Annotated in this window: 104 protein-coding genes and 8 tRNA genes (1 of these 112 running past the window's edge); 58 read left to right on the top strand and 54 right to left on the bottom strand. The window is 47.0% G+C overall.

Annotated features, from left to right (window positions below; translation table 11 throughout):
• The 10 genes from B5P39_RS17225 to B5P39_RS17180 all read left to right on the top strand — a co-directional run.
• A protein-coding gene (locus B5P39_RS17225; RefSeq protein ID WP_088212397.1) for an IlvD/Edd family dehydratase crosses the window boundary here: on the top strand, positions 1–77 show its 3' end. The gene continues 1,657 nt to the left of window position 1, outside the view; 77 of the gene's 1,734 nt are visible here — the last part of the coding sequence; its start codon lies beyond the left edge, outside the window; its stop codon occupies positions 75–77.
• A 60-nt stretch (positions 78–137) separates the two neighbouring features.
• Positions 138–908 carry an SDR family NAD(P)-dependent oxidoreductase gene (locus B5P39_RS17220; protein WP_088212396.1) on the top strand — a complete coding sequence of 257 codons (771 nt, stop codon included), beginning with the start codon at positions 138–140 and terminating at the stop codon, positions 906–908.
• A gap of 79 nt (positions 909–987) precedes the next feature.
• Entirely contained in the window at positions 988–2,043 is a 1,056-nt protein-coding gene (locus B5P39_RS17215; RefSeq protein WP_088212395.1) for an aldose epimerase family protein, read from the top strand.
• A gap of 98 nt (positions 2,044–2,141) precedes the next feature.
• Positions 2,142–3,083 carry an ABC transporter substrate-binding protein gene (locus B5P39_RS17210; RefSeq protein WP_088212394.1) on the top strand — a complete coding sequence of 314 codons (942 nt, stop codon included), beginning with the start codon at positions 2,142–2,144 and terminating at the stop codon, positions 3,081–3,083.
• Positions 3,084–3,114: 31 nt separating this feature from the next.
• Entirely contained in the window at positions 3,115–4,614 is a 1,500-nt protein-coding gene (locus tag B5P39_RS17205) for a sugar ABC transporter ATP-binding protein (protein WP_088212393.1), read from the top strand.
• Positions 4,615–5,832 (top strand): ABC transporter permease, encoded by a 1,218-nt coding sequence (locus B5P39_RS17200; RefSeq protein WP_088212392.1) that lies wholly within the window; start codon positions 4,615–4,617, stop codon positions 5,830–5,832. It abuts the gene before it with no gap.
• Positions 5,829–6,791, top strand: coding sequence for a galactofuranose ABC transporter, permease protein YjfF (yjfF, locus tag B5P39_RS17195; RefSeq protein ID WP_011717052.1), 963 nt, complete (start codon positions 5,829–5,831; stop codon positions 6,789–6,791). Before B5P39_RS17200 ends, yjfF begins: the two co-directional genes overlap by 4 nt.
• Positions 6,766–7,902 carry a glycoside hydrolase family 43 protein gene (locus B5P39_RS17190; RefSeq protein WP_088212391.1) on the top strand — a complete coding sequence of 379 codons (1,137 nt, stop codon included), beginning with the start codon at positions 6,766–6,768 and terminating at the stop codon, positions 7,900–7,902. Before yjfF ends, B5P39_RS17190 begins: the two co-directional genes overlap by 26 nt.
• Before the next feature lie 61 nt (positions 7,903–7,963).
• A complete protein-coding gene (locus B5P39_RS17185; protein WP_088212390.1) occupies positions 7,964–8,965 on the top strand; it encodes a family 43 glycosylhydrolase in 1,002 nt (333 codons plus the stop codon).
• A 279-nt stretch (positions 8,966–9,244) separates the two neighbouring features.
• Complete coding sequence (locus tag B5P39_RS17180) at positions 9,245–9,835, top strand: DUF4303 domain-containing protein (protein ID WP_088212389.1); 591 nt, start codon at positions 9,245–9,247, stop codon at positions 9,833–9,835.
• A gap of 330 nt (positions 9,836–10,165) precedes the next feature.
• On the opposite strand, the gene B5P39_RS17175 is transcribed toward B5P39_RS17180, so the two are convergent.
• Entirely contained in the window at positions 10,166–12,553 is a 2,388-nt protein-coding gene (locus tag B5P39_RS17175; RefSeq protein WP_088212388.1) for a glycoside hydrolase family 127 protein, read from the bottom strand.
• 106 nt (positions 12,554–12,659) lie between these two features.
• Complete coding sequence (locus B5P39_RS17170; RefSeq protein WP_088212387.1) at positions 12,660–14,105, bottom strand: MFS transporter; 1,446 nt, start codon at positions 14,103–14,105, stop codon at positions 12,660–12,662.
• A gap of 208 nt (positions 14,106–14,313) precedes the next feature.
• Between B5P39_RS17170 and B5P39_RS17165 the strand changes: the two genes are divergently transcribed.
• On the top strand, positions 14,314–15,381 hold the full coding sequence (locus tag B5P39_RS17165; protein WP_088212386.1) for an arabinan endo-1,5-alpha-L-arabinosidase: 1,068 nt from the start codon (positions 14,314–14,316) through the stop codon (positions 15,379–15,381).
• Between the two features lie 2 nt (positions 15,382–15,383).
• Complete coding sequence (locus B5P39_RS17160) at positions 15,384–17,288, top strand: family 43 glycosylhydrolase (RefSeq protein WP_088212385.1); 1,905 nt, start codon at positions 15,384–15,386, stop codon at positions 17,286–17,288.
• Between the two features lie 440 nt (positions 17,289–17,728).
• Here the strand turns inward: B5P39_RS17160 and B5P39_RS17155 are convergent, their stop codons facing one another.
• Positions 17,729–18,484, bottom strand: a complete 756-nt coding sequence (locus tag B5P39_RS17155; RefSeq protein ID WP_088212384.1) for a sulfite exporter TauE/SafE family protein — start codon at positions 18,482–18,484, stop codon at positions 17,729–17,731.
• A gap of 180 nt (positions 18,485–18,664) precedes the next feature.
• Positions 18,665–21,502, bottom strand: a complete 2,838-nt coding sequence (locus B5P39_RS17150; RefSeq protein ID WP_088212383.1) for a TonB-dependent receptor — start codon at positions 21,500–21,502, stop codon at positions 18,665–18,667.
• A gap of 588 nt (positions 21,503–22,090) precedes the next feature.
• On the opposite strand from B5P39_RS17150, the gene B5P39_RS17145 reads away from it, so the two are divergent.
• From B5P39_RS17145 to fdhE, 7 genes are all read left to right on the top strand, one after another.
• On the top strand, positions 22,091–25,456 hold the full coding sequence (locus B5P39_RS17145; protein ID WP_088212382.1) for a LamG-like jellyroll fold domain-containing protein: 3,366 nt from the start codon (positions 22,091–22,093) through the stop codon (positions 25,454–25,456).
• Between the two features lie 98 nt (positions 25,457–25,554).
• Positions 25,555–26,406: a DMT family transporter gene (locus tag B5P39_RS17140; RefSeq protein WP_088212381.1), complete on the top strand. Its 852-nt coding sequence runs from the start codon at positions 25,555–25,557 to the stop codon at positions 26,404–26,406.
• 99 nt (positions 26,407–26,505) lie between these two features.
• Entirely contained in the window at positions 26,506–27,402 is an 897-nt protein-coding gene (locus tag B5P39_RS17135) for an SMP-30/gluconolactonase/LRE family protein (protein WP_088212380.1), read from the top strand.
• A gap of 688 nt (positions 27,403–28,090) precedes the next feature.
• Positions 28,091–31,108: a formate dehydrogenase-N subunit alpha gene (gene fdnG / locus B5P39_RS17130; RefSeq protein ID WP_088212442.1), complete on the top strand. Its 3,018-nt coding sequence runs from the start codon at positions 28,091–28,093 to the stop codon at positions 31,106–31,108.
• Positions 31,109–31,110: 2 nt separating this feature from the next.
• Entirely contained in the window at positions 31,111–32,013 is a 903-nt protein-coding gene (gene fdxH, locus B5P39_RS17125) for a formate dehydrogenase subunit beta (protein WP_088212379.1), read from the top strand.
• Complete coding sequence (locus tag B5P39_RS17120; protein WP_023265795.1) at positions 32,010–32,633, top strand: formate dehydrogenase subunit gamma; 624 nt, start codon at positions 32,010–32,012, stop codon at positions 32,631–32,633. Before fdxH ends, B5P39_RS17120 begins: the two co-directional genes overlap by 4 nt.
• 2 nt (positions 32,634–32,635) lie before the next feature.
• Entirely contained in the window at positions 32,636–33,535 is a 900-nt protein-coding gene (fdhE, locus tag B5P39_RS17115) for a formate dehydrogenase accessory protein FdhE (protein WP_088212378.1), read from the top strand.
• A 533-nt stretch (positions 33,536–34,068) separates the two neighbouring features.
• Here fdhE and B5P39_RS17110 read toward each other — a convergent pair.
• The 9 genes from B5P39_RS17110 to B5P39_RS17080 all read right to left on the bottom strand — a co-directional run bounded on the left by B5P39_RS17110 (position 34,069) and on the right by B5P39_RS17080 (position 39,536).
• A complete protein-coding gene (locus tag B5P39_RS17110; RefSeq protein ID WP_088212377.1) occupies positions 34,069–35,268 on the bottom strand; it encodes a zonular occludens toxin domain-containing protein in 1,200 nt (399 codons plus the stop codon).
• Entirely contained in the window at positions 35,269–35,610 is a 342-nt protein-coding gene (locus B5P39_RS17105; protein WP_088212376.1) for a DUF5455 family protein, read from the bottom strand. It abuts the gene before it with no gap.
• A gap of 1 nt (position 35,611) precedes the next feature.
• Positions 35,612–37,054: a hypothetical protein gene (locus B5P39_RS17100; RefSeq protein WP_088212375.1), complete on the bottom strand. Its 1,443-nt coding sequence runs from the start codon at positions 37,052–37,054 to the stop codon at positions 35,612–35,614.
• Positions 37,055–37,068: 14 nt separating this feature from the next.
• The gene (locus B5P39_RS17095; RefSeq protein WP_217895747.1) at positions 37,069–37,305 is read right to left on the bottom strand and encodes a major coat protein; all 237 of its coding nucleotides are present in this window, start codon (positions 37,303–37,305) and stop codon (positions 37,069–37,071) included.
• A 13-nt stretch (positions 37,306–37,318) separates the two neighbouring features.
• Positions 37,319–37,465, bottom strand: a complete 147-nt coding sequence (locus B5P39_RS24715; RefSeq protein WP_176399980.1) for a hypothetical protein — start codon at positions 37,463–37,465, stop codon at positions 37,319–37,321.
• Between the two features lie 99 nt (positions 37,466–37,564).
• The gene (locus B5P39_RS24710; RefSeq protein WP_176399979.1) at positions 37,565–37,735 is read right to left on the bottom strand and encodes a hypothetical protein; all 171 of its coding nucleotides are present in this window, start codon (positions 37,733–37,735) and stop codon (positions 37,565–37,567) included.
• 10 nt (positions 37,736–37,745) lie between these two features.
• On the bottom strand, positions 37,746–38,084 hold the full coding sequence (locus B5P39_RS17090) for a hypothetical protein (RefSeq protein WP_088212374.1): 339 nt from the start codon (positions 38,082–38,084) through the stop codon (positions 37,746–37,748).
• Positions 38,081–39,331, bottom strand: a complete 1,251-nt coding sequence (locus B5P39_RS17085) for a replication initiation factor domain-containing protein (RefSeq protein ID WP_088212373.1) — start codon at positions 39,329–39,331, stop codon at positions 38,081–38,083. Before B5P39_RS17085 ends, B5P39_RS17090 begins: the two co-directional genes overlap by 4 nt.
• Complete coding sequence (locus tag B5P39_RS17080) at positions 39,318–39,536, bottom strand: hypothetical protein (RefSeq protein WP_088212372.1); 219 nt, start codon at positions 39,534–39,536, stop codon at positions 39,318–39,320. Before B5P39_RS17080 ends, B5P39_RS17085 begins: the two co-directional genes overlap by 14 nt.
• Positions 39,537–39,645: 109 nt before the next feature.
• On the opposite strand from B5P39_RS17080, the gene B5P39_RS17075 reads away from it, so the two are divergent.
• Positions 39,646–39,990 (top strand): helix-turn-helix domain-containing protein, encoded by a 345-nt coding sequence (locus B5P39_RS17075; RefSeq protein WP_088212371.1) that lies wholly within the window; start codon positions 39,646–39,648, stop codon positions 39,988–39,990.
• Between the two features lie 604 nt (positions 39,991–40,594).
• On the opposite strand, the gene B5P39_RS17070 is transcribed toward B5P39_RS17075, so the two are convergent.
• The 9 genes from B5P39_RS17070 to B5P39_RS17040 form a co-directional block, all read right to left on the bottom strand.
• A complete protein-coding gene (locus tag B5P39_RS17070; protein ID WP_088212377.1) occupies positions 40,595–41,794 on the bottom strand; it encodes a zonular occludens toxin domain-containing protein in 1,200 nt (399 codons plus the stop codon).
• Complete coding sequence (locus B5P39_RS17065; protein WP_088212376.1) at positions 41,795–42,136, bottom strand: DUF5455 family protein; 342 nt, start codon at positions 42,134–42,136, stop codon at positions 41,795–41,797. It abuts the gene before it with no gap.
• Position 42,137: 1 nt separating this feature from the next.
• Positions 42,138–43,580 carry a hypothetical protein gene (locus tag B5P39_RS17060; protein ID WP_088212375.1) on the bottom strand — a complete coding sequence of 481 codons (1,443 nt, stop codon included), beginning with the start codon at positions 43,578–43,580 and terminating at the stop codon, positions 42,138–42,140.
• A 14-nt stretch (positions 43,581–43,594) separates the two neighbouring features.
• Positions 43,595–43,831, bottom strand: coding sequence for a major coat protein (locus B5P39_RS17055; protein WP_217895747.1), 237 nt, complete (start codon positions 43,829–43,831; stop codon positions 43,595–43,597).
• A 13-nt stretch (positions 43,832–43,844) separates the two neighbouring features.
• Complete coding sequence (locus B5P39_RS24705) at positions 43,845–43,991, bottom strand: hypothetical protein (RefSeq protein WP_176399980.1); 147 nt, start codon at positions 43,989–43,991, stop codon at positions 43,845–43,847.
• 99 nt (positions 43,992–44,090) lie between these two features.
• Entirely contained in the window at positions 44,091–44,261 is a 171-nt protein-coding gene (locus B5P39_RS24700) for a hypothetical protein (RefSeq protein ID WP_176399979.1), read from the bottom strand.
• 10 nt (positions 44,262–44,271) lie between these two features.
• Positions 44,272–44,610, bottom strand: a complete 339-nt coding sequence (locus B5P39_RS17050; RefSeq protein WP_088212374.1) for a hypothetical protein — start codon at positions 44,608–44,610, stop codon at positions 44,272–44,274.
• Positions 44,607–45,857, bottom strand: a complete 1,251-nt coding sequence (locus tag B5P39_RS17045) for a replication initiation factor domain-containing protein (RefSeq protein WP_088212373.1) — start codon at positions 45,855–45,857, stop codon at positions 44,607–44,609. Before B5P39_RS17045 ends, B5P39_RS17050 begins: the two co-directional genes overlap by 4 nt.
• A complete protein-coding gene (locus B5P39_RS17040) occupies positions 45,844–46,062 on the bottom strand; it encodes a hypothetical protein (protein WP_088212372.1) in 219 nt (72 codons plus the stop codon). Before B5P39_RS17040 ends, B5P39_RS17045 begins: the two co-directional genes overlap by 14 nt.
• 109 nt (positions 46,063–46,171) lie before the next feature.
• Between B5P39_RS17040 and B5P39_RS17035 the strand changes: the two genes are divergently transcribed.
• Positions 46,172–46,516 (top strand): helix-turn-helix domain-containing protein, encoded by a 345-nt coding sequence (locus tag B5P39_RS17035; RefSeq protein ID WP_088212371.1) that lies wholly within the window; start codon positions 46,172–46,174, stop codon positions 46,514–46,516.
• Positions 46,517–46,986: 470 nt separating this feature from the next.
• On the opposite strand, the gene B5P39_RS17030 is transcribed toward B5P39_RS17035, so the two are convergent.
• Both B5P39_RS17030 and B5P39_RS17025 read right to left on the bottom strand, forming a co-directional pair.
• Positions 46,987–48,282 (bottom strand): tyrosine-type recombinase/integrase, encoded by a 1,296-nt coding sequence (locus B5P39_RS17030; RefSeq protein WP_088212370.1) that lies wholly within the window; start codon positions 48,280–48,282, stop codon positions 46,987–46,989.
• A gap of 61 nt (positions 48,283–48,343) precedes the next feature.
• On the bottom strand, positions 48,344–48,562 hold the full coding sequence (locus B5P39_RS17025; protein ID WP_088212369.1) for a hypothetical protein: 219 nt from the start codon (positions 48,560–48,562) through the stop codon (positions 48,344–48,346).
• Positions 48,563–48,732: 170 nt separating this feature from the next.
• Here B5P39_RS17025 and B5P39_RS17020 point away from each other — a divergent pair, with 170 nt between their 5' ends.
• Positions 48,733–50,310, top strand: coding sequence for a DUF3369 domain-containing protein (locus tag B5P39_RS17020; RefSeq protein WP_088212368.1), 1,578 nt, complete (start codon positions 48,733–48,735; stop codon positions 50,308–50,310).
• 108 nt (positions 50,311–50,418) lie between these two features.
• Here the strand turns inward: B5P39_RS17020 and B5P39_RS17015 are convergent, their stop codons facing one another.
• Positions 50,419–50,904 (bottom strand): hypothetical protein, encoded by a 486-nt coding sequence (locus B5P39_RS17015; protein ID WP_088212367.1) that lies wholly within the window; start codon positions 50,902–50,904, stop codon positions 50,419–50,421.
• Positions 50,905–51,127: 223 nt separating this feature from the next.
• On the opposite strand from B5P39_RS17015, the gene ccoN reads away from it, so the two are divergent.
• The 11 genes from ccoN to ttcA all read left to right on the top strand — a co-directional run bounded on the left by ccoN (position 51,128) and on the right by ttcA (position 61,233).
• A complete protein-coding gene (gene ccoN / locus B5P39_RS17010; protein ID WP_011072351.1) occupies positions 51,128–52,564 on the top strand; it encodes a cytochrome-c oxidase, cbb3-type subunit I in 1,437 nt (478 codons plus the stop codon).
• A 12-nt stretch (positions 52,565–52,576) separates the two neighbouring features.
• Positions 52,577–53,203 (top strand): cytochrome-c oxidase, cbb3-type subunit II, encoded by a 627-nt coding sequence (gene ccoO / locus B5P39_RS17005; protein WP_011622772.1) that lies wholly within the window; start codon positions 52,577–52,579, stop codon positions 53,201–53,203.
• 11 nt (positions 53,204–53,214) lie between these two features.
• A complete protein-coding gene (locus B5P39_RS17000; protein ID WP_011072349.1) occupies positions 53,215–53,391 on the top strand; it encodes a CcoQ/FixQ family Cbb3-type cytochrome c oxidase assembly chaperone in 177 nt (58 codons plus the stop codon).
• A complete protein-coding gene (ccoP, locus tag B5P39_RS16995) occupies positions 53,391–54,359 on the top strand; it encodes a cytochrome-c oxidase, cbb3-type subunit III (protein ID WP_088212366.1) in 969 nt (322 codons plus the stop codon). The genes B5P39_RS17000 and ccoP overlap by 1 nt, the downstream gene beginning before the upstream one ends.
• A 110-nt stretch (positions 54,360–54,469) precedes the next feature.
• Entirely contained in the window at positions 54,470–54,949 is a 480-nt protein-coding gene (locus B5P39_RS16990; RefSeq protein WP_011717084.1) for a FixH family protein, read from the top strand.
• 22 nt (positions 54,950–54,971) lie between these two features.
• On the top strand, positions 54,972–57,371 hold the full coding sequence (locus tag B5P39_RS16985; protein ID WP_088212365.1) for a heavy metal translocating P-type ATPase: 2,400 nt from the start codon (positions 54,972–54,974) through the stop codon (positions 57,369–57,371).
• A gap of 20 nt (positions 57,372–57,391) precedes the next feature.
• Complete coding sequence (gene ccoS, locus B5P39_RS16980) at positions 57,392–57,604, top strand: cbb3-type cytochrome oxidase assembly protein CcoS (protein ID WP_088212364.1); 213 nt, start codon at positions 57,392–57,394, stop codon at positions 57,602–57,604.
• A gap of 8 nt (positions 57,605–57,612) precedes the next feature.
• Positions 57,613–58,305, top strand: a complete 693-nt coding sequence (locus B5P39_RS16975) for a sulfite exporter TauE/SafE family protein (protein WP_176399985.1) — start codon at positions 57,613–57,615, stop codon at positions 58,303–58,305.
• 55 nt (positions 58,306–58,360) lie between these two features.
• Positions 58,361–59,113, top strand: a complete 753-nt coding sequence (gene etrA, locus B5P39_RS16970; protein ID WP_088212362.1) for an electron transport transcriptional regulator EtrA — start codon at positions 58,361–58,363, stop codon at positions 59,111–59,113.
• A gap of 142 nt (positions 59,114–59,255) precedes the next feature.
• Entirely contained in the window at positions 59,256–60,188 is a 933-nt protein-coding gene (gene uspE, locus B5P39_RS16965; protein WP_088212361.1) for a universal stress protein UspE, read from the top strand.
• A 76-nt stretch (positions 60,189–60,264) separates the two neighbouring features.
• Complete coding sequence (gene ttcA / locus B5P39_RS16960) at positions 60,265–61,233, top strand: tRNA 2-thiocytidine(32) synthetase TtcA (protein WP_011622780.1); 969 nt, start codon at positions 60,265–60,267, stop codon at positions 61,231–61,233.
• A 57-nt stretch (positions 61,234–61,290) separates the two neighbouring features.
• On the opposite strand, the gene B5P39_RS16955 is transcribed toward ttcA, so the two are convergent.
• Both B5P39_RS16955 and B5P39_RS16950 read right to left on the bottom strand, forming a co-directional pair.
• Positions 61,291–61,914 carry a DUF2987 domain-containing protein gene (locus B5P39_RS16955; RefSeq protein WP_088212360.1) on the bottom strand — a complete coding sequence of 208 codons (624 nt, stop codon included), beginning with the start codon at positions 61,912–61,914 and terminating at the stop codon, positions 61,291–61,293.
• On the bottom strand, positions 61,907–62,719 hold the full coding sequence (locus B5P39_RS16950; protein WP_088212359.1) for a glucosaminidase domain-containing protein: 813 nt from the start codon (positions 62,717–62,719) through the stop codon (positions 61,907–61,909). The genes B5P39_RS16955 and B5P39_RS16950 overlap by 8 nt, the downstream gene beginning before the upstream one ends.
• Before the next feature lie 316 nt (positions 62,720–63,035).
• On the opposite strand from B5P39_RS16950, the gene B5P39_RS16945 reads away from it, so the two are divergent.
• Positions 63,036–63,959 carry a YvcK family protein gene (locus B5P39_RS16945; RefSeq protein WP_011626149.1) on the top strand — a complete coding sequence of 308 codons (924 nt, stop codon included), beginning with the start codon at positions 63,036–63,038 and terminating at the stop codon, positions 63,957–63,959.
• A 131-nt stretch (positions 63,960–64,090) separates the two neighbouring features.
• On the opposite strand, the gene B5P39_RS16940 is transcribed toward B5P39_RS16945, so the two are convergent.
• The 5 genes from B5P39_RS16940 to B5P39_RS16920 form a co-directional block, all read right to left on the bottom strand.
• Positions 64,091–65,284: an amino acid aminotransferase gene (locus B5P39_RS16940; RefSeq protein ID WP_088212358.1), complete on the bottom strand. Its 1,194-nt coding sequence runs from the start codon at positions 65,282–65,284 to the stop codon at positions 64,091–64,093.
• A gap of 293 nt (positions 65,285–65,577) precedes the next feature.
• Positions 65,578–65,664 (bottom strand) — tRNA-Leu (locus B5P39_RS16935).
• 49 nt (positions 65,665–65,713) lie between these two features.
• Positions 65,714–65,787, bottom strand: a tRNA-Cys gene (locus tag B5P39_RS16930).
• Between the two features lie 23 nt (positions 65,788–65,810).
• Positions 65,811–65,886, bottom strand: a tRNA-Gly gene (locus B5P39_RS16925).
• Positions 65,887–66,199: 313 nt separating this feature from the next.
• Positions 66,200–67,633, bottom strand: a complete 1,434-nt coding sequence (locus tag B5P39_RS16920; protein WP_011622785.1) for a glyceraldehyde-3-phosphate dehydrogenase — start codon at positions 67,631–67,633, stop codon at positions 66,200–66,202.
• 206 nt (positions 67,634–67,839) lie between these two features.
• Between B5P39_RS16920 and B5P39_RS16915 the strand changes: the two genes are divergently transcribed.
• Together B5P39_RS16915 and gap are read left to right on the top strand one after the other, a co-directional pair.
• Positions 67,840–68,727 carry a DUF2989 domain-containing protein gene (locus B5P39_RS16915; RefSeq protein WP_088212357.1) on the top strand — a complete coding sequence of 296 codons (888 nt, stop codon included), beginning with the start codon at positions 67,840–67,842 and terminating at the stop codon, positions 68,725–68,727.
• 212 nt (positions 68,728–68,939) lie between these two features.
• The gene (gap, locus tag B5P39_RS16910) at positions 68,940–69,950 is read left to right on the top strand and encodes a type I glyceraldehyde-3-phosphate dehydrogenase (RefSeq protein WP_011622787.1); all 1,011 of its coding nucleotides are present in this window, start codon (positions 68,940–68,942) and stop codon (positions 69,948–69,950) included.
• A gap of 124 nt (positions 69,951–70,074) precedes the next feature.
• On the opposite strand, the gene sodC is transcribed toward gap, so the two are convergent.
• The 6 genes from sodC to astE form a co-directional block, all read right to left on the bottom strand.
• A complete protein-coding gene (sodC, locus tag B5P39_RS16905; protein WP_088212356.1) occupies positions 70,075–70,587 on the bottom strand; it encodes a superoxide dismutase family protein in 513 nt (170 codons plus the stop codon).
• A 290-nt stretch (positions 70,588–70,877) separates the two neighbouring features.
• Positions 70,878–71,951, bottom strand: coding sequence for a quinolinate synthase NadA (gene nadA / locus B5P39_RS16900; RefSeq protein WP_088212355.1), 1,074 nt, complete (start codon positions 71,949–71,951; stop codon positions 70,878–70,880).
• A gap of 144 nt (positions 71,952–72,095) precedes the next feature.
• Positions 72,096–73,676, bottom strand: a complete 1,581-nt coding sequence (locus tag B5P39_RS16895; RefSeq protein WP_088212354.1) for a dihydrolipoyllysine-residue acetyltransferase — start codon at positions 73,674–73,676, stop codon at positions 72,096–72,098.
• 9 nt (positions 73,677–73,685) lie between these two features.
• Positions 73,686–74,663, bottom strand: a complete 978-nt coding sequence (locus B5P39_RS16890) for an alpha-ketoacid dehydrogenase subunit beta (RefSeq protein ID WP_011622791.1) — start codon at positions 74,661–74,663, stop codon at positions 73,686–73,688.
• Between the two features lie 3 nt (positions 74,664–74,666).
• Entirely contained in the window at positions 74,667–75,845 is a 1,179-nt protein-coding gene (locus B5P39_RS16885) for a thiamine pyrophosphate-dependent dehydrogenase E1 component subunit alpha (protein ID WP_023265282.1), read from the bottom strand.
• Between the two features lie 162 nt (positions 75,846–76,007).
• Positions 76,008–77,042, bottom strand: coding sequence for a succinylglutamate desuccinylase (gene astE / locus B5P39_RS16880; RefSeq protein WP_088212353.1), 1,035 nt, complete (start codon positions 77,040–77,042; stop codon positions 76,008–76,010).
• Between the two features lie 278 nt (positions 77,043–77,320).
• Here astE and msrA point away from each other — a divergent pair, with 278 nt between their 5' ends.
• On the top strand, positions 77,321–77,800 hold the full coding sequence (gene msrA, locus B5P39_RS16875) for a peptide-methionine (S)-S-oxide reductase MsrA (protein WP_088212352.1): 480 nt from the start codon (positions 77,321–77,323) through the stop codon (positions 77,798–77,800).
• A 120-nt stretch (positions 77,801–77,920) separates the two neighbouring features.
• Here the strand turns inward: msrA and pgm are convergent, their stop codons facing one another.
• Together pgm and seqA are read right to left on the bottom strand one after the other, a co-directional pair.
• Positions 77,921–79,573: a phosphoglucomutase (alpha-D-glucose-1,6-bisphosphate-dependent) gene (pgm, locus tag B5P39_RS16870; RefSeq protein WP_088212351.1), complete on the bottom strand. Its 1,653-nt coding sequence runs from the start codon at positions 79,571–79,573 to the stop codon at positions 77,921–77,923.
• A gap of 70 nt (positions 79,574–79,643) precedes the next feature.
• Positions 79,644–80,195: a replication initiation negative regulator SeqA gene (gene seqA, locus B5P39_RS16865; protein ID WP_088212350.1), complete on the bottom strand. Its 552-nt coding sequence runs from the start codon at positions 80,193–80,195 to the stop codon at positions 79,644–79,646.
• Between the two features lie 295 nt (positions 80,196–80,490).
• Here seqA and B5P39_RS16860 point away from each other — a divergent pair, with 295 nt between their 5' ends.
• The 6 genes from B5P39_RS16860 (at position 80,491) to efp (ending at position 84,355) form a co-directional block, all read left to right on the top strand.
• Complete coding sequence (locus B5P39_RS16860; protein ID WP_088212349.1) at positions 80,491–81,267, top strand: alpha/beta fold hydrolase; 777 nt, start codon at positions 80,491–80,493, stop codon at positions 81,265–81,267.
• Between the two features lie 101 nt (positions 81,268–81,368).
• Positions 81,369–81,590 carry a DUF2788 domain-containing protein gene (locus tag B5P39_RS16855; RefSeq protein ID WP_007648263.1) on the top strand — a complete coding sequence of 74 codons (222 nt, stop codon included), beginning with the start codon at positions 81,369–81,371 and terminating at the stop codon, positions 81,588–81,590.
• 11 nt (positions 81,591–81,601) lie between these two features.
• Positions 81,602–81,874, top strand: coding sequence for a LexA regulated protein (gene ybfE / locus B5P39_RS16850; protein WP_011622798.1), 273 nt, complete (start codon positions 81,602–81,604; stop codon positions 81,872–81,874).
• A 55-nt stretch (positions 81,875–81,929) separates the two neighbouring features.
• Positions 81,930–82,457, top strand: a complete 528-nt coding sequence (gene fldA / locus B5P39_RS16845; RefSeq protein ID WP_088212348.1) for a flavodoxin FldA — start codon at positions 81,930–81,932, stop codon at positions 82,455–82,457.
• A 108-nt stretch (positions 82,458–82,565) separates the two neighbouring features.
• The gene (earP, locus tag B5P39_RS16840; protein ID WP_088212347.1) at positions 82,566–83,750 is read left to right on the top strand and encodes an elongation factor P maturation arginine rhamnosyltransferase EarP; all 1,185 of its coding nucleotides are present in this window, start codon (positions 82,566–82,568) and stop codon (positions 83,748–83,750) included.
• Positions 83,751–83,794: 44 nt separating this feature from the next.
• Positions 83,795–84,355: an elongation factor P gene (gene efp, locus B5P39_RS16835; RefSeq protein WP_088212346.1), complete on the top strand. Its 561-nt coding sequence runs from the start codon at positions 83,795–83,797 to the stop codon at positions 84,353–84,355.
• A 267-nt stretch (positions 84,356–84,622) separates the two neighbouring features.
• On the opposite strand, the gene B5P39_RS16830 is transcribed toward efp, so the two are convergent.
• A complete protein-coding gene (locus B5P39_RS16830) occupies positions 84,623–86,005 on the bottom strand; it encodes a Na+/H+ antiporter NhaC family protein (RefSeq protein WP_011717101.1) in 1,383 nt (460 codons plus the stop codon).
• A 740-nt stretch (positions 86,006–86,745) separates the two neighbouring features.
• On the opposite strand from B5P39_RS16830, the gene B5P39_RS16825 reads away from it, so the two are divergent.
• The 3 genes from B5P39_RS16825 (at position 86,746) to B5P39_RS16815 (ending at position 90,153) form a co-directional block, all read left to right on the top strand.
• The gene (locus B5P39_RS16825; protein ID WP_088212345.1) at positions 86,746–87,960 is read left to right on the top strand and encodes a pyridoxal phosphate-dependent aminotransferase; all 1,215 of its coding nucleotides are present in this window, start codon (positions 86,746–86,748) and stop codon (positions 87,958–87,960) included.
• A gap of 239 nt (positions 87,961–88,199) precedes the next feature.
• Positions 88,200–88,787 (top strand): 5'-deoxynucleotidase, encoded by a 588-nt coding sequence (yfbR, locus tag B5P39_RS16820; protein ID WP_088212344.1) that lies wholly within the window; start codon positions 88,200–88,202, stop codon positions 88,785–88,787.
• A 25-nt stretch (positions 88,788–88,812) separates the two neighbouring features.
• The gene (locus tag B5P39_RS16815; protein ID WP_088212343.1) at positions 88,813–90,153 is read left to right on the top strand and encodes an anti-phage deoxyguanosine triphosphatase; all 1,341 of its coding nucleotides are present in this window, start codon (positions 88,813–88,815) and stop codon (positions 90,151–90,153) included.
• A 70-nt stretch (positions 90,154–90,223) separates the two neighbouring features.
• On the opposite strand, the gene B5P39_RS16810 is transcribed toward B5P39_RS16815, so the two are convergent.
• The 4 genes from B5P39_RS16810 to zwf are packed head-to-tail and all read right to left on the bottom strand — an operon-like array spanning position 90,224 to position 94,905.
• Positions 90,224–90,865: a bifunctional 4-hydroxy-2-oxoglutarate aldolase/2-dehydro-3-deoxy-phosphogluconate aldolase gene (locus B5P39_RS16810; RefSeq protein ID WP_011622806.1), complete on the bottom strand. Its 642-nt coding sequence runs from the start codon at positions 90,863–90,865 to the stop codon at positions 90,224–90,226.
• A gap of 20 nt (positions 90,866–90,885) precedes the next feature.
• Positions 90,886–92,712 carry a phosphogluconate dehydratase gene (edd, locus tag B5P39_RS16805; protein ID WP_011626134.1) on the bottom strand — a complete coding sequence of 609 codons (1,827 nt, stop codon included), beginning with the start codon at positions 92,710–92,712 and terminating at the stop codon, positions 90,886–90,888.
• Between the two features lie 12 nt (positions 92,713–92,724).
• Complete coding sequence (pgl, locus tag B5P39_RS16800; protein ID WP_088212342.1) at positions 92,725–93,423, bottom strand: 6-phosphogluconolactonase; 699 nt, start codon at positions 93,421–93,423, stop codon at positions 92,725–92,727.
• Positions 93,424–93,432: 9 nt separating this feature from the next.
• Complete coding sequence (zwf, locus tag B5P39_RS16795) at positions 93,433–94,905, bottom strand: glucose-6-phosphate dehydrogenase (RefSeq protein WP_011717106.1); 1,473 nt, start codon at positions 94,903–94,905, stop codon at positions 93,433–93,435.
• Between the two features lie 312 nt (positions 94,906–95,217).
• Here zwf and B5P39_RS16790 point away from each other — a divergent pair, with 312 nt between their 5' ends.
• Positions 95,218–96,072 carry a MurR/RpiR family transcriptional regulator gene (locus B5P39_RS16790; RefSeq protein ID WP_011622810.1) on the top strand — a complete coding sequence of 285 codons (855 nt, stop codon included), beginning with the start codon at positions 95,218–95,220 and terminating at the stop codon, positions 96,070–96,072.
• 185 nt (positions 96,073–96,257) lie between these two features.
• Positions 96,258–97,697 carry a pyruvate kinase gene (pyk, locus tag B5P39_RS16785; protein WP_088212341.1) on the top strand — a complete coding sequence of 480 codons (1,440 nt, stop codon included), beginning with the start codon at positions 96,258–96,260 and terminating at the stop codon, positions 97,695–97,697.
• A 147-nt stretch (positions 97,698–97,844) separates the two neighbouring features.
• On the opposite strand, the gene B5P39_RS16780 is transcribed toward pyk, so the two are convergent.
• Complete coding sequence (locus B5P39_RS16780) at positions 97,845–100,124, bottom strand: acyl-CoA dehydrogenase (RefSeq protein WP_088212340.1); 2,280 nt, start codon at positions 100,122–100,124, stop codon at positions 97,845–97,847.
• A 15-nt stretch (positions 100,125–100,139) separates the two neighbouring features.
• Entirely contained in the window at positions 100,140–100,778 is a 639-nt protein-coding gene (locus B5P39_RS16775; RefSeq protein WP_011622813.1) for a TetR/AcrR family transcriptional regulator, read from the bottom strand.
• A gap of 218 nt (positions 100,779–100,996) precedes the next feature.
• On the opposite strand from B5P39_RS16775, the gene B5P39_RS16770 reads away from it, so the two are divergent.
• Positions 100,997–102,859, top strand: coding sequence for a M2 family metallopeptidase (locus tag B5P39_RS16770; RefSeq protein ID WP_088212339.1), 1,863 nt, complete (start codon positions 100,997–100,999; stop codon positions 102,857–102,859).
• Between the two features lie 143 nt (positions 102,860–103,002).
• Here the strand turns inward: B5P39_RS16770 and smrA are convergent, their stop codons facing one another.
• A complete protein-coding gene (smrA, locus tag B5P39_RS16765) occupies positions 103,003–103,593 on the bottom strand; it encodes a DNA endonuclease SmrA (protein WP_088212338.1) in 591 nt (196 codons plus the stop codon).
• A 132-nt stretch (positions 103,594–103,725) separates the two neighbouring features.
• Between smrA and B5P39_RS16760 the strand changes: the two genes are divergently transcribed.
• Positions 103,726–104,304: a YybH family protein gene (locus B5P39_RS16760; RefSeq protein WP_023267222.1), complete on the top strand. Its 579-nt coding sequence runs from the start codon at positions 103,726–103,728 to the stop codon at positions 104,302–104,304.
• Positions 104,305–104,331: 27 nt separating this feature from the next.
• Positions 104,332–104,826, top strand: a complete 495-nt coding sequence (locus B5P39_RS16755) for a YchJ family protein (protein ID WP_088212440.1) — start codon at positions 104,332–104,334, stop codon at positions 104,824–104,826.
• An 81-nt stretch (positions 104,827–104,907) separates the two neighbouring features.
• On the opposite strand, the gene B5P39_RS16750 is transcribed toward B5P39_RS16755, so the two are convergent.
• The 3 genes from B5P39_RS16750 to B5P39_RS16740 all read right to left on the bottom strand — a co-directional run bounded on the left by B5P39_RS16750 (position 104,908) and on the right by B5P39_RS16740 (position 108,304).
• A complete protein-coding gene (locus B5P39_RS16750) occupies positions 104,908–107,091 on the bottom strand; it encodes a putative bifunctional diguanylate cyclase/phosphodiesterase (RefSeq protein WP_088212337.1) in 2,184 nt (727 codons plus the stop codon).
• A 188-nt stretch (positions 107,092–107,279) separates the two neighbouring features.
• On the bottom strand, positions 107,280–107,567 hold the full coding sequence (locus B5P39_RS16745) for a DUF406 family protein (protein ID WP_088212336.1): 288 nt from the start codon (positions 107,565–107,567) through the stop codon (positions 107,280–107,282).
• A 248-nt stretch (positions 107,568–107,815) separates the two neighbouring features.
• Positions 107,816–108,304, bottom strand: coding sequence for a VC2046/SO_2500 family protein (locus B5P39_RS16740; RefSeq protein WP_088212335.1), 489 nt, complete (start codon positions 108,302–108,304; stop codon positions 107,816–107,818).
• Positions 108,305–108,429: 125 nt separating this feature from the next.
• Between B5P39_RS16740 and B5P39_RS16735 the strand changes: the two genes are divergently transcribed.
• The 3 genes from B5P39_RS16735 to B5P39_RS16725 all read left to right on the top strand — a co-directional run bounded on the left by B5P39_RS16735 (position 108,430) and on the right by B5P39_RS16725 (position 108,853).
• Positions 108,430–108,514 (top strand) — tRNA-Tyr (locus tag B5P39_RS16735).
• A 39-nt stretch (positions 108,515–108,553) separates the two neighbouring features.
• A tRNA-Tyr gene (locus B5P39_RS16730) sits at positions 108,554–108,638 on the top strand.
• A 130-nt stretch (positions 108,639–108,768) separates the two neighbouring features.
• Positions 108,769–108,853 (top strand) — tRNA-Tyr (locus B5P39_RS16725).
• A gap of 195 nt (positions 108,854–109,048) precedes the next feature.
• Here B5P39_RS16725 and queE read toward each other — a convergent pair.
• On the bottom strand, positions 109,049–109,717 hold the full coding sequence (gene queE / locus B5P39_RS16720; RefSeq protein WP_088212334.1) for a 7-carboxy-7-deazaguanine synthase QueE: 669 nt from the start codon (positions 109,715–109,717) through the stop codon (positions 109,049–109,051).
• 188 nt (positions 109,718–109,905) lie between these two features.
• On the opposite strand from queE, the gene queC reads away from it, so the two are divergent.
• Positions 109,906–110,625: a 7-cyano-7-deazaguanine synthase QueC gene (queC, locus tag B5P39_RS16715; RefSeq protein ID WP_088212333.1), complete on the top strand. Its 720-nt coding sequence runs from the start codon at positions 109,906–109,908 to the stop codon at positions 110,623–110,625.
• On the top strand, positions 110,622–111,224 hold the full coding sequence (rrtA, locus tag B5P39_RS16710; RefSeq protein WP_088212332.1) for a rhombosortase: 603 nt from the start codon (positions 110,622–110,624) through the stop codon (positions 111,222–111,224). Before queC ends, rrtA begins: the two co-directional genes overlap by 4 nt.
• Positions 111,225–111,643: 419 nt before the next feature.
• Here the strand turns inward: rrtA and uvrB are convergent, their stop codons facing one another.
• Positions 111,644–113,665: an excinuclease ABC subunit UvrB gene (uvrB, locus tag B5P39_RS16705; RefSeq protein ID WP_088212331.1), complete on the bottom strand. Its 2,022-nt coding sequence runs from the start codon at positions 113,663–113,665 to the stop codon at positions 111,644–111,646.
• Between the two features lie 695 nt (positions 113,666–114,360).
• A complete protein-coding gene (locus tag B5P39_RS16700) occupies positions 114,361–114,564 on the bottom strand; it encodes a hypothetical protein (RefSeq protein WP_041412641.1) in 204 nt (67 codons plus the stop codon).
• 514 nt (positions 114,565–115,078) lie between these two features.
• On the opposite strand from B5P39_RS16700, the gene B5P39_RS16695 reads away from it, so the two are divergent.
• Together B5P39_RS16695 and B5P39_RS16690 are read left to right on the top strand one after the other, a co-directional pair.
• Positions 115,079–115,154, top strand: a tRNA-Asn gene (locus B5P39_RS16695).
• 47 nt (positions 115,155–115,201) lie between these two features.
• Positions 115,202–115,277 (top strand) — tRNA-Asn (locus B5P39_RS16690).
• The last annotated feature ends 66 nt before the right edge of the window (positions 115,278–115,343 follow it).

The following is a 115,343-nucleotide window of genomic DNA, read 5'->3' as shown; positions in this document are numbered from 1 at the left end:
TCCAGGCGGATGAGGGATGTGATTTTGATTTTCTCGTGGGATGTCGAGGTGCAGAGATACCAGCACATTCCCATTAAATATGAACTCGTTTTCTTTTATAATAAAACCAGATAATTATTTTAATAAAAGGTTGAGTTATGAAGTTGACTAATCAATACCCGAGTTTACAAGGGAAAACCATTTTTATCAGTGGTGGCGCAACGGGTATTGGAGCTTGCTTGGTTAATGCTTTTTTAGAGCAGGGCGCTAAGGTGGCATTTGTCGATATTTTAGTTGAGGAGTCAACTCAACTCGTCGCAGACCTTAAGCAGACTCAACCAGAGGCCAGCGTAAAATTTTATCACTGCGATCTTGTCGATATCGCCGCCCTCAAGCGTGTGATTGCTCAGGTCGAGGACGATTTAGGTCCAATCTCGGTATTAATTAACAATGCCGCGTGCGATCAACGCCATAGCATCGACGAAGTGACCCCAGAATATTGGGACCAATGCCTAAACACCAATTTGCGGCATTACTTTTTCGCTGTACAAGCGGTCAGGTCGCAAATGCAGCGCCTCGGCGGAGGCTCAGTGATCAACTTAGGTTCTATGAGTTGGCACAATCGGCAGGCGGGCATGGCGGGTTACACCGCATCTAAGGCCGGCGCCATGGGCTTAACCCGAGGGTTAGCAGCCGATTTAGGTAAAGATAAAATCCGGATTAATACCTTAACGCCGGGTTGGGTGATGACAAAACGTCAACTCACACACTGGGTAGATAAAGATACGGCAAAACATATCGAAAATAACCAATGTATTAAAGAATATGTAATGCCCGAAGATATTGCTGCTATGGCGTTATTTTTAGCAGCAGATGATAGCAAACTCTGCACCGCACAGAATTTTATTGTCGATGGTGGTTGGATTTAAATATCACAATAAAATTTCAGTTCATTAAATAATGAGGTGAGTGCTGAGTTTATTTTAAATAAAAGGTAAAGCACTCACCATGCAACTCTCTGTTACTAAAAAAAGCCTACAACACGCCGCATTTGCGGATGAATTACAATTAGTCACGCTCACCAATAGCCACGGGCTTGAAGTGGTTCTGTCAAATTACGGCGCCAGTATTTGGTCGGTCAAACTTTATGGTCAAGGGCAAGAACCTATTTCATTAAGTCTTGGCTATCAAGATATTAAAGATTGGGCGACTAATCCGTATTATTTTGGTATTACCGCTGGCCGTGTCGCAAATCGTATTGCTAAAGCACAATTCCCCTTAGCAGGTAAAACAATTCAATTAGTCGCCAATGAAGGCAATAATCAACTTCACGGCGGACCTAAAGGATTAAGCCATTGCACTTGGCAGGTTGAGACGCTGCAGGACAATGACAGTGTGGCGGCGGTTTTCAGCATTACCAGCCTCGATGGCGATCAAGGATTTCCGGGTAATCTTGCGATTAAGCTCGAGTATCGCCTCAATGAAAACAATGAATTAACCCTGAACTATCAAGCCGTTTGCGATCAAACCACCCCCGTCTGTTTAACCAATCATGCTTACTGGAATCTTGCCTCCAACAAACAGCAAGGCATTTTAGGGCACGAACTCTCCATTCAAGCCAGTCATTTCCTGGCGCTCGATAATGAACAGATCCCAACGGGCGAATTAATCTTAGTCGACGATGGCGCATACGATTTCAAACAACCGAAGCTAATTGCCACGGATATTAAGCAATTAACCAATGGTTATGATCATTATTTTGTGATGGATAGAAATCCAGACAATAAAAACAGTTTGCAGACTATTGCAGTATTAAAAGATCCGCTTTCTGGCCGAGAACTCGAAATTAGTACCACTGAAGTCGGCGTGCAATTTTATAGTGGCAACTTTCTCGATGGCAGCCATATTGATGATGAAGGTTATAGCATTAATAAATTCCATGGCCTGTGTTTAGAAACCCACGGTTATCCGAATGCGGTAAACATTGACCATTTCCCGAGTGTCATGCTTGAGGCCAATACTCAATATCAACAAATTACGGTACATAAGTTTAAGAATATTTAATTCAATCAAGGCGAAATAACATTTATTTGTACGAGTTGGCCTGCTGTTAACAGCAGGCTAGGGGATCTCTGTTACCTAAAATTATAAAGGGAATAATAATGAAACATAATAAAATCATTACCGCATTGGGATTATGGGCTGTCAGTACAACTTGTGCCTACGCCACCACGGTGGGCTTTTCACAGGTTGGCTCCGAGAGTGGTTGGCGTACCAGCTTTAGTGAGGCGGTCAAGGCCGAAGCTAAACAGCGTGGCATCGATTTAAAATTTGCCGACGCTCAGCAAAAACAAGAGAACCAAATCAAAGCCGTGCGTAGCTTTATTGCCCAAGGCGTGGATGCCATTATTATCGCGCCCGTAGTGGAAACAGGCTGGAAACCCGTACTCAAAGAAGCCAAACGTGCCCACATTCCTGTGGTGATTGTTGACCGTAATATTAAGGTCGATGATGACTCCTTATTCCTTACCCGTATCGCCTCCGATTTTACCGAAGAAGGCCGCAAGATTGGCCAATGGCTAATGGATAAAACCCAAGGCAACTGCGATATCGCCGAGTTGCAGGGCACAGTAGGTGCAACCGCAGCGATTGATCGCGCCGCCGGTTTTAACCAAGTGATTGCCAATTATCCCAATGCCAAGATCGTTCGTAGCCAAACAGGCGAATTTACCCGCGCTAAGGGTAAAGAAGTGATGGAAGGTTTCCTCAAGGCGCAAAACGGTCAGCCACTGTGCGCAGTGTGGTCGCATAACGATGAAATGGCCCTTGGCGCCGTGCAAGCCATTAAAGAAGCGGGTTTAAAACCGGGCAAAGATATTCTGATTGTCTCCGTGGATGGTGTTCCCGATTACTTTAAGGCGATGGCCGATGGCGATGTCAATGCCACGGTTGAGCTTAGCCCATACTTAGGCGGCCCAGCGTTCGATGCTATCGATGCGTACCTGAAGGGTAATAAGGATCAAGCCAAGCTTATTAGCACCACGGGTGATGTATTTACCCAAGAAACCGCTGCCGCAGAGTACGAAAAGCGCCGCCAGCAATAATCCCATTGACGCTTTCTTGGGGAATAGCGCTATGAGCCTTATTTTAGAACTCAAGCAGATCAGTAAGCATTATCCGGGCGTCAAAGCCCTTGAGGATGTGAGCTTACGGTTATTTGCAGGGGAAGTTCACGCCCTATTGGGCGAAAACGGTGCGGGTAAATCGACGCTGGTGAAAGTGATGACAGGCGCCCAGTCGAAAGACATGGGCGACATCCTTTTCCTTGGTGAGCCGCAACACTTCAACACACCTATGGATGCGCAGAAGGCGGGGATCAGCACGGTTTATCAGGAGGTGAACTTAGTGCCTAACCTGACCGTGGCCCAAAACCTGTTCCTCGGTTACGAACCGCGCCGCCTTGGGCTGATCCATTTTAAAAAAATGTATGCCGACGCGCGGGCCGTGTTAACCCAGTTCAAGTTGGATATCGATGTTAGTGCGCCGCTGTCGGATTATTCCATCGCGGTGCAGCAACTGATCGCCATCGCCCGCGGCGTTGCCATGTCGGCCAAGGTATTAGTGCTCGATGAGCCTACCGCGAGCTTAGATGCCAAAGAAGTGCAAGTGCTGTTTGGGATCTTAAACCAGCTCAAAGCCAAGGGCGTGGCTATCGTGTTTATCACTCACTTCCTCGATCAGGTTTATCAGATAAGCGATCGCATTACCGTGTTACGTAACGGGCAGTTTATCGGCGAATATCTGACGGCAGAACTGCCACAACCTAAGTTGATTGAAGCCATGCTCGGGCGTTCTCTGCAGGAGCAATTGGTTAATAAACAGGAAAAGGAGCGCACCGTTACCCGCGCTGAGGCCGTGCTCTTGTCCCTCGAAGATGTGTCGGTGAAAGGCTCAATCCAATCGATGAATCTCACCGTGCCAAAGGGGCAGGCAGTCGGACTTGCGGGGCTGCTAGGCTCTGGGCGCAGCGAAGTCTGCAACGCCGTGTTTGGGCTGGACTTGGTCGATAGCGGCAGTATCCATTTGGCTGGGCAGAAACTGAATCTGTCACAACCCGTGGATGCTATCAGCGCCGGGATCGCCCTGTGCCCCGAAGATCGCAAGATTGACGGCATCATCGGCCCTTTATCGATTCGTGAAAATATTATACTCGCGCTGCAGGCGCGTATCGGGTGGTGGCGGTATTTATCTAAAGCTCGGCAGCAGGAAATTGCCCAGTTCTTTATCGATAAATTACAGATTGCAACCCCAGATGCGGATAAACCCATAGAGCAATTGAGTGGTGGTAATCAGCAAAAGGTAATCCTCGCGCGGTGGTTAGCCATCGAGCCCATTTTATTGGTACTGGATGAGCCGACCCGCGGCATCGATATTGGTGCTCACGCAGAAATCATCAAACTTATCAGAACCTTGTGTGATGAAGGCATGTCGCTGCTGGTTGCATCGTCTGAGCTCGATGAGCTCGTGGCCTTTTCAAATAAAGTCGTGGTATTACGCGACAGATATGCAGTACGTGAACTTTCAGGAGCGGAATTAACCTCGCAACACGTAATGCAAGCGATTGCGGAGGGATAAATGAAAAGCTCAGCCGAAACCCTATCATCCACACACATGTCCGCCGAGTTGCTCTCACCCCAGATGAACGCATCTGAGGCGCACTCATCTGAGCGGCAACCGCGGATGCAGGAAAGTCATAAGACCATGGTTCAAGAAAAAAATGCCCGTTACCAAGCGGGTAAGTCGACCCCCATGGGTCGATACCTCTGGCCACTATTGGCCTTAAGTATTCTGTTACTGGCCAATCTGTTCATTGACAGCAGTTTCTTCAATATCAGCTATCAAGACGACAGGCTCTATGGCTCCTTGATTGATATCTTAAATCGCAGTGCGCCCGTGGCGCTGCTCTCCATTGGTATGAGTCTGGTTATTGCCACTGGCGGAATTGACCTGTCGGTAGGTGCCGTAATGGCTATTGCGGGCGCCGTTTGCGCGAATCTACTGTTAGTGCCGGATATCAGCTTAGTCACAGTTATTGCCGCAGGCCTGATCGTTGGGCTCTTAGCTGGCTGTATTAATGGCGGTCTGGTGAGTTTCTTAGGCATTCAACCAATTGTCGCGACCTTGCTGCTCATGGTGGCGGGGCGCGGTGTCGCTCAGCTTATCAACCAAGGGCAAATTATCACCTTTCAGCACCCAGGCTTTGCCGCCATTGGCGTGGGCCAGTTTTTAGGCCTGCCGATGCCAGTGTGGATTGTGATTGGGATGCTAACCTTCAGCCAATTACTGCTGCGTAAAACCGCTTTAGGGCTTTTTATCGAAGCGGTTGGCTGTAATGCCAAGGCGAGTCGTTACCTCGGGATCAACGATAAATCCATCAAACTGTTTGCCTATGGCATTGCGGGTTTGTGCGCGGCGTTGGCTGGCATGATCAGCACCGCCGATATCCAAGGTTCAGATGCGAATAACGCAGGGCTTTGGCTTGAGCTGGATGCCGTGCTCGCAGTAGTCATTGGCGGCGCAGCGCTCACAGGAGGGCGTTTCTCGTTAATTTTGTCGGTCGTCGGCGCGCTGATCATCCAGACCTTAGCGACCACCATTATCGTCAGTGGTTTACCCGCTAAGTTTAACTTGCTGATCAAGGCCATCGTTATCCTGACCGTGCTGCTGTTGCAATCGGCTAAATTTAGGCGCCAATTGTCGGCGCTGTTCAAATCCAAGCGCCATGCGGATGCCAAACCAGCAGAAAAGGCCACAAGTGCAAAAGCCAGTGCCGCAACAGGAGAAAAACTATGATAGCAAGACGTTTTATCCCGCTGTGGATCACCGCCTCATTGCTGCTGACCATGTTTCTGGTTGGCACCTTTCAGTTTGACGGTTTTGCCAGTGGCCGAGTAGTCACCAACCTGTTGCGTGACAATGCATTCCTATTGATCACCGCATTAGGCATGACCTTAGTGATTATCTCTGGGGGTATCGATCTTTCGGTTGGCGCCGTCATCGCCTTAAGTGGGGTCGTCACCAGTTTATTGATCACCGAGTACCAATGGCATCCATTGTTGGCCTTTGTGGTTATCTTACCCCTCGGCACTCTGTTTGGCGCACTCATGGGCACTATTATCCATGTGTATAAGTTGCAGCCATTTATTGTGACGCTTGCGGGCATGTTCCTGGCGCGGGGCTTAGCGACGACGCTCAGCGAAGAGTCGATTGCCATTGACCATCCATTTTACGATGCGGTGGCCGAGATGAGCATTGCATTACCTGGCAATGGCGCGCTCGATTTAAGCTCGCTGATCTTTATCCTGTTCTTTGTGATTATCGCCGTGGTTATGCATTACACCCGTTTTGGTACGAATGTATATGCCATTGGTGGCAATCAACATTCCGCCGAACTAATGGGGATTTCCATCGCGAAAACCACCATCAGTATTTACGCCATCAGCAGCTTTCTGGCGACACTGGCAGGCATTGTCTTTACCTTTTACACCTTCTCTGGCTATGCGCTTGGCGCCATTGGCGTCGAACTGGATGCCATTGCGGCCGTGGTCATTGGCGGCACCTTGTTAACTGGCGGCAGTGGCTTTGTGCTCGGCACTGTGCTTGGGGTGATTTTGATGGGGGTGATCCAAACCTATATCACCTTCGATGGCAGCTTAAGCAGTTGGTGGACCAAGATTGTCATTGGCCTGTTACTGTTCTTCTTCATCCTGTTACAGAAACTATTGAATGGACGCAAAACACAACATGGATAATCGTCAACCTAACGTATCTGTTTTTAGGCGCTTGCCTTTGACCTGTGGCTTACTCGCCGCATTGGCGCTGCCATTAGCCCAAGCCGTGCCTGTGCTCGAAATTAGCCGCGCACAACCCCACAACGCCCCGGCGCCCCCCCTCGATGCGAATGCGCCCTTTATCGAGAGAAGGGCGGATCCTTGGATTATTCGCGACGATGACGGCAGTTACTACTTCATTGCCTCAGTGCCTGAGTTTGACCGCATCGAGCTTCGCCACGCCAAAACTATCGACGGTTTACGCCAAGCAACGCCTAAGCCACTATGGCACAAGCATGAAACAGGCCCCATGAGTATCGATATTTGGGCACCTGAGCTGCACAAAATCGATGGTCGCTGGTATATCTATTTTGCGGCCAGCAATAAGGATGTGCGTTTTCATAACCGCATGTTTGTCTTAGGACTCGAGGGCGACTCACCGATGACGGGCCAATGGCAAGAGCTTGGCAAGTTACAATCGGCGCAGGATGCTTTCTCCCTCGATGCGACCAGCTTTAGCCTGAAGGGCGAGCGATATTTTATTTGGGCGCAGCAGGACAAAGCCAAGCGTTACAACACCGGCTTAGTGATTGCCAAAATGCTATCGCCAACTCAACTCTCTGATAACGAAACCATTATCAGCGAGCCCTTATTGGATTGGGAACGTTTAGGCTTTAAAGTCAACGAAGGCGCCTCTGTGTTGGTTAAAAACGGTAAAGTCTTCGTGACCTATTCCGCCAGTGCCACGGATGACCGTTATGCTATGGGGCTGTTATGGGCCGATGAAAATGCCGATTTACTCAATCCTAAGAGTTGGCATAAATCGCCAAGCCCAGTCTTTACCACTGAGCCGAGCTTGAATCGTTTTGGTCCTGGCCATAATAGTTTTGTGCTGGCAGAGGATGGTAAAACCGAGCTGATGTTTTACCATGCGCGTAATTACCTTGAGCTGCAGGGGACACCATTGACCGACGGTAATAGACACACTTACTACCGCGCCATTCGCTGGTCGGCGGACGGTTTCCCAGTATTTGATAATCAGCACAGCGATAGCCAAACCTTTAATCAGCAAGACACGCAATCCCGCGAATAAGCGAAATGCGTTTAATAGACACGAACAGCACACTTAAGTAATCGAAATAGACAGGTTTTCCATGATAAGAGCAACAAACAGCCCCCTAGTCGAGCAGCGCGCCGATCCCTTTGTGTACCTACATAGCGACGGTTATTACTACTTTACGGGCTCTGTTCCGACCTACGATCGGATTGAACTGCGTAAATCCAAGACCTTAGACGGCTTGAAAGACGCCCAAACCTTCGATATCTGGTTTAAACACCAAAGCGGCCCAATGAGCCGCCACGTATGGGCGCCCGAGATCCATTATCTCGACGGCAAATGGTACATCTACTTCGCAGCCAGCGAAGAGGAAAATATTTGGGCATTACGCCCCTACGTGCTTGAGTGTCTAGGACAAGATCCATTAAATGATGAATGGATTGAACTTGGCATGATGCAGGCGGCCGAGGGTGATAATAAATCATTTATCGACTTTTCCTTAGATGCGACCATTTTCGAAAACAACGGTAAGCGCTACTTCTGCTGGGCAGAGAAAACCGGTGGACAATTTGCGGCATCCAACCTGTATCTTGCGGAAATGGCATCGCCCATCAAGTTAAAGACGGCGCAATTTATGCTCACCACCCCAGATTACGATTGGGAGCGCGTCGATTTTTGGGTTAACGAAGGGCCTGCAGTACTTAAACATCAGGGGAAAATCTTTATTACTTTCTCGGCCAGCGCGACAGGAGCTTGTTATTGCATGGGCTATATGGAGGCCGATGAGCATGCTGATTTGCTCGATCGTAACTCATGGAAGAAAACCCGCCAGCCAGTGCTGTGCACGGATGTCGACAAGCAAATCTTCGGCCCTGGTCATAACAGTTTCACCGTGGCAGAAGATGGCGTGACGCCCATCTGTGTTTACCATGCCCGTGATTATGAACATGCGGTGGGCGATCCTAGCGTGGTGCCAAAGACAGATACCCGTCCATTAACGCAAATCATTAAAGATCCACTCTATGATCCCAATCGCCATGCGCGAACGTTAGCGGTGTCATTTAATGAGAGCGGGCGCCCCTTGTTCAACCTCTACTAATTCATTTGCCGACATAAATGATGTGATAACCGCGGGGCACGCTTCAGCAGCCCCGCTTTTTTATGCCTGACTTAAGCGCTATTATTAGGTAAAACGCGATTGTTAGGCTCGCACACACAACATGCTATTCCGCTCGCTATTTCAATTACTTAATCGATTCAACCTTTGAACCTATTGATGTTATATTGCCGCCCGAGCATTCACTTGGTGGGCAGAAGTGCTGCCTGCGTGTGAAAGTGAATATCAGTGATGATTTTGCCAAGTTCGAGGAGTAGGGAAATGGCGATAAACAAAGGCAAGCTTAGTGCAAATATTGAAGCAAGGATGGATGAGTTTGCTCAAGAACTCACTCAGGCACTTGCGAAATATTACGATTGGTGGCTGTCAGAATATCCGGCGCAGACCCTCTACGGTTTTTGCTTGTATAGCACGCCCTTAGTGGAATATTTAGGCGTCACCCTTTTCACCGAGGAAGGCCTGACAGCCGTCGCAGAGCAATATCAAAACCATCATCGTTTTCGGCATAAATCCCTCGTACAGCTTAAGCAAACACTGCGCTGGTCGGCCTGCGACTCTCCACATCACAATGAAAATGAAGACATTTTTGAAGCGATTAACGACAAACTGCAATTGCTGCAAGAAGACGCTGAGGCGCTCGAGTCCGAAAAGACATACGATGCTTACCTTAAAGCCTTGTACGCCATATTAGTCAGGGCGCTCAATGAGGTTAAAGCCATGCGCCCGCTAAACCCGCAGGCAATATTGTTCTCCGTCTGGTTTGGCGATCAAAGCGATGCTGATATCGATTATTTTGTTCAAAATTGTAATGACAAAGAGATGGTTGCTTGTTTTTATCAGCAATGGCGGTAGATATTGCCTACAAAAATTTTCAATTCAATTGGCTTATTTCGTCTATTACCGACGAGGTCCCACTCAATATTGACTGAAATGGTGACTGAAATGGTGACTGAAATGGTGACTGAAATGGTGACTGAAATGGTGACTGAAATGGTGACTGAAATATTGACAGGTAGTGGTTGTTATTTACGGCAAGTCGCATAGTGCCACCAGCAAACATTAGGTAGTGCCAAGCGTAGAAATCTGGGTATGGGGATAAAAGAACAAGGGAAAGCGTTTCACTTTCCCTTATCTGAATCAGTGTTTTAAGCCCGAGTGCCTACATGCGCTCGGGATGCTTGCTTACTGAGTCGAGGTCGATTCACTTTTTAGCAGGCGCACCTCATATAAACCGCCAGCAATCGAGCCCGGTTTTGCCACAAATTTCACCCTGAAGGGCACTGTGCTATCCGAAAGCATGTCGGCGGGAATAGGGTAGTCGACGTTGTAAAATATCGGCCCCTTATTGGCTGGCAGAGTGACTTCGGCAAGGCGTTTATCGTTGATCCAAATGTCGAAACGTCGCCCAGCATCCAAGCCAAAGTAAGTTAAGCGCAATATGGGTTGCGGCTCACCTTTCGCATCGAGTTGATAGCTAAACCAATCCTGTGCATGGCGCCAGTGGCGATTACCATTAAGGCCCGCTTCACTCTTTGATGCCTTAAAGAAATGATCCGACTCAGGTTGCTGCTCACCGGGCTGCACACTATCTAAGGTTTGCGCCATCAACTTGGCTTCCATCTGGGCTTTTTGAGCTAACTCTTGCTGTTTCTGTTGCCATTCATCGGGAGCGCTCTGGCCAAAATACAAGGTATAGCGGCTGTCATGCAGGCGAAAGAAGGGGATCAGCGTGATGGGGCTCGCTTGATTTGTACGGGCTTTCCCCGTGGTAAATTGCAGCTGACTCATGGGCTCACGGCGGATATCGGTTAAAAAGCGGGTACCATCACTGATAAAAATTGGCGCCTGACTGGGTTCGCACATAGGGCCACTGGCAATATGCCCCATGCGACTGGCATCGCCGATAAAGTTTAAGGCTTCATTGGCGATAGGCGCCGTTTTTGCCGCTAGCACAATTGGCCCATAAAGCACTGAGTAATAGGCGGTTTTATCGGGTAGCTGCTCAAGACTAATGTCCATGGGTAAGGTGATGGTCACGCTATCGCCCTTGCGCCAGTGCCGTGTTAAAGGAATATATTGCCCTTGAGTCGGTGTAAACCTTTGCGACTCGCCATTAATGCTCACGGTCACGTCACCCTTAGCCCATGTGGGATAGCGCAGATTGAGGGTAAAGTCCGCTTCCTGATGGATAATCATCTGCGAAGTATTGTCATCGGGAAACTGAGTTTTTTGGCTAAGGCTGATGCCCTTGGCTTTCCAGTTGACCTCGGAATCGACAAATAGGTTCACAAACAGATTGTTGTCCTCCTCGGCATAGATGAGCTCGCCGTATTTAGCATGGTTTTCGATGCCTGAGCCGACACAACACCACATACTTTCCTGCGCCGAGGAATAGACGCGGTAATGGTCTGGGCGCATTGGCGTAAAATACACTAGGCCGCCAGTTTGCGGATGCTGGGAAGAGAGGATATGGTTGTAGAGCGCACGCTCGTAGTAATCGATATAACGTAAATCACGTTTGTTTTCATAGAGTAATTTAGACAGTTTCAGCATGTTGTAGGTATTGCAGGTCTCAGGGCCTTCTACCGAATCGAGCATACTGCTGAAGTCTTCGCTGGGATGAAAATGCTCGCGCACACTGTTGCCACCAATGGAAACGGTGCGCTGGTGTACGACTTGCTGCCAAAAGTAATCGGCGCTCTCTAACCAGGCCTTGTTATGACTGAGTTCGGCAATACGTGCCACACCCACAATTTTAGGAATTTGTGTATTGGCATGTAGGCCCGTCAGTTTATCTTGATGCTGCAACAGGGGTTGTAACAGGCTTTGATCCGTGTAGCGATTCGCAAGATTTAAGTATTTGTTTTGACCTGTAATGCTGTACACATCCGCTAAGGTTTCATTTAAGCCACCGTATTCGGTGCGCAGCATAAGCTGCAGCTGCTCATCAGTTAGATTGCGACTTAAATCCAGCATCCAATCGGCAAAACCGACGAGCATTTTCTTCGCCGTAGGATTTTGAGTATAAAGATAGGCATCCCGCAGGCCGGCAAATACCTTATGTAGGTTATACCAAGGCACCCATGATTGGTTGAGCGTAAACAGATCCGCTTCAATATGACCAGCGGCGACCTGCTGCCATAATTTGTCTCCATGGGGAACACCGCCCACGTAACCATTGCCATGGGCCTGTTGGCACTTTTCCAATTCGGCCACCATGTAGTTGAGTCGCTCAAGCACCGCCTGATCGCCCGTAGCGGCATACATTAAGGCCAATGCCGATAGATAATGCCCACCGATATGGCCATCGAGGCCCGTATTTTCCCAATTGGGGTAGTTGTCGGCGGTAGTCGCAATTCCCGCTTCCTTACGGTAAGGGGCAAGTAGTCGCTCGGGATCCATCGACATGATGTAAGCCAAATCGGTCTGCTGGGCATGCAGAAACGGCCCAGCTGTGAGGCGCACATCGTTTAGGGGAATGGAGGTAAGGCTAGCAAAACTTGGCTGGGATACGAATGGGCAAGTTAATGGCAATAACAGGCAAAGGCCAAACAATCGAGCAGTGTTCATCTTGGCTCCCTTATTATACGGATTGGAGTTTTACGTTTGGATTAACTCAGTTTTTGCGTGATAAAAAAGCCCCTGGGTAGGGGCTTAGGGGGTTATCGCAGATAGATTACGCCGATACTTGAGGCGCTGCAGTCTTAGGCGTTACGGCCTCAGAGGCTTCAGAGCTAGAGGCTAGAGCCTTAGACGTCAGGTTGGCGTCCGTTTGGCTTGAATGGGCCTGCTCGGGTAAAGCCTGTTTGATTTCTTCATAAACGCGGTCAGAAATCTTGTATTTGAACATCAGTAAGCCCATCAGCGCGTGGAATGCGCCAGGGATCACCGTCAGCATTAACGAAATACCGGTCAACGCAAACTCGCTTTGGGTTTCACCGGGTTGATAGTTGAAGTAGGTCAGCAGCATACCCACCACAAATCCCGCCGCGCCCATACCCGCTTTTTGGGCGAATGAAATCCCGCCAAAGGCAAGGCCAGAGACCCTGTGGCCCGTTTTGACTGTGCCATAATCCACCGACTCTGAAATCACCGACCAGAAGACTGGCGCATGTAAATCCACCACGAATGAAATCGCAAAGTAGAGTACAAAGGCCAGCACTATGTCGCCCGGCTGCACGGCAAAGAACATGATGGCGCTTAAGATCCCAACCACGATTTGGCTATAGCGGAAGAGTTTTAGTTTGCAGTAACGCTTTGTGATCCAAGTTGAAGCGACCATGGCCAGAATAGCAGCACCCACACCGGTCGACAGGAATGCCGAGAGCATTTTGGCATCGCCGCCCAAGTAATAGGTGGCGTAGTAGGCTGCTACCGAGCCGCGGATCACATAGCCAATGGTGCCAATCACACAAATCGCGACTAACACTAACCATTGATCGTTTTTGAACAATAATCGCAGTTGCATGCCAACAGGCTTAGTTTCCACCTTGTAGGCCACGCGCTCTGTGGTGGTGAAAAAGCAGAATAAAAACAGTAGTGTTGCCATCAATGCCATCACGCCCATGGCTTTTTGATAGCCCGCGGCAATGTTCTCTCCGCCCCAGGCAGACGCTAGCATAGGCACGATAATGGTCACTAAAAAGGCGGCAATCTTTGCGAAGAACAAACGGTATCCGTTGGCGGATAACCGCTCTTTTGGATCGTCGGTGATGACGCTGATAATCGAAATATATGGAATAGTCACTGTGGTGAAGATGATAGTGACCAGAATATAGGTCGAATAGGCCCAGATAAGTTTGGCATTGTAATCCCAATCTGGGGTTGAGAAGGTTAAGAAAACCGAAATACCAAAGGGAATCGCCATAAACAGGAAGTAGGGGCGATATCTTCCCCAGCGGGTGGTCACTTTATCGTTAATAATGCCCATTAAAGGATCGGTAATGGCATCGATAAGACGAACCAACAGGAACAATATCCCGACATCGGCGGGTTTTAACCCAAAAATATCGGTATAAAAGAAGGTAATAATTAACATCATTGACGAAATCACCACGTTAACGGCCATGTCCCCGGAGCCGTAACCGATCTTTTCAATGACTGACAATTTATGAGAACTCATCAGAAATCCTTATTATATTTATTATAAACAGTGAGTTATTGTGTTATTTTGCAATTTACCGCATTCGCAATGTTAACACATTTTTCTCCTGTTAATTTTTTTGCATTTGATTGTTACTTCCTTGTCCTGATAGTATGATAACTTAATTCATCATACAATAGCATAATAACTATTTTGTTATATGGGATGGGGTTCATAAGGAGAATTGATGCCAGCTATGAGAGTCACACCGAAAACAGCCCTAAAACGTCACCTTAAGATGCTCAATTGTGCGCTGCTAGGCGTATTGGGAACCCTAGGCCAAGTGAGTGCCAAGCAGGTGAGTATTCACGATCCTGTGATGGCAAAAGAGGCCGGACAGTATTATCTCTTCAGCACAGGTCCCGGTATTACCTATTATTCCTCAAAGGATAAGATCCATTGGGAATTAGCTGGGCGGGTATTCGAAACCGAGCCTAGCTGGGCAAAGGACGTTGCGCCAGAGTTTAACGGCCATTTATGGGCGCCGGATATCATTGAGCATAACGGCTTGTTTTATCTGTATTACTCAGTATCAGCCTTTGGTAAAAACACCTCGGCCATTGGCGTGACAGTCAATAAAACCCTCGACAAAAACTCAAAGGACTATCAGTGGACAGATAAGGGGATCGTTATTCAATCTGTACCAAATCGCGATGCATGGAACGCGATTGATCCCAATATTATTGTCGATGAGCAGGGTACACCTTGGATGAGTTTTGGCTCCTTCTGGCAAGGGTTAAAACTGGTCAAACTCAATCCAGACTTTACCTCCATCGCCAAACCAGAGGAGTGGCATACGCTAGCCAAGTTAGCACGCCCCGCACTGCTGGGTGAAACCGAGCCAGGTCCTGCTGAAATCGAAGCGCCGTTTATCTATAAAAAAGATGACTATTACTATCTTTTTGTCTCCTATGGCCTTTGCTGTCGTGGGGACGACAGCACTTACCACTTAGCCGTGGGCCGCGCCAAAACGGTGACAGGGCCTTACCTCGATAAAGAGGGCAAAGACATGGCGCAAGGCGGCGGTTCGGTTTTGCTGCATGGCACTAAGGCTTGGCCGGGATTGGGCCATAACAGTGTTTATGCCTTCGATGGCAAAGATTACTTAGTCTTTCATGCCTACGAATCGGCTGATAATGGCTTACAAAAACTCAAGATGGCGGAACTCAGCTGGCGCCAAGGTTGGCCAGAGGTCGATCCTAAGGCGCTCAATCAATACCAGAGCGTATTAGTTGCACCCGAAGGAACAAAATAATAATGACTCATACAATCAACAAACGAATGGCTACGCTTGCGCTGGCCATGGGACTTAGTGCGACCTGCTTGGGGGCAGGTAACCTACACGCTGCAGAGAGTGCGAAGGGCGCGGATGAAAACCGCATTACCGCAGCGACCTTTGCGAATCCGTTATTTCGAAATGGGGCCGATCCTTGGCTCGAATACCACAATGGTAACTATTACCTAACGACCACCACCTGGACCTCTGAGCTGGTGATGCGTAAATCGCCCACCATTGCAGGGCTTGCCGATGCGCCAGCCCACAACATTTGGAGCGGTACCGATAAATCCAACTGCTGTAATTTTTGGGCATTCGAATTCCACCCTCTGCAAACTGCGCAGGGATTACGTTGGTACGTGATTTACACCTCGGGCGTGGCAGAAAACTTCGATGGCCAGCGTAACCATATCCTCGAGAGTGAAGGCAGTGACCCTATGGGGCCATACAAGTTTAAGGGCACGCCAATGCCCGACCACTGGAATATCGACGGCAGCTATTTGGAGTATAAAGGCCAGTTATATTTCCTCTGGTCCGAATGGCATGGCCAAGATCAAGTTAACTTGATTGCCAAGATGAGCAACCCTTGGACCGTCGAGGGCGAACATAAGGTGATCACTGCGCCCATTCACGACTGGGAAAAATCAGGCTTAAACGTCAACGAAGGCCCTGAAATCATCCAGCATGAGGGCAGAACCTTTTTAGTTCACTCGGCAAGCTTTTGTAACACTGAGGATTATTCCTTAGCCGTGGTTGAACTCACAGGTGACGATCCTATGGATCCCGCCGCATGGACTAAGTACGACAAGCCTTTCTTTAGCAAAGCCAATGGCGTCTATGGCCCTGGCCATCATGGTTTCTTCAAGTCTCCCGATGGGAAAGAAGATTGGCTCATTTACCATGGCAACTCCTCGGCCTCCGATGGCTGTAGTGGTACCCGAGCGGCACGTGCTCAACCCTTTACATGGGATAACAAAGGCTTGCCTAAATTTGGCGAACCGATGGCGGATAAAAAGCAATTGCCTGTCCCAAGTGGCGAGTTTGGTCCGATAACCACTCAAGTGGAAGGCGTGAAATACCGCATCGTGAGCCGTGAGGTCGGTCAATGCCTAGTGACCAATGCCAAGGGCCAGGTCAGTGTCGGTAAGTGCGAGGATGACAACAGCCAATGGGTAATTGATCCGAGTAACGATGGCCTGTATCGCTTTGCTAATGTGGGTCAGGGAACCTTTTTAACTCAAGCTCAGTGCCAAGATGAGTCTTCAACAGCACTGAATACTGCGCCTTGGGTCGCCTCCCGTTGTCAGCGTTGGTCGGTGGATTCGACCCGTGAAGGCTGGTTCCGTTTCGCAAACGATCGCTCTATCGGCAATCTGCAGGCGAAAAACTGCAGTAAAAAGGCCGGCGCAGAGGTGATTGCGGGGGAAAACCGTGTCAGTGAATGCACCGATTGGCGGATTGAGCCTGTCTCAACATTTGCCATAGTCAACGCCCATAGCGGCCGAGTGGTCAGTGCCGAACAATGTCAGCTTAAACCTAATGCCAATGTAGCTCAGTTTGAATACTCCGGCGATGCCTGTCAGCAGTGGCAAGCAATGCCGACAACGGATGGATTTTACCGTCTGCAATCCATCCAACTTTCAAACAACAAGGCGCAACAATGCCTTGTGACCAACGAAGGTAATCTGGAGCTAGGGGCGTGTAATGCAATCGATAGCGAGTTCCGTAGCGAACTGATGCCCAATGGCTCATTAAGGCTAGTGTCTCGCAAGGGCGGTTCGTCCATGAAAGTGGCCAATGGTTCCTATGCCAATGGCGATAACATAGTGGAAGACGTGTGGAAAAACACCATTTCACAACAGTTCTATTTTAGAGAGGTGAAATAATTCATCCCTCTAAATAACTGAGCATCACCACGGCGGTGGTAATACCCAAACAACCTGAAGATGTAGGATTCAGCGGGACTTTAACGCACTTTAGGCAAGGCGGTTATTTGAGAACCTAGTGAACTAAGTTAAAAATAACCAACACAGCATAAAGTACGTTAAAACCCGCCGGGACGGAGCGCCTAGGGCACTCCACTTCTGTGTTACATCAATTCAAAAGGTGGTCGACATTTTTACATTGATGCGCCTTGAATTGAAGCACCCTAGGCGCTCTGAAACTCGTATCTTCAGGTAGCTTGGGTATATACGCGTGCTTGTAATGTCGTTTAAGTTGAGGTCGCTTAACGGCATCTTGGTTGAGCCTTGTTTGCTCGGCACCAGAGCAGTAGTTGTGTATGCAGCTGCTGCTCTTTTTTATTCAGGCTCTCTTATCCCAAGTTTTATCCCACGAAGGCCTGCCACAATAAACGTATCGCCAGCAGTGTCAGCACCCAATTAAAGGCGACGCCGAAATGTTTATCCGTCACCCGCGCTAACATCTTAAAGCCAAGCCAGGTACCCAAGGCGCCGCTTAAAATCATGCAAAGTAGCAGCGGCCACCAGGGCAGGATAGGAATATCCAGCCCCTCAAAAACGATAATTTTGACGCCATGTTGCAGCGACATCGCCATCGCAAAGGTCGCGACAGTGCGAAAACGGTCAACGTCTAATTGTTTGATAAAGGCCGCCACTAGGGGACCTGTCGCGCCGACAAATAACGAGATAAAGGTTGTTACCGCACCAGCGATTATCGTCCCAGCTGTTCCCAGCACCACACGGGGAATTTTCGGTCCCCAGCAGGAGTACAAAATAAACAGGGCGATGGTGAGATACATTACTTTTGGCGGCAATGCGACTAACACTAAGCTCCCCAAGGCGGCGCCAACGAGCGCGCCGGGTAAGAAACGACTGATAAGCCACCACTGCACATGCTGCCAACCTAATAGGGCGCGGCCCAGATTCGAGCCCAATTGCACCACACCGTGGAGGGGAATAATTACTTGAGGCGGAAGGACTTGCGCCATCACGCCTAATAACATTACGCCACCACCAATCCCGAAGCAGGCAGTAAAAAACGAAGTAAACGCCGCAGTAATAGTCAGCAGGGCAAAAATATCGATAGGGATCAGCGTAAAGTTGAACCAAGCGGTATACATAGTCAATATTCGAGGAAGAGTGGGATCCTTAAACTAACAAAGCTTGCCCAGAGACAAAAGCAGTTTGATGGCCAGCAAGTACGTAAGCACGTCTAAGGCTTTTGCTATGCATTTAAATTAAATGCATAAAAAAAGCTAATCCACAGGATTAGCTTTTTCGGTTTACACAACAGTGGTCAATTAGAAGGAGTAACGCGCACCGAGAGCAAAAGTACGGGTGTAGATACTGTTCGTACGGTTATAGAGTACTGAGTCTTCATAGTATTCTTGATACACATCATCAAGAATATTTGTCGCATCGAAGGTTAATACAAACTCATCACTGATGTTGTAGCTGAACTGGAAGTCCAGTGATTGCTCTGGCTTACGGTAAATACCGCGTGGCATGGCAAAGCTACCTGCATCATACGCACTTAAGAATTTATCACGCCAAGTGTATGATAAACGAGCGCTGTAATCGTCTTTATCATAAATCAATACCGCACTCATAGAAGTATCAGACACACCGAATAGTTCACGAGTTGTAGTACCAATTTGCTCACCACTCTCAGAGTCAAACTCAGGAATGTCTTGGCTTGAGTCTAAGAAGGTTGCACTGACTTGAGTACCTAAACCATCTAGGTAACTAGGCATATTCTCTGGGAAATATACAGTACCTAGCTCAAATCCTGTCAGCTTTCCGTTTGAAGCGTTTTCTGGACGGCTTAAGATATATTTTTTGGTTTCGCCGTCAACTTCACGGGTAATAGTAGAAGAAGAGTTAAATACGAAACCTTCAATATCACGACGGAAATAAGTACCGAATATGGAAGATCCTTCACCAAAGTAATATTCCAATGAGAAATCATAGTTTTGTGAAGTAGTAGGTTCTAACTTAGAGTTACCACTTGAAGCTTGACCGAACCCAAGCTTTGTTAAGTCCTCTGTATAAGAAATCGCAGTGGTTAAATCGCCAAAGGCGGGACGACGAATCGTTTCAGTGTAGGCAAAACGTGCGACCAAGTCGTCAGTTAACCAGAAGCGTACCATTAAGCTTGGTAATAACTCCGCACTTCCATTGGTATCTGTGTCATGAACGAGATAGTATCGAATGTCATCAACAACATCCTCTGCAGCATATTTTTTGCGTTCCCAGAAATCCATATCTGCATCGGCTTTCTCATAGCGAAGGCCGATTTGACCATCAACTTGCTTACCCCACAACTCGGTTTCAAAATCACTTTGGATGTATGCAGCATATGATTTTTCGGTGATATCATAGTTGGTATACATGGCAAGTGCTTGTTCATCTGCACCATACATGGCCTCAATTGCCGCACGGTTTGCGTACAAATAGTTGCCATTGGCAATTGCCCAGCTGGTTGGCACATTTCCGCGACCATCGAAGAAGCCGGAGGTTACGGTGAACATGTTAGGATCAAGATCGCTAAACAACACGTTGGTGTTTAAAGAACCGGCATCGTAAAGTCCGTGTTTGGCACCACGTTGTTCTGCACGAACACCAAATTTCATCTTAGTAAATATGCCGTAGTCGAGGAAATAGTCACCATCGAACGTCCAAGTAACTGAATCACCTTCGTCCTTAGCGCCACTATCGTATACGTTAGAAGTTTGCCAAAGCGCCAGTTGAGTTAAATCAGACTCATTAATATCAGTGTCTGGATTATCTAAATAAACCCAACTAGGTACACCACCGCTTTTGTCGTTATAGTCAACATCAACACCGTAGAAAGTTTTAGTACTATTCGCGCTTTCACCGCGCATCGCCAGAAATTGTGATTCATAGGTACTGGTTTGATAGACCACTTCAGACTTTAACGTCAAATTGTCAAAGTCCCACTTACCTCCTAAGGCAAATACATAACTATCTGTTTTGTTATGGCTATGATCTGAACTGCTAAAACCAGCGACATTGTAAGCAGTACGCGATTTAACCACGTTAGTACCATCATACACTTCAATACCATCTTGAATCACTTGGCTCCAGTTCGCAGAAGAATCTACGTTGCTAAAGAGCATAGAGTTGAAGTTATCATTACGATAACCGTTATAGAATGCTTCAAAAAGATATTCGGAAGTATCAGTTGGCGCCCATTGCAATGATAGGTTCAGTGCTGGACGTTCACGCTCACCGTTATTCATATTTTGGAATACGGCGTCACGCATGAGCAGATATTCTTGACCGTTGAGTAAGGCCCCTTCACTGGTATCTAAACCATGGGCTAAACCACGAGTCCAATAAGCATCGTCAACTTGTACGCCAGTTTCAGCGTAATAGGGCATTGATGCGCCAGGTGCAACCACTTGGTCATTATAGTTAGTGCGGATATAAGACACGTTAACTAATGCGCCCACTTCACCAATACTGGTATCCCAGCGGTCGCTAATTAAAGCGCTGAAATTGGGATCGATAGTGTCAGGCTGATCAGAGTAAATCCCTTTGGCTGCTACCGAAATTTTTTCTTCTTGGAAATCAAAAGGTCTATGAGTACGAATGTCAATTTGACCTGCGATACCGCTGGCGACTTGAGAAGATGAACGGGTTTTAAAGACTTCAACACTGCCGAGTAATGCCGCAGGTACGTCAGCAATAGCGACTTCACGACCTGCTGCTGTGAAAACTTGACGGCCGTTAACTGTAGTGGTGACGTCGGTTAAACCACGAATACTCACGGTATTGGCTTCACCTGAGGCACGGTCAGTGACTTGGACACCGGTTACCCGTTGTAAGGCTTCAACCACGTTATTATCTGGAAATTTGCCAATATCTTCAGCAATAATGGCATCGACAACTTGAATGTTTTGGCGTTTAAGTTCTACCGCTTTATTTAAACTACCGCGGATCCCCTGAACCTGAATGATCTCCATCTCTTCGTTATTTTGCGCTTTACCGCCAGAAGAGGGCTGTGCCGTTTCTTCCGCCTGAGGCGATTGAGTCGCTTCAGCTTCTGCCGCATACGTCGCTTGACTAGCAAGAGCAAGCAGAATAGCACTTGCCAAATAAGTCTGTTTAAACATCTAGTTAATCTCCGGTAGTTTTATTATTTGACCCGGTAGCCTAAGACACCATCTGACGTCCCGGTCTTTTTTATTCCACTTCAGAGTCACGGACATCCCCACAGTGTCCCTGAAAATTTAGAATTTTGTTGCCTATTTTGTAGCGTATAGTGCGCCGCATTAAGTCAATTACGCTCCAACGGGCGAGGTTAAGAATTTATCATAACTGTTAAAATCATATTGTATGACTATATTGCATGTCAACTCACTGTTTGACGCAATAGGAAAGCAAGATCACATTTCGTTAAAATGCGGAAAAAGGGATGAATTACGGTTATCTATTTGAAATAAAATGAATTAATTTAAAATGATGATGGTTTGATGGTGAAAACACGACCTGAGTTGAATAGGCACAACAGACCCAGGAAGCTGACCTTAACGTCAAATGTTTTGCAAAATCTCACAAATCTCTGTCACAAGATATTTACTTCTATCCCCAGAATGCTAATGTAATTTTAGTGTTACAGTAGTATTGTATTACTTTTGGATTTAGTACATTGATAAACGCTAACCTAATTATCAAACACAACAATAAAAGGAACGACGCTCATGGTGCTTAAACGCTCATTCGTGTCAGCAAGCTTGATCATGGCACTAGCCTCCTGTGGTGGGGACGACAGCAGCTACAGTGCAGACGACACAAATACCTTTACACTTCCTCCCCCTATGACATCGGCGGATCCGACAATTGCAGGTGAGGTGAGCTACAAAAATGCAGTGGTTCATGATCCTTCCATCATTAAAGATACCGATGGCACCTATTATGTTTTCGGCTCCCACCTCGCGGTGGCCAGTTCTACTGATTTAATAAACTGGACACAAATTGCCTCGGATGGTGCAGCCAAGAGCAGCCTGTTTAATACCTATGAGTCAGAAATCGCGGAAGGCACCGCATGGACGGGCGGCTTTGTCGGCTCGTGGGCACCGGATGTGATAAAGCTTGCCGACGGTAAGTACCATTTCTATTACGACTTCTGTGGCGGTCCCGATAAGATTGATTGTGTATCACGCTCCTATTTGGGGATGGCGACTTCTGACAATATTCTTGGTCCCTATGTAAACCAAGGTTTGATCTTAAAAAGTGGGCACATTGGGGCCGAAAATCCTGGCGTGAATGGTCAAATCTACGATGGTTTTGTCGACCCTAACGCTATCGATCCCGCCGTGTTTTACGATAAAGATGGCGGCCTGTGGATGACCTATGGTTCCTATTCCGGCGGGATCTGGGTGATGCAGTTAGATCCAGCAACGGGTAAACCGTTAGCGGATCAGGGCTATGGCACTAAGATCATGGGCGGCAACTACAGTGCGATTGAAGGGTCTTATGTTATCTATAGCCCTGAATCCGAATACTATTATATGTTTACCTCTTTTGGTGGCTTCGCCCAAAAAGACGGATACAACATTCGTATCTCCCGCTCTAAAAATCCTAACGGTCCCTATGTGGATGCTGCGGGTCTCGACATGATTGGCGCAACGGCCGCAGGCAATATCGCCGACTATGGCGTAAAACTGATGGGCGGTTTCCAATTTGTGGCCCACCCGGGCGATGTGGGACATGATCACGGTTACCTGTCACCCGGCCACAACTCCGCTTTTTATGATGCACAAACGGGCAAATACTTCTTAGTATTCCATACGCGCTTCCCTGATACTGGCGAAGGTCACAGCGTGCGCGTGCATGAGCTATTTCTCAACAGCGATGGTTGGTTAGTTGCCTCACCACAGCGTTATGCACCGATCAACGGCGATAACATTGTCGATGAAATCGATGTCACTGGTGATTATCAATTCATTAATCACGCAAAAAATATTAATACTGCGGCGCATACCTCCCTGCACATTAAGTTATCCCGTACTTGGACCAATAAAGGTACTGTCTCTGGCGATGTGACAGGAGCTTACCAACAGGGCGATGACAACCAAATCACCTTAACGCTAGACAATTTAGGCACTTTTGAAGGCGTACTCGCCTGGCAATGGGATCCTGAACAAAACAAACTCATGCCAACCTTTAGCGCCATTTCTAATGATGGGGTGAGTATTTGGGGCGTGAAGCTCACCGATAAAACCACTGAGGAAATTTTATCGGCATCGGCAAATGGCATTAGCCTGCCGACCGAAGTCACCGAAGGCACGCTCGCCTTACCGACACAAGGTACCCGTGGATCAACTATCGAGTGGCAATCGAGCGACGAGTCAGTAATCAGAACCGATGGCACCATTATCCGACCCAACGTTGGCGAGGGCGATAAGGTCGTGACCTTAACCGCGACAATTATGGTCAATGGTAAGAAGGTGACTAAAACCTTCCAAATTACCGTATTTGCCCATAAAACCTATAACCGTATTGCCCACTACAGCTTCGAGAATAACCTCAAGGATTCCCTAGGCTTATTTGGTGATGGTCAACCCACTGGCGATAGGATCTTCAAAGCGGGTGATGCCATTGGTTACGCCACAGGCTTTGAAGGACAAGCCCTATCATTAGATGGTGCCCACGGGGTGTTACTGCCATCGGGCATTATCTCCAGCTACGAGTACACAGTGTCTTTTTGGGCAAGTCCTGCGGTTATCACAGGATTTACCACGGCATTCTTTGGCGCAGTTAACGAGCAAACCGCTGAAGATGGTAGCAAGTTCTCCAATACCTGGGTCAGCTTGCTGCCACAGGGCTGGGACGGTAATACCATGTTCTGGAGCCATAATATCGATACCAGTGGCAGCTCAGTACTGGAGACCTGGTTTGATGGGGTAACGGGTGAGCGCATAGCTGAAAACACTTGGTCGCATCTGGCGTTCTCCGTCAATAAAGGGCTCGTTAAAGTCTTTATCAACGGGGTTGAGCGCTTTAGCAGCGGTAACCTTGCCAACTACTTTACGGGGGCTCAGGGCGTTTTCGGTCTTGGGGTTAACTACTGGGATGTTCCATACAACGGCCTTATCGATGAGCTAAAAGTATATGAAGCGGCATTAACGGCTGAAGAAGTCAAAGCCCTCGATATCGACAAGTTAGCCGATAGTGAACTCTTGTCCTCAGCAACGGCCATTCTGGAGCTAGGCGACTTATCGGCGGTGCGTGAAAATATCGAACTGCCAGTAACGGGTCCTTATGCTTCGGCCATTTCATGGGAATCGTCAGATCCAACGACTATTGATACTCATGGTGGCGTAACGCAACCTGTTCGTGGTGAAGAAGACAAGGTTGTCACCTTAACGGCGACCTTAAAACTGGGTAATGCGACCCAAACCAAAGTCTTCACGGCAACCGTTAAAGCTAAGAATCCGCCAACACCGGTCGCAATCTATAGTTTTGAAGACAATCTTAACGACAGTACCGCTAACTTCGGCGCGGGCACTGTAGTGGGTAACCTGATTGGCGTTGAAGGCGGTAAAATCAGCTATGTGGATGGCGCGGTAGGCAAGGCGGCGGTCTTTGATGGTGCCTCTGGTATTGTATTGCCGAATAACCTTATCAAAGACTACACCTATTCAGTGTCAATGTGGCTCAACCCTGAGCAGCTGAATAAGTACACTACAGCCTTGTTTGGTTATGCGACGGATTCCAGCTGGACCAGCGTCTTACCAGGCGGTCAAAATGATTATGAGCGCATGGTACTCTGGTCAGGCACCGCGTGGTACGACGGTAGAACTGGTTTTGTGATGCCAAAATCCCAATGGACGCACCTTGCGTACACAGTGAATGGCGGCGAGGTGAAGGTCTATATCAATGGTGAATTGAAGTTTACCGGCGCGAACTTCCCGAACATCTTCTCAGTACCGACCACTAAGTTTGCGGTCGGGGTCAACTTCTGGGATACGCCTTTCAAAGGTGCAATCGATGAAATCAAGTTCTATGACGAAGCGATTACTGAACAAGATGTAGCTGATTTATTTGGTGAATCTAATCAATAATCTAGATTAGCTGTCTATACTGAAAGCACCCATTCGGGTGCTTTTTTATTGTCTGCAACATTGCAATTGAGTTTGGTTATCCGCGACTAAGGAATTTGATGACTGTTTTTCGTCTATTTATGCTAACGACGCTTACCATGTTGGCCTTTGCCTGTAACTCGATACTTTGCCGGCTTGCGTTAAAGGATGGCAGTATCGATGCCGGCAGCTTTACCCTGATCCGCTTGTTGTCTGGGGCCATCATGCTCTGGCTATTAAGCCTTAACAAGCCTGCACCGGAGGCCAAGGGCCATTGGAGCTCAGCCTTGGCATTGTTTGTCTACGCAGCGGGGTTTTCCTACGCCTATATCAATATGACGGCCTCAATGGGGGCACTGCTACTCTTTGGCGCCGTTCAAGCCACCATGATTGGCTATGGGCTGTACCGAAAAGAACCCTTTAATACCAGACAATGGTTTGGGTTGGCCTGCGCAGCCGCGGGGTTGCTTTTTCTGTTGTTACCCGGGCTGTCGGCGCCGCCGCTTTTGAGCTCATTGCTGATGATAAGCGCCGGAGTCGCTTGGGGGATTTACTCGATTAAAGGCAAAGGGGCCCAGCATCCCATTCCAATCAGTGCGGGCAACTTTATCCGCACTGTGCCGATGGCACTGTTATTACTGCTATTAGTTCGAGATCCCTTAGCGGTAAGTCAGATGGGAATTATCTATGCGTTAGTCTCAGGCGCCATCGCTTCAGGCTTAGGTTATGCAATTTGGTATTCTATATTACCTTTATTGTCATCTACTTACGCCGCTACTGTACAATTGAGTGTGCCGTTAATTGCCGCTGTTGGGGGAGTGCTATTGCTGGGTGAACCCCTGAGCCTTCGATTATTGGCAGCTTCCTGTGCCATCCTCGGTGGCATTGCACTGGTTGTGCTCAGCAAATCTGCACCACAAAATAAAAGCTAAATAGAAAGAAACATTTATCTTTTCCTTTTGCCCTTGCGTCATCCAACGCCTTGTTTAAGAATAAGGCCATTCTGGGTAAAAGGATGTCTTGAGTAAATCATGCAAACGGTCACGGTTGGCGAGCTGTTGATGACAATCCCTGTTGGCAACCGTCTTGGCGAAGGTGTGTTATGGGATGAGTTACACCAATCTATTTGGTGGACCGACATTTTATCCGCTGTGATTTATCGTTTTTATCTCGCCACCCGCACCCTAGATACTTTCCCCATGCCCCACCGCGTCGGCTCCTTTGGCCTCACGGCAAAGCCTACAACACTTATCGTCGCCTTCGATATTGGTATTGCATTCTATGATATTGAAGAACAAAGCCTGACATGGTTGGCGCAGCCAGAGGCTCAGATTGAGGGAAATCGCTTTAACGATGGTCGCATCGATAGGCAAGGGCGTTTTTGGGCAGGCACTATGGTGGAACAACGTCATAGTGAAGCACAACACGCCGCCCTGTATTGCATTGACGAGAAAGGGCATTGCCACCAACGCCTAACGCATCTCGAAATCTCCAACGGCCTATGCTGGAGTCCAGATGGACGAACGCTCTACCATGCCGATTCGCCAACACATCAAATCCATCAATATGATGTTGATATTCAAACGGGGTTATTGAGTCGTAAGCGCCTGTTTGCGACCACCAGCAATCGTGTTTTTCCTGATGGCTCAGATGTCGATGCAGAAGGTTACCTCTGGAATGCCCAGTGGGGCGGTGGCCAAGTGGTGCGCTATCGTCCCAATGGTGAAGTCGATCTTATCCTCAAGTTACCCGTTACCCATCCAACCAGCATCGCCTTTGGCGGTGAAAGACGCGATCTGCTGATCGTCACCAGTGCCAAACACTCACTTGAACCATCGCAATTAGAGCAAGAACCGCAAGCCGGCGATGTGTTTATCTACCAATTAAATGGTATTTGTGGCTTAGACAGTCCGCGCTTTAACGGTTAGTTTGTGATAAAAATCGCTAACACCTGTTATGAAATCAATCATTAAAACTATTCTTTAAATCAATCTTTATAGCTTTAGTTTATAGCTTTATTGAGTCGATTTATTGCTTGCAAAACGTTCTACACTGAGGGTTGATAAGTGATTTTCTATGGTGTTTTCATCACTCAAGTGGCAACTATTCGCTGCTGTTTAAACCGCTTAACTCACTGCTAGCTACATTGATAGAGACCACTGTTAGCAACATCCATTGGAAAAACGGTTGTTTTCTGCCGATCATTTCTCTTAAATTGTGATCTTGCTCTAAAAGTGCCTAATCGGTATTTTCATTCATATTTTGACCAATCGCCGTCACTTTTGTGATGCGCGTCAACAATAAGATTTACCCCAAATGGAACTTGGTACAAAGTGGACAAAATGGCTAATCAAAATGTCCATGCCGATAAAATCACTTAAATATCGTAAGAGTTAGTTTTTATAGATTTTAACTCCAACAAGAATCATATAAACAACTTATTTTGGTTAAATGTTCTTTTGATAGCTTAATGTGATTTCGATCACCTGTTAGAAATTGTCATTATTAGTCACTTTTTTATACTCGCACCATGAGTAGGGTTAAGTTCTCTACTCAAGCCTGCAGCGTACGCGCTGCAACTTAGTGAGCACATAAAAGAGAGTGTGTGAAATGACAATGAATAGACGACAGTTTTTTAAACTCTGTGCTGTGGGAGCCGCGACTTCTGCTATTTCTGCACTGGGGTTAATGTCCGAAAAGGCATTTGCATCCGTCAGAGGTTTTAAATTGCTGCGCGCAAAAGAGACGCGTAACAATTGTTGCTACTGCTCTGTGGGTTGTGGTTTGTTGATGTACAGCCAGAGCAGCAACGGGAAAAATGCGGAGCAGAGCATTTTTCATATTGAGGGTGATGCCGATAATCCGATTAACCGCGGTGCTCTGTGTCCTAAGGGTGCAGGCTTGGTTGACTATGTAAACAGCCCGCACCGTTTGAAATATCCTGAAGTGCGTTTACCCGGTTCGGATAAATGGCAGCGCATTAGCTGGCATGAGGCCTTTAAGCGTATCGCGAGACTCATCAAAGACGAGCGTGATGCCAATCTGGTTGAGAAAAATGCCCAGGGTCAAACCGTTAACCGCTTAGTCAGCCTAGGCATGATGACCTCATCGGCCCAAGCAAACGAAGGCTGTTACATCACCCATAAATTTGGCCGTGCCATTGGTATGCTAGGGATAGATAACATCGCCCGCGTTTGCCACGCCCCAACACCGGCCGCAATGGCGCCCACCTTTGGCCGCGGTGCTATGACGAACCACTGGGCGGATATGAAAAATACCGATCTGGCCATTGTGATGGGTGGTAATGCTGCAGAAGCGCACCCCGTCGGCTTTGGTTGGGTGACAGAAGCGATGGAGCATAACAACGCCAAGTTGATTGTGGTCGATCCGCGCTTTAACCGCAGTGCTGCCGTCGCCGATTTATATGCGCCTATTCGTTCGGGCACCGATATTGCCTTCCTGCTCGGCATGATCCGCTATCTGCTCGAAACGCAACAAATCAACCTTAACTATGTCAAAGCCTATACCAACGCCTCATTTATCGTGCGGGAAGACTTTGAATTTAATGACGGTTTATTCAGTGGCTACGATGAGGCTAACCATAAATACGACCAATCCACTTGGTTCTATGAGTTAGATGAAGAGGGCTACGCTAAGGTTGACCCTAGCTTAAGTCATCCACGCTGCGTGATTAACCTGTTGAAAAAACACGTTGATCGCTACGATCCTGACACAGTGTCAAGCATCACAGGTACGCCGAAAGACGCCTATCTTGAAGTGTGTCAGCAAATTGGGGCGACCCATGTTGACCATAAAGCTGCAACCTTCCTGTATGCCCTCGGTTGGACACAGCACAGCGTCGGCGCACAAAACATCCGTACCATGGCGATGATCCAATTGCTGCTTGGTAATATGGGGATCATGGGCGGCGGTGTCAACGCGCTGCGTGGTCACTCAAACGTTCAAGGCGCGACGGACTTAGGTTTATTGTGCCAAGGATTACCTGGCTACCTTAAACTGCCACAAGATAAAGATGTTGATTTACAAAACTATTTAGCCCATTACACCCCCAAAGCCCTAAGACCAAACCAAACCAACTATTGGCACAATTACCCAGCCTTTACCGTGTCGTTGTTAAAAGCGTTTTTCGGGGATCATGCCACCGCAGAAAACGATTATGGTTATGACTGGCTGCCAAAGTGGGACCAACAGTACGATATCAATAAGCAAATCGACATGATGGTTCACGGTGAGGTTAACGGCTACTTTATCCAAGGCATCAACGCACTTAACTCCCAGCCCGATAAGCAAAAAGTGTCTAAGGGCTTGTCTAATCTGAAGTTCTTAGTAGTGCTCGATGCGCTGGCAAATGAAACCTCCAGCTTCTGGCGCAATGCGGGTCAGTTTAACGATGTGGATACGGCCAGCATTCAAACTGAAGTCTTCCGCTTACCAACTACCTGTTTTGCTGAGGAAAGTGGTTCGATTGCTAACTCGAGCCGTTGGTTACAATGGCACTTTAAGGGCGCTAATCCACCCGGCGAAGCCTTATCTGATCCGGCAATTCTTTCTGGCATCATGCTGGAATTAAAACGTTTATACCGTGAAGAGGGCGGCCGTTTACCTGAGCCTATTGAAGCCATCAAGTGGGATTATGCGATGGAGCATGAACCCAGCTCCGAGGAAATCGCGCAGGAGATGAATGGTTATGATCTCACGACCGGTAAGCTACTCAATGGCTTCTCCGAGTTAAAAGCCGATGGCTCAACCTCATGTGGTATTTGGGTTTACTCCGGCATGTGGACCGAAGCGGGCAACCTCATGGCGCGTCGCGATAATAGCGATCCGTCCGGTAAAGGCATTACTCCGAATTGGTCATTTGCTTGGCCAGCTAACCGCCGCATCTTGTACAACCGCGCCTCCTGCGACGTACAAGGTAAGCCGCGCGATCCGAGCCGTGTGCTGCTCGAATACAAGGACAACAAGTGGCAGGGCATTGATGTGCCAGACTTTAATGCCAAGTTGAATGCCGAAGATTCGGCACATCCTTTCATCATGCAAGCCGATGGTGTTGGCCATTTATTTGCCCTGCGTGACTTAAAAGATGGTCCATTCCCAGAGCATTATGAGCCGTTCGAATCGCCACTAGCGAGTAACCCACTGCATCCTAAAGTCACCAATAATCCGGTGGCACGGATGTTCAAAGGCTTGCGTGAAAGCTTTGGTACCAATGAAGAATTCCCCTATGTCGGCACTACTTACTCAATGACGGAGCACTTCAACAACTGGACCACACATTGCCAGCTGGCTGCGATTACCCAGCCACAGCACTTTATCGAAATCGATGAAACGTTAGCGGCGGAAAAGGGCATCAATAACGGTGATTGGGTCAAAGTAAGCTCTAAACGCTCGCATATTGTCACTAAGGCCTATGTGACTAAACGACTCCAACCCATGATGGTTCAGGGCAAAAAAGTCCACACCATTGGTATTCCACGCCATGGCAGTTACGAGGCCTTGACGCAGAAGAGTTATATCGTCAACGAGCTGACTTCATCTGTGGGTGATGCCAACACCCAAACCCCTGAATATAAAGCATTCCTTGTGAATATTGCCAAAGCGGAGGGCTTCTAATTATGGCTTCTCAAGATATTATCCGCATCTCAGGCACCACGGATATCACCCCTGCGTCTCAAGCACGCATTGGTGCGGTCCAGCAAGTGACTAAACTGTTTGATGCGACTAAATGTACCGGCTGTAAGGCCTGTCAGGTTGCCTGCTCCGAATGGAATGACCTTCGTGAAGATGTCGGTACTTTCCAAGGCAGTTACCAGAACCCAATGATACTGTCACCCGAAAGCTGGAACATAATGCAGTATCACGAAGTGATGGATAACAATAAGTTGCGCTGGCAATTTACCCACACTGCCTGTATGCATTGTGCCGATCCAGCCTGCTTAAAAGCCTGCTCAACCAGCGGCGCGATTGTGCAGCATGCTAATGGCACAGTGGATTTTGACTCGAACAAATGTATTGGCTGCGGCTATTGCGCCAGTGCCTGTCCTTTCAATGTGCCTAAGATCAGCGCCAAAGATAACAAAGCCTATAAGTGCACCCTGTGCTCCGATAGGCTCGCCGTAGGCCTTGAGCCTTCCTGCGTTAAAACCTGCACCGTGGGCGCACTGCGTTTTGGTACCCGCGAAGACATGTTGTTCTATGCCGAAAAACGCGTCGAGCAGTTAAAGGAACGTGGCTTCAGCAAGGCGGGACTTTATAACCCCGAGGGCGTTGGCGGAACGCATATGATGATGATCCTCCACGACATCACACAACCCGAAACCTATGGCATGCCAAAGGATCCGCAAATCCCCGCCGCCACCGAATGGCGTCAAGATTGGCTCAAACCTTTGGGCACCGCAGGCTTGCTCGCAACGGCGGCGTTCGCCCTGATGCACCGCATTGCGGTAGGGCGCAACATCGTCGAGGAAGATCAGCCCGGTTACATTGATGCCGGCGCCACAGAGGAGGAAAAGCAATGAGTCATAAAGAGATGATAGTGCGCCATAAGCTCGTTGATCGTCTATGTCACTGGACCATAGTCTTTGTGGGCTTAGTGACCTTTTTAACGGGATTCTCGTTTTTTTACCCTTCGTTCCAGTGGCTGAGTGGCATTGTTGGCACCCCACAACTGGCAAAAGTGATGCATCCATTCTTCGGGATCGCTATGTGTCTGCTGCTGGCGGTGATGCTGATCCGCTATTACCAGCACAATAAGTGGAATAAGTACGATTTGCCATGGATGAAAGCCGTGGTGTGGGTGTTACTGCAAAAAGAAGAGAACATTCCGCCCGTGGGCCATTACAACCCAGGTCAGAAAATGTTATTCCGCGCCTTTGTGGTTTTTGTACTGGCGTTTCTGATCAGCGGCATCATGATGTGGCAACCTTATTTTGCCCCCATGTTCTCGGCAGAAGCCGTCAATTGGGCCACCTTAGTCCACTCGGCCTGCGGCATATTAATGCTGTTATCCCTGGTGGTACACGTATGGATGGCCTGCTGGATTGAAGGCTCTATCACAGGGATGCTCTACGGCAAAGTCTCTAAGGCTTGGGCCCGTAAGCACCACCCAGCCATGTTAGAAGAACACGAGGAAAAATAGCGATGAAGATGGCCAGCGATATCCCGTTAAGTTTTGTTGATAAATCCCCCTTAGCATTAAAACCGCTAAAAGCGGCAAATCCTGAGAAAGTTTATCAGCATAGAGCACGTCGTTTAGCCCAATTAGCGCAGGATTCTCCGCTGGCGGATTATCTCAAGCTCTGCCAAATCCTAGTGTCGACGCAGCAAAAACTTGCGGCAACGGATATGGGCCCAGTACCAATGATTGACGCTGAGGTGCCATATCCGTTGTCCCTAAGCCAAACTCAAACGGCTCAGGATTGGTTACAAGCATTGCAAGCATTGCTGACAGAATTGGTATCTCAAGTGCCCGCGCATTTAGTGCCTGTTCTCCAGGAGTTACAGCAGCAGTCGCCAACTCAATTGCTAGAGTGGGGCACTCAACTGAGGCAAGGGGAGTTTAGTGCCGTGCCTGCACAGTTCAGCCTATTTATTTGGGCGGGATTGTCCTTGTATTGGTCACACTGGGCCCCCATGGTGATTGCACGAATGGATGTGAATAAGGTTAAGCAGTCAAGCCTATGCCCAGTGTGCGGCAGTCATCCCGTCGCCAGCATGATTGTCGATGAACCACGGGAAGGGCTGCGCTATCTACATTGCAGTCTGTGTGAAAGCGAGTGGCACTATGTGCGCGCGCATTGTACCTGCTGCGAGCAATCCCGTGAGATGTCGATTTGGTCCTTTGATGACCATAAGGCAGCCGTGCGGATTGAGAGCTGCGAGGCGTGCAAGGGATACACTAAGATGTTGTTTACCAACCGTTTGCCATTGTTAGATGCGGCAGCAGATGACATCGCATCTATGGGATTGGATGCCGAACTCAATGCAAAGGGCTATGGTGCCACAACGGTAAATCCACTGTTACTTGCACATGAGGCCTAAATGGTAAAAAGGATTAATAAACAAGGCCATGGATGGTTTTGATACTGTATGTTTCATTCGGTCACCACTTAGTGTGACCGAATGGTCATCGACTGTGATATCAAACTAACTCAAGTATCATTCGTGCGCTACGTGAAATCTGCAAAACTAGCAGGGGCAATATATTCACGTAGGAACGCCTTGAAAATAGCGTTGAAATAACCCCATCAAATGAATCTATCCCTTGATAAGACCAAAAATCAACGGTAAGCGCTAAACGATGACAATCTTAACCCTTTATTGGGCGGACAATTAGACGCATAGGGAATGATAGCTTTCCATATTCACCGATACGTAATTTAACATAATATACATTGTGCGCAGTTTTAGTTGAAAGAGAATGGAGACTTACAAAGACGTTGAAAGTTAACCATAGCCTCCATCATATCGAAATATGCAATTGAATAACCGAGGCTAAACGCAATGATCGCAATAGCAAGATGCGGCCAATATTTTGAGGCGATTTTATCCAAGTCCATGATAATCCCTTTAGGTTAGTTGCTGGCTGTCAATGTATCTGATTGGTTAGATGATACATTACTAGCGATTGTTGCGTCCTGCTCTTCTCGTTGCGCCGCAGCACCCTCACGGGGCTGTGGCGCTTCACTCGAAGAGACAAAAGGCGAACAGGTCACATAGTCAACAGATTTACCACGAATGAGAGCCGCTTTACATTCAGAAATAAATCTAACTTGATAATCAAGGTGTTCTGGATAAAACACCTCATCACCACGTTGAAAAACGTAATCAAACGATTTTGAACCTTTGACGCTAGCCGTAATTGAAACACCTTCAAGCGGTGAAGTTGATGAAAGCTTATTATCTCCCTTTTTTGCCGTTTGCTTGGCCTGCCCTTGGTCTGATGCTGCTACGGTATTGCCTGGCATTAAATACCAGACCGCAGATGCCAAGAACAGGCCAATGAAAAAGGCCGCGCGAGGTTGAGCATTGCCGAGTAGTTTATTGACGGCACTGTTAAATCTACGCTTGGTGTGTTCGCGTGCATTGGTATACCTCCCATAAATGGTATTAGGCGGAAGCATAGAGTGCATACCGCAAGAACCCTCTGAAAAGACTTGTCGTGTATCGTAGGCGTTATAGAGGGCCGTACCTGTATAAACCCATTTTTCAATAACTGGAGACGAATCACTGGAGCCATATTTGACAATCCCCCAGTGAAGCTTAGGCGGTCGAACGTTGAGACCGCCCATCCTAAAAAACCAAGTAACAAATGGAATAGACAATCTATCCAAACGTCGACAATGAACAACATGCTCCGCAAAGCCCTCACGGGCTTGATTGTCCATCATTGAGACGTTTTGAATGATGAAGATAATATCCCAGCCTAATTTTCTGGCGTGTAATAGCCAATTGATTAAACCAGTACGGCCTTTGTCATTCCACGTTCTAGAGTTAAACCAAGTCGCGCATTCATCGAAAACTAAAAGACCGCTTTTATTTTCTGAATAATCGCCTTCATATGGCGTTGGTAATGCGTCAAGCTCCTCAGCCGTTGGCCTATCGCTTACACGTATTACACGACTATTTTTAGCAAATGGATTGATTAAATATTCCAAATTTAAATTTAAATTAGTTGCGACCATGCGCCCCTGATTTAAATATTCCTGAATACGTGAAACAGCAACGAGCGTTTTGCCAGAACCTAATTTGCCTGTAACAACATAGACAGCCATTTACTTTACAACCTCCCATTGTTTTTCGAGGATATAGCCGCCAATAGTGAACATAGCGCAAAAAGCCTCGGCAGAAAGAATAATACTGACACATAGGCCAGTATTTGAAGGAAGAAACAAGCCAGCAGCAGCAATCTCAGTAGGTGCAGCAACGAGCAACTGACCAACCCACCCCTCAAACTTGTCATAAAGCTCATTAAGACCAGCAGAAAACAAGCCTATAAACGTCAAGGCAAAGCCAATCTTAAGTGCACGTTTAGTTGCAAAATAAATCATTACAGCAGTAACAATACGCTGAATTAGTGCGACAACAGCTGGAATACCTAATAAAGCTGGAACCATTTTATTTACCTGCGTTAACTGAAATAGTTGAATAGAACAAATGCCTTAAATATATAAGTGTCAATATTGCAAACACCCAATATAAAAGACCCCTTACCTTTTCAGCGGTTGAACATATTTCTATATTAAATTCACCCATGTTAAAGGTGCAGTTAGCTGAACCGCTTGGAAATATATTTTCTAATGTAGAAAATACAGCTCTCTGTGAAGTTGATTTAATTTCATTAAAAACACCATCTTCTAGAAAAGAGTCATAATCAGATTTAACAGCTTTATTCTCATCATCTAGTGATTTATCCATTTCTGTATTATCAGGAATTGGTGATTCATCTATTAATGACTTAGCGGCATCTTTCATGCCATTTATTAAACGGTCATAGTCGAGAGTAAAATCAAAGCCACCGCCACCACCGTTACCTCCACCATTATCACCACCTAATTGGCAGCTAGGCGCTAAAGGGTTTTTCTTACAGAAATTAGAGCCACTTTGACAGCTTTCTACTGTTGGATTTTTTTCACAAAAACTTGGCTCAGGGGTAGTTTGTTGCTCCTTACAAACAGGAGCGTCAGGAACTGTGGTGCAATCAACAGGAGCAGGCTCACAGGATGCGCCCGTACATTGTTCATCACGAAAGCAGACAAATTGGCCGTTGACATAACCACAACCGTCAACGCATTCAAATTCACTAGAGCAGTAGTTTTTAGGGTCAGCAGCGCAAGCGTAACCGCCTGCATAAGGAACGCATTGCTCAGGTTGTGGTTGTGGCTCATTAGTGTTTTTATCGTAATCAGGAATTTGCTCTGCATCACCAAAACAACCTTTTTCAAGGTTAGGCTGATAGTAAGGAGTTGAACCCTGATTGACGCGTGAAAAAGCACACCTAGAACCATCTTCAAAAGTCTTGCACACCAAAGGAGCGGTATTTGAACCAGCGGTAAGGATAGAGCCGGAATTAAACAAATCTGAGCACTTGGAGGCGTTATCTAATTCGCGCGGGTCATAACATTGGTCTATTTTACCGTCGTTATTTGAATCGCGTTCAAACGTGTAGTTTGGATAATTATCAGGTGGACAAGATAATGAATTTTGTGAATTTTGAAAAATCCAAGTGCCAGAATTAGGCCAATCGTAATTAACAACATAAGTAGAGCCATCAGCGCGTGTACCAGTATATTGACCTAAACAGTTAATAATAGTACCACTTAATGAGCAGGTTACAAAATCAAAATTAATTGAAGGATTAAGGCCGCGAATTCTATCCTCGTTAATCTTTTTACATGATGAAAACTCAGAATAAAAAGGAGTTTTATAATTACAAGAATAATATGAAACAGAATCAGATTTAGGAGCATGGTAAGTAGCAGTATCGTAAATACTTGCTTGCACATTATTTGAAATAAAAAGGGCTGCTATCAGCCCAAAAGCTAAAAACAGCCCTTTCATAATTTAGCCCCTTATTAGGTCGCTTTAGAGGAGAATTTCTTGAACAACTTAATACCGATAATAGCTGTCATAACAACAGCTAAAAGTGTCCAAGCATAACCTTCATATTCAGTAGCCTTGGCTTGCAACGCTGTAAATACAGCAGAAGCACCCTCACCTTCAGCATGAGCTAAGGCAATGGAACCAAAGAAAGCGGCAGAACCATAAGCGATTTTGGAACCATATTTTTGACACATATTGCGGATTTTCATGTTTAACACCCCTTTAGGTTGAAGAGTGGGCAAACAATCGAGCCATATAAAGCTTATAGCCAATTGCAAACCCGAGCGCATAGCTGAACAAACCAAGCCCAACTAATTCCATTAGGAAATCAATATTAATTGATTGCCAAAAAGTTAATTCTACTTCCATGATTCACCGTTCCCCCATCCGATGGCGAATGGAATAACAATGAGCAAAGCTAAAAGTAATTCATTTAAATAAGGCATAGAATTTAACTCCAGTTAAAAACTAAGCATTAACACATTGAAGATTAATCTGTTCGCGCTCTTTATTAACAACATCACATAAAGCGCACTCGAATAATTCAAGCGTTAAAATATTAATTGGTTGCTCAATATCACCATCAAAGACATTTCCGCAACATGAGCACATCCAAAAGCCAAATACTTTGTCTTCCATGACCTACCCCTTAAATTGCTTTTTTAGGAGGATTAAAAATGTCGATATGCTGAACCATGGTCGCACCAACGATAATCGTAGAACTCATATCTTCTGGGTCGATATCGATATCAACTTCGGCAAAACATGGATAATCAAGGCGCTGCAATTGAGGAAGTGCATCGATATGACAGACAACGCATTTTTCTTCATCAACAGTGAAGCCCTTATGAGAACTGCGACCTTTTTCAGTTTCCCAGTTACGAACAGGCGTTAAGTTAAAGATTTTGCCAAATTCATATGGACGACCAGATGTCTTACCAACGCCCTTGGCCGCTTCTACACCTAAAATAAAAATGACTTTTTTCATGATTTGAACCTTATTATTTCTGAGTAAAAATCGGGAGCGGACAACTTGCCGCCATTTTTTGGATTATCACCAACGAGCGAAGCGAGCAGTTCCTCAGCGTGCTCATTTGGAATATGTTTACAGTCCTTACCGCTTAGCCTCGATAACACCTCCTCGCCCGATAGCATCCAATCTTCAACAAGGTCATAAATGGCTCGGCCGCACTGACGCCTTAACCATCTGGTCTTAGCTTCAAGCGTTAGCTCAACTGATTTTTTGAGTTTGAAAATAGGATTTACGGCAAACTTATCTGAAAGGTTGATAGATTCAGAGAATCGACAAAGGCCAGCGAAGTGCTTTGCAGGAGTAAGCAGGACATCAATAGAAATGTCTTTCAATTCGACTTCGGTACGATACCAAGTCTGGCTTACGCCCTGCTCTAGCGCTTTGTTATAGATGCGCCAATAGACTAAAGAAGTGCGAGAACCGATACGAACAATCTCGCCAAGAATGCCGGTATCATCCCTATCATATGTTTCTGAATAACGAGGATTTTTGCCACCCTTGCTGCGCTTAAAAGCACCATCACGGTAGGCTAGCTCGGCATACTTGCAGTCAAAATTGCCATCAAAATCATCATAGAACAGGTCTAAACGGCGTAAAACCTTGACATCAAAGAAGCTTAGCCAGTGATGCAATCTATGACCGTTAGTGTGACTAAAAACATGCTTACAGCCAGTGCCAGAGATTTGAAAATATACCGTGTCATCATTACCACCAAAGGCAATAAAGCCGACCGATACTTTCCCTTTTTTATCCAGCAACTCACGTGATTGGGTATAGAAAAAGCGGCCATAGTTGCGCGTTGCGCCAAGCCTTAAACCAAGTACGCGAATTACAAACTGCTCCAAGCGCAAGTGACGAACCAATATCACATGCTCTTTAAACAGGTCTAAGCCTTCAACTGTATCAGGGTAAGTCTTATAGACAGGCAGTTTCACCCAAGCATCACAAGGTAATTTTTCGAACTTATTCAGATGGATAGTAAAGGCTAAATGGTCAAAGCCGACATAACCTAAACGTTCAGCATAAGAGACTGATTTGTTTTTAAAGCAAGGCAATAGAGGTGTTCTGGTGCCTTTTACTAAATGTGAAGGCGAAGTGTCTCGCTTATAAGAAATATCATCATTATTCAGCGGTTTAGATTGGCACAATTGACCAAATCTATCTGTTAACCAGAAACGACTTAACAAGTTAGAGGCTTGCATGGAATGCCTCCAGCGCTTTCATGGCCTCTTCATTAAGCTCATTCATGTTAACGATTTTATAATCATTGCCGAAGTGGTGAACCATATCCAAGCGGAGAGCGGCAAGCGAAGTGAACCATTGTTCACCCCAAAAGGACGACAGAGTAAGAAAACCCATCCCTACTTCGGTCATGTCCTGATAGTAAATCACCGCTTGCTTAGCCATCAAATAGATCATCCATGCAACATTAATAGCGCAAGCATACAAACGAAAGATCAACTATGCAAGTAAATGCCTTAAAATAGTTCATAGATGCACTCAAAAAGGCGAAAACATGACAATTGGTGAGAATATAAAGCTCAAGCGTGAAAGCCTTGGTATGAGCCGCGCAGAGCTTATAGATAAGGCAGGAATATCAGTAGCTCAGATGTCTAGAATCGAGAGAGGTGAACAAAAGAACCCGAACCTAGAAACATTGGTCGCAATATCAACAGCATTAAATACTTCGATCGATGAGATCGTTTTTGGAGATCAAAGCACAAGCTCTGTTTACCTAAGTAAAATGATAGATAGGCTGCCAAAGGAAAGGCGCGAGTTTATAAAAGACATTGTGAAAATGGCTGTAATGGTTAGCAGCGCAGAACAGATAGATAACGGTTTAAAGGAAAAGAAAAGCTAGTATTGCGAATAATGTCGCATAAAATGTGTAAGTTAACCCCCGTAAGACAGAACGGGGGTTTTTCATTTCTGCAAGCCCAAACCGCTTGAACGTCCTTTTGTCTGCGACCGTCAAGCAAAGGCAGCGCTGAAAGAGCGGCTAAAAAAGCGGTCTAGCAGGACGGTATTCGGGGCAAAAAGCGCCCCTTACGAAAAGCGCCTCGCTTCGCTTCCATCAAGGCTGCGCCTTAATAATCCCTTTTATTGATACCCGAGTATAAAAATAGATTAAATGGTTAAACCATTCTATTGAATAAAATGGTTACACCATTCTATTGAGAAGTGAACTTCGCACAATGTGGATTATGGCTAAACTCGGCCTTTGGCCGTCCCCTGTCGCTGGCGCATTTTGACAGGGGCAGCAGTTCAACATAATCCGTCGTTCATTGTGCGCAGTTTTAGTTGAAAGAGAATGGAGACTTACAAAGACGTTGAAAGTTAACCATAGCCTCCATCATATCGAAATATGCAATTGAATAACCGAGGCTAAACGCAATGATCGCAATAGCAAGATGCGGCCAATATTTTGAGGCGATTTTATCCAAGTCCATGATAATCCCTTTAGGTTAGTTGCTGGCTGTCAATGTATCTGATTGGTTAGATGATACATTACTAGCGATTGTTGCGTCCTGCTCTTCTCGTTGCGCCGCAGCACCCTCACGGGGCTGTGGCGCTTCACTCGAAGAGACAAAAGGCGAACAGGTCACATAGTCAACAGATTTACCACGAATGAGAGCCGCTTTACATTCAGAAATAAATCTAACTTGATAATCAAGGTGTTCTGGATAAAACACCTCATCACCACGTTGAAAAACGTAATCAAACGATTTTGAACCTTTGACGCTAGCCGTAATTGAAACACCTTCAAGCGGTGAAGTTGATGAAAGCTTATTATCTCCCTTTTTTGCCGTTTGCTTGGCCTGCCCTTGGTCTGATGCTGCTACGGTATTGCCTGGCATTAAATACCAGACCGCAGATGCCAAGAACAGGCCAATGAAAAAGGCCGCGCGAGGTTGAGCATTGCCGAGTAGTTTATTGACGGCACTGTTAAATCTACGCTTGGTGTGTTCGCGTGCATTGGTATACCTCCCATAAATGGTATTAGGCGGAAGCATAGAGTGCATACCGCAAGAACCCTCTGAAAAGACTTGTCGTGTATCGTAGGCGTTATAGAGGGCCGTACCTGTATAAACCCATTTTTCAATAACTGGAGACGAATCACTGGAGCCATATTTGACAATCCCCCAGTGAAGCTTAGGCGGTCGAACGTTGAGACCGCCCATCCTAAAAAACCAAGTAACAAATGGAATAGACAATCTATCCAAACGTCGACAATGAACAACATGCTCCGCAAAGCCCTCACGGGCTTGATTGTCCATCATTGAGACGTTTTGAATGATGAAGATAATATCCCAGCCTAATTTTCTGGCGTGTAATAGCCAATTGATTAAACCAGTACGGCCTTTGTCATTCCACGTTCTAGAGTTAAACCAAGTCGCGCATTCATCGAAAACTAAAAGACCGCTTTTATTTTCTGAATAATCGCCTTCATATGGCGTTGGTAATGCGTCAAGCTCCTCAGCCGTTGGCCTATCGCTTACACGTATTACACGACTATTTTTAGCAAATGGATTGATTAAATATTCCAAATTTAAATTTAAATTAGTTGCGACCATGCGCCCCTGATTTAAATATTCCTGAATACGTGAAACAGCAACGAGCGTTTTGCCAGAACCTAATTTGCCTGTAACAACATAGACAGCCATTTACTTTACAACCTCCCATTGTTTTTCGAGGATATAGCCGCCAATAGTGAACATAGCGCAAAAAGCCTCGGCAGAAAGAATAATACTGACACATAGGCCAGTATTTGAAGGAAGAAACAAGCCAGCAGCAGCAATCTCAGTAGGTGCAGCAACGAGCAACTGACCAACCCACCCCTCAAACTTGTCATAAAGCTCATTAAGACCAGCAGAAAACAAGCCTATAAACGTCAAGGCAAAGCCAATCTTAAGTGCACGTTTAGTTGCAAAATAAATCATTACAGCAGTAACAATACGCTGAATTAGTGCGACAACAGCTGGAATACCTAATAAAGCTGGAACCATTTTATTTACCTGCGTTAACTGAAATAGTTGAATAGAACAAATGCCTTAAATATATAAGTGTCAATATTGCAAACACCCAATATAAAAGACCCCTTACCTTTTCAGCGGTTGAACATATTTCTATATTAAATTCACCCATGTTAAAGGTGCAGTTAGCTGAACCGCTTGGAAATATATTTTCTAATGTAGAAAATACAGCTCTCTGTGAAGTTGATTTAATTTCATTAAAAACACCATCTTCTAGAAAAGAGTCATAATCAGATTTAACAGCTTTATTCTCATCATCTAGTGATTTATCCATTTCTGTATTATCAGGAATTGGTGATTCATCTATTAATGACTTAGCGGCATCTTTCATGCCATTTATTAAACGGTCATAGTCGAGAGTAAAATCAAAGCCACCGCCACCACCGTTACCTCCACCATTATCACCACCTAATTGGCAGCTAGGCGCTAAAGGGTTTTTCTTACAGAAATTAGAGCCACTTTGACAGCTTTCTACTGTTGGATTTTTTTCACAAAAACTTGGCTCAGGGGTAGTTTGTTGCTCCTTACAAACAGGAGCGTCAGGAACTGTGGTGCAATCAACAGGAGCAGGCTCACAGGATGCGCCCGTACATTGTTCATCACGAAAGCAGACAAATTGGCCGTTGACATAACCACAACCGTCAACGCATTCAAATTCACTAGAGCAGTAGTTTTTAGGGTCAGCAGCGCAAGCGTAACCGCCTGCATAAGGAACGCATTGCTCAGGTTGTGGTTGTGGCTCATTAGTGTTTTTATCGTAATCAGGAATTTGCTCTGCATCACCAAAACAACCTTTTTCAAGGTTAGGCTGATAGTAAGGAGTTGAACCCTGATTGACGCGTGAAAAAGCACACCTAGAACCATCTTCAAAAGTCTTGCACACCAAAGGAGCGGTATTTGAACCAGCGGTAAGGATAGAGCCGGAATTAAACAAATCTGAGCACTTGGAGGCGTTATCTAATTCGCGCGGGTCATAACATTGGTCTATTTTACCGTCGTTATTTGAATCGCGTTCAAACGTGTAGTTTGGATAATTATCAGGTGGACAAGATAATGAATTTTGTGAATTTTGAAAAATCCAAGTGCCAGAATTAGGCCAATCGTAATTAACAACATAAGTAGAGCCATCAGCGCGTGTACCAGTATATTGACCTAAACAGTTAATAATAGTACCACTTAATGAGCAGGTTACAAAATCAAAATTAATTGAAGGATTAAGGCCGCGAATTCTATCCTCGTTAATCTTTTTACATGATGAAAACTCAGAATAAAAAGGAGTTTTATAATTACAAGAATAATATGAAACAGAATCAGATTTAGGAGCATGGTAAGTAGCAGTATCGTAAATACTTGCTTGCACATTATTTGAAATAAAAAGGGCTGCTATCAGCCCAAAAGCTAAAAACAGCCCTTTCATAATTTAGCCCCTTATTAGGTCGCTTTAGAGGAGAATTTCTTGAACAACTTAATACCGATAATAGCTGTCATAACAACAGCTAAAAGTGTCCAAGCATAACCTTCATATTCAGTAGCCTTGGCTTGCAACGCTGTAAATACAGCAGAAGCACCCTCACCTTCAGCATGAGCTAAGGCAATGGAACCAAAGAAAGCGGCAGAACCATAAGCGATTTTGGAACCATATTTTTGACACATATTGCGGATTTTCATGTTTAACACCCCTTTAGGTTGAAGAGTGGGCAAACAATCGAGCCATATAAAGCTTATAGCCAATTGCAAACCCGAGCGCATAGCTGAACAAACCAAGCCCAACTAATTCCATTAGGAAATCAATATTAATTGATTGCCAAAAAGTTAATTCTACTTCCATGATTCACCGTTCCCCCATCCGATGGCGAATGGAATAACAATGAGCAAAGCTAAAAGTAATTCATTTAAATAAGGCATAGAATTTAACTCCAGTTAAAAACTAAGCATTAACACATTGAAGATTAATCTGTTCGCGCTCTTTATTAACAACATCACATAAAGCGCACTCGAATAATTCAAGCGTTAAAATATTAATTGGTTGCTCAATATCACCATCAAAGACATTTCCGCAACATGAGCACATCCAAAAGCCAAATACTTTGTCTTCCATGACCTACCCCTTAAATTGCTTTTTTAGGAGGATTAAAAATGTCGATATGCTGAACCATGGTCGCACCAACGATAATCGTAGAACTCATATCTTCTGGGTCGATATCGATATCAACTTCGGCAAAACATGGATAATCAAGGCGCTGCAATTGAGGAAGTGCATCGATATGACAGACAACGCATTTTTCTTCATCAACAGTGAAGCCCTTATGAGAACTGCGACCTTTTTCAGTTTCCCAGTTACGAACAGGCGTTAAGTTAAAGATTTTGCCAAATTCATATGGACGACCAGATGTCTTACCAACGCCCTTGGCCGCTTCTACACCTAAAATAAAAATGACTTTTTTCATGATTTGAACCTTATTATTTCTGAGTAAAAATCGGGAGCGGACAACTTGCCGCCATTTTTTGGATTATCACCAACGAGCGAAGCGAGCAGTTCCTCAGCGTGCTCATTTGGAATATGTTTACAGTCCTTACCGCTTAGCCTCGATAACACCTCCTCGCCCGATAGCATCCAATCTTCAACAAGGTCATAAATGGCTCGGCCGCACTGACGCCTTAACCATCTGGTCTTAGCTTCAAGCGTTAGCTCAACTGATTTTTTGAGTTTGAAAATAGGATTTACGGCAAACTTATCTGAAAGGTTGATAGATTCAGAGAATCGACAAAGGCCAGCGAAGTGCTTTGCAGGAGTAAGCAGGACATCAATAGAAATGTCTTTCAATTCGACTTCGGTACGATACCAAGTCTGGCTTACGCCCTGCTCTAGCGCTTTGTTATAGATGCGCCAATAGACTAAAGAAGTGCGAGAACCGATACGAACAATCTCGCCAAGAATGCCGGTATCATCCCTATCATATGTTTCTGAATAACGAGGATTTTTGCCACCCTTGCTGCGCTTAAAAGCACCATCACGGTAGGCTAGCTCGGCATACTTGCAGTCAAAATTGCCATCAAAATCATCATAGAACAGGTCTAAACGGCGTAAAACCTTGACATCAAAGAAGCTTAGCCAGTGATGCAATCTATGACCGTTAGTGTGACTAAAAACATGCTTACAGCCAGTGCCAGAGATTTGAAAATATACCGTGTCATCATTACCACCAAAGGCAATAAAGCCGACCGATACTTTCCCTTTTTTATCCAGCAACTCACGTGATTGGGTATAGAAAAAGCGGCCATAGTTGCGCGTTGCGCCAAGCCTTAAACCAAGTACGCGAATTACAAACTGCTCCAAGCGCAAGTGACGAACCAATATCACATGCTCTTTAAACAGGTCTAAGCCTTCAACTGTATCAGGGTAAGTCTTATAGACAGGCAGTTTCACCCAAGCATCACAAGGTAATTTTTCGAACTTATTCAGATGGATAGTAAAGGCTAAATGGTCAAAGCCGACATAACCTAAACGTTCAGCATAAGAGACTGATTTGTTTTTAAAGCAAGGCAATAGAGGTGTTCTGGTGCCTTTTACTAAATGTGAAGGCGAAGTGTCTCGCTTATAAGAAATATCATCATTATTCAGCGGTTTAGATTGGCACAATTGACCAAATCTATCTGTTAACCAGAAACGACTTAACAAGTTAGAGGCTTGCATGGAATGCCTCCAGCGCTTTCATGGCCTCTTCATTAAGCTCATTCATGTTAACGATTTTATAATCATTGCCGAAGTGGTGAACCATATCCAAGCGGAGAGCGGCAAGCGAAGTGAACCATTGTTCACCCCAAAAGGACGACAGAGTAAGAAAACCCATCCCTACTTCGGTCATGTCCTGATAGTAAATCACCGCTTGCTTAGCCATCAAATAGATCATCCATGCAACATTAATAGCGCAAGCATACAAACGAAAGATCAACTATGCAAGTAAATGCCTTAAAATAGTTCATAGATGCACTCAAAAAGGCGAAAACATGACAATTGGTGAGAATATAAAGCTCAAGCGTGAAAGCCTTGGTATGAGCCGCGCAGAGCTTATAGATAAGGCAGGAATATCAGTAGCTCAGATGTCTAGAATCGAGAGAGGTGAACAAAAGAACCCGAACCTAGAAACATTGGTCGCAATATCAACAGCATTAAATACTTCGATCGATGAGATCGTTTTTGGAGATCAAAGCACAAGCTCTGTTTACCTAAGTAAAATGATAGATAGGCTGCCAAAGGAAAGGCGCGAGTTTATAAAAGACATTGTGAAAATGGCTGTAATGGTTAGCAGCGCAGAACAGATAGATAACGGTTTAAAGGAAAAGAAAAGCTAGTATTGCGAATAATGTCGCATAAAATGTGTAAGTTAACCCCCGTAAGACAGAACGGGGGTTTTTCATTTCTGCAAGCCCAAACCGCTTGAACGTCCTTTTGTCTGCGACCGTCAAGCAAAGGCAGCGCTGAAAGAGCGGCTAAAAAAGCGGTCTAGCAGGACGGTATTCGGGGCAAAAAGCGCCCCTTACGAAAAGCGCCTCGCTTCGCTTCCATCAAGGCTGCGCCTTAATAATCCCTTTTATTGATACCCGAGTATAAAAATAGATTAAATGGTTAAACCATTCTATTGAATAAAATGGTTACACCATTCTATTGAGAAGTGAACTTCGCACAATGTGGATTATGGCTAAACTCGGCCTTTGGCCGTCCCCTGTCGCTGGCGCATTTTGACAGGGGCAGCAGTTCAACATAATCCGTCGTTCATTGTGCGCAGTTTTATATGAGAGAGATTTTGGATGTCAACATAGCACTAGTCAATGCCTTGTAGATGGTCTAATGGCTTATTGAAGGCGCTTTCGTGTCTTTCTATTTGAGTGGTATGCAAATATTTCGATGTGGTGTCGATACTCTCATGGCCGGCATCGGCTTGCACGTGTGACAACGGCCGACGATTGATATTGATATCATGGGTGATCCCTGTGTGCCGGATATTATGCGCGGTGAGTTTTCGCATTTGCTCGGCATCGTGATTAAAGCCATCGGCTTGCGCGTTATCCGCCGCGAGATTGATAATGGTCTGAATATCTTCGCGGATTTGCCGGATCCCAAGATTGGCATTTACAAGACCCGCATCGCGGCCACGACCGGCGGCGCGATGACGTACGAACAAAGGATGGTGTTCACCTTGGCTTGGAAAATCAGGCAACCCTAAAAATTGCCGATATTTGACTAAACCATCGAGTAATGCCTTAGAAATCGCCACGCTGCGTTTTTTCCCGCCTTTACTGAGTGGAATGTGAAAACTCCAAATGCCTGTCTGTGGATTTTGCCTAAATTGCCCCATAACCGGCGAATAGCCAACCCGCGCCGAGACATCCGAAATGCGCAGATAACAGGAATAAATCAATGAAATCAAGAATAAACTACGTTGATGCAACTCTGGGAACTCAGTGGCCAACTGAGTGACTGTACTCATAACATAGGACCACTGTAACTCTGTGAAAGCTAAGCTGTTTTCATCTTCATCAGTTTGCCTTTGATACTGCTTGTTCTGTGCAAAGCGACTGTGATTCAACCAAATTTGCGCGGGATTACGCTCGCAAAACTCCTCGCTCATTAAGTAACTGTAAAACGAAGATAAAATGGCAATCTTGGTTTTTAGCGCATTATCGCTCAACACATAGGGTTGAATTTGCCCTAACTGTTTCTTGCCCACAAATGGCCGCCAAAGACTGTTTGGTACCCGTTCATCGCGCAATTTGTCCAATTTAAATTGCGGCACATTAAAATAGCCGATCAGTTCCAGCGGCGGCGCCAAGCAATAATCCACATAGCGGCTCATATCCTTACGTAATACCTGTGTGGGCGACATTTTCGCAACATCAAAGCACCAATGCAGGAACGTGGTCAGTTCGCTCCGATAGGCTTTATAGTTGTTTTCACTGTGTTTTTGCTCGAACAACCAATCGGTTGCGTGTTCCATCACTAAACCCGCATCGGGCACATCAGATAAGCTGACTTGAGTGATGTATTGATTCACCACACTGTTGCCATATTGTATGAATTCAATTGAATCAAACAGAGGTAAAACTGGAGAAAGCTGCATATTAACTTTAAAATTTAACTATTTATTGCATGATAATACTTAAACGCAAATGCCGATAACGTTATTTATCGGCATTAACCAAAAACTCAATTTGCGAGCAGCTTGTTTGCGTACATTGCTGGCAACTAATGCGTTTTTGACAGCAAATCAAGCAAAGCTGCCAGACTTTACGTTTAGATTGACTATCGAGACACGAGAAATCCGCCGCACATAACTTACCTTCACGGATAAGCTGTGCGAGTTTCTCCTCAGAAATCGATAAATTGATCCGCTCGGCCATATAAATCCCCTGCTAATAATCCTGTCTCGATAATATCAAGATGAGAATAGTTATCAATAACCTTGATTCAATAATGCTAACTCCCCCACTTTATTAATTTTTTCAACTTATCCGATTGGCTTCTACTACACTCTAACTGTGTGATGCTCCTTTATGTGATGAGGTATCGGATGGTGATTGATCTTACAAACAAAAAGCCGTTGTTCTCCGCGAAGAAAGCCACAGAAATATCCCCCGCTGCCGCTCCGTGGAAGATCCTTGTTGTTGATGATGAACCCGATGTCCACACAGTCACCAAACTTGCTCTTTCACGTTTTCGACTCGATGGCCGTGCCCTCACCTTTATTAATGCCTACAGTGGTGAACAGGCCAAAGAACTGCTCGCACAGGAGCAGGACATTGCCGTCGCCTTTATCGATGTGGTGATGGAGAGCGACCATGCTGGGCTCGAGCTGGTCAAATGGATCCGCGAAGTGCAAGTGAACAAAAATATTCGACTCATTCTGCGCACCGGACAGCCCGGACAAGCCCCCGAAGAAGATGTGATAGTCAATTACGATATTAATGATTACAAAGCAAAATCTGAGCTCGATTCCCGCAAGCTGATGACCAGCGTCTACTCTTCATTACGCTCGTACCGCGATATTATGGAAATCGAACAAGCAAGACGCGCGCAAATGAATCACAGAATGGGTTTAGAGCGGGTACTTGAGGCTACCTCGGGCTTGTTTGAACTGCGAACGCTACATAAGTTTGCCGATGGACTCCTGACACAAGTCGCCACCCTACTCAACCTCGATACTGAAACCTTATTACTTACCTGCAATGCGATGGATGCGATCAGCGGCCATGTGGATTCGGCCGAAATCGAAATCCTGGCGGGAACAGGCCAGTTTGCCAATAGCCCTCCACATAAGGAGTTACCTGAGCATATAAGCAAATTACTGCGTAGCGCCTTAATGCAAAAGCGCTGTTTATACGAAGACAATTGTTTTGTGGGTTACTTCCCGACAAAGAGCGGGCTTATCAACCTACTCTATATGGATGGCATTGATAAAATTGATGATTTGGACAAAAAACTGGTCGATATCTTTGCCATAAACGTCGGGGTTGCCTTTGAGAATCTACTCCTAAATCAGGAAGTCGAAGATACTCAATCAGAGCTGATCCTGCGCTTAGGCGATGTGGTTGAGAGTCGTTCTAAAGAGGCCGCCAATCATGTGAAACGCATGGCGGAATATTGTGCCCAGTTGGCGTTATTGGCGGGGTTAACCGAAACCGAAGCCGACTTGCTGCGCCGCGCTTCACCTATGCATGATATAGGTAAAATCGCGATCCCCGATGCGGTGTTACTCAAACCCGGTAAGTTAGATGATCAAGAATGGTCAGTGATGCGCCAACATCCGACTATTGGCTATCAAATTCTCGCGAATTCTGAGCGGCCTATCCTTAAAGCTGCGGCGATTATCGCCTTGCAGCACCATGAAAAATATGACGGCTCTGGCTATCCAGGCAATTTACAACAAGACCAAATTCACATTTTTGCCCGCATCGTTGCCATCGCCGATGTGTTCGATGCCCTGTCTCACGCCCGTTGCTATAAAGCGGCATGGCCATTAGACGAAGTGATAGATGAAATGCGCAAAGGTGCGGGTAAGCATTTTGACCCCGATTTGCTCGAACTCTTTATCAATAACATCGATATTTTCGTGCGGGTCAAAGAGAGTTGGAAGGATCATGACGAATAATGAAAATAAGCTTAAAAATCAGTAGAGAATTTATCATTATTCATCATATCAACACGTTTATTCGTTTAAATTGACCAACAGGGATTTAATGGGCGTTAATTCACCTGCTTAGTGAGGATTATCGGCAAGAAAGTCAAAAATAACGGCATGTTCCTCTCCGTTTCGGTTAAAACGGATAAATCCTCGCCATACCATGTATCCGCTGCTGCAAGAACCGTAAATCATCTGTCCTTCATAGTGAGTTTTATTCAGTTCATTAAGATTGACAGGAATAACGCCCATAAACATATCTCGACCTTCTAAACGTATCTGAAGATTGTCTATCGGCTCTGAGGTTAATAGCTTCAATGTTAATGGCTTTTCGCTCGGCGCATGGGCTGGTGACAGGCTAATTTGCAGTTCAACACCCGCGACGTTTTTAATGCAATCCCCCTGTGTAAAAGCACAAAGAGTTGGGTCTACAGCCTTTATTTCGACCTGTTGCGTTGCTTTTTCATTACAAGCAGTGAGATTCATCATAACTAGCATGATGGAGAGCGGAAGCAGTTTGCGAGTAAGCACAAAAATTAACCTTGTGATGCAAGATGTTAACATTCTATGGCGTAGGTTGATCTAGATCAACTTTCCAGACCCCATCTTTGGTATCTTTTTTGACATGGCTCAAGTATCATTGCGAAACCTCATATTTGAGCACAAATGTGTAGGGTAACGCATTGACATGGCTTCACAACCCTAATAGGGAAGTGGGCTTTGTGTCATATATAACAGGTAAAGCTTGTCTTTACTAAAAGTAAAAGTAATAAGCAGTGGAAGCATTATGATGAACCATTCCCAGCCAACAGGCGCTGATTACAATTACACCATTGTCCGCCAATTTGCCTTAACCACAGTTTTGTGGGGTATTGTTGGTATGTCAGTCGGTGTATTAATTGCGGCTCAGTTAATCTGGCCACATCTGAACTTTGATACTCCTTGGTTTACGTATAGTCGCTTGCGACCATTACATACCAATGCGGTTATCTTCGCGTTCGGAACATCAGCCCTCTTTGCAACATCCTATTATGTCGTACAACGCACCTGTCAAACCCGACTATTTGCACCTAAATTAGCTGCATTTACGTTTTGGGGATGGCAAGCCATCATTCTGTCAGCAGCAATCACTCTGCCAATGGGTTACACCAGTGGTAAAGAATATGCTGAATTAGAATGGCCAATCGATATCGCCATCACCATCGTTTGGGTCTCCTATGCAATAGTGTTCTTCGGCACTATTATCAAACGAACAACATCGCATATTTACGTAGCGAACTGGTTCTTTGGTGCATTTATTATTACGGTTGCCGTGCTTCACATCGTGAACTCTATGGCCGTTCCTGTTAGCTTGTTCAAGTCATACTCTATGTACAGTGGTGCGGTCGATGCCATGGTGCAATGGTGGTATGGTCACAACGCGGTAGGCTTCCTGTTAACCGCAGGCTTCTTAGGTATGATGTACTACTTCGTTCCTAAGCAAGCGGGTCGTCCTGTTTACTCATATCGTCTGTCTATCGTGCACTTCTGGGCACTGATCGCACTGTACATTTGGGCAGGTCCTCACCACTTACACTACACTGCCCTGCCAGACTGGACTCAGTCGTTAGGTATGGTGATGTCACTGATCCTGTTCGCACCATCTTGGGGTGGTATGATCAACGGTATCATGACCTTATCTGGTGCATGGCACAAACTGCGTACTGACCCAGTACTGCGTTTCTTAGTGGTTTCGCTGTCTTTCTACGGTATGTCGACCTTCGAAGGTCCGATGATGGCCATTAAGACAGTTAACGCTTTATCTCACTACACAGACTGGACTGTGGGTCACGTTCACTCAGGCGCGCTAGGCTGGGTGGCAATGGTGTCTATCGGTTCTCTGTATCACTTGATCCCAGTACTGTTCGGCCATGGCCGTATGTACAGCATCAAGTTAGTTAACGTGCATTTCTGGTTAGCGACTATCGGTACTGTTCTTTACATCGTGTCTATGTGGATTTCGGGTGTAATGCAGGGCCTGATGTGGCGTGCAGTTAACGCTGACGGTACTTTGACTTATAGCTTTGTTGAAAGTCTGGAAGCTTCTTATCCTTTCTACTTCGTACGTTTCCTCGGCGGTTGTTTCTTCTTAACCGGTATGCTGATCATGGCATACAACGTGATCCGTACTGTGAAAGCCTCTAAAGATTCATTGCCAGCACTGGCTGAAGCAAAAGCGGCTTAAGGAGCAAACTCGATGAAATTTAATCATGAGATAGTTGAAAAAAACATCGGTTTGTTAGCGATCTTCACTGTTATCGCTATCAGCTTCGGTAGCTTGGTAGAAATCACGCCGCTGATTTTCCAAAAAGATACCACTGAGCCTGTTGAAGGTTTGAAACCCTACACTGCCCTGCAACTTGAAGGCCGTGACATCTATGTGCGTGAAGGTTGCTACAACTGCCACAGCCAGATGATCCGTCCTTTGCGTGCAGAGACTGAACGTTACGGTCACTACTCTGTTGCCGGTGAGTCTGTTTGGGATCACCCATTCCAATGGGGTTCTAAGCGTACTGGTCCAGACTTGGCCCGTGTTGGCGGTCGCTACAGCGATAAATGGCATGAAGTTCACTTAATCGATCCTCGTGCTGTGGTCCCTCAATCGAATATGCCAGGCTTCCCATGGCTTGCCGAAAACAAGTTAGACGGCAAGTTAACCGGCGACAAGATGACTATTCTGCGTAACATGCACAAAGGCGGTTACAAAGGTAATGATCTTTACACCGATGAAGAAATCGCAGGCGCTCAGAAAGCTGTTGAAGGTAAGACAGAGCTGGAAGCCTTGATTGCATATCTTCAGTCTTTGGGTCACGCACTCAAATAAGGAGGCAATATATGGATTACGGCACATTACAAGGTATTTTAACCATCATTGTGATGCTGACCTTCGTCGGTATATTTGCTTGGGCATATAGCTCGCGTCGTCAAAAATCCTTTGATGAAGCAGCGAATCTTGTGTTTTCCGATGAGGAAATCAGCAAGGAATCGAAGGACTCAGGAGAGAATAAGTGATGAGTAGCTTCTGGAGTATTTGGATTAGCGTACTCTCGTTAATTGTGATCGCAGGATGTTTTCTGTTGCTGCGTGTGTGTTCAAAGAACACCACGGATGTCAAAGAAGGCGAATCCATGGGTCACAGTTTCGATGGTATCGAAGAACTCAATAACCCACTGCCAAAATGGTGGAGTTATATGTTCTATATCACTATCGTGTTTGGCCTAGTGTACTTAGCCCTGTTCCCAGGTTTAGGTAACTACAAAGGTTTACTGAACTGGACCAGCTCTAACCAAAGCATTGGTACAGAGAAAGGGATTAAAGCCGATTCTGCAGCCGCGATTGAGCTGGCAGCAAAAGAAGGCATGTACGTTCAGTACGACCAAGAAGTTAAACACGCTAACGAAAAATATGGCCCAATCTTCGCGGCTTACTTGGCAACACCACTCGAAGAGTTAGTGAAAAACCAAGAAGCGTTGAAAGTAGGCGGCCGTTTGTTCCTACAAAACTGCGCCCAGTGCCATGGCTCTGACGCACGTGGTAGCAAAGGCTTCCCTAACCTGACCGACAGTGATTGGTTATACGGTGGCGATTTAGCCACTATCAAGACCACTATCATGAACGGTCGTCATGGCATGATGCCACCAAAAGGTGGTTTGCCAATCGACGATAGCGAAATTGCAGGTCTGGCCGAGTACGTGGTTAAGTTATCTGGCCGTGAGCACGACGAGAAACTCGCCGCTCAAGGTCAAGGTTCATTCATGAAAGGTTGTTTTGCGTGTCACGGTATGGACGCGAAAGGTAACAAACTCATGGGCGCACCTAACTTAACTGACGATGTTTGGTTATATGGCGGTAGCCGCGGCATGATCGAAGAAACGATCAAGCACGGCCGTGCAGGCGTGATGCCAGCATGGAAAGACGTTCTCGGTGAAGAGAAAGTCCACGTGATCGCAGCTTATGTTTATAGCTTGTCAAACAAGTAATTAGATGTGAGTAACGCTAAGGCCTCGATAACGTCGAGGCCTTTTTTTTAAAGTGCTAAAGCCACCTTTTAACGGTAAAATGGCGCAAATTTTTATTATGGGTATTTAACATGAGCGAACAACAACCCTGGTATAAGCAGTTTTGGCCTTGGTTTTTAATTATTCTTCCTTTGTGTGCCGTCGTCGCAAGTTTTACCACGCTAAAAATTGCCCTCTCAAACTCTGACTCTCTGGTCGCCGAGGATTATTACAAAGAAGGCAAAGCCATCAATATGGACTTGAGTAAGGTCAAATATGCCAAGCAACTTGGCATGCAATGGCAACTCGAACAGAATCATCATGAGCTCCTCTTCACTCAACACGGCGGCCCAGCTTACCAAGCCGCATTAAAAGTTGAATTTTATCACCCAACCATTGCCGAAAAAGACATTAAGACCACAGTCACCGCCGATGCCAACCATGTGTATCGCATTACCCTACCCGATGTGTTAACCGGTGCTTGGGAAGTCCGTCTGGAAGGTTTTGATGGCAAATGGCGTATTCATCAACGTGTCGAACTCAAAGACAACGTCCAATTGTGGTTGAACTAATTGTGGTTGAATGAATATTGCTATGACACATCCAAGTTGTTTTCACTGTAATGAGCCCGTGCTCACGGGCACTCAGTTTGTCACCCGTATAAATGATCGCGATGAACTCATGTGTTGCCCTGGCTGCCAAGCGGTGTCCCAAGCCATTGTGGATGCTGGCTTATTAAGCTATTACAAGTTTCGAACCGAGCCCGGCAGTAAACAGACGGCGCTGGTACCTGATGAATTAAATCAGTTTAGTGCCTACGATTTGCCCGAAGTACAGCAGGACTTTGTCCACTCAGAGGAAAGTAGTGACTCTGTGTCGCTGTCTATCGACGGTATTACCTGCGCCGCCTGCGCCTGGTTAATCGAACATAAAGTGAAACAACTGCCTGGCGTGAGCCAAGTGATGGTCAACTCCACCACCCAAAGGGCGATGATCAGCTGGGATAAACAGCAAGTTAAACTCAGTGATATTCTTGGGCAAATTAGCCGTATCGGTTATCAAGCCGCGCCCTATCAAGTGGATGAGCAAGAACTGACCGCCAAGCAAAATAGCCGCAAATTCTTATTGCGCTTAGGCTTGGCGGGTTTTGCGACTATGCAAGTGATGATGTTCGCCCTCGCCCTCTATACCGGTTACTTTACCGATTTGGATGTGCAATATCGGGATTATTTCCGCTGGGTGAGCATGATTTTCGCCACGCCCGTGGTGCTGTATTCGGCGCAGCCCTTCTATTTCAGCGCCATTCGTACCCTGCTCAGTGGCAAACTCAATATGGATGTGTCGGTCTCTATCGCCATTGGCGGCGCCTATATCGCCAGTTGCTTTGCCACCGTTAACGGCACGGGCGAAGTCTATTTTGAATCCGTTTCCATGTTTACCTTCTTCCTGCTGCTGGGGCGTTATTTCGAGCAAAAGGCAAGACAAAAGGCCTCCGTCAGTTCCAGCAATCTCCACAAGTTAGTACCTCTTACGGCACATTTGGTCACGGCCCAGGGGCAAGAAGAGATCCCAGCTAAAAAATTACGCCTCGGGGATATAATCCTCATTAAACCCGGCGAAATGGTCGCCGCTGACGGCATCGTGGTTGACGGCCACACCAGCATCAATGAAGCCATGCTCACCGGTGAGCAAATGCCGATTGAAAAACCCGTCGATAGCCAAGTGTTTGCTGGCACCATTAACCTAGACCAGCCTATCAAGGTAAAAGTCACCGCCCTTGGGCAAGACCAATTGGTTGCCGAAATTATTCGTCTGCAGGAATTAGCCTCAAACACTAAACCTGCCGTCGCTATGTTAGCCGATAAATTGTCGCGTTATTTCTCAGGCACCATCTTAGCCATTGCGACAATCACCTATCTGGTGTGGCTGCAAATCTCACCCGAAGATGCCTTTTGGGTCACCTTGTCAGTATTAGTGGCCACTTGCCCTTGTGCCCTTGCGCTGGCGACCCCCACAGCTGTCACCTGTGCGACCGCGATTTTTACTCGCCTTGGGATCATTACCCGTAAGGCGGGCGTCTTTGAAAAACTGCCACAGATCAAACATGTGGTATTTGATAAAACTGGCACCCTCACCTGCGGCACCCTATCGATAGCCAAAGTTGAGTGCCATAAAGATTTTACCGAAGAACAAGTTCTCGCGACTGCTGCGGCGCTAGAATCAGGTTCTCGCCACCCCATCGCCGCGGCCTTTGCCAGCTTTAGCCAAACCGATGTGATTGCCGAGCAAGTTCACCATGAAGTGGGTTTTGGGGTAAAAGGCCTGATTGATGGCACCGAATACCACATTGGTAACGCAAGCTTCACGGGGGCCACCGCAGAACCCAAGCTTGCAAACCAGCTGATTTGGCTCGCCCGCAATAAGAATGGCCAGCTTGAGGTCATCGCCACTATCGAGATCCAAGATAATATCCGCGTCGATAGCAAAGAAACCGTCGATATTTTGAAGCAACAAGGTTGCAAGGTCAGTATCGCCAGTGGCGATAGCTCAGGGCATGTGCATCAATTGGCGAAAGAACTCGGTATTAACGATGTCCACAGTGGACTTACTCCTGCAGATAAACTGGCACTGGTGACCAAATTGCAGCAATCGACACCGGTCGCGATGTTTGGCGATGGCATCAACGATGCACCCGTGCTAGCGGGCGCCGATTTATCCGTGGCTATGGGCAGCGGCAGCGCAATTGCCAAAAACAGCGCCGATCTTATTCTGCTTGGCGATCACCTATCTCGCTTCACCCAAGCGGTCAAGGTTGCTAAACTGACCACACAAATTATTCGTCAAAACCTCGCTTGGGCCTTAGGTTATAACGCGCTGATTTTACCACTGGCGGTAACTGGGCATGTTGCGCCTTATATTGCCGCCCTTGGCATGTCGGCAAGCTCTTTGATTGTTGTGGGTAACAGTTTGAGATTATTACGAATTAAATTATAACAACGAAATAGGCTTAGGTTATGAGCATCATTTATGTACTAATTCCTATCGCGATGATCTTTGTGTTGATCGCCGTAGCCGTGTTCTTTTGGGCGGTAAAATCCGAACAATTTGATGACTTAGACCGTCAAAGCGTGTCGATTCTCTTCGATGAAGATGCCGATAAACCGAGCCAAGCAGCTAACCCGAGTCAAGAGAAAATCACAAGCCAAGACAAAGGCATGCCTCTGTGATTGGCTCTGTGATTGAGTATAACGTCACAGGCGCATTCCTTGTTGGTTTGATGGGCGCAGCCCACTGCTTTGGCATGTGTGGCGGCCTCGTTGGCGCCTTTTCCTCCCAGCTTCCAAATCCGAAACAGGGCAATCACTTAGCCCATCAACTCACCTACTTATTAAGCTATAACCTCGGCCGGATTTTAAGTTATACCCTCGCGGGCGCCTTAGTAGGTGGTTCATCGGCCATGCTGGGCCACTTATTCGAACTCGACAGTTACCTGTTAATCCTTCGGATAATCGCCGGCGTGATGATGATCGCGACCGGGCTTTACATTGCCAAAATCTGGGTGGGGATAGTGCAGATTGAGCGCCTCGGCCAAGTGTTGTGGCGATACCTTAAACCCTTAGCTCAACGTCTCGTGCCAATCACCTCACCATTGCAGGCCATCACCGCCGGACTCATTTGGGGCTGGCTGCCCTGCGGACTAGTGTATAGCACCTTAACCTGGTCGGTGGCAGCAGGCTCTGCCAGCCAAGGCGCCTTGATTATGCTCGCCTTTGGCTTAGGAACACTCCCTGCGCTCTTAAGCGCCGGTGTGGCGACCAAACGCTTAGCCAATTGGGTACAGCAAAAAACCGTTAGATTATTGAGTGGCTTACTTTTAATTGCCTTTGGCGCACAAACTTTATATATCGCCCTGTCGCAGCTAAACTAGCCCAAGCGAGTGAATTGGTTTAACATGGCTGCAGTGGATTAACTTGAGAACCGACATGACAATAGAGCAGAATAAAAACCGTCGTCCCGCCGCGAGTGGGTGCACAATTCATTGTCACGATTGCAGTATGGGAACCCTTTGTATTCCGTTTACCCTCAATGCCAATGAGCTCGATCAGCTCGACGACATCATTGAGCGTAAAAAGCCAATTCAAAAAGGTGAGCAGATTTTTAAATCTGGCGATCCGTTAAAATCTCTGTTCGCCATTCGCTCTGGTACAGTCAAAAGTTACACTATTACCGAACAAGGCGATGAGCAGATCACAGGTTTCCATTTAGCTGGCGATGTGATTGGTTTTGATGGTATTCATGCTCAATCCCACCAGAGTTTTGCTCAAGCCTTAGAAACCTCTATGGTGTGTGAAATCCCCTTCAACATTCTCGATGAGCTTTCAGGCAGCATGCCCAAGTTACGTCAGCAAATTATGCGCTTAATGAGTAATGAAATCATGAGCGACCAAGAGATGATTTTGCTCCTCAGTAAGAAAAACGCCGAGGAACGCCTCGCCGCGTTTATCAATAATCTCGCTAATCGTTTTGGCAGCCGTGGTTTCTCCCCTAAAGAGTTCCGTTTAACCATGACCCGTGGTGACATTGGTAACTACCTAGGTTTAACCGTCGAAACCATCAGCCGCTTGTTAGGCCGTTTCCAAAAGTCGGGGTTGATTGAAGTAAAAGGCAAATACATCACCATCCTTGACCACAATGAACTGAATCTCTTGGCGGGTAATGCCAGAATCGCCAGATAAGTCACACCCTCCCACATTTGTGCTTTAATAATTGTAATTAATGCGCTAGGCACTGGTTTTGAAAAGAGTTTTGATCTAGAACAATACAGATAATTGCCAAAGGCTCATGATGAACATGAGCCTATGACTAAAGGAACATGTTATGAAGGATTATCAAAAAATACTGGTAGTAGTCGATCCCACGACAGAGCATCAGGTTGCACTCGCCCGAGCGGTGACCTTGGCCAGTAAAAGTAACGCCCATGTGACTGTGTTTCTGTCTATTTTTGACTTCTCCTACGAAATGACATCGATTCTATCGAGCCAAGAGCGCGAAGCCATGCGCCAAGGCGTGATCGATCAGCGTCTGGCGTGGATCCAAGATCTGCTGACTGCTTACAACCATCTGCAACTCGATATTGACACTCAAGTGATTTGGCACAATCGCCCATTTGAAAGCATCATCAATCATGCGATTGCCGGACAATATGATTTGATCGTCAAAGGCACCCACGCCCACGACAAGTTAAAGGCCGTCATTTTTACTCCAACCGATTGGCATTTGATGCGTAAAGCGCCTGTACCAGTGTTGATGGTCAAAGATCATGATTGGCCGGAAGCGGGTAAAATCCTCTGCGCCGTCAACGTGGCAACCGAAGACACAGATCATCAAATGCTGAACGGCAAGATTATCGAACATGCCAAGGATTTAGCCGCAAAATTTGCCGCCGAAGTGCACTTAGTTAATGGTTATCCCGGCACGCCGGTGAATCTTGCCATCGAACTGCCTGATTTTGATGCACAAACCTATAACGACACCATTCGCATGCAGCATGAGCAACGAGTGCAATATCTTGCCAATGCCTATGGTATCGATACCCTGCACTGCCATGTGAAAGAAGGCTTGCCTGAGGATGTGATCCCTGAGCTTGCCGAGCAACTCGATGCCGAGCTGGTCATTTTAGGCACTGTCGGTCGAACTGGATTCTCGGCGGCACTTATCGGCAATACTGCAGAGCATGTAATAGATAGCATTAACTGTGATTTGTTAGCCATCAAACCCGATGGTTATAAATCGCCGCTTGAAGAGACGTAACGCACGCCGCTCTTTACCCCGCCGTCGATAGCTGGAATAATACGCGCCCTGAAACTGAGTTACTGGGCGCTTTTTTATGTTGGAAGCTATGTCTGAAGTTACGGCGAGTCAAATGCCTGAAGAATTATCAAAAAAACAAATTACCCGTCTGAATAAGTTACAGAAGCGTCTGCGCCGTGAAGTGGGTAGTGCCATCGCCGATTACAACATGATTGAAGATGGCGACCGAGTCATGTGCTGTTTAAGTGGCGGTAAAGACAGTTACGCCATGTTGGATATTCTGCTTAATCTACAGCAGCGCGCGCCCGTACAGTTCGAAATTATTGCCGTTAACTTAGATCAAAAGCAGCCTGGTTTCCCTGAACACGTGCTGCCCGCCTATTTAGACAGCCTGAATATTCCCTATCACATCCTCGAGAAAGACACTTACTCGATTGTGAAAGAGAAAATTCCTGAAGGCAAAACCACTTGCTCGCTGTGCTCTCGCCTGCGTCGCGGTACCCTCTATGGCTTTGCCCAGCGCATCGGCGCGACCAAAATCGCACTAGGCCACCACAGAGACGATATTATTGAGACCATGTTCCTCAACATGTTCTATGGCGGTAAGATGAAAGCCATGCCACCTAAGTTGCTTTCGGACGATGGTGCAAACGTGGTTATTCGCCCACTCGCCTATTGCCGTGAAAAGGATTTAGAAGAATATGCGGAATTGAAAAAATTCCCCATCATTCCCTGTAACCTTTGTGGCTCGCAGGAAAACCTCAAGCGTCAAGCAGTGAAAGACATGCTCAATCAGTGGGATAGACTCTATCCTGGCCGCATTGAAACCATTTTCACCGCCATGCAAAACACCGCCCCTTCACAGGGTGTTGACCGTGAGCAGTTTGACTTTGTGTCCTTGAAACGCGATCCCAACGCGCCGATGAAGGGTGATGTGGCCGAAGCCGATTTACCCGCATTTGACTTTTTGGATATCGCCAACAGCGGCCATATCGATTTAGATGCGGCAAAACGCATCAATATCGTCAACGTTTACGAAGCCTAAACGCAGCGCGCATAAAAAAGCCCACGAGAGTGGGCTTTTTTATGGCTTTAATCTACGTTACTTAACCCAAGGGCTTAACACGGTCGGCGCTTGGCTAAATTGCAATGATGTCAAACTGTTGAGCTGTTCAGTACTCAGCTTAAAGCTGCTGTTCACCTGTTCCTCACGCCCATCGAGCGTCACAGTAACGGCTTGGTCTTGAGCAAATTCAAAGTTTAAGCCCGCGATTGGCTCCTTAAAATAGCGCATCGGGAAGCCCTGCATGGCTCCGAGTAAAGCATCCATTTCGCTGGCGATTTGCGCTAGTCGCGCCTTGTCGTATGTTGCTAAAGTCTGCTTAGCTCTGACTTGCATCGCAATACCACAGCCCTCAGCCTTGCCCTCAAACTCCAAATTCACTAATGCGCGTTGATCTTTCAGGGCGTCATCAAAGGGAATAAACAAACGCTGCGCCGCCGTATACGTAAGTGGCGTTGAATTTAATTCACTTGAAATGCTGCCACTTTGGATCTGGCAATTAGGCAGCATTGGCACACTAAAGGCAATTTCGACTAACTGATAATTACCCTTATTGACTTGCTTTAATCTGTCATAGAAGCCTTTATATTCGAGGGAAATCGTTTCTGCCTGCAGGCTTGTCGCACATAGACAAAGCCCCACTAACCACCATTTTTTATACATCCGCCTTCACCAAATATTTTTCATTATGACGTAACATATCGAGTAATTCGTCGATATAAGCTTCTTGCCTTTCAGAATAATTCACTAAGCCATAGATCAGCTGATCGGCACTTAACTCGGCTTCCTGAGCGCGTAAATCGGCCCGAATTGAGCGAAACAGTGTATATGCCGTATTCGAGTTCAAATTACGCATGTAGGAAGACACTGAAGCGTCCACCGAGGGAAACACTTTCACTTCATGGGTTTTGCCCGAACCTCGAGAGGAAGGCACTATGCCGCAGCCATTGCTAAAACACCATTCGCCGAAAAAGTTAAAGCCTTCACGGGCAAAACGCGAACTGCCCCAACCCGATTCATTGGCCGCCTGAATCAGCACCATAGATTCGGGAATAATATCGACCCGTTTAAGCAAACTGTTGAGTGATTTTGCATCCACATTACGGGCAGCATATTGATATTTATCAAATAACTGATTGAGCTGTGCTAGCTGTGTATCCGACAGAGAGCTGTCGTTCTCCACTAAGGCCAACATGTCGGTGATAAAGTCACGCTCGGTGGCAATAATGGCGTTTTGCTGTTGAATAATCGGCCTGAGAAAATCAAAAAAGGCACGCTTTTTTTCCGCTACATCATTGATGGCAGAAAAGTCAGGCACTTGAGTAACGGGGTCAACGGAGTTTTCCAGTTGGTTAACGATAGATTCAGGCTCATCGATAGTAGGAATGAGCCAGACTCTCAGCGAAAAAATCGCTAAGATCACTAGGGCTAACGCGAGTGTAAACGAACCAATTCTACCTGTTTTCAATAAGTCACCTTTGATATTGAGTCACGAGTGGCAAAATAAGCGCCAGATTATATGTCATATCTTGAAATTCACGAAATCTGACGGCAAAACCGCCTATGCCCAACGCTGGTATGAGTTTATGACGCCAAAATGCGATCCCAAGCTTAACTCATACAGTTTGGTACATTTGCAGCGTGAATATTTAGTGCATGCTTTTGACTGAGCTTTTATACTAAGGTTCCGTTAACGCAGGTGTTAGTAACCGAGCCCAAACGAGGCTTCGCAGCACCGCTTAACAACAGGACAGGATTTTATGGGTATTCAGGAAGGAACCCTCATGCAGCATCAAATCTTAAATCAATACAGACACGTGGTCGCCATTGGCGGTGGTCACGGCTTGGGTCGTGTACTCTCATCGCTGGATTTTTTGGGCAATCGTCTCACAGGCATTGTTGCAACCACAGATAATGGTGGCTCTACGGGCAGATTACGGGCCGAGCAGGACTGTATTGCGTGGGGCGATCTGCGTAATTGTCTGTCTCAACTTGCCCATCGCCCATCGGTGAGCTCGCAATTATTTGAGTATCGCTTTCAGGGCGAAACCGAACTTAGCGGCCATAATCTGGGCAATTTGATGTTGCTCGCCCTCGATAAGCTTTGTGTTAGACCCCTCGAAGCCGTCAATCTTATTCGGCATATGCTTAAGATTGAAACCAATATCATCCCTATGTCAGAGCAACCAACGCATCTAGTGGCATTGCAAGCCTCTGGTTGTAAGGTATTTGGTGAGGTTAATGTCGATAAGATGAATGAGGCGCCCATTGCCCTATGCCTCGAGCCACAGGTCGATGCGACCGCCGAAGCCTGTGAAGCCATCAGCCGCGCGGATCTAATCATCCTAGGCCCTGGGAGCTTCCTGACCAGTATTATGCCACCGCTATTACTGCCCTGCTTTGCCAAAGCCTTAGCGATGACCACTGCGCCTGTGGTTTTTATCGATAATCTGAATGAAGAAACTTCGCCAGCAGGTCAGTTTAGTATTGAGCAGCGAATTGCTTGGTGCCATCAAGTGATTGGTAAGCCTGTGATCACTAAGGTGCTGCGCCACTCTGAACAAGTACGCCTTGGGACTTTAATGAATTACTTTCCGTTAAGGAATCGCCACAATCCGCAATTACACGATCAGGCGGGCCTGCGTGATGCGCTTAGCGCAGTATTGAGAATTAAGTCGGATTTACCGCTAGAGACCTTGGCATCATAACGACGGGTTAATGGCAAACATAAGCGCCTCTCAAGATCCACAATGTAAAAAGGACAGCCTAAGCTGTCCTTTTTAATAAGCCCTCTTCTTATATTAGAAGCTAATTTAGAGGGCTAAATTAGAGTCCTAAATTAAAGAACCTTAGCAATCGCTTTACAGATCACAGGCATATTGGTTTTGGTCATACCCGCCACACTAATGCGGCCCGAACCAACGATATAAATACCAAACTCATCTTTCAAGCGCGCAACCTGCGCTTTGTTTAAGCCAGAGAAGCTAAACATACCGTTTTGGCGGGAGATAAAGCTAAAGTCCTGGGTCACACCTTCATCCTTTAAGCTTTGGACGAACAGAGTACGCATCTCGGCGATACGTTCACGCATTTCGGTCAACTCTTGTACCCAAAGTGCTTTCAATGCCACATCACTTAAAATAGTGCTAACGATTAACGCACCGTGTGCTGGTGGGTTTGAGTAATTGGCACGGATAGTACGCTTCACTTGGCTAAAGGCGCGCACCGCTTCATCGGCATTTTGTGCAACCACAGTCACAGCGCCGATACGCTCGTTATAAAGACCAAAGTTTTTAGAGAAAGAGTTAGCTACTAACAACTCAGGTACTTTCGCAGCCACTAAACGTAGGCCTGCGGCATCTTCTTCAATACCTGCACCAAAACCTTGGTAAGCAAAGTCAAACAATGGCACTAACTGCTTGTCTGCACACAGATTGGCAACCAATTCCCATTGGGCTAAGGTCAAATCAATACCCGTTGGGTTATGGCAGCAGCCATGCAGTAGAACAATGTCACCCGCCAGTGCATTGGCGAGATCTGTCATCATGCCGTCGAAATCGATATCGTGGGCAGCGGCATTGTAGTAACCGTATTCTTTAACCGTTAAACCCGCAGTTTCGAAAATATTCTGATGGTTCGCCCAAGTTGGGTTACTTACCCACACAGTGCGCGATGGCGTGTTACGCAGTAAAAACTCGGCGGCAATACGCAGTGCACCAGTACCACCTGGCGCCTGAGCGGTCGCTGCACGGCCTGACGTCACAAGCTCACTACCCTCGCCAAATAATAGCTCTTGCACTACGCGGTTATAGGTTTGTACCCCTTCAATACCTAAATAGTTCTTGGTCTTCTCTTGCTCAAGCAATAGGGCTTCTGCTTTCTTCACTGACTGTAATACTGGAGTCTGCCCTGCTTCATCCTTATAAATGCCAACACCGAGGTTCACTTTATCTTGGCGTGGATCGGCCTTGAAGGTATCGGTTAAACCAAGGATGGGATCAGCGGGTGCGAGTACTACCTGAGAGAAAATCATGACTACTTATCCTAAATGTTCACGTGTAGGGGAAATTCGGCTTATTTATACCACTGTCTTAAGAGGGGGAATAGCGCCTATTGTCGCATCTTAAGGAAATAGTTTGCGTATTATGGATTGATTAAAATAAATAACAACTAAATGAGAGATCAATTATCTTGAAGCTGAAATTTTTGATAATTGTGATTTTTAAGAGGCAGATCACTATTCGTTTCAGGATTAATTTGTAGGGGTTGGAACTGGATTTGCGGTAATAAAAAAGGCCTAACATCTGTTAGGCCTTCTCTATATTATGGTACCCGAGGCCAGACTTGAACTGGCACGCTGTTACCAGCGAGGGATTTTAAATCCCTTGTGTCTACCGATTCCACCACTCGGGCAAACTCTTTATATTAACGACGGGAATCGTGTCATTAATACCTTAATCTATGGAGGCGCGACCCGGAGTCGAACCGAGATCGACGGATTTGCAATCCGCAGCATAGCCATTCTGCCATCGCGCCATTTTTCCAAACTCGTAAAGAGTTGGAGCGACATATCGGGTTCGAACCGATGACCTATACCTTGGCAAGGTATCGCTCTACCAACTGAGCTAATGTCGCATCGATGTCACAGCTTAATGAGTCATTAAGCTTAGGAGTTACGTTGCTACGCTTTCCCCTGACTGCGGATTGGCATTCTACCGATTTAACCTTCAGAGTCAATCAACAAATTTGAAATATTGCGCTTAGAAGCACTGTTTGCCCAATATTCAGCCACAGGGATAAAAACTTGCCGATGGAATAATCAATTTGATGATTTTCTTTGCAACAACAAGAGTTGAGTGATGCTATCCATCCATAACAAAGCGCATCATGCCATAAAAAAAGCGCCCTACTGGGCGCTTTTTATTGGACGTTTTTATGTGCGTGGCGATTATGCCGGCAGAGACAGAGTCGTCAGGCCTAACATTGTCTGCATCACACCCACTACTTGGCAGCTGTAACCAAATTCGTTGTCATACCATACGTACAGAATGGCACGTTTACCTTCGGCGATGGTCGCTTGTGAATCAACCACGCCCGCATAGCGAGAACCCACTAAATCGCTTGATACGATTTCAGTTGAGTCGGTGTAATCGATTTGGTTTTGCAATGGTGATTGCAGCGCCGTGTCTTTCAGGTATTCGTTTAATTCGTCTTTGTTGGTCTCAGCATTGAGGTTCATGCTGATGATCGCCATAGATACGTTTGGTGTTGGCACGCGAATCGCGTTACCCGTCAGTTTACCCGCTAAAACTGGCAGAGCTTTAGCAACGGCTTTAGCTGCACCCGTTTCAGTGATCACCATGTTTAATGGTGCACTGCGGCCACGACGGTCAGCACTGTGGTAGTTGTCGATCAGGTTTTGATCGTTCGTGTATGAGTGAATCGTCTCAACGTGACCATTCTCGATACCGTACTTGTCGTTTACTGCTTTCAGTACTGGTGTGATGGCGTTAGTGGTACAGCTCGCCGCAGACACAATGATGTCTTCCGCAGTGATGTCGCCTTCGTTCACGCCGTAAACGATGTTCTTGATGGCGCCTTTTGCAGGTGCAGTCAGTAACACTTTGCTCGCACCTGGGCTCTTCAAATGTAAGCCAAGGCCAGCTTCATCTTTCCAAATACCCGTGTTGTCTACCACTAAGGCATCTGTAATACCGTATTTGGTGTAATCCACTTCATCAGGCGAGTTTGCGTAAATCACTTGGATATAGGTGCCGTTCGCGATGATGGCGTTGTTCTCTTCATCCACTTCAACTGAACCGTTGAATGGACCATGAACAGAGTCACGACGCAGTAAGCTAGCGCGTTTTTCTAAATCGCCCTTCTTACCACCACGTAATACGATAGCGCGCAGTCTTAACTTGTTGCTGCGGCCAGTACGTTCGATCAGTAAGCGCGCTAATAAGCGGCCGATACGACCAAAACCATACAACACTACATCACGCGGTGCGATATCATCAGCATGATCAATCGCCGCCGCTAATTCGCGTGCCATATAGCTTTCAATTTCATTGGTATCGGTATGTTCAGCCCAGTATTTAACGGCAAGCTTACCAATATCCACTTTACATTGTTTAACAGCGAGTCTGCTTAAGGCTTGAACAAATGGGAAACTCTCGCGTAAACGTAATTTCTCGCCGACATGACGACGAACTAAACGGTGCGCTTTAATAATCTCAATAGTAGAAGCATTGAGTAATGGCTTACCATAAACCACAACTTCGACGCCTTGGTTACGGTACAACTTGCCCAGCAAAGGTTGCATTGCCTCTGCCATTTCAAAACGTTCTTGCCAACTTTGTAGGTGTTTATCAGCGCTCATTTACAGATCCTTTATCTCACTTTTCAATAAAATATATTGAAAGGTTTGAGTAACATGACGAAAAGACCAATAATCTTATGTAGGTTTTAGGGGAAACCCTGTGTTTTGGTCGGCGCCATTGTAATGAAAACAGACCCAGCTTGCCAGTAAGATATTTTCTGTAAATCTGTAATTTTATTAGAGAAAATTGCATTTTGGAGCGTATTTTGAGACAAAATCTAGTAATAATTACATCATTTACCCTCGCTATAAGCCTTTTCGGTTGTGATAATGGCCGAAATATCGAAACGATTTGTAAAAATAATCCTGAAATTTGTGCCGATTTGCATAAGGATGGCTGGTGTTTAACCGAGAAAACGAAGCTGATCCAGAGCCGATTCGACCTATTAGACAACAAAAATCCTACGGGTAAGCAACTTTACCAACAGTTAACTTACCTCGAGGACTACAGCCGTTGTATTGAATTGGCCTCAGGGGTGCAACATATCATCCATACGAATCGCACGGCTGATAGAGCCAGAGCTTTTCGCCTGAGCACACAAAACCTCAGTCGCCTACAGGATGAAACCCGTGAACGCCAAGATCCCTTTATGTCTTATTATCAATGGACACGTTTTGGCGATACCAGTGCGCTAAATCGGTTATTGGCACAAGAAAATGCTGGTGAAGTCACTGAGCCATTTCTGTTGGCGCAGATAGCCACCTACTACAGCAACCGTAATGCCATCAAAGCGCAACAACTCTATCTTAAAGTGTTCGCAGAGATCCAATACGCTGACTTTGACCCCAATTGGTTGCTTGGGCTTGCCTCTGCCTATCGCCAAACCCAAGCGCTTGAAAAAACTTATATGCTGACAAAGGCCAATTTACTACTTACGCAGCAGAAGTATTCTGAAGATAAGATGCTAGCCTTAATCGGTGGCGACAAAACGCTGGCGGCCAAATTAGATGAATACGCCCAAAACTTAATCGATGCGTTAGAAGATGGTCTCTATTCTACGAGTCCTGTTGCGCTTTGGCTCGCGCCTCAACCCACCGAGGCGCCACCGCCTGCGGCAGCAACTGTCGAGCCAGAGAAGCCTAATTCGCCTTAACTTGCGTTTTGAGGAATGTCGGCAAAATGTTTGCCATCTTGTAATTTTTTATCCAAATACCGAGCTAAAAATGGTGTTTTCGCGACCGATGTAAAAAAAACACCTAATTTGTTAACCGAATCCCGGCAAAATTGCCGAATTCACTTGACGATAGCTGTCAGTTTGGTAATTTTACTACCAGTTGAATTTTATAATCACCAGAGGGATATGAGATGACTATCCGTGTAGCAATAAATGGTTATGGCCGTATCGGTAGAAACGTATTACGCGCCCTGTATGAAAGCGAAAAAGCTTACCCAATCAAAATTGTTGCCATCAACGATTTAGGCGACGCTTCAATCAACGCTCACCTGACAAAATACGATTCTGTGCATGGTCGCTTCAATGCCAAAGTTGAGCATGATGCGGAAGCAATTTATGTCAACGGCGACAAGATCCTCACCTTCCAAGAACGCGATCCTGGTAAATTACCTTGGGGCGACTTACAAGTTGACGTCGTGTTCGAATGTACTGGTATCTTCACTTCTAAAGAATCTGTACAGCCACATTTAGCTGCGGGCGCGAAGAAAGTCATTATCTCTGCACCAGGCAAAAACGTTGATGCAACCGTCGTTTACGGTGTGAACAACAATGTGCTGACCGCGGATATGACAGTTATCTCTAACGCATCATGTACCACTAACTGTTTAGCGCCTTTCGCTAAGCCGTTAAACGATGAGATTGGTATCGAATCGGGTCTGATGACTACCATCCACGCGTACACCAACGATCAACGTTTATCTGACGTATACCACACAGATTTACGCCGTGCGCGCGCAGCAGCACTGTCAATGATCCCAACTAAAACGGGCGCTGCCGCGGCAGTAGGTTTAGTTGTACCTGAATTACAAGGTAAATTCGATGGTTTAGCAGTACGTGTACCGACTGTTAACGTGTCTTTAGTGGATTTATCTTTCATTGCTGCACGTGATACCACTGTTGAAGAAGTTAACGCCATTATCGAACGTGCCGCTGCTGTTGCGCCACTGAGCGAAGTGTTAGCGGTCAACAAAGAGCCATTGGTGTCTATCGACTTTAACCACAATGCGTTTTCATCTAACTTCGATGCGACGCAAACCCGCGTTAACGGCCGTTTAGTTAAAGTCATGGCATGGTACGATAACGAATGGGGTTTCAGTAACCGTATGTTAGATAACGCGGTTGCCCTGATGAACGCGAAGTAATCATTCTTCTTTATAAAAAAGCCCCGCTCTTGCGGGGCTTTTTTTATGTCGATTTAACGGCTTATCAATGCACTGTCATTTCCAAGCTAGCATTTCGCCGCTAGCAACTTATATTGGCGATACATTAATTGATAATACCGCAGGCCACACGCGCACCGCCGCCACCTAAAGGTGCAGGGTGATCGGAATGGTTGTCGCCACCGGCATGGATCATGATTGCATGGCCTTTAAGATCACTCATTTTTAAGCGCGGTGCCAGCACGGCCTGGCTAGCAGCACCGTCTGCATCGACAAACAATGGTGGCAGATCACCTAAATGCCCTTCTCCCCATGGCGTACCGTGGGCTTTCGTGGCGGCAGGATCATAGTGTCCACCTGCAGCGCCAGCAGGGACGATTTTTCCATCCTTTTCCTTTGGATCACAGCTGCCGTTCTCATGTAGATGGAAACCATGTAATCCCGGCATTAAGCCTTTGAGTGATGGCGTAAATACCACTCCATATTGCGATTCTGAAACAGTCACTTGACCGACACTCTCACCCACGCCCTTTTCGTTAACAAGATTCATTGGCACACTCACGTCTGCAAATGCGCTGGCAGCAGACATTGAAGCAAGCAATAACACGATGTTTTTCATACCCTTCTCCATGGTTATCTTATACAAAATTGCATGAACACAGCGCAATGAGTGAACGCTCCTACGCTTTGCTATATCAAATTTAGGTCAACAACACCGATCCGGTAAGTAAAAGAGCGTGTATTTCTTTAAATTGAAGCATATATACATCTATGAAGAATGGCGTCTAAGGCTAGCGCAGCTTACTAAGCACATACTTAGCAGCATTAGTGTTTATCATTTTGCGCTGATACAAAAATCCCCGCCAAGTGGCAGGGATTTCATTTTTAGTGAGTGTTATGGACGCTTGGTTAAGCGTTGCCTTTCACTTTCATATTCAGTGTCTTAGCGAAATCGAGCATACGGGTCAGCGGGATTAAGGCTTTTACGCGTAAATCTTCATCGACAAAGATCTCATGGGTGGTTTTGTCGCAGTCACTTAATGACGCTTCAATGGCTTTTAAGCCGTTCATCGCCATCCAAGGACAGTGGGCACAGCTCTTACAGGTGGCACCGTTACCACCGGTAGGCGCTTCAATCAGTGTTTTACCCGGCGCCGCTTGTTGCATTTTGTAGAAAATACCGCGATCGGTCGCCACAATAAAACGCTCGTTAGCCATGGTTTGTGCAGCTTTAATCAACTGGCTGGTGGAACCGACAGCATCCGCCATCGCCACCACACTCGCGGGTGACTCTGGGTGCACTAAAATCGCCGCATCGGGGTAAACGCGCTTTAAATCACGCAGTGCATTGGCCTTAAATTCATCGTGAACGATACAGTCGCCCTGCCACATCAACATCTCGGCGCCCGTTTGTTTGGCAATATAACTGCCTAAATGACGGTCTGGGCCCCAAATGATTTTTTTACCTTCGCTGTCTAAATGTTCAACGATTTCAAGGGCAATACTCGAGGTGACCACCCAATCGGCACGGGCTTTTACCGCCGCCGAGGTGTTGGCGTAAACGACCACGGTATGATCAGGATGCGCATCACAGAAGGCGCTGAATTTATCGATGGGGCAACCTAAGTCCAATGAACAGGTCGCCTCAAGAGTCGGCATCAGAATGGTTTTTTCTGGGCTTAAGATTTTGGCGGTTTCCCCCATAAACTTCACCCCGGCGACGATTAACGTCTTGGCGGGATGATCGCGGCCAAAACGCGCCATTTCGAGTGAGTCGGAAACACAACCGCCAGTCTCTTCAGCCAGTGCTTGAATTTCAGGGTCGGTATAATAATGGGCAACCAATACCGCATCTTTTTCAATCAGCAGCTGCTTGATACGTGCCTTGTAGTCCACCTTTTCGGCATCGGACAGAGGAATTGGCTTAGGCGGGAACGGATAATCAATAGTTTCGATTGTTGGGGCAAATGGGCTGGGGCTCATAACAAATCCATCAGTATAACAACGTTCGCGAATTATACGTAATTGGGATCAAAAGATTAACCCATTTATGGCCTGCGAATAAAAAAGGACGCTAAATTGCGTCCTTTTTTGCTGGATTGGCTGTAAGTATTGGCTGACAGCCGATTAGCGCATGGCTAACAGCATATCCTGCGGCTGCTCAAGGTATTGTTTCCACAGATTACAGAAACGGGCAATGGTGCCACCATCGATAACGCGGTGATCGCCAGACCAACTCACTTGCATGATCTGACGCGCTTCCACTTCACCTTTCGCATTAAAGCGAGGCAAGGTTTGTAACTTACCTAATGCGACAATCGCGACTTCCGGCTTATTAATAATCGGCGTTGCGACTGTGCCACCTAAGGCGCCAATATTCGAAATCGAAATTGTGCCTTCTTTAAGATCCGCCGGCGCCACACGGCCGCTACGGGCGGCATTGGTTAAGCGAGTGATCTCGGCAGCCACCTCAAGGATGCTCTTATCTTGCACATCCTTGACGTTTGGTACCAGTAATCCCACCTTAGAGTCGACCGCCATACCTATGTTATGACGCGCCTTGTAGGTGATTTCCGTACAATCCGCATTCACTTGACTGTTAAGCACTGGGAACTGCGTTAAGGCTAACGACATGGCTTTCATAAAGAATGGCATCATGGTTAGCTTTACTTCGTCGGAGGAATACTTGGCCTTCATGCTTTCACGCAGAGCGACTAAGTCTGTCAAATCAAACTCTTCGCAATAGGTGAAGTGTGGAATGGTGGATACCGATTCCACCATCATTTTTGCCATCACGGCTTTCACGCCACGGATAGGCTCAACAATGTCACCCCGTGCAGCGCTTGCCACTGCGGTAGAAACGGTTGACGCGACAGCCACTGGCGCAACCGCAGGCACAGCGCCGCCTTGCGCTTGGAAGCGAGTAATGTCTTCCTTATACACACGGCCATGTTTGCCACTACCAGGTACGCGACTTAAATCGATATCTAAGGCACGTGCCATACGACGAACAGCTGGGCTGGCTAATGCTTTACCTTGGCGAGCAGGCTCCGAGGACACCGCCGCGCAAGCTGCTGGTGCAGCGGTATTCACAGCGGCGGCGCTGGCTTCTTGTACATGACTGACTGGTGCACTAACACCACCTTCAACCTCAATCGCAAATAATGGCGCATGGACTTTAGCTAACTGGCCCTTACGGTAGTGCAGTTTGACAATCTTACCCGCTTTGATGGCGGGAATTTGCACTAGGGCTTTATCTGTCATCACATCGGCGATGGGTTGGTCTTCAACCACAGTATCGCCTTCTTGTACTAACCATTCGACCAGTTCGCACTCAACAATCCCTTCACCAATATCGGGCAGCAGGAACTCTTCCACGCTAGTAGCAGAAGCGCTGGCTTGGCTTGCAGATGTTTGTATCGCTGCGTGTGTTTCAGGTTGAGACGCAGCAACAGGCGCGGCTTCGTCAGCCTCAATCTGCACGGCATAAAGCGGTGCATGCACCTTAGCGATATCGCCTTTGGCGTAATACAGCTTGGTCACAACTCCTGCAAAAGGCGCCGGAATTTGCACTAAGGCTTTGTCTGTCATCACATCAGCGATGGGCTGATCTTCAGCAATGGTATCGCCCTCTTGCACCAACCACTCGACGAGTTCACACTCGACAACGCCTTCACCAATGTCCGGCAAAATAAAATCTTTAATCATACCGGACTCCTAGAAGTTCACCGATGCCTTAATGGCTTCAAAAGTCTTGAGCGCATCGGGCATATATTCTTTTTCGTGGACCAGTGGATATGGGGTATCTAGACCACATACACGGCTGATGGGGGATTCTAAATACAAGAAACACTCTTGCTGAATCGTTGCCGCAATTTCACCGGCAAAACCACCCGTCAATGGCGCCTCGTGGTTAATCAGTAAGCGGCCCGTCTTCTTCACAGAATCGGCAACGGTATCCACATCCCAAGGTGCGAGTGTACGTAGGTCGATAATTTCGCAGGAAATTCCCTCTTTTGCCGCCATGTCGGCCGCTTTTTCGATGATTTCCATCTGCGCGCCCCAGGCTACTAAGGTGATATCTTTCCCTTCACGCACCACTTCGGCCTTACCCAGCTCGATTTCATAATCGCCCGCAGGGACTTCACCCACAGAAGCACGGTATAAACGCTTAGGCTCGAAGAACACCACTGGGTTTTTATCGCGAATAGAGGCTAATAATAAGCCTTTTGCCTGCTCGGGATTACGTGGCACAACCACTTTTAAGCCTGGCGTTTGGGTAAAATAGGCTTCTGGCGATTGCGAATGATAATGACCGCCCGCAATACCGCCACCATAGGGTGTTCGGAACACTAGGCTTCCCACGTTAAATTCATTACCGCTGCGGTAACGGAACTTAGCAGACTCGTTCACTATCTGATCGAACGCCGGAAAGATGTAATCGGCGAACTGGATTTCCGCCACGGCGGTCATACCATTAGAGGCTAAACCGTTGGCAAAACCCGCAATGCCTTGCTCAGTCAGCGGCGTGTTAAAGCAGCGGCTGCGACCAAACTTTTCCTGTAAGCCTGAGGTTGCGCGAAACACACCGCCAAAGTGGCCAACGTCTTCACCAAATACCACCATGCGCTCATCAGATTGCATGGCGATTGACAAGGCCTCATTGACGGCCTGTAACATATTCATTTCTGCCACGGCTTATAGCCTCCCTGCACTTTTGGGATAGGATTGCGGATATTTCTTGATGTGTTCTTTAAGCTCACTCAGCTGCTTTTTCAGCGCTGGTGTTGGCTTGTCGTACACGTCTTCAATGATCTCATCCAGCATAGGGATAGGTAATTTTTCAGCGACTTTAACGGCGGCTAACACTTCTTCACGGTACTTCTCGTAACGCTGGGCATCATCGGCCTCGGCCAACCAGCCTTTGTTGATTAACCACAACTTGAAGCGTTTGACCGGATCGTGCTGTTGCCATTTCGCCTCTTCTTCTTTTGAGCGATAACCAGAAGGATCGTCAGAAGACGAGTGGGCGCCCAGACGATAAGTCATGGCCTCAATCAACACGGGGGCATTGTGCTCAATCGCATAGGCACGCGCCTGCTGCGTCGCCGCTAACACCGCCAGCATATCGTTACCGTCTACACGAATGGTGTGCATACCATAACCCACACCGCGACTGGCAATACCGTTACCGGCAAATTGCTCTTCGGTTGGAGTGGAAATCGCATAACCATTGTTACGGCAGAAGAAAATCACTGGGCATTTTAACACCGCCGCCATATTCAAGCCGGCGTGGAAGTCACCTTCAGATGCGGCGCCTTCACCGAAATAACAGACGGCAACATTACGTTTGCCCTGCATTTTCAGGCTATAACCCACACCTGTCGCTTGCGGGATTTGCGTGGCCAGTGGCGATGAAATGGTTTGGTAGTTTAACGCCGCGCAGCCGTAGTGGATTGGCATCTGGCGACCTTTACCTAAGTCCTTCTCATTGCTGAACATTTGGTTCATAAACTGCTCAGTGGTAAAACCACGGTAACGCAGCGCCGCATGTTCGCGATATTGCGCGAGGATCACGTCCTCAGCGTCCAGTGCCGCGACACTGCCGACGATCGCCGCTTCTTCACCCGTACAGGTCATATAGAAGCTGATCCGTCCCTGACGCTGCGCGCCTAACATACGTTCGTCGAGTACCCGCGTGAACACGCAAGTATCGTAAATTTTGGTGGCTAAGGCTTCATCTATTACAGGCAAAACCGCGGTTTCATAGGTAGTGCCGTCTGCTTGTAGAATTCGAAGGATAGGAATGTGAAGCGATGCCTTATCCAAGAAGCCGACACGGTGCACTGTATCAGTGTTGAGTGTTGCTTTGCTCATATTGTGCTCTTGTTATCTCGTTACGCCATGGAAAGTCCACAACGCCTAATTTATACGAATATGCCGGATGAACATTACGTTAACGTAAACTACCTATCAACCGTTGGCACAGTTCAAACGACAACTAATCCCCTGTGGGCATGTATATAATGCTTTACAAAACTAGCGAACATCTGGCGCGACTGAAGGGATCAGGCATATCACAGTGCGATTGCCGATGGGCACCTTAGCATTGGGGAAGACAATCGCTTCAAATTCCTGTTCGACTTTAATTTCCTGCCCACCCTCTCGGGCCAATACAAAGCCTTTCGGGAAAGATCGGAAGTTTTCGACATCGGTCGCGAAGGTAAATTCAAAATCATCAAAATGTTTGTTAATCACCCGACACACTTGGTATAGATTCACCTTATCCGCGGAGAATGGCTCAAGCGCTAAGGGTTTGTCTGTGATAAGGCGCATAAACATCTCTTGGGCGGCAATAAAACGCGTCATATCGTTTTGCCCCATGGGGTACACCTTACCTAATTCAATGGTAAAGGCATCGGCGCCATATTGCTCGGAGGAAAAATAACTGAAGGTCGTCGTCGGCTCATGGTGAAATAACACAGTATCCACGCCACTGGCCGCTAAAAACATGATTTGCTCGGCGCTATAAGCCCGGCCGGGACGATAGGGATAAATCGCAAACTTTTCGTGTTTTGACGCCCGCATCGCCGTGTGCAAATCGTAGTGAATACGCTGGCGCCCTGCGGCTGCGACCTTAAAGAAACGGTCGACATAGGCTTCTAATTTTTTCGCTCGCACCCGCTCAGGATTCACTAATCCCGGAGGATTTGAATGCTCGCCACTAAACAGACGATTCATGTTCTCGTCGATAATGCGAGTGCCATTATTAATCGCTAAAGGGTTGCCAATAAGAAATAGCGTGCGTTGTTTGGCGATGATTTTTTGTTGGAGAAGCTGTTTGATTAAGGTATTGCAGAGTTCGATGGGGGCGGTTTCATTACCGTGGACACCGCAGGAGAGAATGACATCCTTACCTTGGGTTTGTGCTGGCTCAAAGACGATGACACCCGTGTCCCACACTTCGACTCGAGTATGTTCCCCTAAGGCGAAACTAAACTCATCCCCGAGGGTTTCAGGATTGGCGAGGGTCAGCGCGAGAAAATCCTTCGAATCTAACAGAGCTTGTAACACAGAATTCTCCTTATAATAGCGTGTTAAAGACGGGATTTATGGCAATAACTACCTGTTTCATTGCACTTATCGCTACCCGCCTTAAAAAGCGCATCCATACTAACACAAGTTTTTGAGCCGTTACTCTGTCATTCTGGTCAAACAAGCGCATTTCACGGCAAAACCACAGCATCTTAGCCACATTTGGCCGACATAGGATTAATTTTGTCGACACACTTGCTTTTAGGCATGAGTTTTATCACAATCCTTAGCCATCTAGACTTCTATCAGGATTTATCATGGCGTTAGCAACTTTCGGTGCCGGCTGTTTTTGGGGCGTGGAGTATTTCTTTAGACAAGTCAACGGCGTGAGCAACGCGACCAGTGGCTATATGGGTGGCAATAACGAAGCGACCACCTATGAGGAAGTCAAAAAAGGTAAGACAGGCCATGCTGAAGTCGTGCAAGTGGAGTTTGACCCTGCGATTGTCAGCTACGACGAGTTATTGGATGTGTTTTGGAAGAACCACAACCCCACCACACTCAATATGCAGGGCGGCGATATTGGCACTCAGTATCGCAGTACCATTTTCTTCCATGACCGTGAGCAAAAAGCCACGGCCGAAGCCTCTAAACTGGCCTTTGCCCGCTCGGGCCGTTGGGGATTGCGCCACATCGTGACTGAAATTGTGCCTTTACAGCAATTCCATGTGGCCGAGGAATATCATCAAAACTATATCGATAAGAACAACTTACCAAGTTGCCATCTCGAGTACTGATCATAACCTGTAGCATCCGAGTGAGTGGCTTCTGCCGCTCATCGCTGCAAATAAAAACGCACTCATAGGATTTCCATGAGTGCGTTTTTTTATCGGTAAAAAGAATGCTTAACTGCTAAATCAGGCGCTAAGCGCCTTATCGATCAAGGCTTGTGCGTCCTTAATGATATCGGCAAGATGCTGCTCACTGATAAAGCTCTCACCGTAAATCTTAAATAACGCCTCAGTGCCCGACGGTCGCGCCGCGAACCAACCATTGGCCGTAGTCACTTTAATACCACCTATAGAGGCATTGTTACCTGGGGCATGGGTTAATACGGCATCAATTTTCTCACCCGCCAGCATAGTGGCGTTTAAGGTTTCAGCATTAAGCTTGGCAAATTTGGCTTTGTTCTCAAGACTAATCGGACTGTCGATACGCTTGTAGAAACTTTGACCGAACTGCGCCACTAATTCTTGATGGCGTTGCCCCGGCGTCTTGCCAGTAACCGCGAGCATTTCGGCCGCAAGCAGCACCAGAATAAAACCGTCTTTGTCGGTACACCAAGTCGTGCCATCACGGCGCAGGAACGCGGCGCCCGCACTCTCCTCACCACCAAAGGCAATAGTCGCCTCGGCTAACCCATCGACGAACCACTTAAAGCCAACGGGGACTTCGAGTAATTTTTTGCCGTGGAAGGCACAGATTTTATCGATAAGCGCACTCGATACCAGCGTCTTGCCGATGGCTAACTGCTCGCTCCATTCAGGTCTGTGTGTCAGCAGATAATCAATCGCAACCGCTAAATAGTGGTTGGGATCCATCAGCCCCGTGCCCGGGCAGACGATTCCGTGTCTGTCGTAGTCAGGATCGTTACCGACACATAAATCGAAGGATTCTTTGTGGGCCAGTAGGCCTGCCATCGCATAGGGCGAAGAGCAATCCATGCGGATCTTGCCGTCTTTATCAAGCGACATAAAGCTAAAGCTTGGGTCGACCTTATCGTTCACTAAGGTGATATCGATGCCATAGTGCTTGGCAATCGGCGCCCAATAATGAATACCCGAGCCGCCTAATGGGTCAACGCCCAATTTCAGCTTAGCCTTAGCGATAGCGCGCATATCGACTACATTGTCTAAATCCGCCACATAGGGGGTGATCAAATCGATGGCATGCACATAACCCGAGGTTAACGCGTCGGCATAGGCGAGCTTATTAACACCCTTGAGTCCTGCGCGCAGGTAATCATTGGCGCGGGACTCAATCCACGCAGTGATATTGCCTTCGGCTGGTCCGCCATGGGGAGGATTGTACTTGATGCCACCATCCTGCGGCGGATTATGGGATGGCGTAATAATCAAACCATCGCTTAACACGGCACCAGTCAGCGCCGCTTCACGATTGGCGCAAATAATGGCATGGGACACCACAGGCGTGGGGGTAAAGCCATCATTTTGCTGAATATGCACAGTCACCTTATTGGCCGCTAACACTTCAATCGCCGACACATAAGCCGCATAAGATAAGGCGTGGGTATCGATACCTAAAAATAGTGGGCCGTCAATATTCACCGATTGGCGATAATCCACCACGGCCTGGGTAATCGCCCAAATATGGTCTTGGTTAAAACTTGCTTGAAACGCAGTTCCGCGGTGACCCGAGGTCCCGAACGTCACACGTTGCTCGGCAGCATCCACATTAGGTTTGATGCTGTAATAATGGCTCATCAGTTTTGGAATATTCACCAGATCCGTCTGACTCGCGGTTTGTCCTGCCCGTTGATGTATTGCCACCTGATCCTCTCCTACTGGAAAATCGGTTAATTAAATGGAAACGCCGCATCATTGCGGCGTCGATAAGGCGTTATACGCGTTCGGCAATGCCGTTGGCAATTTCGGCATCGCAACCAAATTGCACTAAGGCTTCGACTAAAATCGCCCGTTTTTTCGCAGTGTTATTGTTGGTCGTGACCCAAAATCCGGTATTACCGATTTCCTTCGGGTTGGCGGTAGTACTGGCCTTGAGTAACTCTTCCCGTGAGCGCGCAAAATAGAGTCGATCGCGACCTTGGATCTGTAAAATTTGCGAGAATTGCGCTTGGCTCTGTTGATATAAACTCTCGAGCAAGAATAAGAAGCGACCCACGGCGCCTTTTTGCTGCGCTAACTTATGCTCATCCACCAATTGATTGAAATCGGTCGCTGAGACTAAGGTTTCTACCTGAGGCGCAACCTGTGGCTCAGGCGTCGCCGCCTCTAAACTCGGTTGGCTAATGGCCTGTGGTTGCGTTTGTTCAACCGCATCGACGGACAGGCCGAGTAATCGACGGAGAATGTCAGAGGCGCTCTCACCAATACGTTCCGTTTTGCTGGCAATATGACGATAGAGCTCTTCATCCACTTCGATGTATTTCATAACCTTATTATCCTTTGTTATTCGATAGGCTTAACCGAAAAAGTGCACCACAGGCGATCCTCGCAAAGGATCTGTGCGATCGTTGCCCCAGTGTATCTATCTCTATCAATCTGATAAAGCATCATTAATCTAAAAATGCGTGAAATCGCACATCAAATTAGCACAAGCGCGTTAATCGCTGAAAAAGCCAGCAAGTTCGGTGCTCTGTGCCTCAAAATTGCCTGAAGACTTGTCAAACTTAACCCATTAGGGGCACAATCCGCAGCACTTTATGTTCCACAGCACAGGCGATCCCATGAATTTTGCATCCACAGGTCAAGGAGAAGCAGTCATCCTTATCCACGGACTCTTTGGCAATTTAGATAATCTTAAGGGGCTAGGACAAGTCCTCGAAGCAAATCATCAGGTTATTCGTGTCGATGTGCCTAATCACGGATTGAGTGAACATTGGCAAACGATGGATTACCCAAGTTTAGCCAAGGCAATGGTGGCATTGTTAGATGAACTTGCGCTTGAGCGCGTGCACATTGTTGGCCACTCCATGGGCGGTAAAATCGCCATGGCAACAGCCCTTGCTTACCCAGAGCGCATCATCAGCTTGGTGGCCGCCGATATTGCCCCAGTTGCTTACAAACCGCGCCATGATGCGGTATTTGCCGCACTCGAAAGTTTGCCACTTGAAGGCCATACCGACCGCCGCTTCGCGTTAGCGCATTTATTAGCGGGTGGCATCGATGAGCCGACCGCGCAGTTTTTACTTAAAAACCTCCAGCGCACCGATACTGGTTTTCGTTGGAAGATGAACCTCACTGGCTTAAAAAGCTGCTATCCCAACATCATTGGTTGGCCTAATCAAAAGCACGAAACACAGCAAGTCTTTAACGGACCGAGCTTTTTTATCCGGGGTGGCGACTCCAATTATGTGACCGCCGAGCATCGCGATGAGATCATGCGCCAATTTCCCGCGGCACAGGCCAAAACATTAGAGGGTTGTGGCCATTGGCTACATGCCCAAAAACCGGCGGTATTCAATCGTATTGTGTCTGAATTTATTGACAAACACTCAGTGTAAATGACAATGATTCTCGACCTAAATCATATAGCCGACACCCTGCTGATGTGATATATTCGCGCCTCTTTTAGCCTTAGAAGACTCTAGAGGACTAAGAAAGTATGTTATCTCAGTACATGGAACAAATTGAAACCATCGGCCTGAACCTGTTTTTTGCCGCGATATTTTTCTTTATCGGCATGGCCATCCACGATGTGCTTAAACAAGGTAATGTGCCGAAATTTGGTCGATTTATTGTGTGGTTAGTGTTATTTCTCGGCTGCGCCGGGTTTATTGCAAAAGGTATTATCCAGATGTCTTGGGAAGGTTCAGGCATCGGTTAAACAATAAGAACATGGCAAAAGAAGCAACAGATAGAACTACCATTGACCTTTTTGCCAATGAAAAGCGCCGGGGCCGCCCACGTAGCAATCCTTTGTCCCGTAGCCAGCAACTTAAGGTCAATAAGCGCAACCAGATCCAGCGGGATAAAGCCAAAGGATTAAAGCGAATAGAGTTAAAGGTGTCACAAGATTTATATGACGCCTTGAATGAGCAGGCATTGGCCAGTAACATCAGCCGAAGCCAGTTAATCGAATTAATTCTTCAGCAAAAAATAGAATGCTGAGCAATCGATAGCAGCAAGATTAACGTATAAGTGAACTAGACATAAAGGATAGACAATGGCAACTGTAGGTCTTTTTTTCGGTAGCGACACAGGCAACACCGAAGCTGTCGCCAAGATGATCCAGAAGAAACTGGGTAAGAAAATGGTTGAGGTGAAAGATATCGCCAAGAGCACCAAAGAACAGATCGCAGAATACGACCTGCTGCTGTTCGGCATCCCAACCTGGTATTACGGTGAAGCACAGTGCGACTGGGATGACTTTTTCCCTGAATTAGAACAGATTGATTTTACCGACAAACTGGTTGCAATCTTCGGTTGTGGTGACCAAGAAGACTACGCAGAATACTTCCTCGATGCCATGGGCATGGTGGGCGATATTGTTCAAGCCCGTGGCGGTATCATCATAGGTCACTGGCCAACAGCGACTTACAACTTCGAAGCTTCAAAAGGCTTAGTAGATGATGACCACTTCATCGGTTTAGGGATTGACGAAGACCGTCAACCTGAGCTGACTGAAGAGCGTGTCGATGCTTGGGTTAAGCAAATCTATGAAGAAATGTGCTTAGCCGAGTTTGAAGACTAATTCGCGCTATCGTTAATTCGTTAACGATGGATCAAAAGCGGCCTAAACGCCGCTTTTTTTATGGGGGATTTTCGTCCCTAACCTTGTGAACGCGGAGCCATTCCATTTATGACAGACATGCGCGCAGCCCACTGGGATATCTTTTGCTGTGTTGTCGATAACTACGGTGATATCGGCGTCACTTGGCGTTTAGCCAAACAGCTGGTCAATGAATATCAGCTCCCCATTACACTCTGGGTCGATGACTTACACAGCTTCTCGCATATTTTACCGAGCCTTGACCCCAAGCTTAGCAGCCAAGTGTTTAATGGCGTCACCATCAATCATTGGACCAGTCCCCTGCCTGTGGCATTTGTGCCCGGCGCGGTGTTAATTGAAGCCTTTGCCTGCGAACTGCCTGATGAGGTCAAGCAACAACTCATTGCGCTGCACAGCACAATACCGCAAGCGGTGCCCGTCTGGCTGAATTTAGAATATTTAAGCGCCGAAGACTGGGTCGATGGCTGCCATGGATTACCGTCGATGCAGGCAAGCGGCATTAAGAAGTATTTCTTTTTCCCTGGCTTTACCCCAAAGACGGGTGGACTTATCTGTGAGCGGGAGCTATTTGCCGAACGTGAGGCATGGCAACGGGATAGCGTTAATAAATTGCAATTATTTGAACGCCTTGGCCTTAAGAATATTCAGGCGCAAGATACTGTCTACAGCGTCTTTAGCTATGAGACCGAGTCTCTGCCGGCGTTATGTGAGCTCTGGCAAGCCAGTGCAACAAGCGATGCCAAAATCCATGCACTCATTCCCAAGGGACGCAGCTTAAACAGCTTACAACACTTTTTGCCCTGCAAGATTGAGGCGCTCAGCCCCGGACAGCAAATCAAGCTCGGTCATTTGACCCTGCATATCTTGCCGATGACGGACCAGCAAGGGTTTGATCGCCTGCTGTGGAGCTGCGACTTTAATATTGTTCGCGGTGAAGACAGCTTCCTGAGGGCGCAATGGGCCGCTAAACCCTTTATTTGGCATATTTATCCGCAAGAAGATGATTATCATCTAATAAAATTAGGAGCTTTTATCCAACTTTACTGCGATAATCTGCCCCCTGATATTGCCGACACTTGGTCTAAATTGAATGTTGCATTTAACCAAGGCGAGCAATCTGCCGTGAAAACTCACTGGCAAAACCTAAATCCTGTCAGTTTGCCACTCTTGCAACATGCTAAAGATTGGCCAATTGACGCAATAAATGCTGCAGATCTTGCGACTCGGCTAGTCCAATTCGTCAAAAAAAGCTAAGATGCTGCGCTGAAATAGAAAATCGACATATAGGAAATTGTGTAATGAAAACTGCTCATGAAGTCCGTCCTGGTAACGTGATCATGTTTGAAGGCAGCCCATGGGTTGTACAGAAAACAGAAACAACTCGTTCTGGCCGTAACGCTGCCATCGTTAAGTTAAAGCTGAAAAACTTACTGCTTAACTCTGGTACTGAAACCACTTTCAAAGGTGAAGATAAGATTGACGATATTATCTTAGATCGTCTGGATTGTACTTATTCTTACTTTGCTGATCCTATGTACGTGTTCATGGATGCAGAATACAACCAATACGACGTAGAAGCTGAAAACTTAGGTGACGCAGCGGCTTACATCGTTGACGGTATGGAAGAAACTTGCCAAGTGACTTTCTACGAAGGCAAAGCTATTTCTGTTGAAATGCCAACCACTATCGTACGTGAAGTGACTTACACTGAGCCATCTGCTCGTGGCGACACTTCAGGTAAAGTGATGAAGCCAGCAACTATCACTGGCGGCGGTACAATCAGCGTGGCTGACTTCGTTAAAGTTGGCGACAAGATTGAAATCGACACTCGTACTGGTGAATTCAAGAAGCGCGTATAATCGCCCTTCTCAGTCCCAGATAAAAAAGCCAGTGCCTGCACTGGCTTTTTTATTGCCTCGAATTTGATGCTTCTAAAGTTTTACAGAGGACAGTTATCACATGGTATTGGATATCGAGGTTAAGTAGCGTAAGCGTTTGTTTTAGCGTCGTGCCAAACAGCTCGACACTCAGCGCGAGCAACAAGCGCCAATAGTTAAAGTAAACAATATACGCGAGCCATAAAAAAACCAGCCGTAGCTGGTTTTTTATATTTACGGTATCGCGGCTTAGGCAATCAAGATAAAGCCAAAGAACGCAATCACAGCGGCAATTAACGCATAGGGTAACTGAGTCACCGCATGGCTCACTAAGTTACAACCAGAGCCTTGTGCGGCCAATACGGTTGAATCTGAGTAGAAACACGCTTGGCTACCAAATGAGGATGCCGATAACAGCGCCCCAATCACCAGTGGAATATCCGCACCAACCGATTGCGCCAGTGGCATCACGATAGGGATTGTCACCGCGAAAATACCCCAACTTGAACCTGTCGCAAAGGCCAGGATCGCCATAGAGAGGAATACCACCGCAGGCAGCATCTTAGGCGTCATAAAGGGGCTCAATGACTCAATTACATATTGTGGCAGTAGCAACGCATCACACACATCCTTAAACACGAATGCGGCGATCACGGTACCAATGGCGGGCAACATGCTCTTAAAACCATCGATCATCTGATCCATCATCTCTGACAGTGGCATTAAGCGTTGCACTGCATAGTAAGGCAGCGTGATAACTAATGTCGCTAACAAGCCCTTCCACACGTCGATATCAAAATAAACGGTAAAGGCAACCAGTAGCAGAATAGGCACTAAGAAGTTGTGCAGTTTGCCTTGATTGTCGGCATGTTTAAACTCTTCTTCAATCGCAGCAATCGCGTATTCGTCAGAGGTTTGTACTTGGTCTAAATCGACCTGTGCTTCTGCTGGTTCACCCTGTGCAGCACGCAGCTGGGCTTTTTTCATCGGACCAATGGCGGGTACAACACCTAACACCACCAGTAACACCATGGCCACGGCTAACCAAGCGTAAAGCATGTAGGGAATCGCCTGCATATACACGCTAATGCCCTGACCTTCTGCCGCTACACCGTTATCGACCAGCAAGCCACCAAAGAATACCGCCCAGGTAGATAATGGCACGAGCACGCACACTGGAGCTGCGGTTGAGTCAACCACATAGGCCAGCATTTCACGGGATACCTTAAACTTATCGGTCACACGCTTCATGGTTTCACCCACGGTTAACGCGTTCAGATAGTCATCGATAAAAATCACAATCCCGAGAATAAAGGTCATAAACAGGGAGGATTTAGGGCCTTTAGCAAATTTGAGCGCATTTCGACCAAACGCCAGTGCACCACCAGTACGCACTAACAGGGCAATTAACGCACCAAAACAACCACAGACTAAAATCAACCAACCGATGGTTTCATCGGCCATGACTTTTAATGAAGTACTGGCGAAATTATTTAAGACTTGCGACGGATCGAGTAACAGAAACCCAGTTACCGCACCAATGATCAGAGAAAGAATGGGGCGGCGTAACCAAATGGCCAACACCAATACCACCAAAGGTGGAATAAGACTTAACGCTGTCGGTTCAGACATGCACTTAGGTCCTCTAAATAAGTCGCCTAAAAGGCAAAAGTTTTTAGAACAGCGCCTGAAATCACCTCGATAACGGACGCCAATATTGCTGCTTCATGATGACTAACTCCGCTGATAAAACCTGCTAAAAGCTTGTTATCTTAGGTGCCTTGCCAAAAACATCGCGCAGAAAATAAAGCGCATCGAATAGCGAGTCAACTATAAATTTATGCTAACCATAAATAATTTTTAATATTGAAATAAGTAATGATATATACATCTGATTTTAAATGATTTTAAGCACGTACAACGAAATCTTTATTTGACCTTAAATGCTTAATAAGCATTCAGTTAATCTGCCTAAATATCAAAAAAGCGCTGAACGCCTGATAAAACCGCATTAACTCAAATCACCGCCAGTAAATCAGCGGTTAAGCAAAAACTGATTAACAATTTTATTAACATTTAACCCGTGAGTGGATTTTCGAGTTTCTAAAAAGCGAGTAGAAGCTTAAGCAAGCCGCTTGATAGTCGCAAAGGCTGACCCCATCAAAACCAACAGTTCATTAGTTTGATAATCCGCAAATATTCAGCATTTAAAACTTGTTTTGATTTATTTAAAGCTTAGTTAAAGCATATTTAACTAGCGAGTTTGATGAAAAAAACTTGTTATTTGTGCTCAAGCCCCCTTCCTTAAGCCAGATATTTTCGTTATGGTGCACAAACTTAAGCCTAAATTAACTGCATGTTTCGAGGTGTAAATGCGCCCTATCATCAAGTCCAACAAGTTGGATACTGTTTGCTACGACATCCGCGGCCCAGTGCACAAGGAAGCCAGACGTTTAGAGGACGAGGGACACCGCATCCTCAAACTCAACATTGGTAACCCCGCCCCCTTCGGTTTTGAAGCGCCGGAAGAAATTGTGCGCGATGTGATCCTCAATCTCCCCAGCGCCCAAGGCTACTGTGAGTCAAAAGGATTATTCTCTGCCCGCAAGGCGATTGTGCAGCATTATCAAGCGCAGGGCATTCATGGTGTCGATATCGAAGACATCTATATCGGTAATGGTGTATCAGAGCTAATTATGATGGCCATGCAGGGCTTATTAAACACCGATGATGAAGTGCTGATCCCCTCACCCGATTATCCACTGTGGACCGCAGCGGCCAATTTAGCCGGCGGTAAAGCGGTACATTATCGCTGTGATGAAGACGCGGATTGGTTTCCGGATCTTGATGATATTAAGAGCAAAATATCGTCCCGTACCCGTGGTATTGTGTTGATTAACCCAAATAACCCAACGGGCGCGGTTTACAGCAGAGAATTACTGCTGCAAGTTATCGAGCTTTGCCGCGAGCACAACCTGATCCTGTTTGCCGACGAAATCTACGATAAGATTTTATACGACGAAGCCAAACATATTCCGGCCGCGAGCCTCTCAGATGATATCTTAACCGTGACCTTTAATGGTCTCTCTAAAGCGTACCGCGCGGCGGGCTTTCGTGTCGGTTGGATGATGTTGTCTGGCAATCTAAAAGCAGCCAAGAGCTATATCGAAGGGTTAGAGATGCTCTCCTCGATGCGCCTATGTGCCAACGTGCCGAATCAACATGCAATTCAAACGGCGCTCGGTGGTTACCAAAGCATTAATGAGCTGATTTTACCCAGTGGCCGCTTAACCGTGCAGCGCGATACCTGCTTTGAGTTATTGAACCAAATCCCGGGTGTCAGCGTGAAAAAACCCAAGGGTGCGCTGTATGCCTTCCCCAAATTAGACATGAAGAAGTTCAATCTCAGGGACGATGAACGCTTAGTACTCGATTTACTCAGGGATAAAAAAATCCTCCTGGTGCACGGCAGCGCCTTTAACTGGCCAGAGCCGGATCACTTAAGAGTGGTGTTTTTACCCTATAAGGAAGATTTAACCAAAGCATTGACAGAGTTTGGCAATTTCCTCGAGACCTACAAGCAATAGTGCTGTGGGCTCATCGCCAAATCGGGCATAAAGTAACTATCTACTGAAGCGATCCTCTGGGTCGCTTTATTTTTTGCAGTGCGTAAAAACTCTTCAATCATGCCACTCACTTATCCCCTTGCCTGTGTTAGGCTAAAGCTTCATCGCCGTACTTTTTAAGCCGTATTTTTAAGCCGCACTTCTCACCGATTTATCTCGAGTTACAGTTGTGCGGTCAGGCATTCATATAAAGGAGCATTATGAGTCATTTATTTGCCCACCTCGCCCGAATGAAACTTATCCAGCGCTGGCCCTTAATGTACAACGTGCGCACCGAAAACGTTCAAGAGCATTCACTGCAAGTTGCCATGGTGACCCATGCCCTCGTTATTATCAGTAATAAGAAATTTGGCACCTCGCTCGATGCCCATCAGGCGACGAGTTTAGCGATTTTCCACGATGCCAGTGAGATTTTGACTGGCGACTTGCCGACCCCGGTAAAGTACTTTAATAAAGAAATCGAAGCCGAGTATAAGAAGATTGAGGCCATTGCCGAGCAACGCATGCTCGATATGGTGCCCGATGAATTTAAAGAGGATTATCGCAGCCTGTTTATCAGCGATTACGCCGATCCGATTTACAAAGCCATAGTTAAATCCGCCGATACCCTGTGCGCTTACCTTAAGTGTCTAGAGGAAAATCGCGCCGGCAATACCGAATTTAATACCGCGCGCAAACGCCTCGAAGCCATGTTGGCAGCCAATCCTGATCCGGCGGTAAAATTTTTTATGGATTGCTTTGTGCCAAGTTTCACCTTGAATTTAGACGAAATTAACAAGATGTTGTGATGTATCACTCTCGCTAGGAATGCATATGAGCTCAAGTGTTTGGCAAGAACGCCGCCATGGCGAAGATAAACAAAGACGTAATGATCATCGAAGCCCTTTCCAAAGGGACAGGGCAAGGATCCTCCACTCCGCCGCCTTTCGCCGCCTGCAGGCCAAAACCCAAGTGCTTGGGGTGGGCATGAATGACTTTTATCGCACACGCTTAACCCATTCACTCGAAGTGTCACAAATCGGCACCGGCATCGCGGCGCAGCTCAGCCGTAAGTATCCCGAGCATAAACCTTTATTAGGCTCAATGAGCCTGCTCGAATCCCTCTGTCTTGCCCATGATATTGGCCATCCGCCCTTTGGCCACGGCGGTGAAGTCGCGCTCAACTATATGATGCGCCACCACGGCGGCTTTGAAGGTAATGGCCAGACCTTTCGCATCCTCTCGAAACTCGAGCCCTATACAGAGGCCTTTGGGATGAATCTGTGCCGTCGTACTATGCTCGGCATTTTAAAATATCCCGCGCCGCAATCACTGTTGTTTGTGCCGGGATCACATCCTGAAATCACCAACCACAGACAGCTTAAACCGTCACAATGGCCGCCTGTTAAAGGTATATTCGACGATGATAACGACATTTTCGTTTGGTTACTGGAACCCTTATCCGTTGCCGATAGAGCGCGCTTTACCTCCGTTCAGCCGAGCCAGCAGCCAAACTATCCCCATCTACGCACTCAGTTTAAATCCTTCGATTGCTCGATTATGGAGCTGGCGGACGACATCGCCTACGCGGTGCACGATCTTGAAGATGCCATCGTCATGGGCATAGTCACCGCCTCACAATGGCAACAGGATGTGGCGCCGACACTTAAGCACAGTGGCGATCCTTGGATCCGCCAAGAGCTTGCCGATATTGGCACTAAACTCTTCTCCCATGAACATCATCTGCGAAAGGATGCCATCGGTACCTTAGTAAATGGTTTTGTCACCGCCATTATTATCAACGACGATTCGGCTTTTGAGGAACCGTTGCTGCGGTTTAATGCCAGCCTCGAACCCGAATTTGCTAATGCGCTCAATGTGCTAAAACAGCTTGTGTATAAATACGTTATCCGCAAACCCGAGATCCAAATGCTGGAATACAAGGGCCAACAGATAGTGATGGGACTCTTTGAGGCGTTTGCCTCGGATCCTGAACGCTTATTGCCACTCAATACCCAAGAACGTTGGCGCACCAGCGAGCTGCAAGGCCAAAACAGTCACAGGGTGTTAGCGGATTATATTTCTGGCATGACGGATGAATTTGCCGGACGACTTTACCAGCAGTTATTTAGCCCCAAAGCCGGCTCGAACGTAGAGCTCAGCAAAGAGATGTAGCGCTGAACAGGCAATAAAAAACCACCGCAAGGTGGTTTTTTATTGCCTGTGAGATCAACACTTAAGCGGTTTAGAGTCCGCCAATCGCATCTTTACACAGTTGAGTGATACGCGCCCAATCGCCCTGCTCCATCGCATCGGTTGGGGCAATCCAGCTGCCGCCGATACAATCCACATTCTTCAGTGCTAAGTAATCTTTATAGCTGCTCGGCGTAATTCCACCCGTTGGGCAGAAACGGATATCCGCTAATGGACCAGAGAATGCTTTTAGCGCATCCACACCGCCCGAGGCTTCAGCTGGGAAGAATTTAAAGTGAGTGTAACCAAGCGCCATGCCCGTCATCACTTCGGAGATACTGGCAACGCCAGGGATCAAAGGCACAGGGCCTTGCATACCGGCTTTAAGCAGCTCAACCGTCGCACCTGGGGTGATAATAAATTGCGCACCGGCAGCAATCGCTTGATCGAGCTGGGCTTCATTTAAAATGGTGCCCGCACCGACGAGCGCCTCAGGCACTTCTTGAGCGATCTTAGTGATAGCTTCAAGGGCGCATGGAGTACGTAATGTCACTTCCAAAACGCTGATCCCGCCAGCGACTAAGGCTTTTGCTAACGGCACCGCATGTTCAATCTTGTTAATGACCATAACAGGAACAATAGGGCTGCGTTTAAAAATATCTTGTGGTTGTAATGACCAGTTATTCTCAAGCATTGCGGTATTCTTCCTTTGTATTAATAAAGTTCGTCAATGGCGCTGGTACTGCGCGCACCGGTTTCTGGACTGCTTAAGTTTGAACGCAGTGCCCCAAACAACTCACGGCCCATTCCATAGCGTGAGTGGCGTAAATCAATTTCAGCGGCGGTTCTCGCGGCAAGTTCAGCATCAGAGACTAATAAGCTCAGCTCACCGGTCAGCGCATCGACACGAATAAGGTCGCCATCTTGCACTTTGGCAATTAGCCCGCCATCGATAGCCTCAGGCGTTAAGTGAATCGCCGCAGGTACTTTGCCCGATGCGCCCGACATACGACCGTCGGTCATCAGTGCCACTTTAAAGCCTTTATCCTGCAAAGAGCCTAACAGCGGCGTTAATTTGTGCAGCTCTGGCATACCGTTGGCTTTCGGCCCTTGGCCTTTTACTACCACCACACAATCTCGGTCTAACGCGCCGGATTTAAATAGCGCATCGAGTTTGTTTTGATCGTCAATCACCACGGCTGGCGCTTCAACTACACGGTGTTTTTCTTGCACGGCTGACACTTTAATTACAGCGCGGCCCAAGTTGCCCTTAAGCAGTTTTAAGCCACCATTGTTTTGGAAAGGCGTAGCCACAGACGTTAGCACTTCGGTATCTAAGCTGACGGTTGGCCCATCGACCCAACGCAGCTCGCCATCGAGTAATTTTGGCTCTTGGGTGTAGCGACGTAGACCAAAACCGGCAACTGTATTGACATCCTCGTGCAGTAAGCCAGCATCGAGTAATTCCTTGATAAGGAAAGCCATACCACCTGCGGCATGGAAGTGGTTAATGTCGGCATGACCGTTTGGATAAACACGGGCCAACAAAGGAACCGCGTCGGATAATTCAGAAAAATCATCCCAGTTCACAATAATGCCGGCCGCACGCGCCGCCGCCACAATGTGCATGGTCAAGTTAGTTGAGCCACCGGTTGCCAGCAGCGCCACTATGCCGTTCACCACGGATTTTTCGTTAACGACTTCACCGATTGGGCTGTATTGAGTGCCAAGCTCGGTTAAGCGACACACCTGCTTGGCCGCCATTTTATTCAGGGCTTCACGCAGTGGATCGTCAGGATTCACGAAGGATGAACCCGGTAATTGTAGTCCCATAACTTCGAGCATCAGCTGGTTTGAGTTAGCCGTACCGTAGAAGGTACAAGTGCCAGCGCTGTGGTAAGACTGGGCTTCGGCCTCAAGCAGCTGCGCTCTATCGACTTTACCTTGGGCAAATTGCTGGCGAATACGGGCTTTTTCCTTGTTGGGAATACCCGACTTCATTGGGCCTGCAGGCACAAACAGCATGGGCAAATGGCCAAAACTTAAGGCGCCAATTAATAGCCCCGGAACGATTTTGTCGCAAATACCCAGTAATAAGGCACCATCAAACATATTGTGGGATAAGCCCACTGCCGTCGCCATGGCAATCACTTCACGACTAAGTAAGCTCAATTCCATCCCGGGTTGACCTTGAGTAACACCGTCACACATCGCGGGTACACCACCGGCGACCTGTGCAACGCTGCCCACTTCCTGACAGGCTTTTTTCAGCAGTTCAGGATAGGTTTCATAGGGTTGGTGTGCAGACAACATGTCGTTGAATGCGGTAATAATCCCGATGTTGGCTTTAGTCAGTTGACGCAATGAATTTTTGTCATCTGGATTACAAGCAGCAAAACCGTGGGCTAAGTTACCGCAGCTTAACGAGCTACGGTGTACGCCATGGTTACGAGCATCATTTAACGCGGCTAAATACGCTTCACGAGATGCTTTGCTACGGGCAATAATTCTGTCGGTAACAGATTGAACGACTGAGTGCATGAGAGTGACTCCTTAAGCGCTCCAGAACACGTCAACGGGCGTTTTACGCTGCGCTAACACGGCTCTGATGGGCATAGCATTAACATCATCATTTTCTAAGGCTTGACGATATACGGATAATTTCTGTTCCCCGACCAAATGCAGATAAATCTGTCTGCTATTGAGGATCGCATTCTTAGATAATGTGATCCGGCCATGGGGAGCCGTGGTGGGATTGGTTGCCACACACAGGGCTTGAGTGCTCAAGGCATCATTTAGTTCGGCGCTGCAAGGGAACCATGAGCAAGTGTGACCATCATTGCCCATACCGAGCACCACCACATCGAAGGGACGCGGGAAATTAGACAGCGACTCGGCGGTCATATCGGCGCCCGCTTCGGCGGTGGAAAACATATTCTTCAATCCACGGAACTTGGCATTGGCCGCGCGGTTTTGCAGTAAATGTTCACGCACTAAACGCTCATTCGATGCACTGTTTTCCACATCTACCCAGCGCTCATCGGCGAGCGTGACATAAACATCACTCCAATCGATGGATTTCATGCTGAGGAGCTCAAACAGTTTCAGCGGTGTTGAGCCGCCGGAAACGACTAAGCTTGCCTTACCACGGGCATCCACAGCCTCTTGCAACTGGCTGGCGATCTTGTTCGCCAACTGCTGCTCGAGCGCTGCGGGTGTATCAAAGGATTTAAATACGGTTTCTTTAATCATCGAAGCCCCCTATTCATCCCACGAACGGCCGTCTTTAGTGATCAGCGCGACCGACGCTACAGGTCCCCAGGTGCCCGCAGGATAAGGTTTCGGTTTCTCGTTACTTTGTTCCCATGATTGGATGATGCCATCCACCCAAGTCCAAGCTTGTTCCACTTCGTCGCGGCGAACGAACAGCGCTTGGTTACCGAGCATGGCTTCGAGCAACAGACGCTCGTAAGCATCGGCAATACGCTCGTTTTTAAAGGTATCCGAGAAACTCAAGTCGAGTTTGGTGGTTTGTAAACGTTGTTTCTGTTCTAGCCCCGGCACCTTGTTCATCATCTGGATCTCAACCCCTTCGTGTGGTTGCAGACGGATGGTTAACTTGTTAGGTGGCAAGTTACGGTAGCTTGAGCGATACAAGTTGTGTGGTGGGTTTTTAAAATACACCACAATTTCAGAACTCTTGAACGGCATGCGTTTACCGCTACGTAGATAAAATGGCACGCCCGCCCAGCGCCAGTTGTCGATATCGACACGCAGCGCCACAAAGGTTTCGGTGTGGGACTGAAGGTTGGCGCCTTCTTCCTCTAAATAGCCTGGCACTGGACTGCCCTTGAGGAAGCCCGCACTGTACTGACCACGGACAGTATTTTCATACACATTGTCGGCATTGATTGGGCGCAGCGACTTCAGTACTTTCACTTTTTCATCGCGAATGCTGTCGGCATCTAAGTTAACCGGTGGATCCATGGCAACCAGTGTCAACACTTGCAGTAAGTGGTTTTGGATCATGTCGCGCATCTGACCGGCTTTATCGAAGTAACCCCAACGGCCTTCAATACCCACTTCTTCAGCAACGGTGATCTGAACATGGTCAATGGTCCGGTTGTCCCACTTAGACGCGAATAACGAGTTAGCGAAACGCAGCGCAATCAGGTTTTGTACCGTCTCTTTACCTAAGTAATGGTCGATACGATAAACTTGGTTTTCTTTAAAGTAGGCAGAAACTTGGTCGTTAATTACGCGGGAAGAAGCGAGATCGGAGCCAATCGGCTTTTCGAGTACCACGCGAGAATCGCTATGGATAAGATTTTGTTCGTGTAAACAGCGGCAGATATCGCCAAAAATTGCAGGAGGGGTGGCAAAGTAACTGACCATGACGCGCTCTTCTGGTTTGAGCAATTCATGGAAGGCGCTGTAGCCTGCTGATTCGGTGAAGTTCGTGCCGACATAATGGCAGCGGGACAAGAAGCGTTGGACAGTCTCTTCACAGAGGGCTTCTTTTACGAAGGTTTTTAACGCAAGGATGACGAGTTCTCTAAATTCATCCTGACTGAACTCATCTTTGGCAACCCCAATGACTTTGGTGTTTTTATCCAGAAGTTCAGCTTTATCTAGCTGGTATAAAGAAGGTAACAACTTGCGTCGTGCCAAGTCGCCTTTAGTACCAAAGAGTACGAAGTCACAAGCTTTGGCGCCTGATGTTGTTTTGCCCATTGCGTTACGCTCTCCTTTGTATGTCGTGTCCCTTCAAGCCAATGAAGAAATCCACACTTTTGTTGTAATATAACAACAGAATTTGTTAAATGCATCTATTTTTATCAATATTAACATTCTAGCTAACTAGGCACCTAGGGCATAAATCTGATATGCTTTTTGTGCTTAAATTACTGATGATAGTAAATTCTTATTTCAAAAATGTACTTAAAACTTACTTAAGCAGTGTCGATTAGTGAGATCCTGAAACAGATCAACAGCACTAAACAAAAATAAATAAAATTACATTCTCAATTTAGCGGACGTACGCGTATGAATACCCTAGAAAAGGTTCAAAAAAGCCTCACCCATTTTAGTAAGTCAGAACGCAAGGTTGCAGAGGTGATCTTAGCCTCTCCGCAAACAGCAATTCACTCCAGTATCGCCACGCTAGCTAAGATGGCAGATGTGAGTGAACCTACTGTGAACCGTTTCTGTCGCCGCTTAGATACTAAAGGCTTTCCTGATTTTAAGTTACATCTGGCGCAAAGTCTCGCTAACGGTACACCTTATGTGAGCCGCCATGTGGAAGAGGATGACTCTCCAGAGTCTTACACGACAAAAATTTTCGAATCTTCAATGGCTTCCTTAGATACCGCACGTCAAAGCTTAGACGTCACTGCCATCAATAAAGCCGTGGATATTCTGACTCAGGCCAAAACGATCTCCTTCTTTGGTTTAGGCGCGTCTGCGTCTGTTGCCCATGATGCCCAGAATAAATTTTTCCGTTTTAATGTGCCTGTCATCTGTTTTGACGATGTTCTGATGCAACGTATGAGCTGCATTAACAGCAATGAAGGCGACGTTGTGGTGCTGATTTCCCATACTGGTCGCACTAAGTCATTGATTGAAATAGCGCGTTTAGCGAGAGAAAACGGCGCGGCTGTGATTGGTATTACGGCTCGTAACTCACCGTTATCCATGGAATGTACACTGCCCGTGACGATGGAAGTGCCAGAAGATACCGATATGTATTTGCCAATGGCCTCGCGTTTAGCGCAATTGGTGACTATAGATGTATTGGCGACTGGTTTTACCCTACGCCGTGGCCCGCGTTTCCGTGACAATTTAAAACGTGTGAAAGAAGTGTTGAAAGAGTCTCGTATCAATAAAGATCCGATACTGTAATTCACTTCCTATCTTAAAAAAGGCTAGTGCAAATCGTCCGTCTAGCCTTTTTTAAAGCAAATTTCAGCGATACCTCACAAATTTGAAACATAACTTTAGATCAATTTGATTGTAACTTTACTACATAATTTGGAATTGCATGGTAATATAGCCCCAAGATTTTTTTAACTTTAACGGAGTATCTTATGTTCCGCAGAACCAAAATCGTCACCACTCTGGGCCCCGCCACTGACCGTGACGATAACTTACGCCGTATTATCGCGGCAGGTGCAAACGTTGTTCGTCTTAACTTCTCCCACGGCTCCCCCGAAGATCATCTCAAACGCGCGACTCAAGCTCGCGAAATTGCAAAAGAATTAGGTGTCCATGTTGCTATTTTAGGTGACTTACAAGGTCCTAAAATCCGTGTATCTACCTTTAAAGACAACAAAAAAGTTCAACTGAACTTAGGTCAAGCCTACATTCTGGATGCCGAGTTAGGTAAAGGCGAAGGCGACGAGAATCAAGTCGGTATCGACTACAAGCAATTGCCAGACGATGTGAATGTTGGCGATATCCTGATGCTCGACGACGGCCGTGTGCAACTGCGTGTTGAGCGCGTTGAAGGTCGTAAAGTGCACACGACTGTTACCGTTGCTGGCCCTCTATCAAACAATAAGGGGATCAACAAACAAGGTGGTGGCTTATCTGCAGCGGCTCTGACTGAAAAAGACAAGGCAGACATTCTGACTGCGGCGATGATCCAAGTGGATTACTTAGCCGTGTCTTTCCCACGTAGCGGCGCCGATCTGGAATACGCCCGTTCTTTAGCGCAACAAGCTGGCAGCAATGCACTGATCGTAGCAAAAGTAGAACGTGCTGAAGCCGTTGCTAGCGAAGAAGCGATGGATGATGTGATTTTAGCCTCTGACGTCGTCATGGTTGCCCGTGGTGACTTAGGGGTTGAGATTGGTGACGCAGCACTGGTTGCAGTGCAGAAGAAGCTAATCGCTCGCTCTCGTCAACTGAATAAAATCGTGATCACTGCGACTCAAATGATGGAGTCAATGATTTCGAGCCCAATGCCAACGCGTGCAGAAGTCATGGACGTGGCCAACGCCGTGCTCGATGGTACTGACGCTGTGATGCTGTCAGCCGAAACTGCAGCAGGTGACTTCCCAGAAGAAACCGTGAAGGCGATGGCGAACGTGTGTATCGGTGCCGAATCTCACCCTAGCGTGAAAGTGTCTAAGCACAGATTAGATGCACGTTTCACTTCAGTTGAAGAAACGATTGCACTCTCCACTATGTATGCTGCTAACCACTTGGAAGGCGTCAAAGCGATTATCGCCTTAACTGAGTCTGGCGCAACTCCTAAACTGATGTCACGTATCAGTTCATCTTTACCAATTCTTGGTTTATCACGCCATGAGACAACTCTGGCGAAGATGGCACTGTACCGTGGTGTGTTACCGATCTACTTCGACTCAACCATTTATCCTGCCGATGAGTTAGCGCAAAAAGCGCTGGAATCATTAACAACTGCGGGTTACCTGCAAAGCGGCGACTTGGTATTAATGACCAAGGGCGATGCAATGGAAACTATCGGCGGCACAAACACTTGTAAAGTGTTGATCGTTGCTTAATCGTATTTGATTGGCGTTAGCCAGACGTAAAGACTAAGACTAAGGCTAAGAGTCATCAAGCTTAAATACAAAAACCACCTCAATTGAGGTGGTTTTTTTATCTCTTGTCACGGCTAGAAACGATAGCAGTCGTGCTAGCCAATCAAATTATAGGGCTTCAAAATCATTCACATTGATGGCCGCTAAGCGCAACTTATCGGCATGTAACAGCTTTTGATGCTCATCTTGAGTCACAGTGCCCTGCTCCAGCGCTTTAGCAAATAACACCAAATTAGGCACTTTGGCTGGCAACTCACCGGCGCGTTGTGCTTTCTTGAGCTTCTTGTAAATCTCTTTACAGGCATATTGCGCCACGAAGGCCTGTTCAACCTCAGCAATACCACCCACGTCGCCTTCAAACTCAGGGCATAGGAAAGTAATGCGTTCACGGGCAGGACTTGGTTTTAGCATGCCAGAGACCAGTTCAGTCGCCATTTTATCGCTAGGCGCATTGAAATGGTTGCCGATGGGGAAAATCAGCGCACGTAGCAGCCATGCAAATGGACGGTTCGGGAAGTTACGGATCACTTCTTCAAGTGCTTTAGCCGCTAAGTGCAAGCGATTTGCCATCACATAACGCACCGCAGGTAAATCGTCCTGTTGACGGCCATTGTCTTCAAACAGTTTTAAGGTGGCTGAGCCTAAGTACAGCTGGCTTAACACATCCCCCATACGTGCCGACAACATTTCCTTACGCTTCAAATCGCCGCCCATGATCAGCATCGAAATATCCGTCATTAAGGCTAATGCCGATGAAAGGCGCGACATATCTTTATAGTACTGCTTGGTTTCGCCGCTCACTGGCGCACTGCCAAAACGGCTGGCAGTCAAAGCGTTGAATAAGGCACTGAACGCGTTGCGAGTGGCATAACCCATATGGCCCATTAACAGCGAGTCGAAACGCTCGAGCGCATCGTGTTCGTTTTCCATCGCCGCGGCTTCCATTTCGGCCAACACATAAGGATGGCAACGGGTCGCACCTTGACCAAAGATCATCAAGGAACGCGTCAAAATGTTCGCCCCTTCAACGGTAATCGAAATAGGATTCGACATATAAGGGTGGCCTAAGTAGTTTTTAGGCCCTAATTGGATGCCCTTACCCGACTGAATATCCATCGCATCGTTCATCACAGCGCGGCCAAGTTCAGTCATGTGGAACTTAGCAATCGCCGTCACCACTGAAGGTTTAACTTTAAGATCAATCCCCGTAGTGGTTAAACGGCGCGCCGCTTCCAATTGATAGGTATTAGCGATAATGCGCGCCAGCGCTTCCTGCACACCTTCAAAGTTACCAATCGCCATCCCAAATTGGTGACGCACATAGCTGTAAGCCGTGGTGGTTTTGGTCGCCATATGGCCAGAAGCCGTCGCCAATGCAGGCAGAGAAATACCGCGTCCCGCCGATAAACATTCAACCAGCATGCGCCAGCCTCTGCCCGCAAACTCAGGACCACCGATGATCCAATCCAGCGGGATAAAGACTTCTTCGCCCTTAGTGGTTCCGTTCATAAACGCCATGTTGAGCGGATTATGACGACGGCCAATCACTACACCTGGATGATCGGTTGGGATCAGGGCGCAGGTAATGCCTAAATTCTTTTTATCGCCCAGCAGACCATCAGGGTCGCGCATCTGGAAGGCTAAACCTAATACGGTTGCTACAGGTGCGAGCGTGATATAACGCTTGTCCCAGGTTAATTTAAGGCCTAAAACTTCTTCGCCGTTAAACTCACCGCGGCAAACAATACCCACATCGGGGATAGCGCCCGCATCACTGCCCGCTTCTGGGCCAGTTAATGCAAAGCATGGGATCTCATCACCCTTAGCTAATGCAGGTAACCAGCGCTCCTTTTGCTCTTTAGTACCATAGTGAGTCAAAAGCTCACCAGGGCCCAATGAGTTTGGCACCATCACAGTAACCGCGGCACTCACGCTTCGGCTGGCTAATTTACTCACAATCGTTGAGTTGGCGTAGGCAGAAAACGCTCGACCACCAAACTTTTTCGGGATGATCAGCGCAAAGAAGCCTTCCTTCTTAAAGTAGTCCCACAGCTCTGGTGGCAAATCCTTACGGTTATGCACAATGTCGAAATCATCGATCATCTTCAGGGCCGTCATCACCTGATTATCGATAAAGTCTTTCTCTTCAGCCGTAAGAGTAGGTTTACCGTAGCTGTGCAGGGTATTCCAGTTTGGGTTGCCGCGGAATAACTCGCCTTCCCACCACACATCACCCGCTTCCATCGCTTCGCGCTCGGTATCAGATAATGGCGGTAATACTTTTTTAAAGAAGTGAAACACAGGCTGGGTGATAAATTGCATCCGAAGGCTTTTTACTGCAAATAGCGCAATAATCGCAATCAGGGCAATAATTATAATCGTCAACATAATCAAGACCTTTTATTAAGAAGCCACGGGGACTGATACGCCCGCAGCCATGTAGGGGATCACTTTACGGATCACGGCTTCGATGTCGTTATGCTCACCAAATTCGGCCGCGGCAATATCATTGAGCGCATCGGCTGACGCCATAGTGAAAACAATCGTGCCTAGGGTAAAGTGTAAGCGCCAAAACATTTCAGCAGGAGGAATATGCGGTGCACTGGCCGAAACAGCTTTTACAAAGGTGTCTAAATGCTGCCCATAATGAGTGGTGATAAACCAACGCAGGTGCCCTTGGCTTTCAATGTAACCGCGACCCAGCAATTGTAGGAAAATTGTCGTGCCTTCGGTGCGCAGCTCGTTCAAATCCAATAATGGATCGACTAACGCAGAGAAAATCTCCTCTAACGAAGCCTGTGTTGGCGCGGTATGCAAACGCTTTATGGCCGTCGATGCGGCGGGCATAAACACGTCTAAATAGCGGGCTAACACGGCGCGGATTAACTCTTTTTTAGAGCCAAAGTGATAGTTCACCGAGGCTAAGTTAACCTCCGCCTTGCTCGTGATAAGTCGCAATGACGTCTCAGAAAACCCCCTTTCGGCAAATAGCTTCTCTGCGGCATCAAGTATTCTAGTTTTTGTATCGGATCGACTTGCCATTCCGTGACCTTGAATTAATTTAAAACACTCGTTTAAATTAAACATTGGTATGGGAGTTGTCAAACGAAAAATGGCCAAATAAGCTGCGCCCTGCTGACAAGGATTAACAGGCCACTCACATCCGTTGCAAAAAACCATGAAAAGTCATCAAGTCCTGTGCAAAAAACACTGTGCTTAGGTAGAATGCTTAACACAAAAACAACAAAGGACTGCAATACATGGCTATTCTATTGAATCGTCCCACCACGCTCGCACTCACCATAGCGCTAACCTTAGGCTTAACCGCCTGTAATGATGCACAAAGCAAGGCCGAAACTACTTCAGCGGCACCTGCTGCAACTAATGCCGCGCCCGATAAAGCACAGGCCATCGCCTTTATTCAAGATGCTGAAGCCCAGATGGCACAGCTCTCTATCGAAGCGAATCGCGCCGAATGGATTTACAGTAACTTCATCACCGAAGATACCGCTGCGCTATCGGCCGCAGTGGGTGAAAAAGTCAGTGCCGCTTCGGTCAAATTCGCTACCGAAGCTGCCAAGTACGCCAATGTGGAACTCGATCCTGCCAATGCGCGCAAACTGAATATTCTGCGCAGTGCACTCGTGTTACCTGCACCGCTTGATCCCGCAAAAAATGCTGAGCTGGCGCAAATCAGCTCCGAGCTCAATGGACTCTACGGTAAAGGCAAATACTGTTTCGCCGATGGCAAGTGTATGACCCAGCCAGAGCTGTCGAGCCTGATGGCGGAATCGCGAGACCCAGCCAAGCTGCTTGAGGCGTGGAAAGGCTGGCGTGAAATTGCAAAACCGATGCGCCCACTGTTTCAACGTGAAGTCGAACTCGCCAACGAAGGGGCAAAAGATCTAGGTTACGCTAATCTCTCCGAATTATGGCGCAGCCAATACGATATGAAACCCGATGAATTTTCACAGGAATTAGACCGTTTATGGGGTCAAGTTAAGCCCCTCTACGAATCCCTGCATTGTTATGTTCGCGGCGAGCTGAATAACGAGTACGGTGACGTTATTGCACCAAAAACCGGTCCGATCCCCGCCCACTTATTAGGAAATATGTGGGCACAGCAATGGGGTAATGTGTACGATCTCGTAGCCCCAGACGATGCCGATCCTGGCTATGATGTGACGGAATTACTCGAACAGAAAGGTTATGATGAGCACAAGATGGTCAAACAAGCTGAAAGCTTTTTCACCTCGTTAGGCTTTGCGCCGCTGCCAGACAGTTTTTGGAGTCGCTCTTTATTCTTACAACCTAAGGATCGTGATGTCGTTTGTCATGCCTCGGCGTGGGATTTAGACAACCTTGACGATATTCGCATCAAGATGTGTATCCAAAAATCCGCTGAAGACTTTACCGTTATTCACCACGAACTTGGACACAACTTCTATCAACGAGCCTATAAACAGCAGCCTTTCCTGTTTAAAAACAGTGCCAATGATGGTTTCCATGAAGCCATTGGTGACACGATCGCGCTATCTATCACCCCAAGCTATCTAAAACAGATTGGTTTGCTCGAAGACGTGCCCGATGCTTCCAAGGATATTGGCTTATTGTTAAAGCAAGCTCTGGATAAAATCGCCTTCCTACCCTTTGGTTTGATGATTGACCAGTGGCGCTGGAAAGTCTTTAGCGGTGAAATTACTCCAGCGCAATATAACCAAGCTTGGTGGGAATTAAGGGAGAAATACCAAGGCGTTAAGGCGCCGACAGACCGCACTGAAGCCGATTTTGACCCAGGTGCCAAGTACCATGTGCCCGGTAACGTGCCTTATACCCGCTACTTCCTCGCGCATATTCTGCAGTTCCAGTTCCATAAGGCGCTGTGTGATACCGCCGGTGATAAAGGACCTGTGCACAGATGCAGTATTTATGGCAATCAAGCCGCTGGGGAAAAACTCAACAAAATGTTAGAGCTGGGTGCTAGCCAACCTTGGCCAGTTGCCTTAAAAGAAGTAACGGGTACCGAGGGAATGGATGCCAAAGCCGTGCTCGATTATTTTGCGCCGCTTAAAATCTGGCTCGATGAGCAAAACACGGCGGCAAATCGTCAATGTGGCTGGTAATTAAGCCTCAGGTGCCAGTCATATCCACGCCTTAAACTAAACCGATAAAAATGCCCAACGATGTTGGGCATTTTCTTTTTAAGCTTCGGCATTAATAACGAACGCGAATAACTATCAGAAAAATCAATGCGCTCACACTCCTATTAACGCCACCCCATCCCCTTACGGTTTGCCTCTTTATTCTCAATCTTAAGCTGTTCGGATTTAGTCAGCATCACATACAAGGCGCCCGTGCCGCCCTGCTCGGTTTTCGCCGAATGATAGGCCAGCACCATATCAAGCAGTGATAACCAATGGCAGACGGCAGATTTGAGCAGGCCAGCCACGGGTTTACTGTTATGCCCCTTGCCATGGATAAGCATGACGCAGCGTTCGCCATGGGCCTGCGCCGCTAGTAAATAATTGAGTAAGGCATCACGGGCCTGACTCAAACGGTAGGCATGTACATCTAACTCCATCTTAATGCTGTATTGCCCCAGCCTTAGGCGCTTAAATACCGCTCCCTGCACCCCTTCGCGCTTAAAACTGGCAATATCATCGGGCGCAATAATCGGGATCAAGCTTAAATCCAAGGGCATACAAGCTAAATAAGCCTCGCGTTGCAGCGCTTCACGACGTTGAAGCTGCTCATCCGTTAATGCCTTAGGTTGTAGATTCACCGCCTTCACATCGCCCTTAAGTGGCACAACCCCCGCCATTTCTTCAAAAAACAGTGCCGATTCATCATCTAGCATGGCAAGCTCCTCCACTCTTAACGCTCAGTGTGCACTTTTAGAACAGAAACACACTTTGTAAACATTCAACCCTTTAGTTCAGCGGGCACCTCCATTATAGTGGCGCCATGAATGCTTGATTAGAATAATGTAATGAGATTTTTGCTGCTAGCCCTGATATGCCTATTGTCGCTTCCAAGCTTTGCTACTCCCACAAAAGCCAAAACTACCACGACTACCGATCAGCTGATCAATGCTAATTATCCACTGTTCACTAAAGCATTTACCGAGCTTGACCCCGAAGTTACCGCAGAAATCTATTCGAAAGATGCAAGCTATCTCTCTGAAAGTCAAAGTAAAGAAATCTATTATGGCCGCGAGAGTATCGTTGCTATTTACCAGCGATTTTTCGATAAAATCCGCAATAAAAAGGCCCGAATCGATATCGATTTTCGGGTGCTTAACCGTAAGTTATCAGGCAACAGCGCGTTCGACACTGGCTATTATCTAGTGCGTTTTTACCCCGCTGAAGAAACCGGCGAACCTGTGAGTGAATTTGCAGGCAAATTTGTGATTGGCACCCAAAAAGACTCTCAGCAGCGCTGGAACGTTACGCTGGATATGAACAACCGTGCCGAACCCAGTTTCTATTTGAATGCCAAACCTGTACCCAATCTTTACTATGGCCGCCAGTTCCCACCGTTACCTGATAGTCAAAAGAAAAAGCAATAGTTTATTATATTTTAAAATGTTATGAATATAGCACCCGATAAAAACTGTCCTTGCGGCAGCCAAAAATCCTACCAAGACTGCTGCCATGCACTGCATCTAGGTCTCGATTCTGGCGCACAACTGGCGATGAGTCCTGAGCAATTAATGCGCTCTCGCTACTGTGCTTTTACGTTGAAAAATTTTGATCACATCATCAAAACGCACCATGCAGATTACCTCGATGGCTTAACCCTTGAACAGCTCCAACAAGGTCCACATCCCCAATGGTTAGGGCTTGATGTGTTATCCGCCGATGAAACCATTCACCCCGATGGCCGCAAGCACGGTACTGTAACCTTCAAAGCCTGGTATAAAATGAGTGGCGAGATTGATGCCATTTACGAGCGCTCGGAGTTTATCTTCGAGCAAGATCGTTGGTTTTACACTAAAGGCCATCAAATGCATGCCAAATTGCCGGGACGCAATGATCCCTGCGTCTGCCACAGCGGTAAGAAGTTTAAGCAGTGCTGCATGAAGGGTTAACCAAGGCGTAATTTGTAAAACAAAAGGCAATCGATTGATTGCCTTTTATTTTTATATCACCAACAGCGCTAATCTGAATGGTTAATGCGTCACAAGACTAGGTTCTTTTGCCGCCAATAAGAATTGCGCAAACTCGGGTTCTCGCAATGCGGGACTGTATAAATATCCTTGCGCTTGATGACAAAAACTCTTGGCCAAAAATGCTTCCTGCTCGGCGGTTTCAACCCCTTCTGCGGTCAATGAAATGTTGAGCGCGCTCGCCATCGCGATAATGGCCGACACGATTTCTTGGCTTTCGCGGCTAATGGTGAGATCGGAGATAAAGGAGCGGTCAATTTTTAACTTACTGATCGGGAACTGTTTAAGATAACGCATCGAGCTGTAGCCTGTGCCAAAGTCATCGATGGCCAGCCCCACGCCCAGCTCCGCCAATTCTTGACACAAAAGCGTGGCATGGCGAATATCGCCCATTAATTCTGTCTCGGTGATCTCAAGGATCAGGGTTTTGGGTTTCAAACGATAACGCGTCAGCAGTTGCCAGACTTGCTCATACAGGTTCCCGCTAAAAAACTGCCGCGCAGACACGTTAACATGCATGCTTAAATCGGCATTATGGTGCTGCCAAATATTTAGTTGTCGACACGCGGCCTCAAGCACCCAACTACCAATAGCGTTGATCATCCCTGACTGCTCGGCAATATCGATAAAGGCACCGGGATACAACACGCCTTTCTTCGGGTGATGCCAACGGATCAAGGCTTCGGCACCGATATAGGTTTGCTGCTCAAGATCCCGTAAGGGCTGATAATAAAGTTCAAATTGACGGCCGCGAATGGCGCTATGCAAATCACGCTCGATTTGCGCATCTTCCTTAAAGGCACTGAGCAAGGTGCTATTAAACACTTGAATCGCCGTGCCCTTTTTCTTCTTCGCGTATTGCACCGCAATATCGGCGCAGGTCAGCGGCGCAAATAGGTTCGCCACCGAAGCGATATCGACAACCGCCAGTGCGGGTTTGGGTTCGATTTGCTCACGACCAATTAAAATCGGCATGGCCAAATGTTGGTATAGACGGGTACTAAAATAATCCAGATCGTAAACCGCGTTATCATCGGTGAGCAACACGGCAAATTCGTCACTGCCGACACGGGCGATTTCAGTCGCCTTATTGATTTCCGAAAAATGTTTTAAGCGCCGGCCAATTTCGATCAGCAAACTGTCGCCATTTTCATGGCCATAGGTATCGTTAAATCGTTTAAAGGCGACTAAATCGACCAGCAGCAACAATCCATTGGTGGTGCGCTCCAATACGCGATTGAAGTGGCTGCGATTATTCAGCCCAGTGAGGCTACAACGCCAGGCTAAACGCTCAAGCTCCGCCTTATAGTTGTGCTCATCTGTGCTTTCTTCGCCGGAGACTAAGGCGTAATGATTGCCGCGATCGGTGATAAATTGGCTGACCACATACTTGAGCCAGTATCTACTGCCATCGGCACGATTGAATTGTACCTCGCCCTTGGCCTGCTCGCCTCTGAAGATCTGCGCTAAGGTTTGCTCAGCTAATTGATTGTGCTGCTTAAAAAAACTTAGCTCACGTAAATTGGCGCCAATGCTTTTTTCGCGCGCTAAGCCGGTGATCTCCTCGTGGGCTTGATTCACGTATTCCACTTTTTCGGTGTGTAGGTTAATCAGCATACTCATTTGACGAGACTGCTCGGTGGCACAGCGAAACAGGCTTAAGCGCTCTTCTTTGTCATAGGTATGTTTGGTGGCCAGCGTGAGGGCCAGTTGATCGGCCATTTGGCAGGCAAGGTGAATTTCGCTGTCGTGCCAATGGTGAGTCAGTTGCGCTCGCTCAAGGCACAGCACCCCTTCGAGATGACCATTAATGCGAATGCCAATCTCGAGGCTAGATAAAATTTGCCGAGGGATAAAATAGTTATCGACTAACTCAGTCAAACGCGGATCGATAAGGGTATTACCCGCATCGATATGGCGATGATTTTTGAGTTCATTTAAATAACGAGGCAGTGTCTGCAACTGCGAAGGACGGTAAGTGTCTTGTAGGGCCATAGCGCCAAATTGCGCTACCAGGGATTGGCTCGATTGATCGGCAGAAAAAATCCAAACCGACACCAGAGAAACGGCTAAATTCTCACAGAGTAGCTCTGTTGCTAGCTCTGCGGTTTTCGTAAAGTCGCCCTGCTGCTTAGCCGTAGAATGAACTAAAGACTCTAATAAGTGCTGATGTTGACGTCGCTTCACTCTAATCCCTACAAAACATCGTGTTGGGTAACACAGATACTACAGCGAGTAGCACGACTCATTTCAGCGTGCTAATTGCGCCAATCCTGAATATTTTTGTCGATGCAGATTACACATTGGCATTTCAAACAGCAACATCGAGCACAATTTATTACAAATTAATCAACATTTACCGCAGGGTTTTATGCTTACAGCCCGTTCTCTAATTGGAAAATCATCTTCTCGACACTCACATCGAAGACCAGCTTGAGGATAACGCCTACGTCATTCTTGACAATGTTTCCTTGGGTTTGGCTAAAGCGTGCTTGGGCCCGTTCCAACATCTTGCTGGCTTCGATCTCGGCCTGTGCACCCGCAAAGGATAGCTCCAGCATTGTATCCTGCTCATCAATCACAGCGCCAATATCCACAAAACTGCCACAATCGGTGCAAGTGTCGTTTACGGTAGCCGCTTGTCCTGCAATGATACCTTTCATCTGTTTTTCCTCATTAATCGCTATACCGCTGCATTTAAGGGTGATGCATCAACTTAAAGCTGCATCATTAACGCCTTATTATAGGAAACTGTGACGTCAGAGACTCAGCTTTAGCTCACGCTTATTATTGTGTATCGACACAGTTGATGGCTATTTGGTCAACAAGTCCCTTAAAGCCTAGATATTTTTTAAAGACCGAATCTTCCTCAACGGCCCGAAAGCGACTTGGAGGTAAGACGACATATTGGCTAGGCGCTGGCTAATAACGGCACCAAGTTACGTTGAATCGCCAGTTGATCGGCAAAATGCATGATGTCCATTTTAGGAGATGGCAATTGCCCACGTTGGCGCAGGCGTGTGGTGAGATCGCAATTACTTAAGGCTTCGGCCATGGCAATAGGCTCGCCACCGCGGATCACTAAGGCTTCAGGGCGCAATGCCTGTTGCAGTTGAAACGCCCTCGCCCCTTGCTCGGCGAAAACAGCACTATTATCGGTAACATTGTTATCCGTCGATAAATCCGCAACAAGCGCTTGTTTTGGGGGTAACTCAAACTGACGTTGCAATTTTTCTGCATTATCGAGCTCTTTTTGCCATTGAAACTGCGCCATGTCCCTCGCATCTGCAGACAATAGCGATAACAACAGGGCGAACTCTCCTCGCCTGTTGTGTTCGATTGCCGCATTTAAGCGGGAGCCAATTTGGGCTTCGTTGATTAAAGGAACATCGATTTGCATAAAAAAACATCATTAAAACAACTTGTTGTTAGTTAATCGACCAGTTGAACCAGAACTTTAGGAAAATTTTCATATTTAGACTTTACATGCCAAACGTTTCTGACTACTATGGCGGCCGCAATTGAGGAGGGGTTCCCGAGTGGCCAAAGGGATCAGACTGTAAATCTGACGGCTCCGCCTTCGAAGGTTCGAATCCTTCTCCCTCCACCATTTGCACTAACAATTAGCGATGCTATAAAAGATACTCGTGGAGGGGTTCCCGAGTGGCCAAAGGGATCAGACTGTAAATCTGACGGCTCCGCCTTCGAAGGTTCGAATCCTTCTCCCTCCACCACTTTTATCTTGTGTGGTTCGAAAATCGTTAGTCTGCTGTAACCTTGCTTTACCCTTAAATCCGGCCAAGATTTAAGATAACTTTTAAATCCTTCTTAATAAGTCAGAGTTAAAAGTTGAAGAAAATATGTGGAGGGGTTCCCGAGTGGCCAAAGGGATCAGACTGTAAATCTGACGGCTCCGCCTTCGAAGGTTCGAATCCTTCTCCCTCCACCACTTCTTTCTCATCTCACACTTTATCTCGCGTTATTCCCCAAGTTTTATCTCTAGCACTTCTGCTTATTCAAACTTATTCTATCGCTTAACCCTATTGCTTTTAATCCATGGATTTTGCTGATAAAAAACGCCCCATTCGGAGCGTTAAAACTATTTCTGAGCATTAAAGACCAATGCTGCTGAGCTAAGTGGCCATTAATCAATATTCAGGTATTTGTGGGTTTGAATCGATAAACGCCAATTACGGGCAATACACACCTTCATCGCTAATTCCGTCGCCCTTGGTTTTTGGCTAATCGGTTGCAGACAGATGGTTTTAGCCGACACATCAATCCCTTTGAGCAACTCATCGAGTTCGTCGATATGATTTTCGGTCGCTATTGGGTGCTTTATCTCGTTGGCGCGGGTCAAGGCCTGTGCTAACACCTTATAACCCCCTTTCATATTGACCTTTGGTGAGACAGTCACCCAGGTATCAGCATCGCACTTCACATCAAAGGTACCACTGGTCTCGATTTGAGTGGCAAAGCCGGCAGTGTGGAGCGTGTGAGTTAATTCATTCAGATCGTACATGCAAGGCTCACCACCGGTGATCACTACATGGCGCGCCGTATATCCCTTAGCGTTGAACGCCTCGATAAGACTCTGCGCCGTATGGTTAGCCCAGCGCCCTACGGAACCATCGACGGTGATCACTTGTTCGGGTGACACCTTGTTTTCCTCAAGCAGATCCCAAGTCTGTTTGGTATCACACCAAGCACATCCCACAGGGCAACCCTGTAAACGTACAAAAATGGCGGGCACTCCGGTAAAGACACCTTCACCTTGAATGGTTTCAAAGACTTCGTTGACTGGGTAATTCATGCTAGCGTTCCGTTTTTCTGGGGCGGCATTTATAGAGGATTTTAGCTGCAGCTGCAAGTTTTTACCGCCTCAGACAGAGTGATGCCAAGAGCGATATGCCCGTCGCCACACGCCAGCAAAGAGTTTGCAAGCCCTAGCGCCTGAGTTACACTTACGCCCTATTTTATGTGTCAATTTAAGTGGATCCTATGTCAGCAGCGTCAGTTTCAAAGGTGGTAGTGGTTTTCAGTGGCGGACAAGACTCAACGACTTGTCTTATTCAAGCCTTAACTCAGTTTGATGAAGTCCACGGGATCACCTTCGATTATGGTCAGCGTCACCGTGAAGAAATTGAAGTTGCTAAATCCCTCGCCAAGCGCTTAAAGATCACTAGCCATAAGGTTATGGATGTGAGCTTACTCAATGAGTTAGCGATTTCTGCCCTCACCCGCGATGCCATCCCCGTGTCCCACGAATTAATGGAAAATGGCTTACCCAATACCTTTGTGCCTGGCCGCAATATTCTGTTTTTGACTTTGGCAGGGATCTACGCCTATCAATTAGGGGCCCAGGCGATTATTACCGGTGTCTGCGAAACTGATTTTTCGGGTTATCCCGACTGTCGTCACGACTTTGTGCGCGCGATGGAATCGGCACTGGTGCAAGGCATGGACAAAAAGCTTGAGATCATCACCCCATTAATGTGGCTGAACAAGGCCCAAACCTGGGCGCTGGCCGATAAATACCAGCAACTCGATTTAGTTCGCCACCATACCCTGACCTGTTATAACGGCATTGTCGGCGATGGTTGCGGTGACTGCCCAGCCTGCCATCTTCGCAAACGGGGCTTAGAGGATTACCTGCAAAATAAAGCAGAGGTAATGGCCTCGCTCGACAAGGCAACTGAAACGGGTAAACCGCAGGCGTGAGACTGGTGACGTTAAAAACACTCGGCCCCTATTGGCTGGCGCTTATCGTCAGTCTGCTCTGTGCGCTCTTGTATGTTGGTGGGCTTTTTACCCCGAGCATAGATAATCTGCTCGCCTATCGCCGCAGCGCCATCAGTGACGGCCAGTGGTGGCGTCTGATCACAGGCAATCTGCTGCATACCAATCATTGGCACCTGCTGATGAACCTCGCAGGATTATGGGTAGTGTTGTTTTTGCACCACTTTCATTACCGGCTCAAGGGCTTAACCGTGCTGTTTATCCTGCTTTGTCTGTTTGAAGGCATTGGTCTATATCTGGGTTATCCGCAGCTATTAGGTTACGTGGGACTGAGCGGCATGTTACACGGTCTATTCACCTTTGGTGCGGTGCAAGATATTCGCCGTCATCTGCGCTCGGGTTATTTGCTGCTACTCGGCGTGATAGTTAAAGTCGGCCATGAACAGTTCTATGGCGCCAGTGATGATGTGACCGCCATGATTGGTGCACGCGTTGCTACCGAGGCGCATTTAGTCGGCCTGATCTGTGGCTTAGTCTGCGCACTTATGGTGTTTGTGTACCAACGAACTAGGGCGTGTTGACGTTTCAGGGTTATTTTTGCAGCAGTTTGGCTGGCTTTTATGCAAGGCAAAGTCCGTGCAGTGTAGTTATTCTACATAAACGGACGATAACGCGCAGAAATGCCAGCCAAATGCTGCCCGAAGGGTTCGCCTGGCAAGCCCTTGCTCTTTGTCACTCGTCATTTGAGTAGAATAACTACACATCATTCCTCGTTTCGCGAGCATGTGCTTGCCAGAACGAACAAAATCTAATCTCGAAACGTCAATACGCCCTAGATTAGCCAAGGAAACGCAGCGCTAATATCTACTATTTTGATTAATCCATACAATAAAAGCCGCCTCATATTGTTATGTTGGCGGCTTTTTATTAGGTAGTGAACCTTGGTATATGCTTGATTAGCATCGCAGTCCTACGTCTAACGAGCTAAGACACAAATTTGTTAGGCGGTGATCAGCAACTCCCGTAAACGTTTCACTTCATCACGCAGGGCTGCTGCCTGTTCAAACTCCAAGTTACGCGCATGCTCATGCATTTGCTTCTCGAGCTTGTCGATATCATGGCTCAGCTGCGCCGCATCGGCTTGATAACGTTTGGCTTTAGGTTCAGCCACTTTGCCCAGTGACGCTTGGCGATAACCCTTTTCAGTGTCTCTACCATCGTCCACATCCATCACGTCGGTAATGCGCTTGACCACGCCTTTTGGCACTATGCCATGCTCAAGGTTGTAGGCGTGTTGTTTCTCACGGCGGCGCTCGGTTTCGCCCATCGCCTTGGCCATCGACTGAGTGATCCTATCCGCATAGAGGATAACCTTGCCATTGACGTTACGCGCGGCGCGACCAATGGTCTGAATAAGCGAACGCTCCGAACGTAAAAAGCCTTCCTTATCGGCATCGAGAATACAGACTAAGGAAACTTCGGGCATGTCTAAGCCTTCACGCAGCAAGTTGATGCCGACCAGCACATCAAACTTACCGAGGCGCAGATCGCGGATGATCTCCACCCGCTCTACGGTATCGATGTCCGAGTGCAAATAACGCACTTTGACGCCATGTTCATCGAGGTATTCGGTTAAATCCTCCGACATGCGCTTAGTTAAGGTGGTGACAAGCACCCGCTCATTAACGGCAACTCGCTTGGCCACCTCGGAGAGTAGATCGTCCACTTGAATACTGACCGGGCGCACTTCCAACTCGGGATCGAGCAAACCCGTTGGCCGCACGACTTGCTCAACAATCTCGCCGCCACTCTTATCCAGCTCGTAAGGGTTTGGTGTTGCCGACACATAAATGGTCTGCGGCATCAGTTGCTCAAACTCTTCAAACTTCAGCGGCCGGTTATCGAGCGCCGAAGGCAAACGGAAGCCATATTCCACAAGCGTGGTTTTACGGGAGCGGTCACCCTTATACATGGCACCAATTTGCGGCACAGTGACGTGGGACTCGTCGATAATCAACAAACCATCGGCGGGTAAATAATCGAGCAAGGTTGGCGGTCCCTCACCCGGTGCACGACCCGACAAGTAGCGTGAGTAGTTTTCAATACCGGAGCAATAGCCCAGCTCAACCATCATCTCGATATCGTATTGCACCCGCTCGTGGATCCGCTGCGCTTCAATCAACTTATTGTTGTCGAGCAGATACTGCTTACGCTCGCGCAGCTCTTCCTTAATTGATTCGGTCGCTTCGAGGATTTTTTCCCGCGGCGTCACATAGTGGGTTTTCGGATACACAGTGGTACGCGCAATACGCTTCACTATCTGCCCCGTTAACGGGTCAAACTCGCTTAAACGCTCAATTTCATCGTCAAACAGCTCGACCCGAATACCGTAGCGATCGGAGTCGGCGGGGAAAATATCGATGACTTCACCACGGGCGCGGAAGGTACCGCGCTGCAACTCGAGATCGTTGCGAGTATATTGCAACTCGCTCAAGCGCTTAAGAATATCCCGCTGCCCCATGGTATCGCCCTGGCGTAGGTGCAAGAGCATCTTCATGTAGGAATCGGGATCGCCCAGGCCGTAAATTGCCGATACAGAGGCAATCAAGACCACATCCTTACGCTCCAGCAGTGCTTTCGTGGCCGAGAGACGCATTTGCTCGATATGGGCGTTGACCGATGCATCCTTTTCAATAAAGGTGTTCGATGCGGGTACGTAGGCTTCTGGCTGGTAATAGTCGTAATAGGAAACGAAGTATTCCACTGCATTATTGGGGAAAAACTCTTTCATCTCGCCATAAAGCTGCGCCGCCAGTGTCTTGTTTGGCGCCATAATAATCGTCGGGCGCCCAAGCTGGGCAATCACATTAGCGATGGTGAATGTCTTACCCGAGCCCGTCACCCCCAAAAGGGTTTGACAAGCTAGGCCAGATTCGAGGCCATCGACCAACTTGGCGATGGCCGTGGGCTGATCCCCTGCGGGGGCGAATTGGGATTCAAGCTGAAAAACAGATTCTGACACGCGAACATATCCTTGTGGTTAGTCGACTCATTCTAATCAAGTCGTCCATTAAGCTCCAGCAGTTATCCTTCTTAAACCATGCGCACAGATTTGTACTAGCTCAAGTAAATGACAGTTTGATGGACAGAAAGTGAAACTTTTTGACCACGAGGTTTTAATGCTCAAATTGGCGATAAAACGCCCTAAAACTCAGGAGAAATGCCAAATTAATACACAAGAGTTGACTTTCACTTGCTTACAAAATTGCAACCTAAATCGAGTCCAAAAAAGATAAGACTTGCAATTATTATCTATTTGAAAAATATGGCTTAATATTTTTATCGCCAAAATAGTGCAATTTAAGTCCATCGCCCGCACGGCAAGGCTTTGCTGCCTGTTTCAAGCCGCAACTCACAGGGTTATCCACAGAATTTGTTGATAAGTCGAAATAAGTGAGAAACCATGCGGGATTGAGGAGTATTTCACCCTAGAGTCAGCTGATGGACGGCTTTGGTAATTTAATTACATTTGATAAATGTTACTACTTGTTACCGCTGCGAGCATTCGAAAAATCTGATATATGTCCGACTGTTAGGCTTTAACCTTGGCATTGCAGCATAAAATGACAGCGTTTACCCATTCACGACGTATTAATGTGGATAAAGCCTTTATATAAGGCTCGTTCTCCCGATTGATCACCGCTGCAGATAGCTGCGCTAAATTAAGTCCTCTGCCAGCGCGGCGGCAAATAGTGCTTCATCCGCCGATGCAACCACAAAGAGAATTTCGGCTAAGTCTTGGATTTTTTGAAAATCAGGATCATCTAAGTGCATAGATAATTCGCGGTATTGACGCAGTACATCTAAGGTCAACGGTTCCTGAAGTAAGGCTTCCGCTTGCGCTAATCGACTCATTGCCATAGTTATCACCTCTCGGGATGTTTTCGATGCCACCTATATTGTTAAAAATGGCGTCTATCTGTCGCTATAGGGATAATGTGAAGTGTCTTGGGTTATCGCTTTACCAATTGCTTTGCATCGGCACAAAGGTCAAATTGAATGCCGCATACTCAATTCGACCTCAACAGTTCCGTTTCGTTGCCACGAATTTGCAATTTATCTAGTTAAGACCGAGCTTTTAGAAATTTCAAATTAACCATTAACCCCAATAACTGCTGTCAATTTAATCAATTAAGCCTTTTGGGGATTTTAACCGGCGGATAAAAGCCAACTGAGTTTGGATGTTTACATACGCTATCTTACGAAAACATAAGTTATTTCTTCATCAAAATGCTGATTTCTACACCGCAATGCACATTAGATGAGCACTTAACAGCATAATTACACTTTTTTTAGTAACTCGAGTTGACTCATCCCACAGAGCGTTTTACTATGCGCTCCGTTCTCAACGAGTCATCGAGACAAGAGAAACGATTCCCCTGTAGTTCAGTCGGTAGAACGGCGGACTGTTAATCCGTATGTCACTGGTTCAAGTCCAGTCAGGGGAGCCAAATTTCAATCTCGATAAAAGTGAGGATGCAGTTAGGTAACTAACGATTCCCCTGTAGTTCAGTCGGTAGAACGGCGGACTGTTAATCCGTATGTCACTGGTTCAAGTCCAGTCAGGGGAGCCACTTAATTATCAAGCTGTTGCGTTAACACGATTCCCCTGTAGTTCAGTCGGTAGAACGGCGGACTGT

Origin of the sequence: Shewanella sp. Shew256 (assembly GCF_002196695.1) — a bacterium.
Lineage (GTDB): Bacteria > Pseudomonadota > Gammaproteobacteria > Enterobacterales > Shewanellaceae > Shewanella > Shewanella mangrovisoli.
Note: the sequence above shows the minus strand (reverse complement) of the source record. Positions and strands in the feature narration are given on the sequence as shown.

Excerpts from the sequence above, each read along its gene's own strand:
- B5P39_RS17220 (WP_088212396.1), top strand. The coding sequence starts at position 138 with ATGAAGTTGACTAATCAATACCCGAGTTTACAAGGGAAAACCATTTTT.
- B5P39_RS17215 (WP_088212395.1), top strand. The coding sequence starts at position 988 with ATGCAACTCTCTGTTACTAAAAAAAGCCTACAACACGCCGCATTTGCG.
- B5P39_RS17210 (WP_088212394.1), top strand. The coding sequence starts at position 2,142 with ATGAAACATAATAAAATCATTACCGCATTGGGATTATGGGCTGTCAGT.
- B5P39_RS17205 (WP_088212393.1), top strand. The coding sequence starts at position 3,115 with ATGAGCCTTATTTTAGAACTCAAGCAGATCAGTAAGCATTATCCGGGC.
- B5P39_RS17200 (WP_088212392.1), top strand. The coding sequence starts at position 4,615 with ATGAAAAGCTCAGCCGAAACCCTATCATCCACACACATGTCCGCCGAG.
- yjfF (WP_011717052.1), top strand. The coding sequence starts at position 5,829 with ATGATAGCAAGACGTTTTATCCCGCTGTGGATCACCGCCTCATTGCTG.
- B5P39_RS17190 (WP_088212391.1), top strand. The coding sequence starts at position 6,766 with ATGGACGCAAAACACAACATGGATAATCGTCAACCTAACGTATCTGTT.
- B5P39_RS17185 (WP_088212390.1), top strand. The coding sequence starts at position 7,964 with ATGATAAGAGCAACAAACAGCCCCCTAGTCGAGCAGCGCGCCGATCCC.
- B5P39_RS17180 (WP_088212389.1), top strand. The coding sequence starts at position 9,245 with ATGGCGATAAACAAAGGCAAGCTTAGTGCAAATATTGAAGCAAGGATG.
- B5P39_RS17175 (WP_088212388.1), bottom strand. The coding sequence starts at position 12,553 with ATGAACACTGCTCGATTGTTTGGCCTTTGCCTGTTATTGCCATTAACT.
- B5P39_RS17170 (WP_088212387.1), bottom strand. The coding sequence starts at position 14,105 with ATGAGTTCTCATAAATTGTCAGTCATTGAAAAGATCGGTTACGGCTCC.
- B5P39_RS17165 (WP_088212386.1), top strand. The coding sequence starts at position 14,314 with ATGCCAGCTATGAGAGTCACACCGAAAACAGCCCTAAAACGTCACCTT.
- B5P39_RS17160 (WP_088212385.1), top strand. The coding sequence starts at position 15,384 with ATGACTCATACAATCAACAAACGAATGGCTACGCTTGCGCTGGCCATG.
- B5P39_RS17155 (WP_088212384.1), bottom strand. The coding sequence starts at position 18,484 with ATGTATACCGCTTGGTTCAACTTTACGCTGATCCCTATCGATATTTTT.
- B5P39_RS17150 (WP_088212383.1), bottom strand. The coding sequence starts at position 21,502 with ATGTTTAAACAGACTTATTTGGCAAGTGCTATTCTGCTTGCTCTTGCT.
- B5P39_RS17145 (WP_088212382.1), top strand. The coding sequence starts at position 22,091 with ATGGTGCTTAAACGCTCATTCGTGTCAGCAAGCTTGATCATGGCACTA.
- B5P39_RS17140 (WP_088212381.1), top strand. The coding sequence starts at position 25,555 with ATGACTGTTTTTCGTCTATTTATGCTAACGACGCTTACCATGTTGGCC.
- B5P39_RS17135 (WP_088212380.1), top strand. The coding sequence starts at position 26,506 with ATGCAAACGGTCACGGTTGGCGAGCTGTTGATGACAATCCCTGTTGGC.
- fdnG (WP_088212442.1), top strand. The coding sequence starts at position 28,091 with ATGAATAGACGACAGTTTTTTAAACTCTGTGCTGTGGGAGCCGCGACT.
- fdxH (WP_088212379.1), top strand. The coding sequence starts at position 31,111 with ATGGCTTCTCAAGATATTATCCGCATCTCAGGCACCACGGATATCACC.
- B5P39_RS17120 (WP_023265795.1), top strand. The coding sequence starts at position 32,010 with ATGAGTCATAAAGAGATGATAGTGCGCCATAAGCTCGTTGATCGTCTA.
- fdhE (WP_088212378.1), top strand. The coding sequence starts at position 32,636 with ATGAAGATGGCCAGCGATATCCCGTTAAGTTTTGTTGATAAATCCCCC.
- B5P39_RS17110 (WP_088212377.1), bottom strand. The coding sequence starts at position 35,268 with ATGGCTGTCTATGTTGTTACAGGCAAATTAGGTTCTGGCAAAACGCTC.
- B5P39_RS17105 (WP_088212376.1), bottom strand. The coding sequence starts at position 35,610 with ATGGTTCCAGCTTTATTAGGTATTCCAGCTGTTGTCGCACTAATTCAG.
- B5P39_RS17100 (WP_088212375.1), bottom strand. The coding sequence starts at position 37,054 with ATGAAAGGGCTGTTTTTAGCTTTTGGGCTGATAGCAGCCCTTTTTATT.
- B5P39_RS17095 (WP_217895747.1), bottom strand. The coding sequence starts at position 37,305 with ATGAAAATCCGCAATATGTGTCAAAAATATGGTTCCAAAATCGCTTAT.
- B5P39_RS24715 (WP_176399980.1), bottom strand. The coding sequence starts at position 37,465 with ATGGAAGTAGAATTAACTTTTTGGCAATCAATTAATATTGATTTCCTA.
- B5P39_RS24710 (WP_176399979.1), bottom strand. The coding sequence starts at position 37,735 with ATGGAAGACAAAGTATTTGGCTTTTGGATGTGCTCATGTTGCGGAAAT.
- B5P39_RS17090 (WP_088212374.1), bottom strand. The coding sequence starts at position 38,084 with ATGAAAAAAGTCATTTTTATTTTAGGTGTAGAAGCGGCCAAGGGCGTT.
- B5P39_RS17085 (WP_088212373.1), bottom strand. The coding sequence starts at position 39,331 with ATGCAAGCCTCTAACTTGTTAAGTCGTTTCTGGTTAACAGATAGATTT.
- B5P39_RS17080 (WP_088212372.1), bottom strand. The coding sequence starts at position 39,536 with ATGGCTAAGCAAGCGGTGATTTACTATCAGGACATGACCGAAGTAGGG.
- B5P39_RS17075 (WP_088212371.1), top strand. The coding sequence starts at position 39,646 with ATGACAATTGGTGAGAATATAAAGCTCAAGCGTGAAAGCCTTGGTATG.
- B5P39_RS17070 (WP_088212377.1), bottom strand. The coding sequence starts at position 41,794 with ATGGCTGTCTATGTTGTTACAGGCAAATTAGGTTCTGGCAAAACGCTC.
- B5P39_RS17065 (WP_088212376.1), bottom strand. The coding sequence starts at position 42,136 with ATGGTTCCAGCTTTATTAGGTATTCCAGCTGTTGTCGCACTAATTCAG.
- B5P39_RS17060 (WP_088212375.1), bottom strand. The coding sequence starts at position 43,580 with ATGAAAGGGCTGTTTTTAGCTTTTGGGCTGATAGCAGCCCTTTTTATT.
- B5P39_RS17055 (WP_217895747.1), bottom strand. The coding sequence starts at position 43,831 with ATGAAAATCCGCAATATGTGTCAAAAATATGGTTCCAAAATCGCTTAT.
- B5P39_RS24705 (WP_176399980.1), bottom strand. The coding sequence starts at position 43,991 with ATGGAAGTAGAATTAACTTTTTGGCAATCAATTAATATTGATTTCCTA.
- B5P39_RS24700 (WP_176399979.1), bottom strand. The coding sequence starts at position 44,261 with ATGGAAGACAAAGTATTTGGCTTTTGGATGTGCTCATGTTGCGGAAAT.
- B5P39_RS17050 (WP_088212374.1), bottom strand. The coding sequence starts at position 44,610 with ATGAAAAAAGTCATTTTTATTTTAGGTGTAGAAGCGGCCAAGGGCGTT.
- B5P39_RS17045 (WP_088212373.1), bottom strand. The coding sequence starts at position 45,857 with ATGCAAGCCTCTAACTTGTTAAGTCGTTTCTGGTTAACAGATAGATTT.
- B5P39_RS17040 (WP_088212372.1), bottom strand. The coding sequence starts at position 46,062 with ATGGCTAAGCAAGCGGTGATTTACTATCAGGACATGACCGAAGTAGGG.
- B5P39_RS17035 (WP_088212371.1), top strand. The coding sequence starts at position 46,172 with ATGACAATTGGTGAGAATATAAAGCTCAAGCGTGAAAGCCTTGGTATG.
- B5P39_RS17030 (WP_088212370.1), bottom strand. The coding sequence starts at position 48,282 with ATGCAGCTTTCTCCAGTTTTACCTCTGTTTGATTCAATTGAATTCATA.
- B5P39_RS17025 (WP_088212369.1), bottom strand. The coding sequence starts at position 48,562 with ATGGCCGAGCGGATCAATTTATCGATTTCTGAGGAGAAACTCGCACAG.
- B5P39_RS17020 (WP_088212368.1), top strand. The coding sequence starts at position 48,733 with ATGGTGATTGATCTTACAAACAAAAAGCCGTTGTTCTCCGCGAAGAAA.
- B5P39_RS17015 (WP_088212367.1), bottom strand. The coding sequence starts at position 50,904 with ATGTTAACATCTTGCATCACAAGGTTAATTTTTGTGCTTACTCGCAAA.
- ccoN (WP_011072351.1), top strand. The coding sequence starts at position 51,128 with ATGATGAACCATTCCCAGCCAACAGGCGCTGATTACAATTACACCATT.
- ccoO (WP_011622772.1), top strand. The coding sequence starts at position 52,577 with ATGAAATTTAATCATGAGATAGTTGAAAAAAACATCGGTTTGTTAGCG.
- B5P39_RS17000 (WP_011072349.1), top strand. The coding sequence starts at position 53,215 with ATGGATTACGGCACATTACAAGGTATTTTAACCATCATTGTGATGCTG.
- ccoP (WP_088212366.1), top strand. The coding sequence starts at position 53,391 with ATGAGTAGCTTCTGGAGTATTTGGATTAGCGTACTCTCGTTAATTGTG.
- B5P39_RS16990 (WP_011717084.1), top strand. The coding sequence starts at position 54,470 with ATGAGCGAACAACAACCCTGGTATAAGCAGTTTTGGCCTTGGTTTTTA.
- B5P39_RS16985 (WP_088212365.1), top strand. The coding sequence starts at position 54,972 with ATGACACATCCAAGTTGTTTTCACTGTAATGAGCCCGTGCTCACGGGC.
- ccoS (WP_088212364.1), top strand. The coding sequence starts at position 57,392 with ATGAGCATCATTTATGTACTAATTCCTATCGCGATGATCTTTGTGTTG.
- etrA (WP_088212362.1), top strand. The coding sequence starts at position 58,361 with ATGACAATAGAGCAGAATAAAAACCGTCGTCCCGCCGCGAGTGGGTGC.
- uspE (WP_088212361.1), top strand. The coding sequence starts at position 59,256 with ATGAAGGATTATCAAAAAATACTGGTAGTAGTCGATCCCACGACAGAG.
- ttcA (WP_011622780.1), top strand. The coding sequence starts at position 60,265 with ATGTTGGAAGCTATGTCTGAAGTTACGGCGAGTCAAATGCCTGAAGAA.
- B5P39_RS16955 (WP_088212360.1), bottom strand. The coding sequence starts at position 61,914 with ATGTATAAAAAATGGTGGTTAGTGGGGCTTTGTCTATGTGCGACAAGC.
- B5P39_RS16945 (WP_011626149.1), top strand. The coding sequence starts at position 63,036 with ATGCAGCATCAAATCTTAAATCAATACAGACACGTGGTCGCCATTGGC.
- B5P39_RS16940 (WP_088212358.1), bottom strand. The coding sequence starts at position 65,284 with ATGATTTTCTCTCAGGTAGTACTCGCACCCGCTGATCCCATCCTTGGT.
- B5P39_RS16920 (WP_011622785.1), bottom strand. The coding sequence starts at position 67,633 with ATGAGCGCTGATAAACACCTACAAAGTTGGCAAGAACGTTTTGAAATG.
- gap (WP_011622787.1), top strand. The coding sequence starts at position 68,940 with ATGACTATCCGTGTAGCAATAAATGGTTATGGCCGTATCGGTAGAAAC.
- sodC (WP_088212356.1), bottom strand. The coding sequence starts at position 70,587 with ATGAAAAACATCGTGTTATTGCTTGCTTCAATGTCTGCTGCCAGCGCA.
- nadA (WP_088212355.1), bottom strand. The coding sequence starts at position 71,951 with ATGAGCCCCAGCCCATTTGCCCCAACAATCGAAACTATTGATTATCCG.
- B5P39_RS16895 (WP_088212354.1), bottom strand. The coding sequence starts at position 73,676 with ATGATTAAAGATTTTATTTTGCCGGACATTGGTGAAGGCGTTGTCGAG.
- B5P39_RS16885 (WP_023265282.1), bottom strand. The coding sequence starts at position 75,845 with ATGAGCAAAGCAACACTCAACACTGATACAGTGCACCGTGTCGGCTTC.
- msrA (WP_088212352.1), top strand. The coding sequence starts at position 77,321 with ATGGCGTTAGCAACTTTCGGTGCCGGCTGTTTTTGGGGCGTGGAGTAT.
- seqA (WP_088212350.1), bottom strand. The coding sequence starts at position 80,195 with ATGAAATACATCGAAGTGGATGAAGAGCTCTATCGTCATATTGCCAGC.
- B5P39_RS16860 (WP_088212349.1), top strand. The coding sequence starts at position 80,491 with ATGAATTTTGCATCCACAGGTCAAGGAGAAGCAGTCATCCTTATCCAC.
- B5P39_RS16855 (WP_007648263.1), top strand. The coding sequence starts at position 81,369 with ATGTTATCTCAGTACATGGAACAAATTGAAACCATCGGCCTGAACCTG.
- ybfE (WP_011622798.1), top strand. The coding sequence starts at position 81,602 with ATGGCAAAAGAAGCAACAGATAGAACTACCATTGACCTTTTTGCCAAT.
- fldA (WP_088212348.1), top strand. The coding sequence starts at position 81,930 with ATGGCAACTGTAGGTCTTTTTTTCGGTAGCGACACAGGCAACACCGAA.
- earP (WP_088212347.1), top strand. The coding sequence starts at position 82,566 with ATGACAGACATGCGCGCAGCCCACTGGGATATCTTTTGCTGTGTTGTC.
- efp (WP_088212346.1), top strand. The coding sequence starts at position 83,795 with ATGAAAACTGCTCATGAAGTCCGTCCTGGTAACGTGATCATGTTTGAA.
- B5P39_RS16830 (WP_011717101.1), bottom strand. The coding sequence starts at position 86,005 with ATGTCTGAACCGACAGCGTTAAGTCTTATTCCACCTTTGGTGGTATTG.
- B5P39_RS16825 (WP_088212345.1), top strand. The coding sequence starts at position 86,746 with ATGCGCCCTATCATCAAGTCCAACAAGTTGGATACTGTTTGCTACGAC.
- yfbR (WP_088212344.1), top strand. The coding sequence starts at position 88,200 with ATGAGTCATTTATTTGCCCACCTCGCCCGAATGAAACTTATCCAGCGC.
- B5P39_RS16815 (WP_088212343.1), top strand. The coding sequence starts at position 88,813 with ATGAGCTCAAGTGTTTGGCAAGAACGCCGCCATGGCGAAGATAAACAA.
- B5P39_RS16810 (WP_011622806.1), bottom strand. The coding sequence starts at position 90,865 with ATGCTTGAGAATAACTGGTCATTACAACCACAAGATATTTTTAAACGC.
- edd (WP_011626134.1), bottom strand. The coding sequence starts at position 92,712 with ATGCACTCAGTCGTTCAATCTGTTACCGACAGAATTATTGCCCGTAGC.
- pgl (WP_088212342.1), bottom strand. The coding sequence starts at position 93,423 with ATGATTAAAGAAACCGTATTTAAATCCTTTGATACACCCGCAGCGCTC.
- zwf (WP_011717106.1), bottom strand. The coding sequence starts at position 94,905 with ATGGGCAAAACAACATCAGGCGCCAAAGCTTGTGACTTCGTACTCTTT.
- B5P39_RS16790 (WP_011622810.1), top strand. The coding sequence starts at position 95,218 with ATGAATACCCTAGAAAAGGTTCAAAAAAGCCTCACCCATTTTAGTAAG.
- pyk (WP_088212341.1), top strand. The coding sequence starts at position 96,258 with ATGTTCCGCAGAACCAAAATCGTCACCACTCTGGGCCCCGCCACTGAC.
- B5P39_RS16780 (WP_088212340.1), bottom strand. The coding sequence starts at position 100,124 with ATGTTGACGATTATAATTATTGCCCTGATTGCGATTATTGCGCTATTT.
- B5P39_RS16775 (WP_011622813.1), bottom strand. The coding sequence starts at position 100,778 with ATGGCAAGTCGATCCGATACAAAAACTAGAATACTTGATGCCGCAGAG.
- B5P39_RS16770 (WP_088212339.1), top strand. The coding sequence starts at position 100,997 with ATGGCTATTCTATTGAATCGTCCCACCACGCTCGCACTCACCATAGCG.
- smrA (WP_088212338.1), bottom strand. The coding sequence starts at position 103,593 with ATGCTAGATGATGAATCGGCACTGTTTTTTGAAGAAATGGCGGGGGTT.
- B5P39_RS16760 (WP_023267222.1), top strand. The coding sequence starts at position 103,726 with ATGAGATTTTTGCTGCTAGCCCTGATATGCCTATTGTCGCTTCCAAGC.
- B5P39_RS16745 (WP_088212336.1), bottom strand. The coding sequence starts at position 107,567 with ATGAAAGGTATCATTGCAGGACAAGCGGCTACCGTAAACGACACTTGC.
- B5P39_RS16740 (WP_088212335.1), bottom strand. The coding sequence starts at position 108,304 with ATGCAAATCGATGTTCCTTTAATCAACGAAGCCCAAATTGGCTCCCGC.
- queE (WP_088212334.1), bottom strand. The coding sequence starts at position 109,717 with ATGAATTACCCAGTCAACGAAGTCTTTGAAACCATTCAAGGTGAAGGT.
- queC (WP_088212333.1), top strand. The coding sequence starts at position 109,906 with ATGTCAGCAGCGTCAGTTTCAAAGGTGGTAGTGGTTTTCAGTGGCGGA.
- B5P39_RS16700 (WP_041412641.1), bottom strand. The coding sequence starts at position 114,564 with ATGGCAATGAGTCGATTAGCGCAAGCGGAAGCCTTACTTCAGGAACCG.